Consider the following 115,343-nt stretch of genomic DNA (forward strand, 5'->3'; position numbering starts at 1 on the left):
ATTTGTCGGCCAGACGCTGCAACAGGTGATTGGCGAGTAGCGGGATGTCCTCGCGCCGCTCGGCCAGCGTCGGCAAGGTCAGCGCCACGACGTTGAGGCGATAGAACAGATCCTCGCGGAACTCGCCCTCCATCATCGCCACATCCAGATCGCGATGCGTCGCCGAGAGGATGCGCACATCGATCGGCACCGATTCGCTGGCACCGACCGGCCGCACCGCGCGCTCTTGCAGCACCCGCAGCAACTTCACCTGCAAGGCCGGCGGCATATCGCCGATTTCATCCAGAAACAGCGTGCCGCCATCGGCAGCCTGAAACAGGCCGCGATGATGGGCGATCGCGCCGGTAAACGCGCCTTTGACGTGGCCGAACAGCTCGGATTCCAGCAGCGCCTCCGGAATCGCGCCGCAGTTGATCGCGACAAACGGCTTGCCAGAGCGCGGGCTGGCCTTGTGAATCGCCCGCGCCAGCAACTCCTTGCCGGTGCCCGATTCGCCACGAATCAACACACTGGCGTCGGACGCGGCGATCAGGCGAGCCTCGCCCAGCAGCTCGGCCATCATGCTGGAACGGCTGACGATTTCGCTGCGCCAGGCCTCATCGCCGGCTTCGGGCGTCGCCGCCGAGACGCTCAGCGCCTGCTTGACCTTCTCCAGCAAGACCTTGCTGTCGAAGGGCTTGGTCAGATAGCCGAATACGCCGCGGTTGGTCGCTTCGACCGCATCCGGAATCGTGCCGTGCGCGGTCAGCAGGATCACCGGCAAGGCCGGCAGCCGCGCGCGGATTTCAGCGTACAAGGCCAGGCCGTCGCCGTCGGGCAGGCGCACGTCGCTGATCACCAGTTGCGGCGTCGCCACCGCCAGCTGCGCCAGCGCCGTCTGCACCGTTTCAGCTGTCGTGACCTTGTAGCCGGCGGCGGTCAGCCGCATCGACAACAGCCGCAGCAGATCGGCATCGTCGTCGACGAGAAGCAAGGATGCGCTACTCATGGTGTCGCCGCCTTGCCAGCCGGCTTCATCGGCAGGCCGTGCTCGATCGCCTTGAGCGCATTGAGCTTGTCGTTCAGATCGTTGGCGCGCCGCTGCGCGTCCTTCAGTTGCTGGCTCAGCTTGTCGGCCTCGCCATCCAGTCGCCGTTGCTCGGCATACTGCGCCGACAACCATTGCGCCAGCGGCCGCAGCGCCTCGGCCCGCGGCCCGGTCAGCCTCTGCGCGGTATCGAGCAGGCCGATCGCCCTGCCCAGATCGCCATTGCCGCGCAACTGTGCATAGGCCATGGCGCGCTGGATCAGCGCAATCTCGCCGGGCTCGCTCGCCAGACGGGCGATGTCCCGGTTCAGCTCGGCGGCTGGCCGCGCATGCAGCGAGGCGGCGTAAGCGAACAAACCGGCCCAGTCGGGCGCGATCACCGCTGCGGGTGCACTCGCGACCGGCGCGGCCTTGGCCGGCGCCGATGCAACCGGTTGCGGCGGTGCCGCCGGCGGACTCACGCAGGCACCGAGCAGCAACAGCAGGGGCAAGAGGTATTCAGGTCGTTTCAATCGTGTCATCGGGTAGTTCAATCCGGAAATGGGCACCGCGCTCGCTCGGCAACAGGGTGATGCGGCCGCCGTGGGCGGCAAGGTATTCGCTGACGATCGACAGGCCCAGACCACTACCGCGTCGGGCGCCGCCGGGCTGGCGTTCGCCCTGGACGAAGGGCTGGAAAATCCGCTCGGCGTCCGCGGCGGCGACGCCCGGCCCCTGATCGATACAATCGATCGTCGTCGTGCCGTGATCGTGCGCCAGCACAAAGCGGATCACGCCGCCCCTGGGGCTGAAACGAATCGCGTTCGACAGCAGATTGCCGATCACCGCACCCAGCTTGTCGGCATCGCCACTCAGCGCCGGCGCGCTGCCATCGACAAGCACCGACAACGCCTGCGCCTGCCATTGCAGGCGCTGCGCGTCGATGATCGCGGCGATCAAGGCCGATAGATCGACCGGCGCGCGTATCAGTTCCCGCGCCGAGAAATGCATCGAATGGTAGCGCAGCAAGTCTTCGATTTGCCGCTGCAAGGCCGCGACATTATGCGCCAGGATGCCGACCACTTCGCCCTGCGCCGGATTAAGCGTACCGGGCACCTCGTCGGCCAGCAGCGCCACGCCCTCACGCAAGGACGCCAGCGGCGTTTTCAGTTCGTGCGACACGTGGCTGACAAAGCGGGCCTTCTCGGCATCCAGCTCGGCCAGCCTTTGCCGCAGCCAGTCGAGCTGCACACCGAGCCGCCGCAGGTCGGCCGGGCCACGACGGATCACGATCGGCGCATCCAGCCGGCCTTCGCCGAGGCGAAGGATCGCCGCCTCGATTTTTGCCAGCGGCCGCGCCAGCCAGCCGGCCAGCGCCAGAGCAATCAGCGCAGCGATACCGATGGCCACCGCGACCATGATCGCAATCGTGCGCCGCTCGTGATCCAGCTCGTCCAGCAAGGCATCGTTGCGCCGGTCCAGCTCATGCCGGCTTTCCTGGGTGATTTGTTCGTTCAGGCTGTGCAAGTGGGCGATATTCTCGAACAGCTTCATCTGCAAGCTGCGATCGCGAATGACATCCTGCGCCAGCACGGCGCTGGCTGCGCCGCCCTGCTGCCCCCAGCGCTGCAAGGCCGCCACCAAGGCCGCATCCTGCCCGGCATGGCTGCTCAGCCAGCGCACGGTGTCGCTGGCATCCTGATGGGCATTTTTTGCCCGCAGCAGAAAGCTCGCGTCATCGAGCACCAGATATTGGCGCAGGCTGCGCTCGAACAACTGGGTGCGCTCGTTCAGGCGCTCGACCGCCTCGGTCTGCCGCACCGCGGCGTCGGAAAGTGAACGGCTCTGCTCTGCCGCCTGTTGCAGTGTCGACAGCGCCCGTAGCGAGGTCGCGCTCAGCAGCGCAGCGGCCAGAATGAAGGCCAGCAGCAACAATTGGCGAAACGAGGGTTTGGTCAGCGTAGGCAAGGTCGATCAGGAGCGGGTGTGGAGGCCCAAGTCTAGCGCGTCATTCGTCGCGCCGCATTGATGTGGGCGCAGGCACGCGCTCCGCCAGATTGTGTTCGAGAAAGCGGCGGCCATCGGCCTTGAAAGCGAGAAAACGGACGCCAATGCGAAACTGGCTGAACTCGCTCGACAACACGGTATAGAGCACGCGGCTTTTCGCCTCGAGGATGCGGGCGCGCTTGCCGGCCACCAGTGGCGGCACCGAGATCAGCACGGTGACCTGATCCGATACCGGCAGATTGTGATCGGAAAGCAGGCTGAAACCCGAATACGAGAGATCGAAAATCCGGCCACGGAAGGTCTGGCGTTTGCCGGCTTCCTGATAAACCAGCGACACATGCCAGTTCAGCAGATAACGCGGTTCGCCACGCGCCGACATCGACTGGGTATCGATGTGGCTACCTTGCAGCTCGCGATGAAATCCAAGTTCGTCGTTCACGTCGCGCTCCGTCAATCAGCATCCGATTATACAGATTGACTGTAGCCGAGTCGCGTAACGCCCGGACAACAAAAAAGCCGAAGCATGCGCTTCGGCTTTGTTTCGATTTGAATGGTGCCGACAGTGAGACTCGAACTCACACAGCCGAAGCCACTACCCCCTCAAGATAGCGTGTCTACCAATTTCACCATGTCGGCATTCACAATCGATTTGCAACTACTTCGCCGCTGGCACTGAGGAAGGTGTGCCGTTGCGAGAAGCGGGAATATACGCCCGGACACGCCGCTTGTCCAGCCTCGGGCCGAAAATACTCAAGAAACATATTGCCTTTTGCAAACGGCTCAAATGACTATTAAATAGTGAGAACCCACTCATTTGTACGGCAATGACCCACCCCCTGCACACGTTGCTCGCGCAACACGGGCAAGACCATCGCAGCCCGAACCGTTTGATCGAACGCTTCCCGCGTATTGCCGGGCGTCTGGTTGATCTATGGGGCAGCGAGGCCATGGGCGCTTATCTCGAATCGCTGATGATCATGGATCGGCCCGATCGTCAGGGCTTTCCGCCAGAGATCGGCATGGAGCTGATGATCTTCGGCAACGCCCACGACGATATCTTGAACCAGCCAGCCCCGAGCGCAGGCGTCTGGGATCATGTCCGTGAGTCCGCGGTCGATGCGCTGGAAAAGCTTGGTCTGCGCCCTACCGTCGGCGACTTTCACCGCAGTGTTTCCCAAGCCACACCCGAAACCCTGCAGCTTTATCTCGACGCCGGCATGAAGGTAGATCATGCCGATGAAAACGGCTGGACCGCGCTGATGCGCGCCAGCTTCGACGGCAGCATGGGCTCGGCGCAATGGCTGTTGCGCCATGGCGCCGACATCCATTTGCGTGATCGCGGCGGTTATACCCCGCTGCACTGGGCCGCGCTCAATGGCTATGAGTCGGTCGTCGAAATGCTGATCGGCGCGGGTGCCGGTGTGAATGCCGGCAGCAACAGCGGCTTCACCGCACTTATTCAAGCGGCGAGCCGTGGGCATCTCGCCATCGTCAAACGGCTGATTGCCGCCGGCGCCATGGTCGATGCCAGCACACCGGAAGGCTGGACCGCGCTGCACAAGGCCGTCGCCAACCGGCACACCGACGTGGCGGTACGCCTGCTCGATCACGGCGCCAATCCGGAAGCCCGCCATCAGGACGGCAGCACGCCCTACACCATCGCAGCGCAGTCCGGTCAACAACGGCTCTGCGAGTTGATGCTGTTGACACAGTCGGTGCGCCTGCGCGATCGCCATTAGGGCCGTCGTTACCCGGATGGTGTAGCCTTGCACTCCGAAGCCGAAGCCCGTCGCATTCACACAGAATCGGGCACCGGTGCCGCTAAAGACAAGGAGGACGTGATGACCCAAATCTACAGAGTTACCGCGCGCGCCAGCAGCGCGCTGCCCGAATCGCTGCGCCACGGTGAAGGCGTTCGCCAGGCACTGGCTGCGGTGCATGAATATTTTCCGCTCGACGACGTACAGCTGTCCGACCATGACCTCGACCGCCTGTGCGAAGCCTCACGCACGCTGGCGCGCCGCATCGCCGGCCGCGGCCATATCGATGTATCGCTGCGCTTTACCGATTTGTGCGATATCTCCAGCGACCTCTTCAAGGAAGTGAAGGAGATCCGCAAGGCAATCAAGGATCTGCTGGGCGAATACGAGGACGAGCTCGAAGAGAACTGCGTCGGCGCACTGCGCTACGTTTCGGGTTTCCGCAACGAGATGGTGCCGGCGCTGGCCAACTCGATCCTGCTGCGCCGCTTCGCCAACTTCGTCGATGCCGTGCTGTTGGCGCAAATTCGCCATTCGGACGAAAACGTCGAGATCGAGCTGCATCTGGTTGAACTAGCCAGCTAAGGCTGGCGCGGTTGAACTGGCCAGCTGAGGCTGGCCAGTCGGGCCGGCCGAATGCCGGCTGGTTCAGTACCAACAAAAAACCCCGCATTGAGCGGGGTTTTTTGTTGGTGCGATGACTGCGATCAGCCAACGCTGATCACGCGACCGCGACGACCGGTGGTGGTGAACGCGGCAATCTTCACCGCGCCCGACACCGTGACCGGGCCGGCATAGGCCGGCGAGGCATTGGTCGGCTCGCTGCCATCAACGCTATAGCGCAGCACAAAGCCCGGCGCCTCGACGTTGGCGACGAGTTTGCCGCCGTCGATTTTCGCGCCCGGCACCGGCACGCGGTAGCCGTAACCGCCAACCACGCCGTCCAGACGCGGCAGTTCGCGCTGGCCGAGGCGGTTGGCGAACTGGTTCCAGTCGGCATCCATCCGTCCATCGCGCGCCACCTTGTCGGCGACAAAGGTCCAGCCCGGATCTTTTGCCCAGGCGCGTTCGGCCAGTGCGATCAGACGCGGCATCGCCAGATATTCGAGCCGGCCGGCGTCACGGATGTTCTCGGCCCACAGCTCACCCTGAATGCCGAGCACATTGGCCGTGCCCTGCTCAGTCAGCTTGACCTTGTCCTTGAGCGAGTCGCCCAGGTCATGGCCGAGCAGGTTGACCGTCGCCGTAGTGTAGATATCCAGCGGGCAGAACTCGAACGCCTTGCGCGTGGTGATGAAGCCACCCCAGTAGTAGCCCGGCTCGAGCGGATCTTTTTCATACGCCAGATCGAAGTACAGATTGGTGACGTTGCACAACACCACCTTGTAGCCGGCGTTGGCCAGCTGATAGGCAAAGTCTTCCTGGCCCCAGCCCCAGACATTGTTCCAGATGTAAGGGCGGAAGTTGGCATCGACGAACTTCGGATTCGGGCCGTGATGCACCACGCCGTCGACGGTTTCCTTCTTCAGCGCGATTTCTTCCCAGCCACCAAAAATCAGCCCGTGCTTTTTGAGAATGTCGCGGTAGCGCTCGAGGAAGTGGTCCTGCAGTTCCTGGATCGTCGTCATGCCGTGTTCTTGCATGAACGCCAGGCAGATCGGCGATGCTTCCCACGCGCCGTGCGGCACTTCGTCGCCGCCGGTATGCAAGGTCGTCAGCGGCGCACCGGCATCAAAGTACATCGCCTTGACGTCGGTGATCACCGTTTCGATGAAGTTGTACGCACCTTCACGGGCGATGCACATCACGTTGTCGTGCCACAGCTGCACCGATTCGTACTCGGACTTGTCGGCGAAATCGACCAGCAGATACTGCTCGGCGGCTTCGAGCTGGCCGGCGGCCTTGAGGCGCTCGTAGCGCACGTTCATCGCCTTGATCGCCGCACGGGCATGGCCCGGCACGTCGAATTCGGGAACGATCTCGATATGGCGCTCGGTGGCGAACTTGAGGATTTCGATGAACTCGGCACGGCTATAGAAACCGGTGCCGCTCGACCCTTCGACCTCGGCGCCCGAACCGAAGCACGGCACCAGATGATCGGTCTCAGAAGCGGTAAAGCCGCGGCCCGAACCGATTTCGGTCAGCTCCGGCAGCGTCGGGATTTCCAGGCGCCAGCCTTCGTCATCGGTCAGGTGAAAATGGAACTGGTTGAGCTTGTACAGCGCCATGCATTCCAAAAGCCGCAGTACGCTCGCTTTGGACGAGAAGTTACGACCCACATCCAGATGCAGGCCGCGATACGCGAAGCGCGGCGCATCGACGACGCGGCCGAACGGCACCGCCAGCGCAGGCAGCGGGTTCACAAAGGCATCGACCGGCAGCAACTGGCGCAGGCTCTGGATACCGTTGAAGACACCGTGTGCCGAGGCACCGGTAATCACCACGCCGCTGGCGTCGATCTCGAGCGAATACGCCTCGACAGCTGCACCGGTCTGGGCGACGTTGACGGCGCCGATCTGCAGCACGATGCCCTTGCCTTGCGCGGCGCGTTGCGCTTGCACACCCACATCGGCCAACGCGGCTTGCAGGAAGGCGGCCTCGGCGTTCAGCGTATCCGAATGGACGATCGCGGTGTTCGCGTCGATGACGAAATGGCCGCCACCAAAGCTCGACTCCAGTGGCGTCGGGGTGATCTTGCCGACGGCGTCGGCGGCGAGCAGGGTGAGTTTTTCGTTGTCGGCAAAACGCGTCGCCGGCGTCACCGGCTGCACCTTGTCGTTGGCCGAGCGGTTGCGCTGGCCCTCGGTCGCGAAAGGCAGGATCAGCGGGTCGCCGATCGCTTCGGCGCGCGCTTGCGGCGTGCCATCGCCGTACACAATGTAGAAACCCAGCGGCGCGTCGGTTTCCTGGATGACCCAGAACAAACCTTCGTAGCGAATGACGCGGCTTTCACCGGCGGCAAGGCCGCCAAAGCCGGCGGCCGGCACCATGCGCCACAAATCGCCGTTGACCTGCTCGATCACCACGCCGCCTTCGATGCCCTCGGGCTTGATCTTGCGGCAGGTATTGAAATAGATCGCCCAGCCTTCGCCCGAAAGCGGCACGGCGGAACGGTTGCTCAGCGTCAGTTCGGCGATGAAGTTATCGCCGTTGTGGCCGTTGGTGATGCACTGCCATTGCAAAGCCAGTTGCTTGCCTGCGGGCTGGGTCATCTTCTCTTCCTCTATCCAGATACGTGAGACGGTGGTCTAAGCGCCACCCGACTGCGACAGTGTAGAAGCAAGTGCTTAAGTGGAACAGTGCTCGGCTTGCGCTTTTCCTTACACACAACAAGCAAGGAAAAACGCCGCCGGACGGCCGATGCAGCGCAAAGCGGCCGAGCCGGTTTTTCGGTACAATTGCGCCTCAGATTTTTACCCATGATTTCCGGACCTTACGACATGGCAGACGTCCTTCAGCTACGCGGTGGCACCGCACTTTCCGCCTTTCGACTCGACAAATTGCGCAATGCGCTGAGCGACAACGGCATCAGCGCCGATCTGTACGCCGAGTTCTGGCATTTCGCGGAAGTGAACACACCGCTGGACGATAAAGCCCAGGCGACGCTGGCGCGCATCCTGCACTACGGCGAACCGGCAGAGCCCGCGAAAGCCGTCGGCTCGCTGCTCTTGGTGCTGCCGCGCCTGGGCACCATCTCGCCGTGGTCGAGCAAGGCCTCCGACATCGCCGAACACTGTGGGCTCGGCCAGATCGCGCGGATCGAGCGCGGCGTGGCCGTGTACGCAAGCAAGAACGGCGCGCCGTTGTCCGCCGCGGAAAAGAGCCTGCTGCTGCCGCTGATCCACGACCGGATGACCGAACAGGTCTTCGAGACGCTGGACGCCGGCCGTGAGCTGTTCCGCCACTTCGAGCCGACGCCGCTGGCGAGCGTCGATGTGTTGAACGGCGGCAAGCCGGCGCTGGAAAAAGCCAACGTCGAATTCGGTCTGGCCTTGTCGGACGACGAAATCGATTATCTGGTCGAGAACTTCACCAAGCTGCAGCGCAATCCGACCGACGTCGAGCTGACCATGTTCGCGCAGGCCAATTCCGAACACTGTCGCCACAAGATTTTCAACGCCAATTACGTGATCGACGGCGAAGCGCAGCCGTACAGCCTGTTCGGCATGATCCGCGAAACGCACAAGGCCGCCCCCGAAGGCACCGTGGTCGCTTACTCGGACAACTCGTCGGTGATTGAGGGCGCGCAGATCGGCCGCTTCTACCCGACGCCGGGCAGCGCCGAATATGCTTACCACGATGAAACCACTCACATCCTGATGAAGGTGGAAACGCACAACCACCCGACCGCGATCTCGCCTTTCCCGGGCGCGGCGACCGGTTCGGGCGGTGAAATCCGCGACGAAGGCGCGACCGGCCGTGGCTCCAAGCCCAAGGTCGGCCTGACCGGTTTCACCGTCTCCAACCTCAATATCCCCGGCGCGATCCAGCCTTGGGAAGACCCGGCCTACGGCAAGCCCGAGCGCATTGCCTCGGCGCTGGACATCATGATCGAAGGCCCGATCGGCGGCGCCGCGTTCAACAACGAATTCGGCCGCCCGAACATCGCCGGCTATTTCCGCACTTTTGAAGAAGACTTTGGCGGCGAGCGTCGCGGCTATCACAAGCCCATCATGCTCGCCGGCGGCATGGGCAATATCAACGCCATCCACGTCGGCAAGCACGGTCTGCCCGACGGCAGCCTGCTGATCCAGCTCGGCGGCCCGGGCATGCTGATCGGCATGGGCGGCAGCGCCGCCAGCTCGATGGCCACCGGTTCCAACGCCGCCGACCTCGACTTCGATTCGGTGCAGCGTGGCAACCCGGAGATCGAACGTCGTGCGCAGGAAGTGATCGACCGCTGCTGGCAGCAAGGCGAAAACAACCCGGTGCTGTCGATCCATGACGTCGGCGCCGGCGGCATCTCCAACGCCTTCCCCGAACTCGTCAACGATGCGGGCCAGGGCGCAGTGTTCAACCTGCGCAAGGTCAATATCGAAGAAAAGGGCATGAGCCCGAAGGAAATCTGGTCGAACGAATCGCAAGAGCGCTATGTGCTGGCGATTACGCCGGAAAGCCTCTTGGCATTCGAGGCGATCTGCGAGCGTGAACGCTGCCCGTTCGCCGTGGTCGGTCGCGTCACCGATGAAAAGCAGCTCGTCGTCGAAGACCCGCATTTCGGCAACAAGCCGGTCGACATGCCGATGGAAGTGCTGCTCGGCAAGCCGCCGAAAATGACCCGCGACGTCACCCGTGTGAAGCCTGAACTGAAGATGTTCGATTCGTCGACCATCGATCTGAAAGAAGCCGCCTACCGTGTGCTGCAATTGCCGGCCGTGGCCGACAAATCGTTCCTGATCAATATCGGCGACCGTACCGTTGGCGGCTACACCGCGCGCGACCAGTTCGTCGGCCCGTGGCAAGTGCCGGTGGCCGACGTCGCCGTCACCGCGATGGGTTACGACACCTATCTCGGCGAAGCGATGGCGATGGGCGAGCGCACGCCGCTGGCGCTGATCTCCGGCCCGGCGTCGGGCCGCATGGCGGTCGCCGAAGCGCTGACCAACCTCGCCGCGGCACCGATCGCCAAGCTCGCCGATGTGAAGCTCTCGGCCAACTGGATGGCGCCGGCCGGCCATCCGGGTGAAGACGCCAACCTGTATGACACCGTCAAGGCCGTCGGCCTCGATCTGTGCCGCGAACTGGGGATTTCGATCCCGGTCGGCAAGGATTCGATGTCGATGAAGACCGTCTGGTCCGAGGGCGACGAAGCCAAGCAAGTCACCGCGCCGCTGTCCTTGGTGATCACCGGCTTCGCCCCGGTCACCGACGTACGCCGCGTGCTGACGCCGCAACTGCGAAACGAAGCCGATACCGACCTGATCCTGATCGATCTGGGCGACGGCAAATGCCGCCTTGGCGGTTCGGCCTTGGCGCAGGTCTACAAGCAGGTCGGCCAGTGGGCGCCGGACGTGGTCAGCGTGCCGCATCTGAAATCGTTCTTTGAAACGGTGCAGAAGCTCAATACCGATGGCCGCATTCTGGCCTACCACGACCGCTCCGACGGTGGCCTGTTCGCCACCGTCACCGAGATGATGTTCGCCGGCCATGTCGGCGTGACGCTGGAAATCGACGAGCTCTGTATCGAACGCCGCCGCCGCGGTCGCGAAGAAGACGAGCTGACTTCGGAAGACATTGCCCGCGCCGAAAACGGCCGGATGATGGGCGTGCTGTTCAACGAAGAGCTCGGCGCCGTGCTGCAAGTGAAACGCAGCGACACCGCCGCGGTCATCGCCGCCTTCGCCAACGTCGGCATCCGCAGCGAGCTGCACGTGATCGGCACGCTCAACAAGGACGACGCGCTGAAGATCAAGAAGCGCAACCGTCTGGTGCTGGAAGAAAATCGCGTCGTGCTGCACAAGGCGTGGTCGGAAACCAGCTGGCGCATTCAGCGCCTGCGCGACAACCCGGCTTGCGCCGATTCGGAATACGCGCAGCTCGACGCCAAGGGCGACAAGGGCTTGTTCGCCAAGCTCTCCTTCGATCCTAGCGACAACATCGCCGCGCCATTCATTGCCACCGGCGCCAAGCCGCGCGTGGCGGTGCTGCGCGAACAGGGCGTCAACGGCCACGTCGAAATGGCCGCCGCGTTCACCCGCGCCGGCTTCGCCGCGACCGACGTGCACATGAGCGACGTCATCGCCGGGCGCATCTCGCTGGCCGATTTCGCCGGCCTCGCCGCCTGCGGCGGCTTCAGCTATGGCGACGTGCTCGGCGCCGGCGAAGGCTGGGCCAAATCGATCCTGTTCAACGAGCGTGCTCGCGAACAGTTCGAAGCCTTCTTCAACCGTGCCGACACTTTCGGCCTCGGTGTCTGCAACGGCTGCCAGATGATGGCCAACCTCTCGGGCATCGTCCCGGGTGCTGCAGCGTGGCCGAAGTTCACTCGTAACCAGTCCGAGCAGTTTGAAGCGCGCTTTGTGATGGCCGAGCTGACCGATTCGCCATCGCTGTTCTTCGGCGGCATGGCCGGCACGCAAGTCCCGGTTGTCGTCAGCCACGGCGAGGGCTTTGCCAACTTCAGTCAGCAAGGTGATATTGGCAAGACTATCGTCGCGATGCGCTACATCGACCACGGCGGCAAGGCGACCGAAACCTACCCGCGGAACCCGAACGGCAGCCCGCAAGGCATCGCCGGCGTCACCACCGCCGATGGCCGCTTCTCGATCATGATGCCGCACCCGGAACGCGTGTTCCGTACCGTGCAGAACTCGTGGCATCCGGAAGGCTGGGGCGAGGATGGCGCGTGGCTGCGGATGTTCCGCAATGCACGGCGCTGGGTTGGCTGATCGCCTGCCACTAATAAAAAAACCGGCCTTCTGGCCGGTTTTTTACTGGGCGAGCCATGCTAGGCTGGCGACCTACCCTTAAGCCAACCGGAGCCGTCGATGTCCGAACTCAGCGTTGTGCATGAAATCGAAAAGCACCGTTTCATCATCATCGATGCCGGCAAGCTCGTCGCCGAAATGACCTACTCTCCGCTCGGCGACGATCGCTTCATCATCGACCACACCGGCGTCGACCAGGCCTACAGCGGCCAGGGACTCGGCTACCGGCTGGTCGACGCCGCCGTGGCACATGCACGGGCCAAGGGCATGAAGATCCTGCCGCTGTGCCCATTCGCGGCCAGTGTGTTCAAGAAGAAAGGTGACGAGTACGCTGACGTGCGTTTTTAAAGACGCTGAAGCGGCTTTACACGAACTTCACACACACCGGCCGATCCAGCTTGGCCGACATCGCCGTTTGCGTCAGCGCGCCGCTGGCAATATCACGCGCAAACAGCACCAGCACACCGCTAGCCTGATTGGCGACCAGCAGCCAGCGACCGCAAGGTGATAGCGCAAAATTGCGCGGCATCTGCCCGCCACAAGGCACGTGGCCGGCCGCTTCGAGCAGGCCGTCGACGACGCGGAAGATCGCGATGCTGTCGTGGCCGCGGTTCGATGCATACAGAAAAGTGCCATCCGGGCTCAGTTGCAGCTCGGCACCGGTGTTGTCGCCCTCGAAGCCGACCGGTAGCGAGGAGATCGTCTGGCGGTGCTCAAGCTGGCCATCGTGCCACGCGTACACCGCAATTTCGCTGGTGAGCTCGTTGACCACATAAGCAAAACGCCCGGCTGCATCGAACACCAGATGGCGCGGGCCGGCTCCCGGTGCGGTCGCGGTCTGGCCGTGCGGCACCAGTTGCTGGCCGTCGATCCGGTACACGGCAATCTCGTCGCGCCCGAGGTCGAGCACCAGCGCGTAACGGCCATCCGGGCTCGGCGTGATGCTGTGCAGATGCGGCGCATCCTGCCGTTCCGCATTCACGTGACTGGCACCGTTATGACGCACCTCGCCCGCCATCGGCAACACCAAGCCGTCGGCGGCCAGCGGCAATAGCGCGGCGTTGTGGCCGAAGTAATTGGCCACCAGCAGCGCATTGCCCACCTTGGAGAGATAACACGGCGAATCGCCGCCGCTCGCTTGGCGGTTGAGCAAGGACAGGCGTCCGTCGCTACCGATCGCGAGCGCGCAGACCTCGCCCTCGCCGGTTTCACTCACCGCATACAGCCGTGCATTGGCAACGTCAGGCAACACATAGGATGCATTGACGATGCCGGCGAACTGCTGCAGCGGCGCCATCTGCCCGCTGGTCGCGTCGAAATCGTAAACGTGAATCGTGGCTTCATCGGCATCGCCGTAGCAGCCAAGGTAAATTCGGGTCGGGCCGGTCATGGGCTTCTCGTGGTCGAGGCAAAACGCCATCTTACGGAATGCGCCCGCCACCGCGACAAGCATCCGCAGCAGCGTCGCCGATCCGCCACGCATCTGCGCGGAACGGGAATCGGTCGCAATCGGCTGCCGGGCCTGCGTGGCTGTGGGAGAATATCGCCAGCACAGCAATGGAAACCGCCATGTCCGTCAGTCTCAAATCCGAAGCCCAGATCGCCAAGATGCGCGTCGCCGGCCAGCTCGCCGCCGAAGTGCTGGAAATGATCGTCGAGTACGTCGTACCCGGCGTGTCGACCGAAGAGCTGGACCGCCGCTGCTTCGAGCACATCACCAAGAAGCAGAAGGCCACGCCGGCCAATGTCGGCTACCACGGTTTCCCGAAAACGCTGTGCACCTCGGTCAACGGTGTCGTCTGCCACGGCATCCCCAGCCCGCGCGACATCCTCAAGGACGGCGACATCGTCAATATCGACGTCACCGTGATCAAGGATGGCTGGCACGGCGACACCAGCCGGATGTACTTCGCCGGTACGCCCAGCCCGGCCGCCAAACGGCTGGCCGATGTCACTTTCGACGCGATGATGGCCGGTATCGGCGCGGTCCGCCCCGGCGCGCGCCTCGGCGACGTCGGCCACGCGATCCAGACGCTGGCCGAAGCCGCCGGCTATTCGGTGGTGCGCGAGTATTGCGGCCACGGCATCGGCAAGGTCTACCACGAAGACCCCCAGGTGCTGCACTACGGCCGCGCCGGCACCGGGCTGTTGCTGAAGAAAGGCATGACCTTCACCGTCGAGCCGATGATCAACGCCGGTAGCGCCGGCGTGCAGCAGCTGACGGATGGCTGGACCGTGGTCACGCGTGATGGCTCGCTGTCGGCACAGTGGGAACATATGATCGCGGTGACCGACGACGGCTTTGAAATCCTCACGCCATGGCCCGCCCGCGGCTGACTCCAGCCACGGCGGCCGGCGATGCTGGCCGCCGTTCTGACTCCAGAAGGAAACACATGAAAAAAATCGGCAACACCTTGGTACCGCGCAACCCGTTTGCGGTCGCGGCCAGTTCACGCAAGGCAGGCAGCCATGAGCAAACCGAAAAAGCGCGGCGGCGAGATGCCAGACAGGCGCTGCGACAAACGGTGCAAAGCATGAAAAAGGGCGGGGATGTTTTCCCGCCCTTTTCTTTTGCCTGTATTTGGCGCGACCAGCCTAGATGGTGTCGTCACGAGTGATTGGCCGAGTGTGTATGCTGCCGCCATGACAAGCACACCGCCGACCAAGCGCCTGGTACACCGCCGCCACGACCTTCCTGATCAAACGTGGCTTTTGCTCGAACCGCTCCTGCCCGGTCGCCACGGCGCCTGGGGCGGCCGGGCCAGAGATAACCGCCTGTTCCTCAACGCCGTGTTCTGGATTTTGCGTACCGGCGCCCCATGGCGCGATTTGCCGCCCGATTATGGCGACTGGAAGAACACCCACCGCCGCTTTTGTCGCTGGCGTGACAAGGGCGTCTGGGCACACCTGCTTGAAGCGCTGATCACCAATCCGGATTTCGAATGGCTGATGATCGACGCCACGCATGCCAAGGTGCATCCGCATGCCGCCGGCGCACGCGGCGGCAATCAGGCAATGGGGGTGACCAAAGGGGCTAAACAGTAAGCTGCACTTGGCGGTGGACGCGCACGGCATGCCGGTGCGGGTCTTGGTGACCTCGGGCACGACGGCGGACTGCACCCAGGGCGGCGCGTTGATTGACGGCTTGAGCGCGGAATACCTGCTGGCTGATCGTGGCTATGACAGCGACGCCATCGTTGCTCAGGCCTCGGCGCAAGGCATGAGAACGGTGATTCCGTCGCGCCGCAACCGTAAGGCGCCGCGTGAACACGATGCGGCGCTGTATCGCCACCGGCATCTGGTTGAAAATGCGTTTTTGCAGCTCAAACGCTGGCGAGGCATCGCCACGCGCTATGCCAAGAATGCGGCGTCATTCCTGGCGGCAGTCCAGATTCGCTGCATTGCGATCTGGGCGCGCATCTTGTGACGACACCACCTAGCTCAGTCGGCGAGCGAGCCAAAGCAGGTCGCTTCCGCCCGAAGCGCGGGAACCGGAATATACATTTGGGTACATGAGGATTCCGAGCATCGAACGGGAGCGAGATGCGCCGGCACAGCCGCCGAATGAGGCAGGCCTTACTTGCGCTGGACGATGGCGCTGCCGCCACCATGGCGCTTCGGTTCGCTGATCGCGGTCACGCTGCCGTTGTCGTTGAAGCGGATCGCGTTGGCGGCGCCGATCTGGTCGCTGTCTTCCCACGCATGGCCATAGGCTTCGAGCGCCCTGGCCTCGTCGCTGCCGATAAAATTGAGCAGCGATTCGACCTGCACCTTGTCGCGGTTGCGCTGCGACATCCGCGGCGCGGCCAATGCGTCGGCGAGCGGCATGCCGAGGTCGACGTGATTGAAGATCGTCTGCAGCACCGTGGTGATGATGGTCGAGCCGCCGGGCGAGCCGAGCGTGAACGCCGGCTTGCCATCCTTGAGCACGATGGTCGGGCTCATGCTCGAACGCGGCCGCTTGCCCGCTTCGGCCACGTTCGGCGCCGGGCCACTGAAATCGAAGTCGGTCATTTCATTGTTGAGCAGGAAGCCGTAGCCGGGCACGACGATACCGCTACCGCCCCAGTCCTCGATCGTGAAGGTGTAGGCGACGATGTTGCCCTCTTTGTCGCTCACGGTCAGGTGGGTGGTGTGCGCCGGCTCGGCGACACGCTTAGGTGCCGGGCGCAGCGGCACCGATGGGTCTTGCTGGAGCAGGAAGGGATCGCCCTGCGCCATCTTGCCATGATCCATTTTCGGGTCGATCAGCTTGACGCGTTCACGGGCGAAGTTCTTCGAGATCAATCCCGCTAGCGGTACGTCGACATATTCACCGTCGGCCACATAGGCGTTGCGGTCGGCAAACGCCAGCCGGCTCGCCTCCAGATACAGGTGTTGCGCCTGCGCACGCGTCATGCGCGAGAGGTCGAAGGTTTCAAGGATATTCAACGCCTCGGCGATCGCGATCCCGCCCGACGATGGCGGCGGCATGCCGTAGACCTCGTAACCGCGATAGCTTGAGACCACCGGCTGGCGGAAGCGCGCCTCGTAATCCCTCAGATCGGTCAGCGTCATCGCGCCCGCGTAGACCTTGGTGCCGGCGGTGGCCGGCGGCAGATTCACCGCATCAACGACCGCCTGCGCGATCGGGCCCTCGTAGAACGCGTTGACCCCGCCCTTGGCGATGGCGCGGTAAGTCTTGGCCATGTCGGGATTGCGGAACGGCGCGCCGACCGGCAGCGCCTTGCCATCCTTGAGGTAAAGCTTGCTGGTCGAGCTGAAGCGGGCGAATTTGGCCTCGTTGAGCGCGCTGATGCGGTTGAAGTTCGGCTCGACCTTGAAGCCCTGCTCGGCAATGCGGATCGCCGGCTTGAGCACCTGGGCGAAGCTCATCGTACCGTAGCGATTCAGTGCCTCGCTCCAGCCGCGCACCGTGCCGGGGACGCCGACGGCGATGCCGTTGGGCACGACGTCGTCCCATTCCATCGCCTTGCCATCTTTCTGGAACACCGTCGGGCTGAACGAGCGCGGCGCGCTTTCGCGGTGATCGATCGTGATCACCCGCTTGTCCTTGGCCGAATAAATCATCATGAAACCGCCGCCGCCGATGCCACAGCTGAACGGATCGGTCACCCCCAGCGCCGCCGCAGCGGCGACCGCGGCATCGACGGCATTGCCGCCGGCGTTGAGGATGTCCATCGCCGCGCGGCTGGCCGGTTCGGAGATCGTCGCCACCGCACCGCCGTGGCCGGTGGCTACCGGCTGCTTCGCCAGCGCGGCGAATGCCGCCATCATCAAGATACTGCCGAGCAATGCCCTGTGCTTCATGCTGCGCCCCCGGAAGGAAAAACCGTGCTTCCATGCTAGCAGCAAGCTGAATGACAGTTTGATAAGCGCTTACCCGTATGACGCGTGAAGCAGGCCACGCCTCAAGCGCGAGCGATCTGCTAAGGTAGCGTATTGATCGCCCCCCCCTTTTCGGAACCGTCAATGCGCCTGATCGCCGCCCTGCTCCTCGCCTTCTGCCTCGTCGCCTGCTCCAAGGTCACGAGCGAGAACTATCAGAAAATCAACACCGGCATGCCGCACGACGAGGTCGTGAAGCTGCTGGGTGAGCCGGACACCACCGACGGCGGCAGTGTGTTCGGCATCAGCGGCGAAAGCGCCAGCTGGAAAAGCCGCAATACCGCGATCACCATCCAGTTCATCAACGGCAAGGTGATGACCAAGAACATCGAAAAGTTCTGACCTTGCCGCGTTCCCCGGTTCAGCGCGGGTAAACCGCGTCGCGGATCTCCCGCAAGCCGATCAGCTTGAAGCCCCGCTCGGCGATGGCGTCGCGGAACAGTGGATCGGCGAACAGCGCGCGGTCGCCGGTGCGTACGCGCCAGTCGGCGGCGATCGCACGCAGCTCCGGCGTGTCGTCGGCCGGGTGACCGACCAGGCAATGCACGCCGGCACCCAGCGTATCGAGCCAGTTCAGTGCCCAGGCGCGACGCTCGTCCAGCTCGAATGCCTCATCGAACGGCAGTCCTTCGAAGCGGTCGATCAGCACCGTTTCACCGGCCGCTTCGCGTGTAGCGACCTGCTCGAACATCGTCTGCGCCACATCCAGATCGAGCACGCACCACTGGGCGATCTCGGCCGCACTCCAGCGCGGGAGCAGCGGCGGCAAGCGGTACTGGTGCGCCAGATCGAGGTAGACCGGCAGCAGCGCCGGGCTGAACATCGTCAGCATGTGCGAATCCAGATGCGTCAGCTCGACCCCGGCTGCGATCGCCCGCTCGATCTGCGCAACCAGCTCGGTGCGGACCGCATCGGCCTTGGCGTGTTCATGCGTCGGCTTGGCCAGCGGGTGGAAATAGCCATCGGGCCCGGTCAAGCCGTCTTCCGGCGCGCTGCGGGTGATCGGCGCCCAGCGATAATTGAGCCACTCGCAATTGAGGGTCAGATGCACGCCCAGATCGGCCTTGCGCCCCAGTTGCCCGGCGGCGATGGCGGCGGCAGGAAACCAACTGCACGGCGGCATCGCCGACGCCGAGGTCATCAGGCCGAATTCGACCAGACTGGCCCACGCCGACACGGTGGCCTGGCACATGCCGATGTCGTCGGCGTGCAGGATCAACACACGCGCGTCGGCATCGAAACCGAGTTTTTGCTGCAAGGTCATTGCGGGACTCCTGAATGCGGAACGGTGTCGGCAGTATGCGCCCGGCGATCCACCGGTTCAGCGCCGCGGATTCAACTGGACAAGGCAGGCCAAGCGGCCGGTTCGGCCTTGCCGAGCAGCTCGCGCAAGGTCGCCTGCAGCCGGGCCAGATCGACCGGCTTGGGCAGGAAGGCATTCATCCCGGCCTCGCGGCACATCAGTTCGCTGTCGTGGTTGGCATTGGCGGTGAGCGCGACGATGGGCCAATCGCGGCTGCGCGGATCGGCGCGCAGGCGGCGGGTCGCTTCAAGGCCGTCCATCACCGGCATCTGCCAATCCATCAACACCAGATCGAAAGCCTGGCTGTCCGCCAGCTTGAGCGCCTCGGCCCCGTTCGTGGCGATGGCGACTTCGTAGCCGAGCCGGTTCAGGAAGACCTCGATCACCCGTTGATTCACCGGGCTATCCTCGGCAAGCAGGATGTGCCGCAGCGGCAGCGGCTCCGGTTGCACACTGGCCGGGCGCGCTTCGAACACCAGCGGATGCACCAGCAGCCCGTACAGCTGGCGGATCAGGACCGCATAGCCGATCAGCGGTTTTTTCAGCCGGCGCTCGCCGGGGCGGGCGACGATGCCGGCCGCCCAACAGAGCAGCAGCCGGTGCTTGTCAGCCGGAATGTCACCGCTGCAGCTTTCGTCGGCGATCACCAGCTGCGCCGAATGCAGATCGCACCATTCGACGCCGCATTCGCTCAAATACGCCACCACGTGGTCGCGGTAGACGCTTTGTCCCAGCCAGGCGAAGCGCCGTCCGGCCAGAAACGCGGTTTCAGCACCGGCCGGCTGCCAGCTGGCACCCCAGCCGGCGATCTGTGTCGTGGCGCTCGCCGGCAATATGAACCAGAACGACGAACCGGCGCCGGGCACCGTATGCACACCGATTTCACCCCCCATCAGTTCAACCAGTAGTTTGCTGATCGCCAGCCCCAGCCCGGTGCCGCCATAGCGCCGGGTCGAGCCCGATTCGGCCTGGTAGAAGCGCTGGAACAACGATGCCTGTTTGTCGATCGCGATGCCCTGCCCGGTATCGGTCACGGCCACCCGCAGCGCCCCGGTGGCATCGGTCGACAACTGCACGCCGACCTGGCCGCGATCGGTGAATTTGATCGCATTGCCGACCAGATTGACCAGGACCTGCTTGAAGCGCACCGCGTCGCCCAGATAGCCGGGCACGGTGACATTCTGAATATCCAGCCGCAGATCCAGCCGCTTTTCCGCCGCACGTGCGCCGAGCATGGTGCACGCCTCGGCGGCGACGGCGCGCACGTCGAAGGGCCGCGATTCCAGGCTGAACTTGCCCGATTCGATCTTCGAGTAATCGAGCAGATCGTTGATCAGCGACATCAGGGTATCGCCCGACTGGGCGATGGTATCGACGAAATCGCGCTGATCCAGCGTCAGCGGCGTGTCGCTCAGCAATTGCAGAAAACCCAGCATGCCGTTCAGCGGCGTACGGATTTCATGGCTGATCGTCGCCAGGAAGGCGCTCTTGGCATGACTGGCCGCCTCGGCCTCGTCGCGCGCACTGGCGAGCTCCTGGGTCTGCTGCGACAGCCGCGCGTTCAACGCCAGCATTTCGGCCTCGACCCGCTTGTTGCCGATGAACTGGGCGACGATGGACGCGAACAATTTGAGCACTTCGCGCTGATAAGGCTGCAACGGCCGGCGGCGCAGGAAGTTGTCGGCGGCGATCCAGCCGATCATCTTGTCGTCGATCCACAGGCCGATCATCGCGTTCCAGCCACGGCCAACGACGACCTTGTCGTAATACAGCGCCGCATCCTCGTTGACGATCACCTCGCCCGGCCGGCGGCGGCTCTCGTCGAGCATCATGTGTTGCGGCAAAGTGCTGATAAACCAGCTCTCGTTGGTCAGCTCGCCATTGTTGTCGGTGCCATAGGTGCCGCGCATTTCGTTGCGCTCGTCATCGGCTTCGAAAATCGCCATCCGGTCGATATCCAGCTCGGACAACGCCAGCGTCACGGCACGGCAATACAGCGCATCCAGATCCGGTGCTTCGGCCATTTGCAAAGTCACCTGATGCAGTCTTTGCAGCAGGCCGCGGTAATCTTCGGCGCGGGCAAGGCTGGCCTGCAGCTTGCCGGTCATTTCATCAAGCGAATGATGCTGGCCCTCAATCGTCACCGCCCAGCGTTCGGCCACCAAGGCCGCCAGCGCCTCGCATTCGCGCCGGAACGACACACTCTTGACCTGCTCTTTGACCGTGGTGGGTTCGGTAAACTCAACATAAAGCAAGCCGGCCAGACGGCCCTGGGAGATCAGCGGCAACAACAGGCGCTGGCGATGCTGGCCGGCACCGTCGTCCCAGATTTCGCTCGCCTGATAGTCGATCGGCCCGACCGACAGCGCCGGTTCCTGCATCTGCCACACCAATTCATCCACCGGCAGACCAAAGAAACTGTCGGGCAACTGTGGTTCGGCAAACGACAGTGCCCGCTGGCCTGCGACCGCCTGGGCATGAACGCGCGGCTCGCCGCCTTCCTGTAAAACAAGAAAGGTGCGCGTGGCGCCGAAGGCGGTGAGCGCGGCGTCGACCACGGCCAGGGAGAACAACTCCCAACTGTCGGCCTGAACGAGTGAGTCAAACTGGAAGTATGATTTTCTGGTCATTGCTTACATACGCACAAAGTTATCGCGAGCCCATCATAAACAAGCCGCGCCAGACGGCCGCGCCGATCGTGTTTGCCCGCGTATAATTGCCGGTTTTACAGCCATTTACGCAACATGACGCCCCCTACCGCCCGCATCGAATCGCTCGACCACGAAGGCCACGGCGTCGCGCACGTCGATGGCAAGACCCTATTCATCGACGGCGCACTGCCGTTCGAGACGGTCGGCTATCAGAGCTACCGCAAGAAGCCCAGCTTCGAGAACGCGCAGGCGCTCGAGATCCACAACGAAAGCTTCATGCGCACCACGCCCAAGTGCCCGCACTTCGGTGTCTGCGGCGGCTGCTCGATCCAGCACATGGAGTTCGGCGCGCAGGTCGCGGCCAAGCAACGCATCCTCGAAGACAATCTGGCGCGCATCGGCAAGGTCGATTTCGAGACCAGCCTGCCGGCGATCTACGGCACCGCCTGGGGCTATCGCCACCGCGCACGCTTGTCGGTTCGCCATGTCGCCAAAAAAGGTGGTGTGCTGGTCGGTTTCCACGAGAAGCGTTCGCGTTATGTCGCCGACATGACCGAATGCCATGTGCTGGTGCCGCATGTGGCCAAACAGCTGCCGGCGCTGCGCGAACTGGTTGCCAAGCTGTCCATCATCACCCAGATGCCGCAGATCGAAGTCGCCGCCGGCGAGAACGTCACCGTGCTGGTGTTCCGCAATATGGCCGATATCACGGTTGAGGATGAAGCCCACTTCAAGGCCTATGCCGATGAATGGAAGGTGCAGATCTGGCTGCAGCCCAAAGGCCCGGACACCGCCTTCCCGCTGTACCCGAAGGACGCGCCGCAGCTCAACTACACGCTGCCCGAGTTCGGTATCGAAATGCCGTTCAAGCCGACCGAATTCACCCAGGTCAACCACGCGGTCAACCGGGTGATGGTCGAGCGCGCGATCAATCTGCTTGATCCGCAGCCGGGTGAAACCATCGCCGACATGTTCTGCGGCCTGGGCAACTTCACCCTGCCGATCGCCCGTCGCGGCGCCAAGGTGCTCGGCATGGAAGGCAGCAAGCAGCTGGTCGAGCGTGCATTTGAAGGCGCGCGCCACAACCAGCTTGAACACATGACCGACTTCGCCATGGCCAATCTGTTCGAGATGACCGAGGAATGGCTGGACCAGCTGGGCCGCTTCGACAAGATGCTGATCGACCCGCCACGCGATGGCGCGATCGCGCTGGTGAAGGCGATTTCGCCCGAACACGGCCCGCAGCGGATTGTGTATGTCTCCTGTAGCCCGTCGACCCTGGCGCGCGATGCCGACATCCTCGTCAACATCAAGGGCTATACGCTCAAGGCCGCCGGCGTGATCAATATGTTCCCGCACACGGCGCACGTTGAATCGATCGCCTGGTTCGAGAAAACCGGCCCCGGTTTGAGCCGCGAGGAAGTCGCCGCGATGGACGCCGCCGAAGCGGCGCTCAAGGAAGCGGTCAAGGCCGAACAAAAAGCCGCCGCAGCGCTCGCCAAGGCCAAACGCGAGGAAAAAGAAGCACAACTGGCCGAAGCCCGCGCCGCCAAGCTGATCGAGAAGGAAGCGCGTCGCGCTCACTATCTGGCCAACCGTGCCGCGCAGGAAGCCGCAGAGAAAGACGAAACCGGCGAATAAGCCCGCCACGCCCGAGCGCAAGATCCGCCGCAAGGCGGATTTTGCATTTGTAGCCCGCAAGGAGCCCCATGAGTTCACTCGAAATCATCGGTTTTATCGCCACGCTCGCCGGCATCACGCTGGCGACACGCGGCCATGTGCTGACCTGGCCGCTGCAGCTCTGCGCCAGCCTGCTGTACGTGTGGCTGTTCTTGGACGCGCAACTGTTCGGCGAAAGCGCGCTGCAACTCGTCTACGCCGCACTGGCGATCTACGGCTGGTGGCACTGGCACCGCAAGAGCCCGCAAGCGCCAGCACTACCGATATCGCGGCTGGGACGGCGCGAGGCCATAGCGCTCAACGGCGCCGCCCTTGCCGCGACCGCTGCCGTGTCGACGATGCAGGTGCACTTCCTGCCGACCGACGTGCCGGTGCTCGATTCGACCGTGTTCGTGTTCGGCCTCTTGGCGCAATGGCTGCAGGCGCGGAAGAAGATCGAGAACTGGCTGTACTGGATCGTGCTCGACCTGATCGCAGCCGGCATCTACTGGCACAAGGATCTGCAGCTGACCGCACTGCTCTATCTGATCCTCACCGCGCTGGCCGCCAGCGGCTGGTGGCAATGGCGCAAGGCGGCACGATGACCCGGCGCATCGCCATCGTCGGCCCCGAATCCAGCGGCAAGACCACGCTGGCGCACGATCTGGCCACGGCGCTGGCTTGCCCGTGGGTGCACGAATATGTGCGCGACTGGTTCGCCGGGCGCGAAAGCACCGCCTACACGCTGGCCGACATCGTCGAGATTGCCGCAGGCCAGCGCGCGCTGGAAAACCGTATCGCCCAGGGTCGGCGGCAGATCGTCTGCGACACCAATGCACTGGTGTGCAAGATCTGGGCCGAGGTCGCCTACGGCCATTGCCCAGCGGAAATCGAAGCACTGTGGCAGCCCGGCGATTACGCGCTGCACCTGCTGGTTTACCCGGATGTACCATGGCAGCCCGATCCGCTGCGCGAACACCCGAACGATCGCGGCATGTTGTTCGATCGCTATCGCGCCGCGCTCGACGCCAGCGGTGCGCCTTATCTAGTGATGCGCGGCAGCCACGATGCGCGCATTGCCGGCGCGCTGGCGGCCATCGCAGCACAGGGCTGACGGCGGCTTTCGACAGATCAAGCCCATGCGTGCTTCTATGCTGAAAAGGCGCGCTGCCGATGGCCAGCGCCTCTTTTCATTGATGCTCAAGGCGATGCCATGAACCAGCAACAACTGCTAGCCGAAGCCAGGGCCGCAAGGCTGAAGGCCTATGCGCCGTATTCGCGCTTTCTGGTCGGCGCCGCACTGCTGACCACCGACGGCCGGGTGTTCCACGGCTGCAATGTCGAAAACGCAGCCTACGGGTTGTGCAACTGCGCCGAACGCACCGCACTGTTTGCCGCCGTCGCCGCCGGATATCGCCCCGGTGATTTCGCCATGCTCGCCGTCGTCGGCGATACCGACGGGCCGATCGCACCGTGCGGCGCCTGCCGGCAGGTGATGATCGAACTCGGCACGCCGGCGCTCGAGGTCGTGCTGACCAATCTCAACGGTGACGTTGAAGTCACCAGCGCCGGTGCGCTGCTGCCCGGCGCGTTCTACCTCGCCCCCAACGGAGGCGCCGATGCCGCAATCTGAAGTCTTCCACCTCGGCCTCGCCAGGGCCGACTTGGGTGGCGCGGCGCTCGCCATCGTCCCCGGCGATCCGGCGCGCAGCCAGCGCATCGCCGCGCTGATGAGCAGACCGGTACATCTGGCCAGCCAGCGGGAGTTCGTTTCGTGGCGTGGCGAGCTCGACGGCAAGGCGGTGATCGTCTGCTCGACCGGCATCGGCGGGCCGTCGACGTCTATCGTCGTCGAAGAACTCGCCCAGCTCGGTATCCGCAGCTTTCTGCGCGTCGGCACCACCGGCGCGATCCAGCCCCACATCGCCGTCGGCGACGTGTTGGTGACGACCGCATCGGTGCGGCTCGACGGTGCCAGTTACCACTACGCGCCGGCCGCCTATCCGGCGGTCGCCGATTTCGACTGCACCACCGCGCTGGTCGCCGCCGCCAGGGCTGCCGGTGCGCGCTTGCACGTCGGCATCACCGCGTCGTCGGATACCTTCTATCCGGGGCAGGAACGCTACGATACTTATTCGGGCCGGGTGAACCGCGAATGGGCCGGGGCTATGGCCGAATGGCAGGCGCTACAGGTGATGAATTACGACATGGAATCGGCGACGCTGCTGACGATGTGCGCGGCGCTCGGCCTCAAGGCCGGGATGATCGCCGGCGTGATCGTCAACCGCACGCAACAGGAAAAACCCGACGCCGAGGCGATGAAACGCGCCGAGCACACGGCGGTGAACATCGTCGTCGATGCCGCGCGGCGTTTGCTCGCCTAGGCGCGATTCGCAAACCACCGGTGCAAGCCCATCCCGGCCAGCATCGCGATCACGAACACCATAGCCTGCGGCGCACCGGCGCTCAGCGCCACCAGCGCCGGCCCCGGGCAGATGCCGGCCAGCCCCCAGCCGATGCCGAACAGCAGCCCGCCAACGATCAGTTTGCGATCGATGACGCTCGATGCCGGCAACTGCATGACCTCGCCCAGATACGATGTCGCGCGGCGTCTGGCGATGCCGAAGCCGGCCAGTCCGACGCCGATCGCCCCGGCCATCACCAGCGCCAGTGACGGATCCCAGCGGCCGGCCAGATCGAGAAAACCGGTGACCTTGGCCGGATTGGCCATGCCCGACACGATCAGCCCGAGGCCGAACAGCAGCCCGGCCAGCAAAGCAGTCAGGTTCAGCATCTCAGCCCCCGATCACATGACGGACGACAAACACGGTGGCAAAACCCGCCGCCATGAAGGCCAGCGTTGCCGCGAGCGAGCGCAGTGACAGCCGCGACAGGCCGCACACGCCGTGACCACTGGTGCAACCCGAGCCGAGCCGCGTGCCGAAGCCGACCAGCAAGCCGGCGACCACCAGCGTGCCCCAGCCGGCATCGAATTGCAGTCGCGGCAAGGCGGTCACGCTGCGGTACAGCCACGGCGCCAGTAGCAGCCCGGCAACAAAGGCCACGCGCCACGCCGTTTCACCACGCTGCGGCCGCATCACCCCGGCAACAATGCCGCTGATGCCGGCGACGCGGCCATTGGCAAGGATCAGCACGCTCGCGGCCACGCCGATCAGCGCGCCACCGATCAGCGCGCTCCATGGGGTAAATGCACTCCAGTCTATGGTCATGATAGTGCCTCCTCGTTGCCGCAAAACTGCTGGTATAGCGTGCCGATCACTGCGATCGCCGCGTCATTGGCCAGGCTGTAAAACACCTGTTTGCCGTCCTTGCGCGTCGCCACCAGACCGGCGCGACGCAACACGCCAAGTTGTTGCGACAAGGTCGGCTGGTGGATGCCGAGATCGGCTTCAAGCTGGCCGACATTGCGCTCGCCCTGCGACATCTGGCACAGCAGCAGCAAGCGGTCCTGATTGGCCAGCGTTTTCAGCAGATCCACGGCGGCGCTGGCGGCGGCGCGCATCCGTTCAAGTTCGGGCGGAGAGTCGTCCACGGGCGGGATGTCCTGATTGTCGATGGATACATAATATCAATTAATATTATATTATTGAATATATCATTCAGCCGGAGCCTCCATGAGCAACAGCCCGCAAATCGAGAGCTTCCACGATCCGGCCACCGGCACCGTCAGCCACATCGTTTACGACATGGCCGGCGGGCACGCCGCGATCGTCGATCCGGTGCTCGATTACGCCGCCAACGCAGCCCGCACCGATACGCACTCGGCGCAGCGGCTCATCGATTTCATCGCCTCGCGGCGGCTCACGCTGGCGTGGATACTCGAAACCCACACGCACGCCGATCACCTGTCGGCGGCGGCGTGGCTGCGCGACCGGCTTGGCGGGCGCATCGCCATCGGCGCGCACATCGGCACGGTGCAGCGCACCTTCGCCACGCTGTTCAATCTGGGCGACGCCTTCCCGGTCGACGGTCGTCAGTTCGATCACCTGTTTGCCGATGGCGACACCTTCCGGATCGGCGAACTTGTCGCCGAGGTGCTGTTCGTCCCCGGTCATACCCCGGCCGACATCGCCTACCGGATCGGCGATGTGGTCTTTGTCGGCGACACGCTGTTCATGCCCGACATCGGCACGGCGCGCTGCGATTTTCCCGGCGGCGACGCCGCCACGCTGTATGACTCGATCCAGCGGCTGCTGGCGCTGCCGGCGCAAACGCGGCTGTTCATGTGCCACGACTATCCGCCGCCGGGCCGCCCGCCGGTGTGGATCAGCACCGTGGCAGAACAGAAGGCCGGCAACATTCATATCCACGACGGCATCGACCGCGAGGCCTTCGTCGCGCTGCGGCAAAGCCGCGACGCGACGCTGGATGTGCCCGCGCTGATGCTGCCGGCAACCCAGCTCAATATCTGCGCCGGCGCGCTGCCCGAGCCCGAGGCCGACGGCGGCCGCTATCTGAAAATTCCGCTCGACCGCTTATGAGCGCATGCCCCGCCCGTCGACCACAGCCATAGCAAACTCGTGATCGGCGGCAATGGGGTGGCCCCGCCGATACAGCCGGCTCGCTGAAAGCCGCCGTTTTCAGCTACAATTTTCACCTTTACGCACCCCCGAATCCGCAGGAGAACACCTATGTCGATGGCCGACCGCGATGGCGTCATCTGGTACGACGGCAAACTCGTCCCGTGGCGCGAAGCGACCACGCATGTACTGACCCACACGCTGCACTACGGCATGGGCGTATTCGAAGGCGTGCGCGCCTACGAGACCGACAAGGGCGCGGCAATTTTCCGCCTGCAGGACCACACCGATCGCCTGTTCAATTCGGCCAAGATCCTCGGCATGGCGCTGCCGTTCTCGAAAGAAGAGATCAACGAAGCCCAGCTGGCCGTGGTGCGCGAGAACAAGCTGGCGTCGTGTTATCTGCGGCCGATGGCGTTCTACGGCCCGGAAAAGCTCGGCATCGCGCCACCGGCGAACAATGTGCAGGTGATTGTCGGCGCATGGCCCTGGGGCGCGTATCTGGGCGTCGAAGGCATGGAAAAAGGCATTCGCGTCAAGACGTCGAGCTTCACCCGCCATCACGTCAACATCACGATGTGCAAGGCCAAGGCCAACGGCAATTACATGAACTCGATCCTCGCCAACACCGATGCGGTGCGCGACGGCTATGACGAAGCGCTGCTGCTCGACGTCGACGGTTATGTGGCCGAAGGCTCCGGGGAAAACGTGTTCGTCGTTCGCAAGGGCAAGCTGTACACGCCGGACCTGACCTCGTGCCTCGACGGTATCACCCGCAACACGGTGTTCGAGATCGCCACCGAGATGGGCCTGCAAGTGATCGAAAAACGCATCACCCGCGACGAAGTCTATATCGCCGACGAAGCCTTCTTCACCGGCACCGCCGCCGAAGTCACGCCGATCCGCGAGCTGGACAACCGCCCGATTGGCGAAGGCAGCCGCGGTGCGATCACCGCTGAAATCCAGAAGCGCTACTTCGACATCGTGCAAGGCCGTGACGCCAAGCGCGCCGACTGGCTCACGCTGGCTTGATCAGGAACACCGAAATGGCACTGAAAGAAAATACCCAACGCGACATCGAAGTCACCGCTCACGATCTGCCGCTGCATTGCCCGATGCCGGACATGCTGGCGTGGAACTCGCACCCGCGCGTGTTCATCGATCTGACCCAGACCGGTGAAGGACTGTGTCCGTACTGCGGCACCCACTATCGCCTGAAGGCAGGCGAAGTCATCAAATCTCATTGAGGTTTTGATACGCGGTCACAAAGCGGCGCAATGCGCCGCTTTGTCTTTGGAGAAACAGCATGAGCGTGATTGATACGGGCAGCGCCGAACACTACCGCTGGGGTGGCGTATGCGACGGCTGGCATCTGGTGAAACAGCCGGGGCTGTCGGTCATCGAAGAGCGCGTGCCGCCGGGCGGCAGCGAAACCCGCCATGCCCACGCCAGAGCGCGGCAGTTTTTCTATGTGCTGGCCGGCGAGTTGGCGATCGAGGTCGACGGTATCACCCACCGCGTTGCCGCCGGCCAGGGGCTGGAAATCGCCCCGGCGCATGCGCATCAGCTCGCCAATTCAGGGGGCACCGACGCGCGCTTTCTTGTGGTCTCGCAACCGGCCTCGCACAATGACCGCTTGCCCGCCCCGCTCAACATGAGTTGTTAACGATGAAACAGATCCTGATCGTCGCCCCGGCCTGGGTCGGCGACGCCATCATGGCGCAGCCGCTGTACGCCGAACTGCAACGCCAGCACCCCGGCGTCGCCATCGACGTGCTCGCCCCAAGCTGGACGCGGCCCGTGCATGCACGGATGCCGGAAATCCGCGACGCGATCGACAACCCCTTCGGCCACGGCGAGCTGGCGCTGGGCAAGCGCTGGGCCATCGGCCGTCAACTGAAGGCACGCGGCTACGATCAGGCGATCCTGCTGCCCAATTCGCTCAAAAGCGCGCTGGTGCCGTTCTTTGCCGGCATTCCAACACGCACCGGCTGGCTGGGCGAATCGCGCTACGGTCTGCTGAACGACTGGCGAAAGCTCGACAAGGATCGCTATCCGAAAATGGTCGAGCGCTTTGTTGCGCTCGCCGTCGCCGCCGACGCAGCGCTGCCGGGCGGATCACACTATCCGCAACTGAAGGTCGACCCGGCCGCGCGCGCCGCGACCTTGCAGAAGCTGGGTCTGGATACCGCCAAACCGATCGTCGCCTGTTGCCCCGGTGCCGAATACGGCCCGGCCAAGCGCTGGCCGGCGCGCCATTTCGCCGAGTTCGCCCGCCACCGCATCGCGCGCGGCGAGCAGGTCTGGCTGTTCGGCTCGATCAAGGACGCCGAGATCGCCGCCGAAATCGAAGCACTCGCCCCCGGCGTGATCAACCTCGCCAGCCGCACCAGTCTGGCCGAAGCGATCGACCTGATGAGTCTGGCGATGGTCGCCGTCTGCAACGACTCGGGGCTGATGCACGTGGCAGCGGCGCTGAACGTGCCGCTGGCCGCCGTCTATGGTTCGTCGAGCCCCGGCTTCACGCCGCCGCTGACCGAGCACGCCGAGATCGTCTCGCTGAATCTGGTCTGTTCGCCGTGCTTCAAGCGCACCTGCCCGCTCGAACACATGAACTGCCTGAACCAGCTCGACGCCGACCGGGTCGATGCGGCGGTCGAACGGCTGATCTCCCCGTCGGACGCCCGCTAACGACGCCTGCCGCGGAATCAGGCCAGCAGCGGCGCGCTGCGCTGCCAGACCCAGACGACGGCGAATGCGCAGATCGCGGCCGAACCGCCATACAGCAGCACCTGCTTGAAGCCGCGCTCCTGCCGGTACAGGTAGAGGACGGGCAGCAGCAACAGCACGAGGCCCAGCTGGCCGCATTCGACGCCGAGGTTGAAACCGGCCAGCGCCGCGGCCAGATGCGTGCTCGACAGCGCCATATCGGTCAGCACATTGGCAAAGCCGAAACCGTGGATCAGCCCGAACACGAAAGCCACCAGCCACAACCGCCGCTGCACGACCGGGTAGAGGTTGTTGAGCGCCGTCAGCAGGATGGTGACGGCGATGCCGATTTCGACCACCACACCCGGCAGGCTGATCAGGTGCAGCGTCGCCAGCGTCAGCGTGATGGCGTGCGCGGCGGTAAACGCGGTCACGATGCGCAACATCTCCATCAGCACCGGCCTCACCGACCTCACCGGTTGCCAGCCCCGGCCGGTGGCGACCCACGATGCCGGTAGCAGCAAGGCGATCAGGAACAGCGCGTGGTCGAAACTGCGCCAGATGTGCCAGATGTGCCAGATGTGCCAGATGCCTTCGAGCATGAAATCGCCGAGCACGCCGCCAAGCGATTTGCCGTGCAGATCGAGCACTTCCTCCGGACGATCCAGCCCGAGAATCGCCGTTGAAATCGCGCCGTCGTTGACCACATGCACCAGCCCCTTGTGCAGGGTGTCCAGATCGGCAAACAGGCGGTAGCCGATCTTCAGCCGCGTTGGCGGCACCGCGTAGCGGGCGTTGAACATCAGTACCGCATAGGCGCCGTCGGTGTGGTGATCGATCAGCATGTCCTGCGGCTGGATTGCGCACGCCTGCCCGCCGGCACTCAGCGTCAGCCGCGCCAGCGCGTAGCTGCCGATGTCGCGCTGCCGCGCCTTGAGCTCGCCCCATGTCAGCCGACCGTTACCGTCGGCGTCGAGCACCAGCGGGTTGTCCAGATCACGCAGCGCGATATCCCAGCGCCCTTGCATCTCCTTGTCCTGCACTGTCAAGCGATGCGTTCTGCAGCAGCATCGCGCCGCAACTTTGCCGGGCCTCGGCGTACTTTCCCTGCACCTGCAGGATGCTCGCGCGCAGCAGCAAGGCCGTTGCCGGCGGGTCGTTCTTGTTCAGCCACCGTGCGATCACCGCGTCGGCCTGACCGAGATCACACGGATCGCTGTCGCGACGAAAGCGTTTCAGGTGCTGCTCGGCCAGCTGGCTGGCGATGGCGAAGTCGGTCGGCGCAGCGTTCAGTTGCACACGCTGGCGGGCGATCTCGGCGTTCAGTACATCCGAAATCAGATGGTCTTGCGAGCCGCCGTCTTCGTACCCGTAACGCTGCGTGAAACAACGGGGTTCACTACTGCTCTAGCTTGATCAGGATATGGCCTGGTTTGCGGTCAAAAGCGGCAAACCAGACCGTCCTGAGGTCGTCTCCGATGCGGCGATCCAGTCCTGCCTGATGCTCAAGAACCTGTTCGGCCTTCCGCTGCGCCAGACGACCGGCATGGCGGCCTGTCTGCTCAAACGGGCTGGACTCGATTGGCCAGCGCCCGATTACAGCGCGCTGTGCCGGCGGAAAAAGTATCCCGTCTTCACGATTTCCGTCCGGCGCAGCAGCCTGCATTTGCTGGTCGACACCACCCGCACCCGAGCAGGCCAATGCGCGCGGCGGCAAATGCCTCCCAGAATCATTTTTCGCCATGACCAGACCGGTCTTCCCGACGTAGTTGCCGGAATACGGCTGAACTCCGTCGGGAATGAACGGCTATTTCAGTATCCGCTGATATTATGATGCGCGCATTTCAATAGATTTATTTATTATAAAAAAATCAGGGATATGGATCATGGCTTGGAGCAAAGTCTGGGGAGTGCTGCTGGTCGCAGCACTGACCGCCTGCGGTGGCGGTGGCGGTGGCGGTGGCGATAGCGGCGGCGGCGGCGGTGGCACCACAACGGCCGGCGGTGGCGGAACAGGCACGAACCCCACCCCCGTACCGCCTCCGCCCCCCGCCGTCGTCTCTGCAATCGATACCGCAGTCGCCAGCGGCGATCCCGCCGCGCTGAGCGATCCACTGCCGATCATCGTCCAAGCCTACAACCGGGCATTGTCGCTATCGAAAGCACAAGCTGCGCTGACCCAGTCGCTGCAGCGCGGTGTCAGCAGTGAATACACCCCCGGCAGCTCCAGCCAGTTCATCCTGCCGGGCAATCCAGAACTGGCCCAGCCGCTGATCGTCGGTGATGGTGGCCAGATGCTGGCGAGCATCAGCATCGCCGAAGGCGGCCGCAGCGCCGGCTACGGCACCAATGTGCTGGATCAGTTCCGTAGCGGCACCCTCACCCATGCGCCGGCATTCGGCCGACTGCTGTCCTGGCTGGTGAGCGGCAATGCCGATACCGCCCTGCCGGCGTCGATGGACGTCAGCATTGCCGGCGTATCCGTCGGCAACACCATCAGCGGTCTGGGCAAGGCCGGGATAACGGCCAAGGATGCAGGCTGCGATGCGCTGGCCGACAGCGCCTGCGCCGCGCGCGTTTCGCTGGTGATCGTCGGCTCGGGCGTGGCGGTCGACGCCACCCTGACCGCGCGGACCCGCACGTTACTCAAATCTGGCAAACCGGTGCTTTACCTGCACACCGGCGGCTGGGGCGACAGCCAGTCCGGCCGGCAGATGCTGAACGCCATGTCCCTGGATCTGGGCGGTTACGGCGGCAATTACTGGTCTGGCGACAAGGTCGCGGCGGGCCGCAGCGACGCGGCCAACGCCAGGGTCAGCGACCAGTTCGACGACATTCTGCCACTGCTCTCCCGCCTGGCGACCGACAAGCTGCGCAGCGACTATGACTGGAGCAAATGTGGCGACAGCAGTTGCGGCGATGTCCCGCGCTTCAATGATGAAGTGATCACCCCCACCGAGTTGATCCGCACCCAGCTCAACACGTTCAACGGCAATGTCCGGCCGCTGTTCGCCACCCCGGACACGACCTTGCTGCGCTTGCTGACGCTCTGGGCCGACGTGACCCGCAAGCAGATCGTCTACCCGCTCGACAAGCAGAAGAACCCGGCCGCCTTCCAGCAGGCGATGATCGCCGACGCCTGGGTGAGCTATGTACGCAGTGTCGGTAGCCGGCAGAACGATCTGGGCACCTTCATGAGCGCCAATGGCGCAAAACTGCCGGTCAGCGCGAGCGATGAAACCGTCAGCGTCACCCTGAGCGATACCGGCGGCTTCACCGCTATCGGCCGCATGGCCATGCCGGGCCAGCCGCTGCAGATCACCGTGCTCGACGCCGGCACCGCCACCACCGCGCTGCGCATCAACACCCAGCGGGGATCGTCGACCAAGATCGGCAACGCCTATACCCGTCCACGCATCCTCGCCAGCCCGAGCATGCCGCTGGCGGCGGGCACCACCTTGCCGGTGGTCACCCCCTATGGCGGCCTACTGCAACTGCAATACAGCGGCGCGACCCCGGGCCAGGTGGTCAAGCTCAAGCTGCGCGGCGTCGCCAAACAGCCTTTCCTCGATACCACGGTCAGCAGCGACCGCACCGCCTTTGTTTCGGCACTGACCAGCACGACGTCCGACTGGGTCGAGATCAAGATGGCCGGCATGGAGGCGCATGCCCGGACCAGCATGCTGCGCGACGTAATCAACGGCAGCGACTACAAGGGGGACATGAACAAGTACCTGGACGAGATGATCAACCTGTTCTTCGACGATGCCTACGGCTTCGCCGGTTTTGCCCGCGCCGGCAAGACCCTGCCGGCGTCGATCACCACTTACTGCGGCACCAAGGGCTGGGACTGCAGCGATGCGACCCTGCACCGCGGGCCGGGGACGCAGCATATCAACATCGACGTGTATGCCCAGTGCGGTGCTGGCTGCTCGGGCAACCCGTATGACCAGACCTGGGGCCTGACACCACGCGGCTGGGGCGAGAGCCACGAACTCGGTCACAACCTGCAGCTGGGCGTGCTGAGCATCTATACCGGCGCGGCCACCGGCGAGGTGTCGAACCAGATCTTCCCGCTGCACAAGATGTGGCGCATGTATCGCGAACTGGGCGTGGATCTGAACAACACCCGCGTGGCATATCGCAATGCCTTCGATCTGATCGTGGCCGCCAAAGCCACCTCCACCCCGGTCGACTCGGCGTATCAGGCGCTGTGGGCCGATACCAGCTATGCCGCGCAAAACGGCATCCGCATGGCGTTCTACACCCAGTGGGTGCACTACTGGCAGGAGCGAACCGGCAATGCCACGCAGGCCTGGGATATCTATACCCTGCTCTACCTGCACTCGCGGCTGTTCTCCCAGACGGACTGGGCCACCAACAAGGACAAGCTCGGCTACAGCCAGTACACCACCCGCCCGAGTGTGGACGGCAACGACAATATGCTGATCGCCCTGTCGTGGATTACCCACCGTAACCAGCGGCCGACCTTCGACCTGTGGGGCATCAAGTACTCGGCGGCCGCGGCCAGCCAGGTCGACAGCTATGGTTTTGCTCAGGAATCGGCATTTTTCTACGCCAACACCAGCACCAACAACTACAGCACGGTGCGCAAAGTAAGCATGACCGCAGCCAGCCCGGCCTGGCCGTTCTGAGCGCAGCCTGGGCAGCATTGATAACGGGGAAACGCCAGCTGGCGTTTCCCCGCTTTTGCGTCTGCGAGCCTGGCAGGCACGCCCACTGGACGCGGTTTATCTCGCTATCGGCGTCACCCTGCCGGACGGAAGGCGCCAGGTAGGGTGCGGAATGACCGCGCCGCCGTAGCGGGGAGTATCCCGGCCCCCATCACCTCCTCCCGGCGGCGGTCGCCGAAACGGCTGTCGCCGCGCTATGATCGGGGTTTCCCCCAATCCTGCCGCCTGCCCCATGGAATATCTCGACCTCGCCCCGATCGCCCACGTCCGTGGCACCGTGCAAATCCCCGGTTCCAAAAGCATTTCCAACCGCATCCTGCTGCTGGCTGCGCTCGCCGAAGGCGAAACGCTGATTCGCGGCCTGCTTGGTTCCGACGATACCCAGCGCATGCTCGAAGCGCTGGAACAGCTCGGCATTGCCTGCCGCCAGCAAGGCGACACGCGCGACTTCACCGTTCAGGGTGGCAACGGGGTCTTTCCGGTCAAGCACGGCGAGTTCTTCCTTGGCAACGCCGGTACTGCCGTCCGCTCGCTGACCGCCGCGCTGGCGATGGCCGGCGGCGAATACACGCTCAAGGGCGTCGCCCGGATGCACGAGCGGCCGATCGGCGATCTGGTCGATGCGCTGCGCGTGGCTGGCGCGAAAATCGACTACCTCGGCAACGAGGGCTTCCCGCCGCTGGCGATCCATCCGGGCGAGATCGGCAGCGGCCGGCGCATTCCGGTCAAGGGCAATGTCTCGAGCCAGTTCCTCACCGCCTTGCTGATGGCGCTGCCGCTGAGCGGCGAGGACGTCACCATCGAGCTGGTCGGCGAACTGATTTCCAAGCCCTATATCGAGATCACGCTGAACCTGATGGCCAAGTTCGGCGTCAGCGTCGAAAACCGCGACTGGCAGGCGTTCGTCATCCGTGGCGGCCAGCGCTATGTGAGCCCCGGCGAAGTCTTCGTCGAAGGCGACGCATCCAGCGCATCGTACTTCCTCGCCGCCGGCGCGATCGCGGCACTGGGCGGTGCGCTGCGGGTCGAAGGCGTCGGCAGCGAGAGCATTCAGGGCGACAAGCGCTTTGCCGAAACGCTGGAACAGATGGGCGCGCAGGTCAGCTGGGGGCCGAACTGGATCGAGGTCGCGCCGCCGGTCTCGGGCAGACTGAAGGCCGTCGACGTCGACCTCAACCACATCCCCGACGCGGCGATGACCATCGCCATCGCCGCGCTGTTCGCCGATGGCACGACGACGATCCGCAATATCGAGAGCTGGCGCGTCAAGGAAACCGACCGCCTCGCCGCGATGGCGACCGAGCTGCGCAAGGTCGGCGCCATCGTCGAAGAAGGCCAGGATTACATCGTCGTCACCCCGCCGGCCGCGCTGACACCGAACGCCGAAATCGGCACCTACGACGATCACCGCATGGCGATGTGCTTCTCGCTGGTTGCGCTCGGCGGCGTGCCGGTGCGCATCCTCGATCCGAACTGCACCGCCAAGACCTTCCCGACCTACTTCGCCGAGCTGGCCCGCATCGCCGGTTGAAGTATCTCTACCTCGTAAGAAGGCCGGCATTGCCGGCCTTCTTTCATTCCGGTTCAGACTAAGCCGGCCAAGACTACACACACTGTAAACCGACAGCGCTGTCGGTGCGCGCAAGTCTCGCCGCCTGCCCAGCCGATGCCGACGCACGTCGGCTGCCGGCGGCTTCAAACGCAAACGACTAGCCGGTTTCCAGCCCGCCGACCTGGCGATCGGCACCGGCATCAATACCGTGCCGATCGTGATACCCGCTTGTTTTGCAAGACATCCCCACGGCGCGGGTATCCGCGCGCAGCGAAACCGGTACCGGTTTGTTGGCGTGCAAACAGCCATTCAGGCAGAAAGCTTACAACTTACAGTGCAAATTACCTCGCCGAACCCGGTGCTACCATCGCCATGCTTTTTGCATATCCACAGCCATGGCGCGGTCTGATCCAACCTCTTCGCCACCGGCCATAACGATGGAGTCGAGATGTTTTATCCGAAGATCGCCGCGCTTGCCGTGGCCGCAGTCTTTGCTGCACAACTGGCCCATGCCGCCCCGGCCTGGGACACCAAGGCCGTTTACACCGCCGGCCAGTCGGTCGATCACGGCGGCAAGACCTGGAAGGCCAAGTGGTGGACCCAGGGCAACACGCCCGGCGCCGAACAATGGGGCCCGTGGGAACTGACCGGCAGCGCCGGCGGCGCGACGCCGACACCTGCGCCTGCGCCAACACCCGCGCCGACGCCCGCTCCGACGCCCGCGCCGACGCCCGCTCCGACGCCCGCTCCGACGCCCGCTCCGACACCTGCTCCGACACCTGCGCCGACGCCCGCTCCGACTCCTCCGCCGACTCCCGCGCCGACTCCCGCGCCGACCCCGGCCGGTACCGCCTGCGTCGCCGCGTGGAACGCAGGCACCGCCTACAGCGGCGGCGCCAGCGCCAGCCATCTGAACCGCAACTACAGCGCCAAGTGGTGGACCAAGGGCGACGACCCGAGCAAGGGCGGCGTCTGGGTCGATGCCGGCGCGTGCAGCGGCGGCTCGACCGGCGGTGGTTCGACCGGTGGCGGTACCACACCGACGCCGGCTCCGAGCGGCCCGCTGACCAAGGCGCAGGCCGAGGCCAAGGAAGCCGAGCTGACCAATAACGACTTCTTCCGCAGCATCAAGGCGTCGATCCGCACCGCGCCAAACGCCGTCGTCGATGCCGTCGCGCCGGGCAAGGCGGACAACCCGCTCAACGTGAAGCGGATCGAGCGGCTGCTGCCGGAAGCCAAGTGGGAATACCTGTTCCCGCGCCGCGACGCCAGCTACACCTACCAGCGCTTCCTGCAGGCCAACGCCAAATTCCCGGCGATCTGCGACGACTACAAGGACGGCCGCGACGCCGATGCGATCTGCCGCCACAGTCTGGCGACGATGTTCGCGCACTTCGCGCAGGAAACCGGCGACCACAACCGCAACGACACGGTGCCCGAATGGCGTCAGGCGCTGAAGTACCTGCGCGAACTCGGTTGCGAGGAAACCGGCCCGGGCTGCGGTTACAACACCGAATGCGCCGACCCGGTCTTCAACACCGTGTGGACCTGCGGCAAGGGCGCCGACGGTGGCTGGAAGAAGTACTTCGGCCGTGGCGCCAAGCAGCTTTCGTACAACTACAACTACGGCCCGTTCTCGCAGGCGATGTTCTCGGGTGACCAGTTCAAGCTGCTGAACGATCCGGATCTGGTGGCGTCGACCTGGCTCAACCTCGCCAGCGCGACGTTCTTCTTCGTCTACCCGCAACCGCCGAAACCGTCGATGCTGCACGTGATCGACGGCACCTGGGTACCGAACCAGACCGACCAGGCCGCCGGCACCGGCAACAACTTCGCGACGACGATCCAGATCATCAACGCCGAATGCGGCCTCGGGGCCGAGAAACAGGCGGCACAGAACCGCATCGACTACTACAAGGAGTTCTCGCGCGAACTGGGCTGGGACTACAGCAAGGAGCAGCTGAGCTGCGCCACGATGCAGCGCTTCGGCCCGGGCAGCTCGGCGGCGTACAACATCTACTGGGAAAAGAACTGGAACACCGGCGGCGACAACCAGTGCATGCTGGTCAGCTACCAGACGCCGTACAACGCCTTGATCGAAGGCAACTACGTGAAGTGCGTCGAGAAGAACTGGGGCGTGACGCTGAAGTAAATCACGGCCAGGCACGACGAAAACGGGGGCTTCGGTCCCCGTTTTTGTTTTCTGCCGCCTCGGCGACGCGGGCATCGTCGCCCCCAATCCCGCGGCCCGTATAGAATCGCCTGCACATCCCGACCGATACGCCGCATGTCCAACCGCCGTGAGCCCGCATGAAAGCGAACTTTGAAGTCATCACCGCAGACAATGGCGAGTCGTGGGCATTCTTCCAGCGCAACGCGCAGGCCGCGCTGCCGTTCAACTGGCATTACCATCCGGAATACGAATTGTCGCTGGTGCTGAACGCCAGCGGCAGCCGCTACATCGGCGATCACATCGGCGCCTGCGACGGCGCCGATCTGGTGCTGACCGGCCCCAATCTGCCGCACACCTGGGCGGTGCAGGCCGTCGCGGCAGACCGGCTGATTGCGGTGCGGGTCATCTGGTTTACCCACGAATGGATAGCGCGGCTGTGCGCCACGTGCCCGGAGTTCCAGCCACTGCTGCGCTGGCTGGCCGATGCATCCCGCGGCCTGAAGTTCAGCGATGCCGCGCTCGAACGGGTGCGTCCGCTGATCGGGCAGATGGAAGAAGCCACGCCGATGACGCGACTGATCCTGCTGCTGCAGGTGCTGGGCGTGCTGAAATCGGATCAGCCGATACAGCTGTCATCGGCCGCGTTCTCGGGCGCCCCCGATCGCCACGGCGAAAACCGCATCACCCGGGTCACACAGTACCTGACCACCCATTACCGCGAGCCGCTCGATCTGCGGCAACTGGCCGCGCTGGCCAATCTCACCGTCAACAGCCTGTGCCGCGCTTTTCGCCAGCACACCCGCGCCAGCATTTCGGAATACGTCGCGCGGCTGCGCATCGGCCGCGCCTGCGCCGAGCTGATCGATTCGAACCAGCCGATCGCCACCATTGCCCACGACATGGGTTACCGGAACCTCTCGCATTTCAACCGGCAGTTCCGTGCCAGCAAGGGCATGTCGCCCGGCGAATTCCGCACGCGCTTTCATCGCACCGACGCAGGCTGAGCCGCAGACCCGGGAAGAAGTGATGATCCCCGGATACCCACCTCCGACACTGCATATTCCAGCTTCAGCCTGATCCGTTGATAGCACGACATCGGCATGGCAGCCTCCGGTTTCCCGATGAAACCGAAGGTGTATCCCATGCCCAGCCTGAATCAGTTTGATGGTTTCCTGTTCGATATGGACGGCACCCTGCTCGACTCCACGCCATGCATCGAAGGGCTCTGGCGGCGCTGGGCCACGCACACGGGGCTGGATGCTGATTGGGTTTTGCAACATATCCATGGCCGCCGCGGCATCGATACCATCCGCCTCGTCGCGCCTCACCTGGACGCCGAAGCGACGCTGAAGATGCTGATCGCCGAAGAGCAGCAGACACTCGAAGGCACCACCGCCATTGCCGGCGCCAGGGCATTGCTCGAATGGCTGGCCGCTACGCAGCAGAAATGGGGCGTGGTCACATCCGCACCGCGCCAGCTCGCGATCGCCAAGCTGGCCTACCTCGACCTGCCTCAGCCACCAGTGCTGATCGGCGCGGAAGATGTCCGGCACGGCAAGCCCCATCCCGCCCCCTATGTGCAGGGCATTGCCGCGCTGGGGCTGCCGGCATCACGGATTCTGGCCTTCGAGGATGCACCGGCCGGCATCCTGTCCGCCCGCGCGGCGGGTCTGGCCGTCGTAGCCCTGCGGACCTCGCACCCGGATCATGCGCTCGGCGATGCGAGCTGGATCATCGATGACCTGCTCGACCTGCAATTGCACGCTTCAATGCCGCAACAGCCCGAGGACGCAGCATGCTGACGATCAGCCCGCGCCTGCGGCTGGCGCTGCACCAGTTCTACGCACTGGCGATTCCGGTCATGCTGCAACTGCTATTCATGTCGGCACGCAACATCACCGACATCGTACTCACCGCCAATCTCGGCGAGACGGCCGTGGCGACGGTCGGCATTGCCAGCAAGGCCATCATGGTCGGCATGGTCGCACTGGCGGGGCTCGCCAGCGGCTGCAGCGTGCTTGGCGCGCAGTATTTTGGCCATGGCGATCTGCTGGGCCTGCGCCGTTCGATCGGCCTCGGGCTGCTGCTCTCGCTAGCCTTCATCCTCGTCCCGGTCGTGATCGTTTTCGGCTTTTTCGCCGAGGCCATCATCCGGCTGGCGAGTACCGATCCGGCCGTGATCGGCAATGCGGTCGAATACCTGCGCATCTTCGCCGGCGCCTTTGCCTTCATGGCCGTCAGCGCGGTGCTGGGCATCGGCCTGCGGGTGAGCGGCCACGCCGGCACCGCGACCGCGCTCAGCCTGATCGGCGTGATCGCCAATGTCGTGCTGTGCATCATCCTCATCAACGGCGCAGGCCCGTTTCCCGCACAGGGCATCATGGGCGCGGCGTGGGCCACGCTGTTCAGCACGGCGCTCGAAGCGGTGCTGATGCTGGCCTGGATCGCCATCCGCAAGCCCGAACTGATGCCCCGCTGGCGGGATCTCGCGACGCTGCCGCCGGGTTTTGCCGGCCACTATCTGGGCATCGCGGTGCCGTCGACGGTGAACGGGCTGATCTGGTCGCTGGGCATCTTTACCTACGGCGCGATCTACGGGCGGATCGGTACCCATGAGCTGGCCATCATGGCCTCGCTGACCCCGCTGGAGGCGATCAGCATCGCGGTCGAGCAAGGCCTGGCGACGGCGACATCTATCCTGCTGGGGCACCGGCTCGGGCAAGGCCGCTTTGCGCAGGCCCGGCGCCTTGGCTGGCTCTACCTGCGGATCAGCATCGGCACGTCCATCCTGCTCGGCCTCATGCTGTTGCTGGCGATGCCGCTGCTGCTGCATGTGTTCCGGCTCGACGGCGCCGCGCACACCGTCGCCACGCAGGTGTATTTCATCATGGTCATCACCTTCTGGATCAAGACCATCAACGCGGTCGGCATCAGCGGCGTGCTGCGCAGCGGCGGTGATGTCGGCGCCGGTCTGAAAATCGACGTGATCGGCCAATGGTGCGTCGGCATTCCGCTGGCGCTGCTGGGCGCGTTCTATTTCGGCCTCCCGCTGCCGGCGGTCTTCGTGCTGGTCATGCTCGAAGACGTCGTCAAGGCCGTGCTGACGACCCGGCGCATCCGCTGCCGCCTGTGGATCAGATCGATGATCCAGCCCTCCCTCGCATCCACCTGAACAGGCACCCCCTCATGAGCACGCCATACCCCGCGGCATCGCATCTGGCCTTGAGCTGGACATGCATCTGCAACTCGCATGACGGCGACAATTACCGCGCCGAATTGCAGATCCGTAACCTGTCCCACCTCCCCCTGCCCGAGAGCGGCTGGGGGCTGTATTTCAACACCTGCCGGCAGATCAATCCGGAGCGCGTCTCCGCGGGCGTGTGCATTACGCACGAGAACGGCGATCTCTGGCGATTGTCCCCCACCGCGGAGTTCGGCGTTCTGGCGCCGGGCGAAACCAGGGTCATCGGCTATGAAGGACCGTTCTGGCTGATCAGCGATACCGACGCGCCACTGGGCTTTTACATGGTGTACGACGAGGGTGCAGGCGGAGAACGGGTCGAGGACATCGGCGATCCCGACATCGCGCCCTTCCTGAGCGACGCGCAAAGGAACCGCAACCACCTCGACCGGGTGCCGCTCGGTACGCCGCTACTGACGTATGAAAACAATGCCGGGCTGACGCAGTTGCCGGTCGAGCAGGTCGGCAAGATCACGCCGACGCCGCTGCAGGCCCGTTACAGCGACGGACATTTCGCGCTGACCAAGGACACGCTGATCGTGCATGAGCCCGCGCTGGCGCAGGAAGCGGCGCTGCTGCGCGCCATCATTGCCGAGGTCAGCGGCGTGCAACTGCAACGCGCATCGTTCTGCCCGCCGGGCTGCGCGGCCATCCAGTTGCGGATCGCGCCGCTTGCCGTGGCCGAGGGCGCGATGGCGGACGAAGCCTATGAACTGGACATCGGCAGCGACGGCATCCGGATCAGCGGCACCAGCGCCGCCGGCGTGTTCAACGGCATTCAGAGCCTGCGCCAGTTGCTGCCGGTGGAAGCCTTCGTCAATCCGCGGCCGGCGCTTGCGCTGCCGTGCTGCCAGATCGTCGATGCGCCACGCTTCGGCTATCGCGGCATGATGCTCGATGTCGGCCGGCATTTTTCCAGCAAGCAGACCGTGCTGCGCTTGCTCGAATGCATGGCGCTGTACAAGCTCAACCGCTTCCACTTCCACCTGAGCGATGACGAAGGCTGGCGGCTCGAGATTCCCTCGCTGCCCGAGCTGGTCGGCGCCGGCAGCCAGCGCGGCCATGGCCACCCGGACCAGTTGCCGCCGAGCTTCGGCTCCGGGGCGCAGGCCGACGGCAGCGCCGGAACGGGCCATTACACGCGGCAGGATTTCATCGACATCCTGCGCTATGCCACGGCGCGGCATATCGAAGTCATCCCGGAATTCACGACCCCGGGGCACGCAAGGGCCGCCATCAAGGCCATGCAGCAGCGCCATGCGCGCTTGATGCAGCAAGGCCGCGAGCAGGAGGCGATGGAATACCTGTTATCCGATCCCGATGACGCATCCCGGCATGAATCGGTGCAGCTCTGGCACGACAACGTGATCTGCATCGGCCAGGAGTCCTACTACCGTTTCATCGAAACCGTGCTGGTCGACGTCAAGGCCATGTACGTCGAAGCCGGCGCCAGACTCACGACCGTGCAGACCGGCGGTGATGAAGTACCCGCAGGCGCGTGGGCGCACTCCCCTGTCTGCCAGGCATTCATGGCCGAAAAGGGATTGCCCGACGTTGAGGCCTTGCGGGTGTACGCGCTGGCGCGGTATCACGACATCCTCAAAAAACACGCACTGGCTTTTGCGGGCTGGGAAGAAACCGCGCTGCTGAAAAACGCCGACACGCAGCGGCATCGGCTGAACCCGGACTTCATCGATGCCGGTCTTCGCCCTTATGCCTGGAACAGCAGCTGGGGCGGCGGCCAGGAAGACATGGCCTACCGGCTTGCCAATGCCGGCTATCAAACCGTGCTGTGCAATGTCAGCCCGCTGTATTTCGATCTGGCCTATGCCAAAGACCCGGCCGAGCCCGGTTATTACTGGGGCGGCTTTACCGAAACACGCGATACGTTCGAATTCTGCCCGCTGGATATCTTCACCACCGCCAGCACGACGAATCTGGGCAATCCGCTCGACGCCCGGGATCTCGCCGGAAAAACCCGGCTGAGCGACGCCGGCAGGAAACACATTCTCGGCATGCAGGGGCATCTGTGGGCCGAGAACATCCGCAATCGCGAACGGCTCGAATATCTGGCGCTGCCACGGATGATCGCACTGGCCGAGCGGGCTTGGGCCAGCGATCCGGGGTGGACCTTCATCGCCGACGCTGCGGCACGCCAGGCCCGGATGGCGGCGGACTGGAACGAATTTGCGAACCGGCTTGGCCAGCGCGAATTGCCGCGGCTGGATGGCCTGTCGGGTGGCTACGGCTATCGCATCCCGGTACCCGGGGCGAAGATCGAAAACGGCGTGCTGAGCGCCAATGTTTCCGCGCCCGGCCTCGCCATCCGCTTCAGCACCGATGGCAGCGAGCCGGATTTCAAATCGACGCTGTATACCGGCGAAGTTCGCGTGACCGGCCCGGTGAAGCTGGCCGCGTTCAGCAGCACCCATCGGCGCAGCAGGACGATCTGCGTCGCGGGCAGCGACGACTGACGTCAGGCACGGATGCGCCGGGTTGCAACTCCCCGGGGCACCGTGCCCCTGCCGCAGTCACTCACCGGGGGGAATGTCTGGCCTCAGCGCTTCTGGCGAGCCGGCTTGCCTTGCCTGGTGGCCTTTTTGGCAAGCGACTTCTTGGCACCGGTGTTTTTGGACGCGCTTTTGGGCACGCTTTTGTAGGCGGCCCGCTTGCCGGCCGATGTCTTCGCGACACTGCCTTTCTTCGCACCGCGGGTCTGCGCCTTGATGGTCTTGGGCGCCTTGGTGGCCTTGTGCAATTTCGCGCTCTGGCGGCTGCCTGCCTTGCTGCCATGCGATTTGCTCGACACCTTGGTCGAGCGATGCTTCGCCTGGCTGCGCTTGTACGTGGCCTTGCTGTAGTGACGGGACGAAGCCGGTTTGCTGCGTGCCGTACTCTCGGTCCGGACCGATGCCTTCCTGGCCTGCGGCGCCGCGCGGGCTGCCGGGGGCGGCAAAGCGGACGGATCATCGAATGGCAACGGCGCATCCTCGGCAAAAGCGGTGCAGAGGGAAAAACTCAGCATCAGAGCAAGCAAGATACGCATGGTATTGACATTCAGGCGAAACAAATGGGGGGCTTAGTATACCCGATCACCCCTGCGGCCAAGGCCACCAGACCAGCCGCTCATCATGGACAAGACCTTTGATATTGCATACATCATCAGAAAAACAGAAAGCATTCAGTAACTGAAAGCACAACGTCGGCAAAACACCGATAAAGCAGCGCAATTTCGCCGCAATTTTCTTGACAATACAACTATCGAAGATACTATGGTGGTCATATACCAATGGCATTGATAAGACCAGTGCCATGAATGCAAGCTAGCCATTTCGCGGCGTGATCGATCGCCGCAACGTCGGCGCAAGCCGGCAATCACCATGCTGCTCATGCCTTTGCCTGGGGCATGCGGTCTTGACGGGGAGCTTCGGCTCCCCACTTTTTTTACTGCTCTCCCAGCAAGGCAGCAGCGAGTGCATCGAGCATGGCCGGCCGGTTGCCGAACGCAGCCAGGCGCCCCTGCGCATCCGGCACGATGTCCAGATCGTACGGCAGCCGCCCGGCGATCAGCCACAAGCGCTCGGCCGGCAAGGCGGCGATCAACGCCCGCTGCGCCGGTTGCAGCACCGCGTTGTAGCTGACGCAGACCACCTGCACGGCATCGGCCACACGCGCCAGCGTCGCAGCCGTTTCAGCGTCGTCCGGCGCCAGGGGCAGCGCGATTTCCTCGACCGCAACGCCCTTCGCCAAGAGCGGCGTCGCCAGGGTATCGCGCAGCAGCGCCGCCTTGCCCAAGGCAACTTCGTCGATCTCGGTACGGGTGCGGACTTCAAAGCTCAGCAGCAGTACCGGCCGGGTCGGGTCGATGCCGCGGCCGCTACGTCTTACCGCAGCGGCGTGCACGCGTGCCGACAAGGCCAGCGCCTCGGTGGTGCGCAGCGCCGGAGTCGGGTCGCTCGCCAGCGCGTTCCAGCACGCCATGTTGTGGCGACGCTTGAGCGCCAGTATCCGCGCCACCGCAGTGTCGATCCGGGCGATATCGATATCACCGGCCGCCACCGCGGCGGCCATGGCGTCAAGAAAACCGCGCTGGCGGTCTTCCCGATGCGAGATCAGCAGCACGTCGGCGCCAGCCTTGAACGCATCGACCGCACCGCCGACGGTGCCGCCCGGCCCTTTGGCGATCGCGTCCATTTCCAGGCAGTCGGTAAACACCACACCGTCGAAGCCCAACTCATCGCGCAGCAAACCGGTCAGCACCGCGTGCGAACGCGTCGATGGCAGATCCGGGTCGGGCTCGACCGCCGGAAACGCCACGTGCGAGCTCATCACTGCATCGACACCGGCGGCAATGGCGGCACGGAATGGCGCCAGCTCGACCGCATCGAGCCGCATCCGATCGTGGCCCACTCGCGGCACCCCAAGATGCGAATCGGCATCGGTATCGCCATGACCGGGAAAGTGTTTGGCCGTCGCCGCCAGCCCGGCAGCATGGATGCCGTCGAGCGCCGCCAGGCCATAGCGGCAGACGGTGTCGACGTCCTCACCGAAGGCGCGCACGCCAATGACCGGGTTGGCCCGATTGTTGTTGACGTCGAGCACCGGCGCGAAATTGATGTTGATGCCCAGCGCGGCCAGCTCGGCATTGCCGACCCGGGTCAGTTCGCGGCAATCGTCGACCGAACCGGCCGCTTGAAACGCCAGCGCCGACGGCAGCGGCGTCATGCCGTTTTCGATCCGCATCACCATGCCGCCTTCCTGATCGATACCGATCAGGAGCGGCACATCGCTGACTTCGGCGTTGATTTGCTGCAAACGCCGGCACAGCGCGGCCACTTGCGCCGGCGTGTCGACGTTGCGGCGGAACAGGATCACCCCGCCAATCCGGCACTCGCGGATCAGGCTTTCGATTGCCGGTGTAGGGGTCAAACCGTCGAATCCGGCCATCAGGAGCTGGCCGATCTGCTGTTGTAAGGTCATTTGTCTTCTCCTGCTTGCCCCGCTTGCCTTACGGGGCTACATCTTAAAGATCGGCCGTTACCTGCGGCACCGGAGCCTGCCATGCGTCACACCCTTTTGCTGACCGGTCTTGCCGCAATGACCGCCTGCTCGATGATGCCCAAGTCGGGGCCAACGACCCAGGCCAGACTGCTGCCGACCAGCGGGCAGACCGCCAGCGGCCAGGTCATGTTCCGCCAGAACGGCTCGAAACTGGTGCTCGACGTCACGCTGACCGGCCTGACGCCGGGCCAGCATGGTTTTCACGTGCACGAAAAAGGCGATTGCTCGGCCCCGGATGCCAGCAGTGCCGGTGGGCACTTCAACCCTGACAACCACCAGCACGGTGGTCCGGCGACGCCAATGCACCACGTCGGCGATCTCGGTAATGTCACCGCCGGCGCCGATGGCCGGGTGTCGACCTCAATCGGCCTCAACGGCGTCAGGCTCGACACCCTCGTCGGCCGCGCGCTGGTCGTTCATGCCGGCGCCGACGATCTGAGCAGTCAGCCCGCAGGTAACTCCGGCGCCCGGATCGCCTGCGGGGTGATAGGCGCTTAGTCCTTCAGCGCCAGGCGGCGCAGCACTTCCTCGCGGCCAATCAGCGCCAGCACGGCATCGACCGACGGCGTGCTGGTGGTGCCGAACACCTTGGCGCGCAGCGGCATGCCCACTTGCGGCATTTTCACGCCCTGCTGCTTGACGAAATCCTTGATGAATTGCGACAGGCTGGCCTGATCCCAGCTCTCCAGCTTCGCGACGCCTTCGGCGAAGAAACCGAGGCGCGCTTCGTCGTCGGGCGTCAGGTGCTTCTCGACCACATCGGTACTCGGCACCAGCGGCCGGTAGAAATACTCGGCCTGATCGGCCATCTCCACCAGCGTCTGGCTGCGATCCTTCAGCAGCACGCACACATCGGCAAGGCACGGCCCGGTCGCCGGATCGACACCCTTGTCCGCGAGAAAACCGGCGACGCGTTGCGCCAGCCGCAGCGGCTCGGCCGCCTTGATGTGCTGCGCGTTCAGCCACAGCAGCTTGTCGCGATCGAAACGGCTCGGGCTCGGGCTGACGTTGGCCAGATCGAACCATTCGACGAACTGCGCCACGGTGAAGAACTCGTCGTCGCCGTGCGCCCAGCCCAAGCGGGCCAGATAGTTAAGCAACGCTTCGGGCAGGAAACCCATCTTGTCGTAATCGACCACGCTGACCGCATCGCGGCGCTTGCTCATCTTCTGCCCCTGATCGTTGAAGATCATCGGCAGATGCGCAAACACCGGCACCGGCGCGCCGAGCGCCTGATACATGTGGATCTGTCGCGGCGTGTTGTTCACATGATCGTCGCCGCGAATCACGTGGCTGATCTGCATGTCCCAGTCGTCGACCACGACGCAGAAATTGTACGTCGGCGTGCCATCCGGACGGGCGATGATCAGGTCGTCGAGCTCAACGTTACCGATTTCGATCCGGCCCTTGACCTGGTCGTCCCAGGCCACAACGCCGTCGATCGGGGTGCGAAAACGCACCACCGGCTGCACGCCGGCCGGCGGTTCGGACAGCGTCTTGCCGTCTTCCGGACGCCAGCGGCGATCGTAACGCGGCTTCTCGCCCCGGGCTTCGGCCTCGGCGCGCATGACGTCCAGCTCTTCACGCGAGCAGTAGCAATGGTAGGCGTGGCCGGACGCGAGCATCTGCGCGATCACTGCCTTGTACCGATCCATGCGCTGCATCTGGTAGAACGGGCCTTCGTCGTAGTCGAGGCCGACCCAGTGCATGCCGTCGAGAATCGCCGCGACCGATTCCGGGGTCGAGCGTTCGAGATCGGTGTCTTCGATCCGCAGCACGAAAGTGCCCTTGTTCTTTCTGGCGTAGGCCCAGGAAAACAGCGCGGTACGCACGCCACCAATGTGCAGCAGACCAGTGGGACTGGGCGCAAAACGGGTACGGATGGCAGAAGTCGGAGCAGTCATGGCGGCAACAGGTATGAATCGCAAAGGAGCCATTTTACCTGTAGCCGCCGCCCCACGCGCAGCCAATCCGGCCGGAACGACGGACAAGAAAAAACCGGCCTCTTGGCCGGCGATTCAAATAGCGAGGCTTGCTCGCCGGTAGGGCTCACAGCGCGGCGGTCATCACCGGCTTTTTAGTTTTGGCTTTGGCAACGCGGTTGCTGATCTGCAGCACGCGATTGGCCGGATTCTGCACTTCGACATTCTCCGCCAGCAACGGCGCGGCCGGAGTGACCGCGGGTGCTTCGAAACGCACCAGGATGTCATAGAAGCTGCGCAGGGTTTCCACATAGGCAACCGGTTCACCACCACGGGCATAACCAAAGCGCACCGTGTTGTAATACTTCGGATCACGCAGCAGCGGCAGCGTTGTTTTCACATCGGCCCAGCTATCCGGATTCTTGCCTTGGCGGCGCGCCAGTTCACGCGCATCCAGCAGATGACCGAGGCCAACGTTATAGGCGGCCAGCGCCAGCCAGGTGCGATCGGGTTCGGCCACTTCGTCAGGCAAACCATCACGCAGCAGGGCGAGATAACGCGCGCCACCAAGAATGCTCTGCAAAGGATCAAGCCGATCCACACCCATGCGCTGCGCGGTATCTTGCGTCAACATCATCAGGCCACGTACGCCAAACGCAGACACGGCAGCAGGATCCCAATGCGATTCCTGATAGCCCACCGCAGCAAGCAGACGCCAATCGATCTGGGTTTCCGCTTCGGCTTTCTTGAACCACTTTTCATAGCGTGGCAGCACGCTGGTGCGCTTGTTCAGGAAGGCCACGGCGTCGGGCGAACCGACCCGGTTGACATGACCGTAGTAACGATCGATCAGCTTGGCGAGCGATTTGTCCGTCTTGATTTCGCCGAAAAACTGCGTCAGCTTGGCCTGCAGATCGCTATCGCCATCCTGCATCGCCCAAGCCAGCTGTTGCGGCTCGCCGTTCTTGCTGGAGATGGCCACTTGCGGATAGTACTTCTGCGCCAGCCCGGCTACTTGCGAGTCAACGATCGCATAATCGATCTTGCGCTGCGCCACCGCCTCAACCAGCTCCTCGCCATCGCCCGCTTCGGCAATGCGCCAGGTCAGCGACGGGAATTCGAGCTTGAGCTGATTGAGCCCCTGCACATACTGCGGCATGGTCTCGATGGTTGCGCTACCTGTGCGTACCGCATCCAGCGCACGCTGTTCGCTGCGATCGTTACGGTAAACAAGGACCGGGCGCACCGATTGGTAAGCCGGGCCAAAACGGATGCCCTGCTCGTCCTTGGTTGCATGTACGCCGACGGCCAGATGTGCTTCGTGTCGCTGGAGCCGCTCGAAGAGTTTCGCGTAGTTTGGTTCGACCACGAAGCGCACCTTGAGTCCATTTTCAGACGCAAAACGCGTAACGAGATCATATTCCAGCCCTGCATAGTGCCCCTCTGCATCAACGTAGAAGGTGGTCGGGCCGTTTTGGACCAGAACTACCAACTCACGTGATTCAGACCAAGGGGACGTCTGCGGTGCAGTGTTTGCCGGCATATCGCCGCACCCCACCAGGGCCACCGTTGCCAAAGCTATCAACCAGTTCTTCATGCCGCTCCAGAGAAATGCTGTTGGACTGCATTCTGCCAACAGAACCTCGACAACACAAATGTAAAGAGTTTGTTGCCATTTCTGAAAATCAGTGTATAGTGCACCTCTCTTGCCGGAGAGGTGGCAGAGTGGTCGAATGTACCTGACTCGAAATCAGGCGATGGTGCAAGCCATCCGTGGGTTCGAATCCCACCCTCTCCGCCAAGACCCATACAAAACCCCTGAACTCGAAAGAGCTCAGGGGTTTTTTCATTTCCGCGCTCCCGTCAGCAAGACGAGCGCCCGATGACTTGAAGACCCGCGTGACCGACACGAGTCCCGATTCAAGATATACGCTAATCGGCAATTCACAAGGTCGACCTGCGGTCATACCGGCCGTTTGTCGTCGACAAACGGCCGGTAAATCAGCGATTCAGCGATCGCTCAAGGGCTGAAAAAGGTCGTTTTCTCGCGCACTCGCAGCGCCGGATCATCGATCGCCTCGACATTCACCCACACATCCCGTCGCCTCAGCCCTCCCGAATCGACTGCGCTCGACAGGTGCAACGGCATCGTGACGCTTGCGCTGCCGGCAATCTCGACCGGTGCCAGCGGCGCCATTTTCACGCCCGGCCATCCTTCCACGCTGATCCGGTAGCGGTGCGCCTGCTCGTCGACGTTCTGGATCGTCAGCATGTAGACGTTCTCGATCTCGCCGTTGTCGGTCTGGCGCGCGAGGATGCCGCGATCCCGGGCAATCTCGAGCTTGAGCGGCTGGTGGTTGGCCAGCTCCGCGATGCTGCCGGCAACAATCACCGCCAGCACCGCCAGATAGGCGAGCACCTTGGGTCTCAGCATGCGTCGAGCGATCGTCGCCTTCCCTGCCCCGCTGGCCTGCGCATGCTCGGTGGTAAAGCGGATCAGCCCGCGCGGGTAGTTCATCCTGTCCATCACGTCGTTGCACGCGTCAATACACGCACCGCAGCCAATGCACTCGTACTGCAGGCCGTTGCGGATGTCGATGCCGGTCGGGCAGACCTGCACGCAGACGGTGCAGTCGACGCACGAGCCCAGCCCCTGCTGACCGAAGTCGGTGTCCTTGCGCCGGCCACCGCGCGGTTCGCCCCGGCCGCTGTCGTAGCTGACGACCAGCGTGTCGCGATCGAACATCGCGCTCTGGAAACGTGCATACGGGCACATATGCAGGCAGATGCGCTCGCGCAACCAGCCGGCGTGACCATAGGTGATGAAGGCGTAGCAGAGGATCCAGAACGTGGTCCAGCCGCCGACGCTCCAGTCCAGCGTCGCCTGCCACAGCGGCCGGATCGGCGTGAAGTAGCCGGCAAAGGTAAAGCCGGTCCATAGCGACAACGCGATCCACAAGCCGTGCTTGGCGGTCTTGCGCGCGATCTTGCCGCCGGACACCGGCGCGCGGTCGAGCTTGATCCGCGCATTGCGTTCGCCCTCGACCCAGCGTTCGATCCACATGAACATTTCGGTGTAGACGGTCTGCGGACAGGCGAAGCCGCACCACAAGCGCCCCGCCACCGCGGTCCAGGCAAACAGCGCCACCGCGCAGAAGATCAGCAAGGCGGCCAGATAGATCAGGTCCTGCGGCAGCCAGACCATGCCGAAGACGTTGAAGCGGAAGGTTTCCAGATCGAACAGCAAGGCCTGCCGGCCGTTGATCTGCCACCACGGCACCAGATAGAAAAACAGCTGGGTGGCGATCACCGCGGCGATGCGCCAGTTGCTCCAGAAGCCGTGCGCCAGGCGCGCGTAGATCTTGCGGTGCCCGGCGACGTTGATCGTCGTCTCGTACGCGGCGTCTGCCGCGACCGGGACGATGGGGATGGTTTTGCTCATCTCGAATCCGATTACATATATATATTAGTGATTGCTGGTTTGGTGCGGCCGACTCACCGTCACGCCGGGCTAGCCGACCCAGCGCATCAGCAAGCGGAAGAAACCGGCGACGGCGGTCAGCGCGAGCACACCGGCGAGCCACAGGCCGGCAAACCACAGCGCGCCACGCCAGGCGCCACGACGCTCCGGGCCACGCATCAGTGGTACCCCGCATCGTCATGGCGGACCTTGCCGCGGAACACCCAGTAAGCCAGCGCGGTGTAGGCGAGGATGACGGGGATGATGATCAGCGCCCCCACGAGCGTGAAACGCAGGCTGCTCTCGGGTGCGGCGGCGTCCCACAGCGTCACCGCCGGCGGGATCAGGTGCGGCCAGATGCTGATCAGAAAGCCGATGTAGCCGAGTGCGATGATCGCCAGCGCGAGGAAATACGGCGCATGCTCGTTGCGCTTCTGTACCGCGCGGCGGATGCCCCACGCGCAGCCGAGCACCGCCAGCGGCACCGGCGCGAACCACAGCAGATTGGGCAGGCTGAACCAGCGCGTTGCGACGGCCGGATCGATCAGCGGCGTCCACAGGCTGACGACACCGATAGCCGCCAGCATCAGCCCGGTCAGTGGCGTCATCAGCATGAACATCTTGCGCTGCAGTTCACCCTGGGTCTTGATGATCAGCCAGCCGCAGCCGAGCACCGCATAGGTCAGCACCAGACCGAAACCGGTGAACAGGCTGAACGCACTGAGCCAGTCGAAGCCGCCGCCGGCGAACTCGCGCCCCACGACCTGGATGCCCTGAATGTAGGCGCCGAGCGCCACGCCCTGGCAGAACGTCGCCAGTACCGAACCGGCGATGAAGGCCAGATCCCACAGATGGCGGGTGCGCGTCGCCTTGGCGCGGATCTCGAACGCCACGCCGCGGAAAATCAGCCCGACCAGCATCAGGATCAGCGGCAGGTACAGCGCCGACAGCACCGCCGAATACACCACCGGGAAAGCGGCGAACAGGCCGGCGCCGCCGAGCACCAGCCAGGTTTCGTTGCCGTCCCACACCGGCGCGACGGTGTTCATCATCACGTCGCGATCGGTCTCGGCCGGGAAGAACGGAAACAGGATGCCGATGCCGAGGTCGAAACCGTCGAGCATCACGTAAATGAACACGCCGAGCGCAATGATGCCGGCCCAGATCAGTGCGAGATCAATCATGTCCGGCTCCTTGGTCGATTGCATCGTCGGCGCCGGAGAGCGGCCGCCGTCCCGAATAGGTTGCGGTGGTGCCGATCGGTTCGCGCTCGCCGTCCGGCGTGTGATCGTCCGTCACCGGCCCGGTGCGCAGCAGCTTGAGCATGTAATAGATGCCGGTGCCGAAGACGAGGAAGTAGACGATCACGAAGATCAGCAGCGACACGCTGACCTGCTGGTAGGACACCGGCGATGCCGCATCGGCGGTGCGCAGCAGGCCGTAGACCACCCACGGCTGGCGGCCGACTTCGGTCGTCACCCAGCCCGCCAGCAGCGCGATGAAACCGCTCGGCCCCATCACCAGTGCAAAGCGCTGCAGAATGCGGCTCTCGAAGTGACGGCCGCGCCAGCGCAGCAGCAGGAACAGCCCCGCCAGCGCGATCATCAGCAGGCCGAGGCCGACCATGATGCGGAAGCTCCAGAACACGATCAGCGAATTTGGCCGGTCCTCCGGCGGCCATTCCTTCAGGCCGCGGATTTCGCCGTCCCACGAATGCGTCAGGATCAGGCTGCCCAGATGCGGAATCGCCAGCGCGTAGTCGGTGCGCTCCTCCTTCATGTTCGGAATGCCGAACAGATTGAGCGCCGTACCGCCCTGCTCGGTTTCCCAGATGCCTTCGATCGCCGCGAGCTTGGCCGGCTGGTGCTTCAGGGTGTTGAGCCCGTGCAGGTCGCCGACGAAAGCCTGCAGCGGCGCGAGGATCACCAGCATGCCGAGCGCCATGGCGAACGAAGTCTTGATCGCCGCATCGCGCCGCTGCCGCAGCAAATGCCACGCCGCCGTCGCGGCGACCAGCAAGGCGGTGACGACGAAGGCCGATAGCGTCATGTGCACCAGCCGGTACGGGAACGACGGGTTGAAGATCACCGCCCACCAGTCGGTCGGCACCACGCGGCCGTCAACGATCTCGAAACCGGCCGGCGTCTGCATCCAGCTGTTCGACGCCAGAATCCAGAACGTCGAGATCAGCGTGCCGATCGCGACCATCAGCGTCGCGCCGAAGTGCGCGCGCGGGCCGACCTTGTTCCAGCCGAACAGCATGATGCCGAGGAAGCCGGCTTCGAGGAAAAACGCCGTCAGCACCTCGTAGGTCAGCAAGGGGCCGGTGACGCTGCCGGCGAAGTTGGAGAACACGCTCCAGTTGGTGCCGAACTGGTAGCTCATCACCACGCCGGAGACGACGCCCATGCCGAAGGCGACCGCGAACACGCGTGACCAGAAGCGGCACAGGTCGAGGTAGACCGGCTGGCCGGTCTTGAGCCACAGGCCTTCGAGCACGGCGATGAAACTCGCCAGCCCGATGCTGATCGCCGGAAACACGATATGGAAGGAAACGGTAAAGGCGAACTGGATACGCGCCAGATCGACCGCGGTCAGGCTGTTCATTCAAGGCTCCCAGGGGTGATCGGCGGATCCGGACGGATCGGCGACGCGTTTTCTGAATAGTGGCACCGGATCATCGACGGCGCCCTGGTAGCGGACCGTGTAGGTGGTCAGCCCAAGCAGCGCATCGTGGATGTCCTTGTCGGCGCGGACTTCGAAGCTGTCGAAGCCGCAGCGATGCATGTAGAACAGCTGGTCGCGCAGCACGTCGCCGACCGCGCGCAGCTCGCCCGTATAGCCATGGCGGCTGCGCAGCAGATAGGCGACGCTGTAGCCGCGGCCATCGCGGAAAGTCGGAAAATCGACCGCCAGCAGCGGCAGTGTCACCAGCGCCTCGGCGACATCGTCGAACTCGTCGTCCGCGGCAATCCAGACGCCGGCGATCACGACACCGGAGCCGGCCTGCTCGCGCCATGCGCGCCACAGTGGCAACGGCAGGATGCGGCCGGCGGCCACATCGGCCAGCGTCAGCGCATCGCCGCGCAGCAGCTCCAGCGCGTCGGCCACCACGTCGGCCTTGCCCTCACACACCCGGATGATCCGTTTCATGTCAGCCCTCCTCTTGCGCGTAAACCCGCGCCTTGAACGGAGCGAGCCCGATGCGCCGGCAGGTCTGGGCGAACGACTCGTCGCCCAGTCGGTGCGCGCAGAAGGTCGCGATGATTTTGTCGACCACGTCCGGCATTTCCCCGGCGCGGAAGGACCGGCCGATCACCTTGCCGATCGCCGCCTCCTGCCCCTGCTCGCCGCCGAGCGTCACCTGGTACCACTCCTCGCCGTTCTTATCGACGCCGAGAATGCCGATATTGCCGAGGTGGTGATGGCCGCAGGCGTTGACGCAGCCGGAGATGTTCAGCGACAGCTCGCCGAGGTCATGGAGGAAATCCAGATCGTCGAACCGCGCCTGGATCGCGTGCGCCAGCGGAATCGAGCGCGCGTTCGCCAGCGAGCAGTAGTCGCCGCCGGGACAGGCGATGATGTCGGTCAGCAGACCGACGTTCGCGGTCGCCAGCCCGGCGGCCCCGGCCGCCTGCCACAATGCGAACAGGTCACGCTGGCGCACGTCGGGCAGGATCAGGTTCTGTTCATGGCTGACACGGATTTCGCCAAAGCCGAAGGTATCGGCCAAGTCGGCGACGACATCCATTTGTGCGCTCGTCACATCCCCCGGCGGCGCGGCGATGCCCGGCTTGGTCGAGAGCGTGACGCTGGCGTAACCGAGCCGCTGGTGCGGATGGACATTGCGTCGGTGCCAGCGGGCGAATGCGGCATCGCCGGCGAGATGCGCCGAGAGAACGGCGGGATCGGTCGCGGCGTCGGCGTAGTCGGGCGTTGCGAAATGCGCGGCGACGCGGCGGTATTCGTCGGCGGTGATCGTCGACGGGCTGTCGCACAGCAGCGCCCATTCGCGCTCGACCTCGGCGGCGAACGCATCGGCGCCGAGCGCCTGTACCAGGATTTTGATGCGCGCCTTGTACTTGTTGTCGCGCCGGCCGTAGCGGTTGTAAACGCGCAGGATGGCTTCGACGTAGGTCGTCAGGTGCTGCCACGGCAGCGCCTCGCGGATCACCGATCCGAGCATCGGCGTACGCCCCAGCCCGCCGCCGGCCAGAATCCGCAACAACGGCTCGCCCCCCGGCGCGCGATACAGATAGATGCCGACATCGTGCGCCTGCACGGCGGCGCGATCGCTCGCCGACGCCGAAATGGCGATCTTGAATTTGCGCGGCAGGAAGGCGAACTCTGGGTTCAGCGTCGACCACTGCCGCAGAATTTCGGCCAGCGGGCGCGGATCCATCACCTCGTCGGCGGCCACGCCGGCGAACTGCTCGGTGGTGATGTTGCGCACCACATTGCCCGAGGTCTGGATCGCGTGCATTTCCGCCTCGGCCAGCCTGTCCATGATGTCCGGCGCGTCTTCGAGATTGATCCAGTTGAACTGGATGTTCTGCCGCGTGGTGAAGTGGCCGTAGCCGCGATCCCAGCGCAAGCCGATCTCGGCCAGCACACGCATCTGCGCCGACGACAAGGTGCCGTAGGGAATCGCCACCCGCAACATATAGGCATGGCGCTGGCGGTACAGGCCGTTCTGCAGGCGCAGCGGCAGGAATTCTTCTTCGCTCAGCGCATCGCCGAGCCGCCGCGCCACCTGATCGCGGAACTGCGCGGTGCGCTGCTCGAGCAGTGTCAGGTCATATTGATCGTATCGATACACCGGTTTCCCTCACCGACCGGCCATGCACGGCGACGCCGCACTTTGCTGACCGGTATCCAGTGTGGCCGGACGTCCGCATAGGTAACAGAATCAGAAAAATGATATTTTTGCGTATCAGATTGAAAACCAGGGCAGCCATGAAGCGTTACGAAGACATCGCCGAGCTGATCGCCGCCGACATCCGCAGCGGCCGGCTGGCACCGGGAACGCGCCTGCCGTCGATCCGCAAGGTCATGGCGCAGCATCGCGTCAGCCCGTCGACGGCGTTCCAGGCCTACTACCTGCTGGAGAAACGCGGCCTCGTGCGCGCGCGCGAACGCTCGGGTTACTTCGTCGCCGGCGCCGGCCAGGCGCTGCCGCCGGAGCCCGCCCCTAGCCATCCGCCGCAGGTGTCGGCACCGGTCGACATCAGCGAACTGGTGTTCTCGGTGCTCGGCGCGGTGCAGGATCGCAACATCCTGCCGCTGGGATCGGCATTCGCGTCGCCCAAACTGTTTCCGCTGCCGCGCCTCGCCCGCTCGCTGGCATCGACGGCACGCTTCATCGATCCGTGGGACACCGTCGCCAGCCTGCCGCCCGGACACACCGCGCTGCGGCAGCAGATCGCGCTGCGCTATCTCGGCATGGGCATGCCGCAGGCACCGGAAAACATCGTCGTCACCAATGGCGCGCTCGAAGCGCTGAACCTGTGCCTGGCGGCGGTCGCACAACCGGGGGACGTGATCGCGATCGAATCACCGGGTTTTTACGCCGCGCTGCAGGCGATCGAACGCTTGAAAATGAAGGCGCTGGAAATCCCGGTTCACCCGAAGGACGGGCTCGATCTGGATGCGCTGGCGCAGGCGCTGGAACGACATCCGGTCAAGGCCTGCTGGTTCATGACCTCGTTCCAGAACCCAATGGGCGCGAGCATGGACGAGGACAAGAAGAAGGCATTGGTCGCGCTGCTGGCGCGGCACCAGATTCCGCTAATCGAAGACGATGTGTATGGCGAGCTGTACTTCGGCAACCATCCGCCGCTGCCGGCCAAGGCCTTCGATACCCAGGGGCTGGTGATGCACTGCAGCTCGTTCTCGAAAACGCTGGCACCGGGTTACCGGATCGGCTGGGTCTCGCCGGGGCGCTTCGGCAAGCAGATCGAACGGCTCAAGCTGATGACCACGCTGTCGGCCAGCGTGCCGGCGCAGGTGGCGATTGCCGATTACCTGCACACCGGCGGCTACGACAAACATCTGCGCAAGCTGCGGCATGCGCTGGAATCGCAGCTGGCGTGCATGAACCGCGCGCTGGTCGCACATTTCCCGGCCAATGTCCGGGTCTCGCGGCCCAGCGGCGGTTACTTCCTGTGGGTCGAATTCCCCGACCGGTTCGACACGCTGGAGCTGCATCGCCGCGCGATCGAACACGGCATCAGCATCGCCCCCGGGCCGATTTTTTCGGCGAGCCGGCAGTACCGCAACTGCCTGAGGCTCAACTACGGCTCGCCGTGGAGCGACGATTTCGAGCAAGGCATGGCCTTGCTCGGCCGGCTAGCGGCGACGGCTTAATCGCGCAGCAGCCGCGCGATCAGCGCGCCGTCGAAACGCGAATCCAGCGGCATGCTCACCTGCACACCATTGCCGGCGGCCGCGCTAACCGGCTCGCCCGTCTTGCCGCGCAGTTCGGCCAGCGTGATCAGCGCGTTGCCCGACGGGTGAATGATTTCCAGCTCGTCGCCGACTTCAAAGCGGTTCTTCACCTCGATCTCCGCCCAGCCATCGGCCACCGATTTCACTTCACCGACGAACTGGCTGCGCTTGGCCTTCGAGTGGCCGTCGAGATAGTTCTGCGCTTCGTGGGTGTAGTGGCGCTGGTAAAAGCCGTCGGTATAACCGCGGTTGGCGAGGCCGTCTAGATCGGCGAGCAGGGCCGGATCGAACGGGCGGCCGGCCACGGCGTCGTCGATGGCCCGGCGGTAGACCTGCGCGGTGCGCGCGACGTAATACAGCGATTTGGTCCGCCCCTCGACCTTGAGCGAATCGATGCCGATTTTCGCCAGCCGTTCGACGTGCTGTACCGCGCGCAGATCCTTGCTGTTCATGATGTAGGTGCCGTGCTCGTCCTCGATGATCGGCATCATCTCGCCGGGCCGACTTGCCTCTTCGATCAGATAGGTCTTGTCTGCGAACGGATGGCGCTCGGCCCCGCCGCAGGCCGCGAATGACTGCTCGGCCTCGCCAAGTGCGCGATTGAAATCGAAATCGATTTTCGCCGGCTGCACGTCACCCGCATCGTCGGTGCGGGTATCGCTGAGCGTGTAGTCCCAGCGGCAGGCGTTGGTACAGGTGCCCTGATTCGGATCGCGATGGTTGAAGTAGCCCGACAGCAGGCAGCGCCCCGAATAGGCAATGCACAGCGCGCCGTGGATGAAGACTTCCAGCTCCATGTCCGGGCAAAGCTGGCGGATTTCCTCTACCTCGTCGAGGCTCAGCTCGCGCGACAGGATCACCCGCTCCAGCCCTAGCGACTGCCAGAACTTCACCCCGGCGTAGTTGACGGTATTGGCCTGCACCGACAGATGGATCACCTGCTCCGGCCAGCGTTCGCGCACCATCATGATCAGGCCGGGATCGGCCATGATCAGCGCATCGGGCTTCATCGCGATCACCGGCGCCATATCGGCCAGATAGGTTTTCACCTTGCCGTTATGCGGCAGGATGTTGCTGGCGACGAACAGCTTCTTGCCGCGTGCATGCGCTTCCGCTATCCCCTGCTGCAACTGCTCGAGCTTGAAATCGTTGTTGCGCGCCCGCAGGCTGTAGCGCGGCTGGCCGGCATAAACGGCGTCGGCACCGAAATCGTAAGCGGCACGCATTTTTTCCAGCGTACCGGCGGGCAGGAGCAATTCGGGGGCTTTGAGCGGCATGACTAACCTCGGCGGGCACCGAGGTGCAAGCTCGGGGCAAAAGACAAACCCCGCGCAAGCAGGGCGAAAACGGGAGCGTCATTGTAACGCAGCCGCCGTTCCGCCCAATATTTAGGCAGTGCGAAAAAGTGCATTGCAAACAGCGCCTTGCTGCGCTTATTCACAGCCCGCACACAAGCTTGTGAGGCGAATACGTGGATGAACAAGACCGATATCGGCCCGGGCAGGCCATTTGCGCCCCAGCGTTCGAGCATGCCATCTGGAGGAAAGCGGCTGCCCAAATTTTACGCAATCGGAAAAATGGCTTTAAAAACAGCATGCTGCTTTGCTTATCCACAGCCGGCCCACATTGTTGTTGCGGCCAAACGGTGGATTGGCGCTTGGCCCCGAGCGGAAGGAATCAACGAACCCGATCGGCGCCATACCGTCGCATGCCGGATCAGCATGCTGCCCATGAAATGATCGCCGGATAAAAACGCCTTGGAAACAAGGCGCTGAAAGACCTATCCACAGCCCGCTCACAGCCTTATGGCCACAATCCGTGGATGAATGGCGAGTAGCGCCGACTTGCGCCCCCCGGTGCGACCCGGAAAATTCGCATGGTCACAAATGTCATCGGGAACAATGACTTGCCGTCCTTATCCACAGCCTGCCCACAGCTTAGCCTCCCATTTTCGGCGACCAATTCACCACTGCAGTGCCAGTGCCTCAAGAGCGGCACATGATGCGGGAGTTGCATAAAAATCAGGCACTCCGAAAAAGTGCAGGTCTATCAGCGGCTTGGCGCCGCTATCCACAGGGATTCAACACCCTTGCACCAGCAAATGGTGAGTAAGCGCTGCAAATCGGTCAGCAATCGCGCTGCCGGTATTTCCACTTTTTAAACAAGCGCTTAATCCGCTTATCCACATGCTACGCACACCGTTGCCCAAGATAAGCGTGGATAAACCTATCGAAGCAAGGGCGAGTCGGCCTGCTCGAGTTCGACCCCGCTCAATTGCGCTTCGCCTGCGAGCAGTTGTACGTACTGCGACAACGCCCGTTTGAGTGCCGCCGCATGCAGTTGCCGCGAGACCTGCAGTTTCACCTGCTCGAACGACAGCTGCTTGCCCGGCTCGCGCGCGTCAACCGCAACAACATGAAAACCGTAGCGGGTGCGAACCAGCTGCGGCAGCACGCCGATGCTCTGGCCGCCGAACACTGCCTGCTCGAACTCGGGTGCCGTATCGCCCCGGCTCAGCAAGCCCAGCGAGCCGCCCGCTTCGCTGCTGGGGCAATTCGACCAGCGCCTGGCACAGTCGCTCATCAGCGCCGGCTGCGACAGCACCTCCTGCAAGACCTCCTGCGCCTTGTTCAGCAAGGCCGCAACCGGCACCGCCGGGCTCATCCTGAACAGGATATGCCGGACGCCGACACGCTCGCCCAGCACGTAGTCGGCTGCGTGCGCGTCGTAAAAACGCCGGCATGCCGCTTCGTCGGCCTCCGGCACCTGCACGTCCCGCTCCAGCAAGGCTTCAACCGCCAGCTCGACTGCCTCCGGATCGGCCGTGGCATCCAGCAATCCCAGCCCGACGGCCCGTTGCCGCAACAGCTCGTACACCGCGGCACTCTCGACATTGGCCATACCGTCGCTAGCAAGCACCTGTCCATTGACGCTGGCGGTTTCACTCATCATTTCAACCCCTGCACGCCACGCGCCTGCGATGTACGCCGCGTTCGCATCAATTGATAGGGACGGAACAGGTAGAACACCGACGCCAGCCCGCTCCAGATATGCACCAGCCGGGTGAACGGAAACACCAGAAAAATCGTCAGCCCCAGAAAGATGTGCAATTTGTAGACCCAGGGAATCGCGATCAGCAAATCGGCATTATTGGGTCGGAAAATCACAATGCCCTGCACGTAATGGATCAGCGCCTGAAAGCTGTAACCCTCGACCTTGACCGATGAGAAATAGACCGTCGCCAGCCCCAGAGCCAGCTGCACCCATAGAATGGCGACAATCAATAAATCCCAAGGCCGGCTGTTCGAGCGCAAGCGCGGGTCGCTCAGGCGCCGGTGGATCAGCATCGACAAGCCGATGATCGCGGCCACGCCGGCCACACCACCGCCGAGCATCGCCATCTGTTCGTGCGCCTGTTCGCTCATCAGTGCCAGCACAATGGGTTCGGGCATCAGGAAACCGACCAGATGGCCGGCAAACACCACGAGTACGCCGAAATGGAACAGATTCGATCCCCAGCGCAACTGCTTGCGCCGCAATAATTGCGACGAATCCGCGCGCCAGCTGTACTGCTCCCGATCGAATCGCAGCAGGCTACCGACAAAAAAAACCGTCAAGGCAATGTACGGGTAGAACCCAAATAGAAACTGGTGCAGATAAGTCCCGGCATCCATCACACGACTCCTTTCCCCTGCGCGAATTCGGGGCGATGAAACAGGCCGTCAACGCCCCGGCCGGGGCATGAAACGGATGGTCGATGTCGCCGGCAATTCGTCCGGTTTGTCGAACGCGGGCGTATCCATCCAGTCGTCATCAATATCGGTCAATGGCTCTGGCGTAGGTGCGCGCGACCAATCGAGGCCTTGCTGCCCGCCAAAAACGAGCACCGCATCCAACACCGCCGCATAGCGGCTCCCCCGCCCGGCCAGCGTTTCGCCGACCTTGCGCACAAGGTGAGCACAATCGGCCAGCACCGCTCGGACTTCCTCAAGCGGGCGGCAACCAAGAAACTCCAGCAGCGCCGGCAGGTAATCGGGAAGTTCGCCGGGCTTGAGCATGAAGCCGGCACGGTGGTACATCTCGCCCAATTGCACCATCGCGGCGCCACGATCACGCCCTTCACCATGCAAATGTTCGAAAAGATGCAGCGAGGTCGAACGGCCGCGATCAAAGAGACCGACATAGGCTTCCTCGATGTCGAAAGCATCGCCACGGCTCAGACTCTCGACCAGCTCGGTGAGGCGTTCGCGATCGATACCCCGCAAGCCTTGATTCGTGGCCAGCTCGGCCGCAACATCCGGCAGCGCCGACCGCAGCCGCTGATCCGGATACTGCAGCAGCACGCCCAGTACCCGCAGCAGCACGGTTGCCGATCGCTTGCCCACGGCGTCTTGCCGAGACAGTCCCAAGCCGATGGCAGCCATATCAGTAATCCACCTTGTTTTCGTTACCGCGCCCGCCCATGGTCTTCAGCGGAATCACCTTCTTGCCGGTCATCTTGCCGCCAAAAAGACTGGGCTCTGAGCTGCCGTCGGAGCAGCCATTGCCAAACGAGAAGCCGCACTCGCCGCGCAACTGGTAGGTGTTCTCGGCATACTCGCGATGCGTGGTCGGGATTACGTAACGATCTTCGTAATCGGCAATCGACAGATAGCGGTGCATGTCCTCGACCTCGCGAAGCGTCAGCCCCGCCTCGGCGAGCAATGCGGGATTGTCGCGGCGCTCCAGCTGGCGCTCTCGGTAAAACGCCCGCATCGCCAGCATTTTCTTCAGCGCCTTGACCACCGGTTTCTCGTCACCAGCAGTCAACAGATTGGCCAAGTAGCGCACCGGGATACGCAGGCTCTCGACATCGGGAAGATGCCCCTGCACGCCGATCTCGCCGGCATTGGCCCGGGCCTGAATCGGCGAGAGCGGCGGTACATACCAGACCATCGGCAAGGTGCGGTATTCCGGATGCAGGGGGAAGGCGATCTTCCACTCCATCGCCATCTTGTACGCCGGCGACTTGATCGCGGCTTCCAGCCACAGATCAGGAATGCCGTCCTTGCGTGCCTGCTCCTGCACGGCAGGGGAATGCGGGTCGAGAAAGATCGAGAGCTGCGCTTCGTACAGGTCCTGTGGATTCGGCACCGAGGCCGCTTCCTCGATCCGGTCGGCGTCGTACAACATCACCCCCAGATAGCGGATCCGGCCCACACAGGTTTCAGAACATACCGTCGGCTGCCCGGCTTCGATGCGCGGATAACAGAAGATGCATTTCTCGGCCTTGCCCGACGACCAGTTGTAATAGATTTTCTTGTACGGGCAGCCCGACACGCACATGCGCCAGCCACGGCATTTGTCCTGATCGATCAGCACAATGCCGTCTTCCTCGCGCTTGTAGATCGATCCGGACGGACAGGACGCGACACAAGCCGGGTTAAGACAGTGTTCGCACAGCCGCGGCAGATACATCATGAAGGTGTTTTCGAACTCGCCGTATATCTCTTTCTGCACGTTCTCGAAGTTGTAATCCTTGCTGCGCTTGGCGAACTCGCCACCCAGGATTTCCTCCCAGTTCGGCCCCCATTCGATTTTTTCCATGCGCTCGCCGCTGATCACCGAAATTGGCCGTGCCACCGGTGGCGTCGGCATCTCGGGCGCGGTCTGCAAGAATTCGTAATCAAACGTGAATGGCTCGTAGTAATCGTCGATCTCGGGCAGGTTCGGGTTGGCGAACAGGTTGAGCAGCACTTGCAAGCGACCGCCCTGCTTGAGCTTCAGCTTGCCGTTGCGCTTTAGATCCCAGCCGCCTTTCCACTTGTCCTGGTTTTCCCACTCCTTCGGATAACCAATGCCGGGCTTGGTCTCGACGTTGTTGAACCACGCGTACTCCATCCCGAGACGGCTGGTCCAGACGTTCTTGCAGGTCACCGAACAGGTGTGGCAACCAATGCACTTGTCCAGATTCAGCACCATCGCAATCTGCGCACGGATCTTCATGGTCAGCCCTCGCTCTCGGTACCGGCCGGCGTATCCATCCAGTCGACCTTGGCCATCTTGCGTACGATCACGAACTCATCGCGATTGCTGCCGACGGTGCCGTAGTAATTGAAGCCGTAAGAAAGTTGCGCATAGCCGCCGATCATATGTGTCGGCTTGAGTACCGTTTTGGTCACCGAATTGTGGATCCCGCCGCGGTGGCCGGTAATCTCGGAACCGGGGACGTTCACGATTTTTTCCTGCGCGTGATACATCATGCACATGCCCGGCTTGACCCGCTGACTGACCACCGCGCGTGCGGCAATCGCCCCGTTGACGTTGAAGAGTTCAATCCAGTCGTTGTCGACGATTCCGGCCAGTTTGGCATCATCTTCGGATAGCCAGACGATAGGCCCGCCCCGCGACAGGGTCAGCATGATCAGATTGTCGGTATAGGTGGAATGAATGCCCCATTTCTGGTGCGGGGTGATGAAGTTGAGCGAAATCTCCGGGTTTCCGTTTGGCGCTTTTCCCGCCAGCGGCGCGACGGTTTTGGTATCGACCGGCGGGCGGTAACAAGCAAACCCTTCGCCAAAATCGCGCATCCACGCATGGTCCTGATAAAACTGCTGCCGCCCGGTCAGCGTGCGCCATGGAATCAGCTCGTTCACATTGGTGTAGCCGGCGGTATAGCTGACGTGTTCGCTTTCAATGCCGGACCAGGTCGGGCTGGAAATAATCTTTCGCGGCTGCGCCTGGATATCCCGATAGCGGATTTTCTCGTCCTCGCGCACATCGGCCAGGTGCGCGTGTGAACGCCCGGTGAACTTGGACAAGGCATCCCACGCCTTCACCGCGACCTCGCCGTTGGTTTCCGGTGCCAGCGACAGAATGACTTCGGTCGCATCGATGTCGGTTTCGATTTTCGGCAGCCCCTTGGTTGGGCCCTCGTCGGTCACCACATCATTGAGCTTGGCCAGCCCGTCGACCTCGTGCTCGGTATTCCAGCCTATACCCTTACCGCCATTGCCCAGTTTTTTCAGCAATGGGCCGAGCGCGGTAAAGCGCTTATATGTATTCGGATAATCGCGCTCGACGACGACGATATTGGGGGCAGTCTTTCCCGGGATCAGCTCGCATTCACCTTTTTTCCAATCCTTGGGTTCAAACGGTTGCGCCAATTCTCCGGCGGTATCGTGCAAGAGCGGAACCAGGACCACATCCTGTTCAACATCAAGATGACCAACCACCAATTCAGAAAACTTCTTGGCAATCGCCTTGTAGATTTCCCAATCACTCTTGCTCTGCCAGATCGGATCGACCGCAGCGGAAAGCGGATGAATGAAAGGATGCATATCCGAGGTATTGAGATCGTTCTTTTCGTACCACGTCGCCGTCGGTAACACGACATCGGCGTACAGACAGGTCGTGCTCATCCGGAAATCCAGCACCGTAATCAGATCCAGCTTTCCTTCAGGCGCCTTGTCGTGCCAGACCACCTCCTGGGGTTTTTCACCACCGGTCACGCTCAGGTCGTCACCGAGCAAACCGTTCTGTGCACCACAGAAGTATTTCAGGAAATACTCGTGCCCCTTACCGCTCGAACCAAACAGATTCGAGCGCCACACAAACAGGTTGCGAGGGAAATTGACCGCTGCATCCGGGTCTTCGCATGACATCGTCAGCGAACCGTCCTTGAGCGACTTCACAACGTAGTCTTTGGCCTCCAGCCCCGCTGCCTTTGCGGCAGCGCTGATCCGTAACGGATTGGTCGCCAACTGCGGTGCAGACGGGAGCCAGCCCATCCGCTCGGCCCGTACATTGAAATCGATCAGGCTACCGCCGTAGCGGTTAGGGTCCGCCAGAGGGGAGAGAATTTCGGAGATACCGACTTTTTCATAACGCCATTGATTGGTATGGGCATAAAAAAACGACGTGCCGTTCATATGCCGTGGAGGACGCAGCCAGTCGAGCGCGAAGGCCAGCGCAGTCCAACCTGTTTGGGGCCTCAGTTTTTCCTGACCCACGTAATGCGCCCAACCGCCACCGGACACGCCGACGCAGCCGCACAGCACCAACATATTGATCGCCGCGCGGTAGTTCATATCCTGGTGGTACCAGTGATTCATCGCCGCGCCGATGATCACCATCGACCGACCCTGCGTCTTTTCCGCTGTCTCGGCAAACTGACGGGCCACAGCGATTACCTGCGCAGCCGGTACGCCGGTAATCGACTCCTGCCATGTCGGCGTATAAGCGACATTATCGTCATAGGATGTGGCAACTTCGCCGCCCAGCCCTCGATCAACGCCGTAATGCGCGCACATCAGATCAAAGACGGTCGCTACCGGCGCATCACCATGGGCCAGCGCCAGTCGTTTGATGGGTACTTGCCGCGCCAGTATCTGACCACCCTGATCGTTGGCAGTGAAGTCGGCAGAGGCAGTGCCGCCGAAATACGGGAAGGCCACCGAAACCGCATCGTCACGCCGATCGATCAGGCTCAGCGCCAACTTCAGCTCGACACCGGTCGCGCCATTTTTCTGCTCAAGGTTCCACTTGCCGAGATCGCCTTCGACCTGCTGTCCCCAGCGGTAGCCGATTGCACCTTGCGGCGCAACGCAGGAGCCACCGGCTTCGTCAATGGCCACGACTTTCCATTCCGGATTGTTTGCCTGGCCAAGGTTATCGGCAAAATCCGATGCACGTACAAAGCGATCGGCAACAAACCGGTCACCGTCCTTTCGAAGCAAAACCAACATCGGTAGATCGGTTAGCCGGCGGCAGTAGTCATCGAAATAGGCGGTTTGGCGATCGATAAAAAACTCTTTGAGGATCACATGCCCCATCGCCATCCCGAGTGCAGCATCGGTACCTTGCTTAGGGTGCAGCCAGATATCCGAGAGCTTGGCGACTTCGGAATAATCCGGCGTGATCGCGACAACCTTGGTGCCGTTGTAACGTGCTTCGACGAAAAAATGCGCGTCGGGAGTGCGTGTCTGCGGGACGTTCGAACCCCAAGCGATGATGAAGGCGGAGTTGTACCAGTCGGCGGACTCGGGTACGTCGGTCTGCTCGCCCCATGTTTGCGGGCTGGAAGGCGGCAAATCACAGTACCAATCGTAGAACGAGATCAGGGTGCCGCCGATCAAGCTGAGATAGCGGCTGCCGGCAGCGTAACTGACCATCGACATAGCAGGAATCGGTGAAAAACCGATGATCCGGTCCGGCCCATAGCGCTTGATGGTGTAGATATTGGCGGCGGCAACCAGCTCGGTCGCCTCATCCCAGTTGGCGCGGACAAATCCACCGCGCCCGCGGATCGTCTTGTAATCCCTGGCTTTGGCTTCGTCTTCGACTATCGAAGCCCATGCCTCTACCGGTGCCAGCGTCTTGCGTGCCTCGCGCCACAGACGCATCAGGCGGCCACGTATCATCGGATACTTCAGCCGGTTGGCACTGTAGAGATACCAGCTGTATGAGGCGCCGCGTGAGCAACCACGCGGCTCATGATTGGGCATGCCAGGACGGGTACGCGGGTAATCGGTCTGCTGGGTCTCCCAGGTAACGATCCCGCCTTTGACGTAGATCTTCCAGCTACAGGAGCCGGTGCAGTTCACGCCATGCGTTGACCGTACGATCTTGTCATGCTGCCAGCGGTTCCGGTAGGCATCCTCCCAGGTCCGGTCCTCGGCACGTACTTCGCCATGGCCGCCTGAATAAGGCTCGCTCTCGTTCGTGAAGAAAGTCAGGCGGTCGAGAAAATGACTCATCGTTTCCCCCAGCTAGATCATGGCCCCGGGCCGGCGCAATGACATCAGGCAACATCTACAAGCTAGCTGTAGATTGAGATGAAACCAAGATCGAGATGGAAAAACCATCCCATCTAGCACACAGCAGGCCTTGCGCCGTCTTTTTCCGCGCATAAAGCCAAAAGCAAAACCCCCCTGCAGCATTCTGCAGGGGGGTTTTCTATGGGGAGTCTGGCGATGACCTACTTTCACACGGGAACCCGCACTATCATCGGCGCTGAGTCGTTTCACGGTCCTGTTCGGGATGGGAAGGCGTGGGACCAACTCGCTATGGTCGCCAGACGTAACTGGTGGAGTTACGACTGTATTAGTCATATCTCTGAATTCGATAGAAGAAGTAATGACTCGGGTTTGATATTTACGAGCCTGTCGCATCATACCCGAACCACGCGGTTCAGGTTATAGGATCAAGCCGCACGGGCAATTAGTATCGGTTAGCTTAACGCATTACTGCGCTTCCACACCCGACCTATCAACGTGGTGGTCTTCCACGACCCTTTAGAAGGCTCAAGGCCTTAGGGAAATCTCATCTCGAGGCTAGTTTCGCGCTTAGATGCTTTCAGCGCTTATCTATTCCGCATTTAGCTACCCGGCGATACCACTGGCGTGATAACCGGTACACCAGAGATGCGTCCACTCCGGTCCTCTCGTACTAGGAGCAGCCCCCCTCAAATTTCCAACGCCCACTGCAGATAGGGACCAAACTGTCTCACGACGTTTTGAACCCAGCTCACGTACCACTTTAAATGGCGAACAGCCATACCCTTGGGACCGGCTACAGCCCCAGGATGTGATGAGCCGACATCGAGGTGCCAAACTCCGCCGTCGATGTGAACTCTTGGGCGGAATCAGCCTGTTATCCCCGGAGTACCTTTTATCCGTTGAGCGATGGCCCTTCCATACAGAACCACCGGATCACTATGTCCTGCTTTCGCACCTGCTCGACGTGTCAGTCTCGCAGTCAAGCTACCTTGTGCCATTACACTATCAGTACGATGTCCGACCGTACCTAGGTAACCTTCGAGCTCCTCCGTTACACTTTGGGAGGAGACCGCCCCAGTCAAACTGCCTACCATGCACGGTCCCCGATCCGGATAACGGACCAAGGTTAGAACCTCAAAGGGGTCAGGGTGGTATTTCAAGGACGGCTCCACAGAAACTAGCGTCTCTGCTTCAAAGCCTCCCACCTATCCTACACAAACCACTTCAAAGTCCAATGCAAAGCTACAGTAAAGGTTCACGGGGTCTTTCCGTCTAGCAGCGGGGAGATTGCATCTTCACAAACACTTCAACTTCGCTGAGTCTCAGGAGGAGACAGTGTGGCCATCGTTACGCCATTCGTGCGGGTCGGAACTTACCCGACAAGGAATTTCGCTACCTTAGGACCGTTATAGTTACGGCCGCCGTTTACCGGGGCTTCGATCAAGAGCTTGCACCCCATCAATTAACCTTCCGGCACCGGGCAGGCGTCACACCCTATACGTCCACTTTCGTGTTAGCAGAGTGCTGTGTTTTTGATAAACAGTCGCAGCCACCTTTTCACTGCAACCTCTTCACGCTCCACGAGCAAGTCGCTTCACGCTACAGAGGCACACCTTCTCCCGAAGTTACGGTGTCAATTTGCCGAGTTCCTTCTCCTGAGTTCTCTCAAGCACCTTAGAATTCTCATCCTGCCCACCAGTGTCGGTTTGCGGTACGGTCAATTCTGAGCTGAAGCTTAGTGGCTTTTCCTGGAAGCATAGGATCAATCACTTCAGTGCCAATGGCACCTCGTCATCACGCCTCAGTGTTAACAGGGATCCGGATTTGCCTAAATCCCCCACCTACACGCTTAAACCACCTATTCCAACAGATGGCTGACCTACCTTTCTCCGTCCCCACATCGCACTCAGAATCGGTACAGGAATATTAACCTGTTGTCCATCGACTACGCTTTTCAGCCTCGCCTTAGGGGCCGACTCACCCTACGCCGATTAACGTTGCGTAGGAAACCTTGGGCTTTCGGTGAACGGGCTTTTCACCCGTTTTAACGCTACTCATGTCAGCATTCGCACTTCCGATACCTCCAGCAGCCTTCTCAAGCCACCTTCACAGGCTTACGGAACGCTCCCCTACCATATGTACTTACGTACATATCCGCGTCTTCGGTTATCAATTTGAGCCCCGTTACATCTTCCGCGCAGGACGACTCGACCAGTGAGCTATTACGCTTTCTTTAAATGATGGCTGCTTCTAAGCCAACATCCTGGCTGTCTATGCCTTCCCACCTCGTTTTCCACTTAATTGATCATTTGGGACCTTAGACGGCGGTCTGGGTTGTTTCCCTCTTGACACCGGACGTTAGCACCCGATGTCTGTCTCCCAAGCTCGCACTTAACGGTATTCAGAGTTTGCAATGGTTTGGTAAGTCGCGATGACCCCCTAGCCATAACAGTGCTTTACCCCCGTTAGTGATACTTGAGGCACTACCTAAATAGTTTTCGGGGAGAACCAGCTATTTCCAAGTTTGTTTAGCCTTTCACCCCTATCCACAGCTCATCCCCTAATTTTGCAACATTAGTGGGTTCGGACCTCCAGTGCGTGTTACCGCACCTTCATCCTGGCCATGGATAGATCACTTGGTTTCGGGTCTACGCCCAGCAACTAATCGCCCTATTCGGACTCGGTTTCCCTGCGCCTCCCCTATTCGGTTAAGCTTGCTACTGAACGTAAGTCGCTGACCCATTATACAAAAGGTACGCAGTCACGGAACAAGTCCGCTCCCACTGTTTGTATGCATCCGGTTTCAGGATCTATTTCACTCCCCTCCCGGGGTTCTTTTCGCCTTTCCCTCACGGTACTGGTTCACTATCGGTCGATTACGAGTATTTAGCCTTGGAGGATGGTCCCCCCATCTTCGGACAGGATTTCTCGTGTCCCGCCTTACTTGTCGTACGCTTAGTACCACGTTTATCTTTTCGCATACGGGGCTATCACCCACTATTGCCGGACTTTCCATTCCGTTCTGCTAAGACAATCGCTATCACGTACAGGCTCTTCCCATTTCGCTCGCCACTACTTTGGGAATCTCGGTTGATTTCTTTTCCTCCGGCTACTTAGATGTTTCAGTTCGCCGGGTTCGCTTCACATGACCTATGTATTCAGTCATGGATACACCAAAAGGTGTGGGTTCCCCCATTCGGATATCTGCGGATCAAAGCTCGTTTGCCAGCTCCCCGCAGCTTTTCGCAGGCTGCCGCGTCCTTCATCGCCTGTAATCGCCAAGGCATCCACCAGATGCACTTATTCGCTTGATCCTATAACCTCAAACGCGTAGTTCAAGATTACAGTTATGTTTGCGACTCGAATTCAAAGTTCTCGAATTCAAAACTCGATGCAATCAAACCCATTCATTACTGAATAAATCTGAGTCTTACTTCTTCTATCTTGTTAAAGAGCGATACAGAGAATAAATTCTCGTCCAACTGAAGCAGTCAGAACTAAAATTGCTACACCAACATCAGCAAACTTAGTTCTGAAAACTAAAATGGTGGAGGCAGACGGGATCGAACCGACGACCCTCTGCTTGCAAAGCAGATGCTCTCCCAACTGAGCTATGCCCCCATCGGATCAAACTGTCTTGTCATTCACTAAAAAAGCAAATGGTGGGTCAAGCTGGAATCGAACCAGCGACCCCCGCCTTATCAAGACGGTGCTCTAACCGACTGAGCTACTGACCCAGTTCTCCGTATCTCTAACCTACAGCCGATGAGTGTGAATGCTTAATGAGGCATTATCTTTAAAGGAGGTGATCCAGCCGCAGGTTCCCCTACGGCTACCTTGTTACGACTTCACCCCAGTCATGAATCCTACCGTGGTAACCGGCCTCCCGAGGGTTAGCCTAGCTACTTCTGGTAAAACCCACTCCCATGGTGTGACGGGCGGTGTGTACAAGGCCCGGGAACGTATTCACCGCGACATGCTGATCCGCGATTACTAGCGATTCCGACTTCACGCAGTCGAGTTGCAGACTGCGATCCGGACTACGATTGGTTTTCTGAGATTGGCTCCACCTCGCGGCTTCGCGACCCTCTGTACCAACCATTGTATGACGTGTGAAGCCCTGGTCATAAGGGCCATGAGGACTTGACGTCATCCCCACCTTCCTCCGGTTTGTCACCGGCAGTCCCATTAAAGTGCTCAACTGAATGGTAGCAACTAATGGCAAGGGTTGCGCTCGTTGCGGGACTTAACCCAACATCTCACGACACGAGCTGACGACAGCCATGCAGCACCTGTGTTCTAGCTCCTTACGGCACTCCCAAATCTCTTCGGGATTCTAGACATGTCAAGACCAGGTAAGGTTTTTCGCGTTGCATCGAATTAATCCACATCATCCACCGCTTGTGCGGGCCCCCGTCAATTCCTTTGAGTTTTAACCTTGCGGCCGTACTCCCCAGGCGGTCTACTTCCCGCGTTAGCTGCGTTACTAAGCTCCGAAAAGCCCAACAACTAGTAGACATCGTTTAGGGCGTGGACTACCAGGGTATCTAATCCTGTTTGCTCCCCACGCTTTCGTCCATGAGTGTCAGTATCAGCCCAGGGGGTTGCCTTCGCCATCGGTGTTCCTCCGCATATCTACGCATTTCACTGCTACACGCGGAATTCCACCCCCCTCTGCCGTACTCTAGCGAGCCAGTCATCAATGCAGTTCCCAGGTTGAGCCCGGGGCTTTCACATCGATCTTAACAAGCCACCTGCGGACGCTTTACGCCCAGTAATTCCGATTAACGCTTGGACCCTACGTATTACCGCGGCTGCTGGCACGTAGTTAGCCGGTCCTTATTCTTCAGGTACTGTCATCCCCGACCCGTATTAGGGGCCAGGATTTCCTCCCTGACAAAAGGGCTTTACAACCCGAAGGCCTTCTTCACCCACGCGGCATTGCTGGATCAGGCTTTCGCCCATTGTCCAAGATTCCCCACTGCTGCCTCCCGTAGGAGTCTGGGCCGTGTCTCAGTCCCAGTGTGGCGGGTCGTCCTCTCAGACCCGCTACTGATCGTTGCCTTGGTAGGCTTTTACCCTACCAACTAGCTAATCAGGCATCGGCCGCTCCAATAACGTGAGGTCTTGCGATCCCCCACTTTCCCCCTCAGGGCGTATGCGGTATTAGCTTGCCTTTCGGCAGGTTATCCCCCATTACTGGGCACGTTCCGATGTATTACTCACCCGTTCGCCACTAACTTGAGGAGCAAGCCCCTCAAATCCGTTCGACTTGCATGTGTAAAGCATGCCGCCAGCGTTCAATCTGAGCCAGGATCAAACTCTTTCGTTTAATCACTGAATAATTGCGCACTTGCGTTAACTCAAAAAAACTCACCCAACCACCGAAGCGGTCAGATTTACTTTCTATCATCTAAGTGCAAGTACTTGATGCACTCATCAAGCACTCACACTCATCGGCTGTAATTTGTTAAAGATCGCTTGCTTCTGAACACTTCGCTCGGTAAACTCGGCGGGTTTCGCTTCGTTTCTTTCGCTGCGTCATCAGCAGAGAACGCAACTTTAAGCACTTCCCTCTCCTGCGTCAACACCTCCTCGCAACAAATTCGCAACCAAGGCGTTAAGCCACTGATCGGACAGCGAATTTTTACTGCACCCAAATCCCACTCTTTCGCACCACCCGGCAAACCCCACCGCCAAAGCTGACAAAACAAGACCAATGGCATAAAAATCGTCAGCATTCGGCCGGATGGCGGGCGGTTTGCGGCGGCAGCGCCCCATCAGCAGCGTCAAAAACCAAACGGGCGGCCCGAAAGGCCGCCCGTTTTACGCTCCACGCTTATATACCTACTTATCGGCGACGGAACCCACCGCCATGGAAGCCTCCGAAACCACCGCCGCCGAAATGCGGCGCTTCGCGCGCAGCGCCACCGCCCCAACCTCCCGAAGCGCCACCGCGCTGGAAGTTGCCGGCACGTTGGTCGCCGGCGCTACGCGCCTGGAACTGACCATCAAGTGACTGATGGTTCTCGCGGAAATTCTGCCCGGCCTGTTGGCCCTGCGGCGACTGCTTCCAGTCCTTGGCTCGCTGCGCCGCTTGCTGACCTTGCGGCGAATTGGCGAAATCCTTGGCGTTCTGGATGCGCTGCTGTCCCTTCGGACTGTTGGCGTAGTTCTGAGCTCCGCTCTTCAGCTTGTCGGCCGCTTGCTGCTTGTCGACGTTCGACCAGTTGCCGTTGCCCTGATACTTCTGCCACTGACCGCCGCTATCGCGCTTGTAGACCTGGCCGTCACGACCGGCGTAAAGATCGCCGCTGCCCTGCCTGTTGGCAAAATGAGTCTGGCCAACCTGGCCGGTTCGGTAGGTATTGTTCGGGCCGGTAATGACCGAGTTATGGCCCCAGCGGTTGTAGTTGTTGGTGACGTTGATGTTGTAGGTATTGCCACCACCACCCCAGCAGCAGCCACCGCCGCCCCAGTACCACGGCGACATCCACGCACCCATGGCAAAACCAAAAGCGAAGCCGGTCGCCGTGCCCCAGGCAAAGCCAGCGCCAAAACCATAGGTATACGGCGCCGGATACCAGACCGTGCCGACATAGGTCGGGTAGACGTAACCGGTGCCATAGACGACGACGCCATCGCTCGACACCACGGTGCCGTAGTAGCCCGGCGTGTAGCCAACATAAACCACGCTCGGCGTGGCGCTGTAGACACGCACATAGGTCACATAGTGCATCGGTGAGCTGACCGGGATCGTGTAGATCACCGCCGGCACCGCTGCCGCGACGCTCCACGGCCCGGTGGCCGAGGTCGAAACGAACCAGACGCCGTTCTGCACCAGATAATAACTATGCGAATCGACGCGGATGACCGGCGTCGCGGTGTTGTAGGCGTATTGCAGCGGCGTGCCGTCGACGCTCTTCCACTTCGCGGCGCCGCCATCGTAGTTCACCGCCTCGGGTTTGGTGCTGCGCTTGATTTGCGCAGTCTGCGGCACGCTGTTGGCAATGGTCGCTTCGCTGGCCTGTGCGGTACCCGGCACCGATACCAGCACACCAGCCATCGGGTGATCGGTCGGGATGCGGGTGAAATCAGTTGGCAGCTTGCCCGCCGGGACGTATTGCCACGGACCGTCAATGCGACTGGCGGTGAACCAGCGGCCGGAGATCAGTACATAAAGTTGCTGGCTGCCGATCTGAATGAAGACATCATTGGACGAATTCGACATATACAACAGTTGCGTCCCGGGGATCGGCGAATACTGTGGCTCGCCCTGGCTTTGCAGCAGCTCGGTCGGCTTGGTCGCAACATAGACCGCCGGCACGACATTCGGCGCAAACGCCGACTTGCCGTCGGCGCCCTTGCCCGACATTGGGTCGATTTTGTTGTCTTTCAGCAAACCGTCGCGTAGCGGATTCAACGTCGCCGTTGGCGGACTCGTCGCGACTTGCCATGGGCCGGTGGCTGCCTTGGCCTGGAACCAGCGCTCGGCGGCCCACAGGTAGTAATCGCCCTTGACCTCATCGAGCACGATCAGTGCACTGGTATTGATCACCCGCATCAGACCGCTTCCGGCGCTGCGCAGCGCCGGCTCGCCATCGATCATCACCAGCATGGCCGGGCGGTTGCTGTAGATGATCGCCGGCGGATCGTTCTTCACCACCTGGCCAGCCTGCGCCGCTTCGGCACGATTGATCTGTAGATCGGCTTCGAGCGCATCGTAGGCCACCGCCCAACCGGCGCGCGGCAAGGCGCCGCTCAGGGTCGACAGATAACGCGATTCGTCGCGCGTCGCCGTCGGAAAGCTGGCCTTGGTGATTTTGTACTGGCTCAGCGTCACAACGCGCTGATCCTTGGCGATATCGGCGCGGGCGCTGAACCAGATGACGCCGAACACGTCGTCCTTCTTGCCGGTCACGCGCACCGCCGAGCGTCCGGTCAGCGTATTGCCGTTCAGCGCATCCAACTGCGGCTGATAGACATAGATCTGCTCGCCATTCTGGCCATTGACCAAGCGCGGCCAACCGACCGCTTGCGAACCGGCGCTGAGCATGGCCGCCTTGGTCGGTGCGGGCTCCACCGTTGTGGCGGCCCAGCCGGTGGGCGAGCTGCTCAGCCAGAGCAGTGACAGCAGCGTACTGATGATGGTTTTGCGATGCATGAGGATCCCCTTTATCCGGGTGCGCCAGTTTGATTGGCGCCACCCGTTTTATGGCCGTGACGGTAGGACCGCCCGGGAACCCTCTTAGTTTAATGCCGGTTTGTTGCCTGACTCACCGGTCTTTAAGCAAATGCCCCATACGCTGGCGCTTGGTGCTGAGGTAATGACGGTTTTCCGGATTGGGATCGACCATATGTGGCTCGCGCGCCTGCACCGGCAAGCCTGCGGCTTCGAGCGCGGCAATTTTTTTCGGGTTATTGCTCATCAAGCGCACCGAGCTCACGCCCAGATCACGCAGCATCGCCACCGCTGCCTCGTATGAACGTGAATCAACCGGCAAACCCAGCGCCAGATTGGCGTCGACGGTATCCAGGCCGCTGTCCTGCAATTCGTAGGCGCGGATCTTGTGCGCCAGACCAATCCCCCGCCCTTCCTGACCGCGTAAATACAGCAGTACCCCATGCCCTTCGCGGGCGATGCGTTCCAGCGCCATGTGCAGCTGTTCGCCGCAATCACACCGCAGTGAGCCAAACACGTCGCCGGTCAGGCACTCCGAATGCAAGCGGACCAAGGTCGCCTCACCGGCAGGATCGCCCATGACGACGGCGAGGTGTTCGACATCGTCGAGGCCGGAGCGATAGGCATGCGCCATGAAAACGCCATGCGGCGTGGGCAGGCGAGCGACGCCGGCTTTTTCGACAGCGGGTTGAGTCAGTGGCGCATTGGTCATGGCAGCTTATGGGGATTTAACGTGGCAATTCATCAAACATGGGGGCTCTCGCCCTGCTTTGCAATCACTGCAGCCTTAACGGCTCGGTGCTGCCGACTGGGCCTTGCTGCAATAGCGGGCGTAATCCGCCTCAAGTTGCGCTAACCGCTGCTTGAGCTTCTCAAGGTCGTAAGGCCGGTTGAAGCCAGCCATGCGGCGGCGAATCAACGTCGACTCCTTGGTCAGCTTGTTGCAACGCTGTGCTTCAAGTTGCGCCAGTTTGACCGGATCAGCCTGGTAATAGACGGGGGCCGGAGTCGGCGCCGATGAGACGGCCCACGCGGCAGGGAGCAGCAGCAGCAACAGGAGGGGCATCAAACGAGCCATTGCGTTTCCTTTGCAGCCAGCGCAGCGATCTGCATCGTCAAGGTCAAGTCGGCCGGATGTGCCGACCAAGATTGCTCGGCCAATCGAGCGACCGGCACCAGCCCGATCAAGCTGTTACACAGCCAGACGCGCTCGGCCTGCAGCAAGCGCGACAAGGAAATCCGTGCCTCGCCAGTTTGCCAGCCAAGCCCGGTGGCGGCAGCGAAGGCCACATCGCGCATCACCCCGGCGACACCGCCACCGTCGAGTGTCGGCGTCAGCAGCGCGCCGTCCTCAAGCAGCAGCACATTACTCATCGAGCCTTCGATCACGTCGCCGTCACGGTCGAGCAGCAGACCGTCGAATATCGCCAAGTCTGTCCATTCGCTGCGCGCCAGTACGTTCTCAAGCCGGTTCAGATGTTTGATGCCCGCCAAGCGCGGCTGCCAGCTGGCGCGGGTCTCGCAGATGCGAATCGTCACCCCGGCGCCGCGCTCGACTGGCGGCGGCAGCGGTGTGATCTGGGTGATCCGGTGCGGCTGGCAATCGGCCGGCACCACATAGCCGCGCGCCGATTCACCACGGGTCAGCATCAGCTTCACGGTCGCCGACTCAGGGCTGTGCGCGCGCAGGTCGTCGAGCCAGACATCCGCTGGCGGCGCGACAATGCCGATCGCGGCGGCATCATGCGCCAGTTTTGCCATCTGGCGTTGCCAAAAAGGGATGCCACCATCGCGGATGGACAGCGTGCGAAACACGCCGTCACCAAACTGAATCGCCCGATCGGCGAGCGGCAGCGATTCGGCCGGTACGCCATCAACGAGGCGGATCACCCTTCGACCCCCAGCGCGCGCAGCAGGCCGCGTGCCTTGTGGCGGGTTTCTTCGAGTTCGCGCTCGGGCACCGAATCGGCGACGATGCCGGCGCCGGCGCGAAAGTACAGTTGCGAACCGGTCTGCAAAAAGCTGCGGATCAGGATATTGAGATCCATCCGGCCATCGCGGCCGATGTAACCGAGGCTGCCGGTGTACACCCCACGGGCGCGGTCTTCGAGTTCGCGGATGATCTGCATGCAGCGCACCTTGGGGCAGCCGGTGATGGTGCCACCTGGGAACAGCGCCCGCAGCGTCTGCCTTGCCGTGGTGCCAGGGCGCAAGCGGGCACGGATGTTCGATTCGATATGGTGGACATAGGCGTAGCTCTCGACCGCCATCAGCTCGTTGACCTCGACCGTGCCCGGCACGGCGATACGGCCCAGATCGTTGCGCTCCAGATCGACCAGCATGATGTGCTCGGCACGCTCCTTCACCGTCGCCAGCAAGGCGCGCTTCAGGGCGGCATCTTCTTCCGGATCGACCGAACGACGGTGCGTACCGGCAATCGGCCGGGTATCCACCACGCCGCCATCGACGCGCACCAAACGCTCCGGAGACGAACTAACCACCGCATGCTCGCCCAGCTGCAGCAGCGCCGAGAACGGCGCCGGGTTGGCGGCGCGCAGCACGTGATACAGATCGTGTGGCGAACCGGCCGCCAGCGTGACATCCCAGCCGCGCGACAGATTCACCTGAAACACATCGCCTTCGACGATATAGCGCTTGCAGCGCTCCACACCGGCGAGGAACGCATCCGGCGCATCTTCACTGACGGCCGTTACCTGCAAGGGCTGCGGCGACCAAGCCGGCGCAGTGCCGACAAGCGTGGCCAAGCGCGCGAGGGTGGCGTCATCCTCGGCAGTCAGCCAAGCCGAGGCGTCACGGCGATCGATCAGCACCGCCGCCGGGCAATCGATCAGCGCGGCAACCGGCACGTCGTTATCGCGATCGGCAACGCTGGGCTCGAAGGCATGCAGCAGCTCGTAGGCGGCATAAACAGCCCAGCCGGCACAGAACGGCAGCGGGCCGGTTTCACCGCGGTGCACTGGCAAAGCATCCAGATCATCCAGAAATTGCACTGCGTCGGCCTGCGCATACAGACGGCGTTCACGCGGCAGCGCCAGCAGGATGTCCCAGCCTGCGTCTCCCGATGATTGCATCAACAAGGGAAAATCGTCAGCGCTGGATGCAGCCAGCGCCGGTAAATCAGGTACGGAATTGAGGCGTTGTATCGGCATGCCGCGATTGTACCAAGCCGGGCCTCGCGCTTCAGCACGATCCCCAAGCGGACGGTCATCGTCAGAGCGGCTACCGCACCTTGCAAGCACGGAAAATAAAAAAGGGCTGCCGAAGCAGCCCTTTTGGTACCAGGCAAAACCGATCAGCTCAGTCGCTTGAACACCAGCGTGCCGTTGGTGCCACCAAACCCGAAGGAATTGGAGATCGCGATATCAATTTTCATATCACGCGCGGTATTGGCGACGTAATCCAGATCGCAACCGGCTTCGAAATCCTGATCATGCAGGTTGATCGTCGGCGGCGAAACCTGGTTGTACAGCGCCAGCACCGAGTACACCGCCTCGACACCGCCAGCACCGCCCAAGAGATGACCGGTCATCGACTTGGTCGAATTCACCGCCAGCTTCTTGGCGTGATCACCGAAGGCGATCTTCAAAGCATTGGTTTCGTTGGCATCACCCAGCGGCGTCGACGTGCCATGTGCGTTCACGTAATCGACTTGGTCGGCGTTGATGCCGGCGTCGCGCAGCGCGTTCGTCACACCACGAGCCGGGCCTTCGGCGCTCGGCGCGGTGATGTGGTGGGCATCCGAGCTCATGCCGAAACCGATAAGCTCAGCGTAAATCCGTGCACCGCGCTTGACCGCGTGTTCGTACTCTTCGAGTACCAGCACGCCACCGCCTTCGCCCATGACGAAGCCATCACGCCCCTTGTCCCACGGCCGCGACGAGGCCGCCGGGTCGTCGTTACGGGTCGACAATGCTTTCATCGCGGCAAAGCCACCGATGCCAAGCCCCGAGATCGTCGCTTCGGCACCGCCGGCAACCATCACATCGGCATCGCCGTACTGGATCATCCGTGCCGCATCGCCGATACAGTGCGCACCGGTCGTGCAGGCAGAAACAATGCCGTAGCTCGGACCCTGATAGCCCTTGAAAATGCTCACGTGACCCGCGATCAGATTGACCAGCGAGCCCGGAATGAAGAACGGGCCGATCTTGCGCGGGCCACCGGCCTGCAGCGTCACGCCCATGTCTTCGATCAGCGGCAGACCACCGATACCGGAACCGATATTCACACCAACCCGAGTCTTGTCCAGATTGGGAACGTCATCCAGGCCCGCGTCTGCGATCGCTTGAAACGCCGCCGCGACACCGTAGTGGATAAAGCTATCCATCCGGCGCGCATCTTTGGCGGGAATGTATTGGCTGATGTCAAAATTCTTGACCTCGCCAGCGATCTGGCAAGCGTAGTCGCTCGCGTCAAAGCGGGTGATTCTGCCGATGCCGGACTGCCCTTTGAGCAGGGTGGCCCAGCCGGTGGCGACGTCATTGCCTACCGGGGACACATGGCCGAGACCGGTGATCACTACTCTGCGTTTGGACACATTACTCTCCGATTGAAACGCCGAATGGAACAAGACCCCTGGCGGACGAAAAAATGCCCGGCAGAGGTCTTGGATGCTGCGACTTACTTACCCAGATTGGCAGTGACGTAGTCGGTTGCCTGCTGGACGGTGGTGATCTTCTCGGCGTCTTCGTCCGGAATTTCGCATTCGAATTCTTCTTCGAGCGCCATCACGAGTTCAACGGTGTCGAGGGAATCGGCGCCCAGGTCATTCACGAAGGAGGACTCGTTCTTGACGTCGGTTTCCGGCACGCCAAGTTGTTCGGCAACGATCTTCTTCACGCGCTGTTCGATGTTTTCCATGGATTAAACTCCAAGCCTTTCAAAGGGATAAAAAAAGCGGTCGCATTGTACCAAAAAAAGCCACCTCGCCAACGCGGGCAGACTCATTCTGGTCAAATACACGTTAATTCATATACATGCCGCCGTTGACGTGCAAGGTCTGGCCGGTCATGTAACTGGCGCGATCGCTGGCAAGAAAGCCGACCGCGTCTGCAATCTCGCGCGGTTCGCCAAGGCGGCCGAGCGTGATGTTCTCTAGCAGTTTGGCCTTGTGTTCATCGGCCAAACCACGGGTCATGTCTGTATCGATAAAGCCGGGCGCCACCGCGTTGACGGTGATACCGCGCGAGCCGATTTCCTTGGCCAGCGACTTGGTAAAACCAAACAGCGCCGCTTTAGCCGCAGCGTAGTTGGTCTGACCGGCATTGCCGGTCGCCCCGACGACCGAAGCGATGTTGATGATACGCCCCCAACGGGCTTTCATCATGCCCCGAATCACGGCTTTGGAAAGCTTGTACACCGGCTTGAGGTTGGTGTCCATGATTGCATCCCAATCTTCGTCCTTCAGCCGCATCAGCAGATTATCGCGGGTGATGCCGGCATTATTGACGAGGATGTGAATCGCACCGAATTCTTTTTCGATCTCCGCAACGCACGCTTCGCAGGCGCCGTCGACGGTGACATCGAGTGCCAGACCACGGCCCTTGCCGCCCGCAGCGGCAATGTAGTCGCCGATGGCCTGCGCACTGGACTCAGTGATACCGGTACCGATCACCGTGGCGCCCTGCGCCAGCAGATCCAGCACGATCGCCTTGCCGATACCGCGTGATGCGCCGGTCACCAGCGCAATTTTACCTTCGAGACTCATCACAGCTTCCCATTCTATTGGCACGGGCCTTAAGCCCACGGCCGGATCATGATTCACGCACCACTGGCCGGCGCGTAATTTACAGCAATTTGATTACAACAAGGCCTTGAGCGCATCGAACGAGGCAAGATCACCCAGCGCCGCATGCTGCGCATCGGCGGCGATGCGCTTGTTCAGGCCGGTCAGCACCTTGCCCGGACCGCATTCGGCGAACACGGCGGCACCATCGGCGGCGATCTTCTGCACCGATTCGACCCAGCGCACCGGTTGGTACAGCTGGCGCACCAGCGCATCGCGGATTTGCACCGGATCGGTATAGGCGACGACGTCGGCATTGTGGATCACCGGAAACTCCGGTGCGGCGACATGGATCTGCGCCAGCGCGACGGCGAGCTTTTCGGCGGCCGGCTTCATCAGCGCACAGTGCGACGGCACCGACACCGGCAGCGGCAACGCACGCTTGGCGCCCTTGTCCTTGCACAGCGCCATGGCGCGCTCGACCGCCGCCTTGCTGCCGGCGATCACCACCTGACCCGGCGAATTGAAATTGACCGCTTCGACCACGTCGCCTTGCGCCGCTTCGAGGCAGGCAGCGACAATCACGTCGTCCGGCAGCCCAAGAATCGCCGCCATCGCGCCCTCGCCTTCCGGCACGGCCGCTTGCATCGCCTCGGCGCGCAGGCGCACCAGCTTGACCGCATCGGCGAAGGCAATGCTGCCGGCCGCGGCGAGCGCGCTGTATTCGCCGAGCGAGTGACCGGCGGCTATCGCCGGCGCCGCGCCACCGGCGGCGCGCCAGGCGCGGAACACGGCGACGCTGGCGGTCAGCATCAGCGGCTGGGTATTCACGGTGGCGTTGATGACCGCGGCATCGGCGCCGTCGGCACACATGGCCCACAGATCCTGGCCAAGCACGCCACTGGCTTCATCGAAGGTCTGGCGCACCGAAGCGTCGTCGGCAAAGCCATTCATCATGCCCAGCGATTGCGAACCCTGACCGGGAAATACAAAGGCTAACGCCATCTTCACGCTCCTTGTCCCGCCCGGCCTAGCCGGACGGCAAATTCAAACAGTTATTTGAAAAGAAAAGCGGCGCATCGCTGCGCCGTTTTTATCAGTATTTGAAGAGCACCGAGCCCCAGGCAAAGCCACCACCGATCCCTTCCAGCAGCACCAACTGACCGCGCTGGATGCGACCACTGCGCACCCCTTCGTCCAGGGCCAGCGGAATCGATGCCGCCGAGGTGTTGCCGTGCTTGTCGACGGTCACGATGACCTTGTCCATCGACAGATGCAGATGCTTGGCGGTGGATTCGATAATGCGCAGATTGGCCTGATGCGGCACCAGCCAGTCGACATCGGCTTGCGCCACGCCGGCAGCGGCCAGCGTTTCATTGGCCACATCGGCCAGCGCGCGCACGGCGAACTTGAACACCGCACCGCCATCCATATAAATCCACGGGGTGCCGTCGATCTGGCCCTGCTTGAAGCTGGCCGGCGTCTTCAGGATGTCGCGGTAGCGACCGTCGGCATGCAGTTTCGACGCCAGAATGCCCGGCTCGTCCGATGCCTTCAGCACCACGGCACCGGCGCCGTCGCCAAACAGCACGCAAGTGGTGCGGTCATTCCAGTCGACAATATTCGAGAGTTTCTCGGCACCGACGACCACGGCGCATTTGACGGCACCAGTCTTGATCAACGCATCGGCGACGGTCAGCGCATAAACGAAACCGGCGCAGACCGCCTGAACGTCAAACGCCGGAAAACCTTGCAAGCCGAGCTTGTCCTGCAATGTGCAGGCGGTTGACGGGAAGATATTGTCGGGCGTCGTCGTGGCGACGATGATCAGGTCAACGTCGGCCTTATCGGTGCCGGCAGCCTCCAGCGCACGCTCGACGGCCCTGAGCGCCAGATCGGACGTGGTTTCACCGTCGGCAGCCAGATGGCGCTGACGGATGCCGGTACGACTGGCAATCCATTCGTCGCTGGTCTCGACCCGTTGCGCCAGCGCTTCGTTGGTCAGAATGTGTTCAGGCAGGTAGGAGCCGGTTCCGGCGATGCGCGCGTACATGAATGCTTCCTGCGGTGAGTTTATTGATCCGTTCCCGCCGCCGGATGGGCGACAAGATCGGCAAGCTGTTGCTGTACTTGTTCAGCGATGCGCTGGGTCACGCCAGCACGCGCTTCGTCGGTCGCCTGTTTCAGCGCCCAGTAAAATCCGGTCTGATCGGCGCCGCCATGACTTTTGACCACGATACCCTTGAGGCCGATCAGCGATGCGCCATTAAAGCGGCGCGGATCAATCCGCTTCTTGAAGCGCGACAGCACCGGCCAAGCAGCCATGGCCAAGGCCTTGGTCAAGATATTGCGGGTGAATTCTTCGCGCAGGAAGCGCTCCATCATCTTGGCGATGCCCTCGGACGTCTTCAATGCCACATTGCCGGTAAAACCGTCGGTCACAATGACATCGACCACGCCCGAGTACAGGTCGTTCCCTTCGACGTTGCCGTAGAAGTTCATTTTGCTGGCGCGAAGCAGCTCGGCGGTGGCCTTGATCGCATCGGTGCCCTTGATGTCCTCGGAGCCGATGTTGAGCAGGCCGATCGCCGGCGACTCCTTGCCCTTGATCGCGGAGAACAGCGACGAGCCCATCACCGCAAACTGCACCAGTTGCAGCGGCGTGCAATCGGCGTTGGCGCCAAGGTCGAGCACACAGGTTTCGGTGCCTTTCACCGACGGCAACATCTTGGCGATCGCCGGCCGCTCGATGCCATCAATGGTCTTGAGCACGAAACGTGCTGTCGCCATCAGCGCGCCGGTATTGCCGGACGACACGCAGGCGTGCGCCTCGCCGGACTTGACGAGGTTGATCGCCACACGCATCGACGAGTCTTTTTTGTTTTTCAGCGCCGATTGCGGCGACTCGTCCATCGTCACGACTTCGCTGGCGGCGTGGACGCGCAGACGCGGCCCAAGTTGCGCTTTGTGCGCCTTGAGCTCGGCATCGATCGCATCGGGCAGGCCGACGAGGACGACATTGACGTTGGGGTATTGCTTGAGGAAGCGGAGAACGGCAGGCACGGTGACATGGGTACCGTGGTCGCCGCCCATCGCATCGACAGCGACAGTAATGTCCATAGCAGACAAGGCAGAATCCAGAATAGCGAACGGCGCAAGCGAGATTACCCGCTTGCGCCGTCATCATAACCGATTGGTTATAAACGCGTTTTCACGCAGGACTTATTCGCCCTTGGCTTTGATCACTTGACGGCCATTGTAGAAGCCGTTCGGCGAAATGTGGTGCGGACGATGCACTTCGCCAGTTTGTGCGTTCACCGACAGCGCCGGAGCGGTCAGGAAATCGTGAGCGCGATGCATGCCGCGCTTGGACGGGGACTTCTTGTTCTGTTGAACGGCCATGATAAAACTCCTTGAAAACCAGAAAAAACTACTGTTTCGATTACTCCGCTTTCCTGGTTTTCATTTGAGCCAGGACAGCAAACGGATTCGGCTTGGTATTGCCTACCGGTGTATCCCCCGGCGCAGCGCACGTAACGTGCAGCGGTGCGTAGGGCATAGCCAGCAGTATTTCTTCTTCGATCAGCGCCAGTACATCAAGCGCAGGATCAATCAACACGGTATCGAGCGCCTCATCAACCGCTTCCGCCTCATCGGCGGCCTCTTCGGTCGGAAACTGCGTCAATACGGTATCGATCTCAAACGGCCACGCCATCGGCGCCATGCAACGCTGGCAAACCAGCTGCAACTCGCCTTCGGCTTTGACTGTCAGCGTAGGACGCTCGAACCGATCGACATAACTTCCAATCGACCAGCGAACTTCACCGCGCGACTCAGCCAGCAAATCGAGCAACCGCGGAAAATCCGCAAGCTGTGCAACACCTTCGAGCGCGCCGCCCTCGCGGGCAAATTCGGCGCTGTGAATGACCGTCATACCCATGAGCCAACGAACCAGAAACCGCGCATGATATAATCTTGGCCTCTTGAATGTCAAAACCTTTCCGCCCAATGCGACGGATTTCCAATGCAAAAACAAATGCTTCGCTCGCCCGCCCTGATTCTGGCGTCCACCTCGCGCTACCGGCGCGAACTGCTTGAACGCCTGCAACTATCCTTTGATGTTGCCAGCCCTGATGTCGACGAAACCGCGCTCGAAGGCGAAACCGCCGCGCAGACCAGCCTGCGTCTGGCCGTCGCCAAGGCCGTTGCCCTGTCGGCGAGCTTTCCGGACGCGCTGCTGATCGGCTCGGACCAGGTCGCGCTGCTGGACGGCGTGCAGCTGGGCAAACCCGGCACGCATGAGCGCGCCGTCACGCAACTGCAAGCGATGCGCGGCCGGACGATTGAATTCCACACCGCCGTGGCGCTACACAATGCCGCCACCGGTGCGACGCAAACGCACACCGACATCACCCGCGTGACCATGCGCGATTGCGATGATGCGACGATCGAACGCTATCTATTGAAAGAACAACCCTACGACTGCGCCGGCAGCGCCAAGACCGAAGGCCTTGGCATTGCGCTGATCGCCGCGATCGAGTCGACCGACCCGGCGGCGATCATCGGCCTGCCGCTGATTGCACTGATCGATATGCTCCATCACGAAGGCGTCGACATTCTATGAGCACCGGCATTCTCTACCTGATCCCGGTCCCGCTGGCCGAGGACACGCTCAGCAACGTACTGCCCGCCGATGCGCTCGAACTGGCGCGCACGCTGACGCACTTCGTCGTCGAGGCACCGAAAACCGCCCGCGCCCATCTCAAGCTGTTCGGCACGCCGCACGAGCTGCGTAGCCTGGAGATGCACGAGCTGAACGAGCACACCAAGGACGGCGAGCTGGCCGCGCTGCTGGCGCCACTGCTCGCCGGCCACCACGTAGGGCTGATGTCCGAAGCCGGCTGCCCCGGTGTCGCCGATCCGGGCGCGCGGCTGGTGCGGCTGGCGCATGCGCGCGGCATCCGTGTCGCGCCGCTGGTGGGACCGTCGTCGATCCTGCTGGCGCTGATGGCCTCGGGCGCCAACGGGCAGAAGTTCCGCTTCAACGGTTATCTGCCCAGCAACGAGGCCGAGCGGCAAATCGCCATTCGTTCACTCGAAACCAGTTCGCGCAAGGAAAAGCAGGCCGAGCTGTTCATCGAAACGCCGTACCGTAACGACGCGCTGTTTGCCGCGCTGCTGCAGCACTGCAGCCCGGCGACGCACCTCACCGTGGCGCGCGAACTGACCGGCACTGACGAATGGGTGAAGAGCAAAACTGTCACCGACTGGCGCCGCGCCCCCAAACCCGAACTGCACAAGCGCCCGACCGTGTTTGTACTCAGCGCAGACTAAGCCCCTACAACATTCTCCACGCAAGCGAGACCCCGCAATGAGCCGATTCTGGAGCCCCGTCGTCCACACGCTGACCCCTTACGTGCCGGGCGAACAACCGAAGCTGCAAAAAATCGTCAAACTCAATACCAACGAGAACCCGTACGGCCCGTCGCCCAAGGTCATCGCCGCGCTGCACGATGTTGCCGGCGATGCGCTACGGCTGTACCCGGATCCGAACGCCGACCAGCTCAAGGACGCCATCGCCGCCTACCATGACGTGAAACGCGAGAACGTCTTCGTCGGCAACGGTTCGGATGAGGTGCTGGCGCATGTGTTCTGCGGCCTGCTCAAGCACGACAAGCCGCTGCTGTTTCCCGACATCAGCTACAGCTTCTATCCGGTCTATTGCGGGCTGTACCAGATCGACTATCGCACCGTGAAGCTGAACAATGCGTTCGAGATCGACCTGGCCGACTACGAACAGGACGCCGGCGCGATCATCTTCCCGAACCCGAACGCGCCGACCGGCCACCTGCTGCCGCTGGCCGCGATCGAGAAGCTGCTGGTGCGCCAGCCCGATGTCGTGATCGTGATCGACGAGGCCTACATCGACTTTGGCGGCGAGAGCGCCATCAAACTGGTCGATCGCTATCCGAACCTGCTGGTGGTGCAGACACTGTCGAAAAGCCGCTCGCTTGCCGGACTGCGCATCGGCTTCGCCATCGGCCAGCCGCAGCTGATCGAGGGGCTGGAGCGGGTGAAAAACAGCTTCAACTCCTATCCGCTCGATCGCTTCGCCATCGCCGGCGCTGCAGCGTCGTTCGGCGACGATGAATACTTCCGGGCGATGTGCACCAAGGTCATTGCCAGCCGCGAAAGGCTGGTCACCGCCATGGCGCAACTGGGCTTCGAGGTGATACCGAGTGCGGCCAACTTCATTTTCGCGCACCACCCCGAGCACGATGCCGGCCAGCTTGCCGCCGCGCTGCGCGAGCACGGCGTGATCGTGCGTCACTTCAAGGCAGCGCGCATCGACCAGCATCTGCGCATCTCGATCGGCACCGATGCCGAATGTGATGCCTTGCTGGCCGCATTGCACGCGGTCTTGCGCTGAGCGCCGGTATGGATGCGAACCGCATGATGTGGTGGCTGTTGCTGCTGGCCGGCATCGCCGTCGGCCCCGGCTGGTATATCTATGCACGGCATTTTTCTGGCCAGTTGCTGTCCAGCCAACCGCTACAGCAAACACCGGCACCGCAAACGCTGTCGCTGGCCGTGCGCGGCGATCAGTCGCCGCTTGGCATTGTGCTCAAGGGTGACATTGGCGGACGGCGCTTTGGCCCGGAAACCCGCGCCGAATTCGTCGTCGACGCCCGGCTGAACGGCGTACTGCTGTCGCAGGAGACGGTGACATTTGTCGATGCCAAGACCTCATCCGATGCAGTGCCGGATCGCACGCCCACGCAGATGGGGCTGGCGCCGCTGGCGCTTGAACACGGCGGCACACTGGCCGTCACGGTGACCGCCGTGGGCGCGCAGACGCTGACGGTGCACGAGCTGGCGCTGGATGTTCGTGGCAACGTACGCCACTCACCACCACACTGGCTGTTCGGCGGCGCACTGTTGGCACTGGGTGCCGCAGTGATGCTGATTCTTGGCAGCCGCCGCTAAGGCCGACGGTAACGCGCAATAAAAAACACGCCGGCTTGCCGGCGTGTTTTTTATTGCATTCATCGATCCGCTCAAACCACTCGGCGCGAGAAATCCCTGAGCCGGAAGCCAAGCACCGCGAGCGAGCCAAAGTAGGCGACCATCCCGGCCGCAACCAGCAACGCCAGTCGCAGCAGCCGCGACGCCATATATCCCTGACTCCACGACGGCATCAGCGACATCACGCCCCACAGCGTCGCCGCCATCACGGCGACGGCAATCAGCAGCTTGATAAAGAAAGGGCTCCAGCCCGGCTGCGGCTGGTAAATGCCATGACTGCGCAACTTCCAGAACAGCAGGCCCGCATTGAAGCAGGCCCCCAGACCAATCGCCAAGGCGAGACCGGCATGCTTCAGATGCCAGACAAAGGCCAGATTCATCAGTTGCGTCACCGCCAGCGTCAGTAGCGCGATGCGGACCGGGGTGCGAATATTCTGGCGCGCATAGAAGCCCGGTGCCAGCACCTTGACCAGAATCAGCCCAATCAGGCCGACCGAATACGCGATCAGTGCGTATTGCGTCATCAGCGAATCGTGAGCGCTGAACTGACCGTACTGGAACAGCGATGCGGTGAGCGGCTCGGCGGTGATCGCCAGCCCGACCGCCGATGGCAGCGCCAGCAGCAGACACAGTCGCAAACCCCAATCGAGCAGCACCGAGTAACCGGCAACATCGTTGCTGGCGTGGGTTTTCGACAGCGACGGCAACAAAATGGTGCCAAGCGCCACGCCGAGCACACCGGATGGAAACTCCATCAAGCGATCGGCGTAATACATCCACGACACCGAACCCGAGACCAGGAAGGACGCGAAAATGGTGTTGATGATCAGCGACACCTGCGTCACCGACACCCCCAGCACCGCCGGCCCCATCTGCTTGAGCACCCGCCAGACGCCTGCGTCCTTCAGGTTCAGCCGTGGCAGCACCAGCATGCCGATTTTCTTCAGGTGCGGCAGCTGGTAAACCAGTTGCAGCACACCACCGACCAGCACCGCCCAACCAAGCGCCAGCACCGGCGGATTGAAATACGGCGTCAGCCACAGCGCAAACACGATCATGCTGATATTGAGGAAAGTCGGCGCAAACGCCGGCACCTGGAAGCGGTTCCAGGTATTCAGCACCGCGCCGACCAAGGATGCGAGCGAGATCAACAATATATAAGGGAAGGTAATCCGCAGCATCGAACTGGTCAGCGCGAATTTCTCCGGCGTATCGGTAAAGCCCGGCGCCGAGATCCAGATCACCAGCGGCGCAGCAATCATGCCGATGATGGTGACCACGGCCAGCACCAGCGTCAGCAGGCCGGCAATGTAGGCGACGAAGGTGCGTGCCGCCTCGTCGCCCTGCTGGCTCTTGTATTCGGCGAGAATCGGTACAAAAGCTTGCGAGAACGCGCCCTCGGCAAAAATACGCCGCAACAGATTGGGCAACTTGAAGGCAACAAAGAAGGCATCGGTCATGACGCCCGCGCCAAAAGTTCGTGCGACGATGGCATCGCGGGCAAACCCGAGTACGCGCGACACCAGCGTCATCGAGCTCACTGCGGCAAGCGATTTGAGAAGGTTCATGGCACATCGCCTGGCAACTTGGAAACGCTGCGAATGATACGCCGTCCAGCCGACGGCAACAGCCCGGATTGCACACGGGCTTGCGTCAGTGACGACTAAGCGGTAAAATCGCCGGCTCTCAAGTGGTCTGGCTTCGGGCCATGCCCGATATCAATCCACACATCCGTTATTTGGAGTTGAAAGAATATGGCTAACAGCGCCCAAGCTCGCAAGCGTGCGCGTCAGGCTGAACAAGCCCGCCAACACAATGCCAGCCAACGTTCGGCGTTCCGCACCGCGATCAAAAAGGTGCTGAAGGCGATCGAAGCTGGTGACAAGGCAGCCGCACAAGTGACTTACCAGGCATCGGTGTCGATCATCGACAGCATTGCCGACAAGAATATCTTCCACAAGAACAAGGCAGCTCGTCATAAGAGCCGTCTGTCCGCTGCCGTCAAGGCAATGGCTGCTGCTTAAGCAGTCTTCGGAAGAAGAACGAAAAAAACCCCAACTTCGGTTGGGGTTTTTTATTGCCTGCGCCAAGCCGGGACAGGCCACGCAAGCACAAGTAAGCAACGATCGCCCCAACAAATGCCCCGCACTGTCGGGGCTTTTTCTTTTTCATCACAATTTCATACACAAGCTGCCAAAAAACTTTCACAAATAGAAATTTATGCGCAGTATTTGGCCCAGGATATTCGACAATACGAACGGGAGTCGGGCAATGGGCCTTGTGTACGGGAAGGAAAAAACCCTCTTTGGGATCATGGTTGTTCTGGCAAGCATCGTCTGGCTGGCACTGGTGCTCGGCACACTGGGCATTGCGCTGCTGTATGTGCTGATGGGTTTTCTGGTTTATCTGCTGACACAGTCGGCGTTCATCTCCTACCTGCGCGGCACCGCAGTGCACATCACCGCCGAGCAGATGCCGCAGCTGCATCAGCGCATCCAGCACTGTGCGCGCAAACTGCAGATTCGCGACGTGCCGGATGCTTTCGTGCTGCAGGCCGATGGCATGCTCAATGCACTGGCAACCAAATTCCTCGGTCGCCGCTACATCGTGCTGTTTTCGTCGGTGCTCGATGCGCTGAAAGATCACCCCGAGGCCATCGACTTCTATATCGGCCATGAGCTGGGCCACCTGCGCCGCAATCACCTGAACTGGTCGCCGTTCCTGATGATCGTCAGCTGGATCCCCTTCCTTGGTGCTGCCTATCGCCGCGCACAGGAATACACCTGCGATCGCCACGGCCTGGCCTGCTGCGATAACCCGGTCGATGCGCAGCGCGCCATCGCCACGCTCGCCGCTGGCGGCAGCTACCGTCAGGTCGACGTGCAACGCTACAGCGGCCAGATCGACTGGTCGCGCGGCTTCTGGATGTCATTTCACGAGCTGGTCTCAAGTTACCCGTGGCTAACCAAGCGCATGTACGCGGTGCAGGAGCTCTCGGCCGGGCGCGAGCCGGTGATGCCCAAGCGTAGCCCGGTCGCTTATATGTTGGCACTGTTTGTCCCCAACGCGGGCACCGGCGCCGCCGGCTCGTTGATCCTGGTTGCCATGATCGGCATCATGGCCGCCATTGCCATCCCGGCCTACCACCAGTACCAGCAGCGCGCCGCCGCCCATACGCTGGGTTTGTCGGTGGAAGACCTGGCCGAGGAGTCGATCGCCGAGCCCAGTGAACAGGGTGCCGCGAACCACGCCGTGCCGCCCGCGCAGGATAATGAAACGGCAGACTTGGCACAGGCGGAGAAACAGGCCGACGAAGCCCGTGCAGCGCTGGAGGCCATCCAGAAGGAAATCGCCGCCCGCCAAGCACCCGTGACCAAGGAATAAACCGTCACCCATGCAAAACGGCCACCCGAGGGTGGCCGTTTTGTTTTGGCGGCAACCGCTTAAGCAGCGCGCTTCTTGAACTCGTAGGTACGGGTGTCGATTTCGATCTTGTCACCGATTTCGATGAAGGCGGCAACCGGCAGCTCGTAGTTCGAGCCCTTCAGCTTGCCCGGCTTCATCACCTTGCCCGAGGTATCGCCACGGACAGCCGGCTCGGTGTATTCGATTTCGCGCACGATGGTGGTCGGCAGTTCAACCGAGATCGCCTTGTCTTCGTAGAAGGTCACTTCGCAGACATCGTCCATGCCATCGACAATGAAATTGACGGCATCGCCGACGTTTTCGGCTTCGACTTCGTACTGGTTGAACTCGGTGTCCATGAACACGTACATCGGATCGGCGAAGTAGGAGTAGGTGCACTCTTTCTTGTCGAGCACGACGACGTCGAACTTGTCGTCGGCCTTGTACACCGCTTCCGACGGGGCGTCGGACAGCAGGTTCTTCATCTTCATTTTCACGACCGCAGAGCTGCGGCCGGACTTGTTGTATTCGGCTTTCTGGACAACGAGCGGCTGGCCGTCGACCATGATGACGTTACCCGGGCGGACTTCTTGTGCGGTTTTCATGCAGGATTCCTGTACAGCAAATGGCGGTTAGAGTTTGAAATAACTCGCTATTTTAGCTTGGCCCGCATGAAGTTGACCAGATTGTCGGCCAAATTGCCATTGGCGAGCAGATGCTCGGCCCAGTCGGCCGCATGTTGGCGCAATTGCGGCAAGGCGGCGGCAAATGCCGGCCATGCCTTCCCGGCCTGCTCACCCAGGTTCCAGGCCCGCATGAAATCGCGTGCGGCACCGGCGATCGGCTCCGGCAAGCCGGCCAGCCACAGCGCCAGCCACGCATCCAGCTTGATCAGGTGCGCATCGTCGTCCTGCCGGTAAATCTGCCACACCAGCGGCTCTCGCGCCCATTGTGCCCGCACGAAACTGTCTTCGCCGCGAACGAAGTTGAGATCGCAACTCCACAACAGCCGATCGTAATCGGCCTGACTGATGAAAGGCAGGACACTGATGCTGAGTGCGCCTCGCCCTATGGTCTCGCCGACGCCGATCGCCTCGCCCAGCCAAGCCTGCAACTGCGGCAGAATGCGCCCTTCCGGCACCAGGCAGTGTATCGGTTCAGGCCCGGCAGCCCAGGCATCCAGCAGCCCCGCCAAGGCGGCGTTTTCATAAGCAAACATCGAGGTCAGCAGCGCGCCATCCCGTGGGCTAATGCCAAGCGAGCTCAGAAAGTGATGCCGTGCGTGCTTGCCCCAGCCGGCACGAGCCGCGCGCATTTCACGCTCGGCGATCAGGCCGCCCGTTTGCGCGGTAAAGCCGGGAAAGAAAAAATACTTTTGCAGCCCATGCCCTTGCGGGCTGGCCAGTTGATGGCAACCGCCGACCCAGTCTTCGGCCGACAGATACTCCAAATTCAACCAGACCGGCGGTTTTGCCCGTGCCCGCATCAGCGCCACCGCCGAGGCCGGCACCGTGCAGGCAAACGCCTCGATCACCACCTCGCCGAGCTCGCTCACCACGGTCGCTTCGTCCCAGCGCTCGACCGTCACGCCTTGCAGCCACTGGGTACGCGCATGTGCCGATGCATCCGGGCACAGCTTGGCCAGCGATGCAGGGTCATCCAGCCACAGCACCACATGAATGCCGTGCTCTTCCTGCAGTTGCCGGGCCAGCCGCCAGCACACGCCGATGTCGCCGAAGTTGTCGACCACGCGACAAAACACGTCCCAGCGCACGGCGGTCATCGGCCTGCCTTGCGGAAAGAGTTGATAAGCGGGCCGGCGGTCCATGAGCGTGGGTCGAAGGAGGATGGATACATTCGGGTAGACGCATGCAGCGCCGATCGGTTCTAACCGTCCGGCGGTTCAAGCTTGAACTGGTGATTTGAAGGAAAACGGCGCGAGGCGATGACGGCAATGCAGTCATGCGCCAGCCGCCCATTGTACCTGCTCGCCCCCTCCCCACCCACTCGCGCCGCCCCTTTGCGCCGCTCCGCCACGGCCGGCAACCATATGTCGGCCCAGCGCGCTCCGCCCCGCCTCCTTCTCCCCGGCGCAAGCGGCGTCCTGCCGGACTACCACAACAATCCGGCGAGCACCGTATGCCCGGGACGAGCGGAAAAAGCGCTGTTCACGCCTCCTTTTCCTAGTAAGGAAAATTGCGATATCTGGTTGTTTTTACAGGATATTTGGCAATTTAATTCATTGAGTAAAATTTCAATGTAAGAAAAAATAAGGATGGCATTCCGATTGCCACTCCGGCAAGCCGGTGGCCATTCCAATCAAAAAATCAGGACGGAGATTTCATGAACGTGAAGATCAAAACCAACGTCAGCCGGCTGTGTGCCGCGCTGATCGTTGCTGCCGGCGTGATGGCGGCGCACGCAGCGCCGACGTGGCAGGAAGGCACGACCTACTCGGCGGGAAGCACTGGTCTGTCCCTATACGGAAGGACACTAACTTAAGGTGGATAATCGCCACCAAGGAGTGTTCATGACCCAAATCCGCCGTACCTTTCCCGAGTCCTTCAAGCGGGAAGCTGTTGAGCAAATCCTGGCTGGCACGCCGCTACGTCACGTGGCGCAGGCCTTCGGCATCACCGAAGGCCTGCTGGGCAAATGGAAACGCCAGTTTCTGCTCAAGGGCATGGATGCCTTTCCTGGTCATGGCAAGCAACTGGGCGAAGCAGCCGAACTCAAGCGTCTGCGCGATGATCTAGCACGCGTCACCATGGAGCGTGACGTCCTAAAAAAAGCGCTCGCCATCTTCTCGCAGCCCACGAAGTGAAGTACCGCGCCATTCAGGCGCTTGCTGAACGTTATCCTGTTGCCGTCATGTGCCAGTTGTTCCGCGTCTCACGGAGCAGCTACTACGCTTGGCGCAACCGGCCGCCTTCGATGCGAGAGATGGCTAATCGCGTGCTGTTACGGGAAATCCGTCTGGTCCATGCCGAAGTCAACGGCATCTATGGGCATCGTCGGATACATGCGGAACTGGTCGCACAAGGCTTCGCCTGTGGCCGCCACCGTGTTGGCCGCCTGATGCGCCAAGGCGGGCTGAAGGTGCGTTCCCGTAAACGGTGGCGACCTGTCCCGGTCAGCCAACACCTGCTTCCGGTGGCACCAAATCGGCTGGAACGGCAATTCGACGCATCCGGGATGAATCAACGCTGGGTGTCGGACATGACTTACATCCGTACTGACGAGGGCTGGCTGTATCTGGCTGTGGTGCTGGACTTGTATTCCCGCGCCGTGGTCGGCTGGGCAATGCACCATCGAATGCAGCAAGAGCTGGTGCATGCTGCGTTGACGATGGCCGTTGCCAGACGGAAACCGGTGCGGGAGGTGCTACTGCATTCGGACCGAGGCAGCCAGTATTGTGCGTTTGATTACCAGATGAAACGGCACGGCATGGTGCCGAGCCATTCACGAGCGGGCAATTGCTGGGACAACGCTGCGATGGAAAGCTTCTTCCGGTCGTTGAAGGCGGAGCGGGTTTACTTGACCCGCTACCGGAGTCACGACGAGGCCCGCGCGGATATATTCGACTACATCCGATTTTACAATCATCGCCGCCGCCATTCGACGCTGGATTACCTGGCACCGGTCGAGTTTGAACGGCAGCATTCAGCGCTTAGCGCTTAATCCTCTGTCCTTCTGCATGGGGACAGACCACCTGTGCAACTCCTAGGACTTGGGTAACTCAGTTACCTTTCTGACTTTCGCTTTGCCATGTCATCGAATGAGACCCAGTTTTCCTTGTCTGCGCCCAGCAATTGCCGCACTTTTTGTCGTTGTTCGTCAGTCGTGCATAGTGCTTCGAGCGCGCCGAGCAGACTCTCTTGCTGCACTTTGTCACCAAGGCGGTCGAGCTCTGCGCGAATCTCCGGCGCCGTCGAGAGACCTTCATCATAAATCTCGAGAGCTTGCGTGCTCTTGTGCCCCGTTTGTTTGCGAATAGTCGCGTAGGGCACGTTGCTCTCGATAGCCCGCGAGATGAACTCCCGGCGACCGGCATGCATGTGAAAATCCGGGCCAACAATGCTTTTTTCTTTAAGCAGGTCAATGCCGTGCGCGTAGTTGTAGGGCACCCAGGCCCCCGTTCTGCCTCGGGTACAGAATACGAACTTACTGCCGTCCGGCGTGTCAGCTAGCTGCAGATGCAGCATCTGTTCGGCGTCACTCGTGATATGTACGTTGCGGTAGGTGCCGTATTTTGTGTCTCTGAATGTCAGTTCTCGTTGTTCTAGCCGCAAGTCTTCTATGAGCAGTTTTTTAAGCTCCCCCGGACGGCAGCCTAGGTGTCGCACCGCCGCGACGAAACGCGCCGCTTTTGCTATGTCGGGGTCTGCAGACCGAGCAAACACCTGCACTTTTCCCAACTCTGGCGGCGGCACGCGACGCCGCCGCTTCTTTGCCGCCGGTCGACTGATGTGAGTGACAAAGTTTTCTTTAACCAGCTTGCGCGTTTTAGCAAAAGCAACGAGAGCTGACAGTGCTGCGACTTCTAGGCGAATCGTGGTTCCCGAAATTTTAACTTTTGTTCGGGGAGACACCTCTTTCGAGCGTTTGTCCATGTAGTCGTAGATGGCCGCGGTGTCTTGCTCCAGATTTTTCAGCGAATATTCACCGAGCTTCTCGAGCACCGGCTTGATGCGGCAGCGCTCTGTCGTCTGGGTGTTTTCTGCTTTCTCAGAGAATTCTCGCGAGTCGTGGTATCGCTCACACAGCTCGTTCAGCGTTATGCCATCTTGAACAGGTTTCTGCTTTTTCACCGCAGCCGTTTCTGCGGCTTGCGCCTCCTCTACCGACTCGAACACTTTGTCGAAGGTCGGAAACCCTTTCCGCCGAACTTGCAGCCGAAACTTTCCGTTTTTCAGTTGAGTGATGCCCATGCTGCGTCTCCCAGTTGCACACGGCTCCTTCGTTTACTCGCCGTGTGCAAGAATCTTGCACACGGGATTGCCAAAAAAAAGGCTCTCAGCGAAAAATTCGCTGAGAGCCTTGATTTTCATTGGTGGGCCCTGTGGGGCTCGAACCCACGACCAAAGGATTATGAGTCCTCTGCTCTAACCGACTGAGCTAAAGGCCCGTGTACTGAGATAGGGGCCTATCTTATTGATCGTTGCCCAGACTTTCAAGGAAGCTCTTCAAACGCTCCGAGCGCGTCGGGTGGCGCAGCTTGCGCAGCGCCTTGGCTTCGATCTGACGAATACGCTCACGCGTCACGTCAAACTGCTTACCGACCTCTTCCAGCGTGTGGTCGGTATTCATGTCGATACCGAAGCGCATCCGCAATACCTTGGCCTCGCGCGGCGTCAGTGTATCGAGGATTTCCTTGGTGGCTTCGCGCAGACCGGCATACACCGCAGCTTCAGCCGGCGCCACGGTCACCGAGTCTTCGATGAAGTCGCCCAGATGCGAATCGTCGTCATCACCGATCGGCGTTTCCATCGAGATCGGCTCTTTGGCGATCTTGAGGATCTTGCGGATCTTGTCTTCCGGCATCTCCATCTTTTCCGACAGTTCTTCCGGCGTCGGGTCGATACCGGTTTCCTGCAGGATCTGCCGCTGGATACGGTTCATCTTGTTGATCGTTTCGATCATATGAACCGGAATCCGGATCGTCCGCGCCTGGTCGGCGATCGAACGGGTGATCGCCTGACGAATCCACCAGGTCGCATAGGTCGAGAACTTGTAGCCGCGACGATATTCGAACTTGTCCACCGCCTTCATCAGACCGATATTGCCTTCCTGAATCAGATCGAGGAATTGCAGGCCGCGGTTGGTGTACTTCTTGGCGATCGAGATCACCAGACGCAAGTTGGCCTCGATCATTTCGCGCTTGGCGCGACGGGCCTTGGCTTCACCCGTCGACATTTGACGGTTGATTTCCTTCAGGTCCTTGATCGGCAGCAAGGCGCGCGTTTGCAGCTCACCAAGCTTCTCCTGCTTTTCCATCACCGCGTGCTGATAGCGCGCAAGGATTTCGCCATACGGCTTGTTGGCTGCCAGCTCTTCCAGCACCCACGACGGATCGGTTTCGCGGCCCGGGAAGGTTTTGATGAAGTAGTCGCGCGGCATGCGAACGCGCTGGATGCACAGGTCCATGATTTCGCGCTCGTGGCTGCGAATTTCATCGACCATGGTCCGGACCTGGTCACACAGGTTTTCAGTCTGGCGCGCCGAGAAACGGATCTTCTGGAATTCTTCGGCGATCTGCGCCTGCTGGTCGAGATACGCCTTGCTGTGCGGGCCGTCCTTGGCCAGCGCCTTGAGCATTTTCTCGTAGTGCGCGCGGATCACGTCGAAGTGCTCGCGGGCCTGGGTCTTCAGCAGCTCGAGGTTGGCCGCGGCGGCACTGGCGCCACCGTCGTCTTCCTCTTCTTCGCCTTCTTCACCCTCGGCGGCATCTTCCTCGACAACAACGGGTTCCGGTGCTGCAACGACTTCGACCGCATTCGGATCGATGAAACCGTCGATCACATCGTCGATACGGATTTCATCGGCCAAGCCTTTGTCGACGAGAGCGAGAATCGTCTCGATCGTTGTCGGGCTGGCCGAGATCGCCGTGATCATGTGCTTGAGGCCTTCCTCGATCCGCTTGGCGATTTCGATTTCGCCTTCGCGGGTCAGCAGTTCGACCGTGCCCATTTCACGCATATACATGCGCACCGGGTCGGTGGTGCGGCCAAATTCGGCATCCACCGACGAGAGCGCCGCTTCGGCCTCTTCTGCAGCATCATCATCCGCCACCGCTGCCGGGGCATCGGACATCAACAGGTCTTCGGCGTCAGGCGCCTCATCGTAGACCTGGATGCCCATATTGGTGATCATGCTGATCACGCCTTCGATCTGCTCGGCATCGAGCATGTCTTCAGGCAAGTGGTCGTTGATTTCGGCGTACGTGAGGTAGCCGCGCTCCTTGCCCTGTACGATCAGTGACTTGAACTTCGCCTTGCGAACTTCAGGGTCGAGCATATCGGAAGCATCATCGTTCGCACCGCCTGATTGCTTGCGATTGATGTCTTCTTTACCTAATTCTTGATCAGCCGCCATGACTCGTTGGACTCGGGAAGATTCGGAAAAACCGAGGATTATATCAGAAAACCTGCCCCAAAGCCGGGGAGCTTCTGGCAAACTAGCGTGACGCGAGTAATGCCAGGTACTCTTGCTTCTCGACTTCGGTCAGGCCCCCATTCGCTGCGCGATACTCAAGTTCGGCCCGACGATCCAGTGTAGCTGGCCGTGCCAGCGCTTGCGCCGCCATTGCCAATACTGCCGAAAACTCGATTTCACGCTCTTCGGGCGCCATTCTTTCGAATTCGGCTACCCCTTGTGTAAATGCTCTGGCAAGTTGGGTGTACGACACCTCCTCTCGCCAGAGTTCCAACAACGGTGCCCCGCGATCAAATTGCGGATGCTCGCGCGCCATCTGCAAGACCTCGATCGCCAGCGCTGCGCGACCTTCACGCGACCAGCTCAGCCACACCGGTTCGGCTTTACGCGCCAGCGCCGGCTCGGTCAACACCAGTTGCAGCAAGCGAACCAACGGGTCACGCTGCGACTTGGGCCGAGGCAACGGCGCCAAAGGCCGATCGCGTCGATCACGCCAGTCACCGCTACGTCCTTTGCCACGACCATTGCTACGCCAGCGGCCCTCTTCTTCACCCCGGCCCTGCCTGGTATCCTCGTAATGCGGGCGCTCACCACCAAACGGATAATCCTGCTGCTGCGGCGCCGATGCCGCTTGCGTCACGACCTCACCACCCAAGATGAGGTCAAGTTCGCTCATTTCCAGCCGACATAATTCCGCCAGCCGCTTTTTCAGCATCACCGAGTACGCCGGCGCGCGCACTTTCATCACATAGGGTTTGGCCAGATGAATCAGCCGGGCCCGCCCTTCCTCGCTTTCAAGCTCGACCTGTGACGACAGTTCGCGCAACAAGAATTGCGCCAGCGGCACCGCATCCTGCAGCACCTTGACCTCGAAGGCCTCGCGGCCGAATTCGCGCACAAAGGAGTCGGGGTCGTGCTCGGCCGGCAGGAACAGGAAGGTCAGCTTCTTGCCGTCGGCGATCAGCTCGAGGCTGTTCTCCAGCGCCCGCCATGCCGCCTTGCGTCCGGCGCGGTCACCGTCGAAACAAAACACCACGTCGTCGGCAAGCTTGAGCAGCTTTTTCACATGCTCGGGCGTGCAGGCGGTACCGAGCGTGGCCACGGCGTACTCGACACCGTGCTGCGCCAGCATCACCACGTCCATATAGCCTTCGACCACCAGCACCCGGCCGGCATCGCGAATCGCGCCGCGCGCCTGCGACAGACCGTAAAGCTCGCGGCCCTTCTCGAACACCGGTGTTTCCGGCGAGTTGAGATACTTGGGCTCACCCTGACCCATGACCCGGCCACCGAAGCCGATCACCGCACCACGCTGATTCAGGATCGGAAACATGGCCCGGTCGCGAAAACGGTCGTAGCGGCGCTTGCTGTCTTCCTTGTCGATCACCAAGCCAGCCTCGGCCAAGAGCTTGTTCCAGTCGTAATCGGGAAAGACCTGCTTGAGCGCCTGCCAATCGTCTCCGCCAGGTGCGTAACCCAAGCCGTAACGCGCGGCGGTACGGCCATCGAGCCCACGCCCTTTCAGATAGGCGATCGCCTGCGGCGCGGTCTTGAGCTGCTGGCGATAGAAATCGCACGCAGCCTTGAGCACGTCGAACAAACCGGGTTCGGCACGCGGCGCCTCAAACCCACCACTTGTTTCTTGCGGCACGGTCAGCCCTACCGATTCGGCGAGCTTTTTCACCGCATCCGGAAAAGGCAACGCCTCGTACTCCATAACAAAGCTGATCGCCGAGCCATGCACACCACAACCAAAGCAGTGATAAAACTGCTTGGTTTGGCTGACGGTAAACGACGGCGTTTTCTCTTTATGAAAGGGGCAGCAGGCGTGGTAGTTCTGCCCGGCCTTCTTCAAAGGCAGGTAGCGCTCAACCACGTCGACGATGTCGACGCGATTGAGCAGATCCTGGATAAACGAATCCGGAATGCGCGCCATGAAGAGGGCCGGCGTCGCGGACGCTTAGGCGAGTCGCGCTTTGACGAGCTTGTTGACCTCGGCCATATCGGCGACGCCAGCCAGCTTGGCTTTGAGTTCACCCATGATCTTGCCCATCGCCGCCGGCGCGGTGCCGTGCGCAGCAATCGCGGCGTCAACCGCAACAGCGATCTCTTCCAGCGACAGTTGTTGCGGCATGTAGTCCTTCAACACCTCAACTTCGGCACGCTCGACATCGGCCAGATCTTCCCGCGACGCAGCGGTGTACTGCTCTATGCTGTCGCGGCGCTGCTTGAGCATTTTTTCGATCACGGCGGTAATCGCCGCATCGTCGAGCTCAATGCGCTCATCGACTTCGCGTTGCTTGATGGCCGCCATCAACAGCCGGATCGTCCCGAGCTTGGTGGCCTGCTTTTCCTTCATCGCGGTCTTCATGTCTTGCTGGATCTGGGCTTTGAGGCTCATCGACACTCTTCCTTGGCAAACGCGCTTTGCGCGATAAAAACACCAAAAGGCCGCTCAGAGGCGGCCTTTTGCTCGGACACACAATCCGATTAGTACAGCTTCGGCGGCAGCGTTTGGCTACGCAGGCGCTTGTAATGACGCTTCACCGCAGCAGCAAGCTTGCGCTTGCGCTCAGCGGTCGGCTTTTCGTAGAACTCACGCGAGCGCAGTTCAGTCAGCAGGCCAGTCTTTTCTACAGCGCGCTTGAAGCGGCGCATGGCGACTTCGAACGGCTCGTTCTCTTTTACACGTACGGAAGGCATCGATCGATATCCTGTTAATCTGTGTTGGACACTTGGATGAAAGTTTCGCATTATCCCAGAAGGCAAGACCGATGTCAAAACCGCTCGCTTTCCTGTGGCGAATCAAGCCGGTAGGATACGCCCATCCTTCCAATTCGGCACACAAATCATGCTCGTCCTCGGGATCGAATCGTCGTGCGACGAAACCGGCATCGCCCTTTATGACACCGACACCGGCCTGCTGGCACACCGGCTGCACTCGCAAATCGCCATGCACACCGAATACGGCGGCGTTGTTCCAGAGCTGGCGTCCCGTGACCATATCCGCCGCGTCCTGCCGCTGACCGAAGCGTGCCTGAGTGAGGCCGGAAAATCACTCGACGCCATCGATGCCATCGCCTACACCGAAGGCCCTGGCTTGGCCGGCGCCCTATTGGTTGGCGCATCGGTCGCCAACGCCCTGGGCTTTGCGCTACAAAAACCGGTCATCGGCGTCCATCACCTCGAAGGCCATCTGCTCTCGCCGTTGCTGGCCGACCCGGCTCCGGCCTTTCCGTTTGTCGCCCTACTGGTCTCCGGCGGTCACACTCAACTGATGGCGGTGCACGGCATCGGCCGTTACGAGCTGCTCGGCGAAACCGTGGATGATGCGGCCGGCGAAGCTTTCGACAAGTCGGCCAAGCTGCTTGGTCTCAGCTACCCAGGCGGCCCGCAGGTGTCCAAGCTCGCTGATACGGGCGATGCAACCCGCTTCAAGCTGCCGCGGCCGATGCTGCACTCGGGCGATCTTGATTTCAGTTTTTCCGGTCTGAAAACCGCGGTACTCAATCTGGTGAAGAAAGAACTGCGCGACGATGGCTCGCTGGACGACACCACACGCGCCGATATTTGCGCCGCCTTCCAGGAAGCCATTGTCGAAGTACTGAGCAAGAAATGCCTCACCGCACTCAAGCAAACCGGCATGCAAAGACTGGTGATTGCCGGTGGCGTCGGCGCGAACCGGCAACTGCGCGCCGGCCTGGATGAGGCGGCGAAACGCCGTCGCTTCGAGGTGTTCTATCCGCCGCTGGCACTGTGCACCGACAACGGGGCGATGATCGCCTTTGCCGGCGCCATGCGGCTGAAATACGCGGTGGCCGACTACCAGTTTGGCGTCAAACCGCGCTGGGATCTGGCCAGCCTGCCGGCGGCCTGACCCCCAACACTCAACCCGCGATTCAAACGACGTCGAAACGCGCGTCGATCAGTTCGCCCATCGTCAGCCGCAGCTGCTCACCTGCGCGAATCGGGCCAACGCCCTCGGGCGTACCGGTGTAAATCAGGTCACCTGCTTGCAGGGTAAAGCGGCTGGAAATCCATGCGATCAACGTGGCCACATCAAAGGCCATATCGCGCGTTTCGGCATGCTGGCGACGCTCGCCGTTGATGTAAAAATCGAAACTAGTTTCACTAGGCGCCGGCAAGGCACTGGCGGGCACGAAGCGGCTCAAGACCGCGGCACCGTCAAAGCCCTTGGCCAGCGTCCATGGCATGCCGGTCTTCTTGGCCTCGGCCTGGACATCGCGCGCGGTCAGATCCAGACCCAGCGCATACGCGGCAACGTGCGTCAGCGCATCGGCAACCTGAATATCCTTGCCGCCCTCACCGATCAGCACCACCAGCTCGGCCTCGTGATGAACATCCTTCGACCACGACGGAAGCCGGATCGGCGCGCCTTCGAGCAGCAAAGCCGAAGTTGGCTTGATGAACACCACCGGCTCGGCCAAGATCTGGCTGCCCATTTCCTTGGCGTGCGCGACGTAATTACGCGCCACGCAGAAAATATTCCCGACCCGATATGGCTCACCTGCAACTTCAATCGTTGTCATCTATGCATGCTCCAGCAACAAGGTTTCATGACGATACGCGATTGACGGACATGAAAAAAGCGGGCCGAAGCCCGCTTTTCACGAAAGCTGCGCCGATTACTTCGGGCCGGCTTCCTTGCGCTCTTTTGCGATGCTCTTGGTTTCAGCAGCGCCCGAAGCAGCAGCCGAAGCCTTCTTCTTAGCCTTCTTAGCCTTCTTGACGTTGTTGGTTGCCGGAGCCTTGCCAGCTTCAACAGCTTGCTCTTGGCCCGATTGGCCTTCAGCAGCAGCAAATGCACCGATCGAAGCAAATGCGAACATAGCGGTCAGCAGGGTAGCGAGGGTCTTTTTCATGGTTTTCTCCAACAAAGAATGTTATTTAGAGCGGTAAATTCTATCCAAACAAAGCGATCGCCGTGCTTGGGGGCCAACTAATAAGCTTGCGTAAGGCCTGTAGCGGCAAGGTTATGTCAGGCGCAATCAAAAATAAAGCAGGTTGCCCCGGGCTGTATCAATTTGGCCGCATTCAAGCACGCGCATATTTGGCGACAGGCAACTAGGCGACCCACATGGCCAAGGTCACGCCGAGTACCAGCACCAACCACAGCAAAATTGAGCGCCAGATCAAACCCACCGCACTGGCAAGGTAATCCGGACTAACCGCATCGCCCAAGCCCAGCTCGGGGCGGAACTTGACCGTGTGATCCATATGCAGCGCATCGCCCAAACGAATTCCGATTGCACCCGCACCGGAAGCCAGCAGAATACCCTGGGCACGATCCACCCAAGCGCGGGCTTGCGAGCGCCAGCAATAGACCGCATCTTCAAAATCACCCATCACCGCAAAACCGGCGGCGGTCACCCGCACCGGCAAGTAATCGAGCCAGGCCAGAACGGTTTCGGCACAGCGACCAAAGGGATCATCACGACCGCCCCATTTTGTCGCCAACAAGCTGGCAGCCCGGTACAGCAAAGCCCCCGCAGGGCCAACCAGCCAGGCGAGCACGGCAAACCAGAATACCGGCGCAAAAACGTAACGATACGAATCGATCAGCCCCTGCTCAATGGCCAGGCGCGAAATTTCGTCCGGGGTCATTTCCGAAGTGTGCTGACCGGTCCAGTCGGCCAGCATGGATCTGGCCGTCGCCAGATCATCAGCCTGCAAGGCCTTGGATACCGCAGTAAAGGCGTGACTGAACTGGCGAAACCCCATGGTGAGGTAGAGAACCAGCACGGTAAAAATCAGCCCGAATACGGGATTGGCACGTGCGAGCAGCAAGTACGCCGCCACCACGATCAGCAGCACCGGCAGAACGGCCACACCCCAGGCGTAGACCCCATTGCGGACTTCGCCGGCATTGAGGCCGCGCTCGAGCCGGTTGGCAAAGCGGATAAACGCCAGATAGAGCGGATTGCGGCTACTGATCGGGCGCAGCTGCTCCAGCGCAAGGGCAAGAATCAAGGATAGAATGGTCATGGCTCTAGCTTAGGTCGTGACGGGCTTCAATACACCCGGTGCAAGATACCACAGGCCTCGCGCGCGCCCCAAGGCGGGCGCCTGGCTTGAAACGCCTTCAGCCGACCCCATATCGACCTGCGCACCACCCCAATTTGGAGAGAACACGATGGAACACAAACTGCCGGAACTGCCTTACGCTCAGGATGCACTCGCACCGTATATGTCGGCTGAAACGCTGTCGTATCACTATGGCAAGCACCATCAGACCTACATCACCAACCTGAACAACCTGATCAAGGGCACCGAAAACGAGAGCAAGTCGCTGGAAGAGATCGTGAAAACGGCTCCGGCAGGCGGCCTGTACAACAACGCAGCCCAGACGTGGAACCATACTTTCTTCTGGTTCGGCTTCAAGCCCAACGCCAGCGGCGCCGACCGTGCTCCTGCCGGCGCACTTGCCGACGCGATCAACGCCAAGTGGGCGTCGTTCGACGAGTTCAAGAAAGCCTTCAACACCTCGGCCGCCGGCAACTTCGGTTCGGGCTGGACCTGGCTGGTGAAGAAAGCCGACGGTAGCCTCGACATCGTCAACACCGGTGCCGCCGGCACCCCGCTGACCACCGCCGATACCGCGCTGCTGACCTGTGACGTCTGGGAACACGCCTACTACATCGACTACCGCAACAGCCGCCCGAACTACCTTGAGGCATTCTGGAAGCTGGTCGATTGGGATGTGGTTGCGCAACGCCTCGCCGCGTAAGCTTCGCAAGCGACAACAGCTCCGACCCCGGCAATCCGCCCGGAGTCTGAAAAGAAAAGGACGGCAATCGCCGTCCTTTTTTTGTGTCCGTCCCGCAACGGAACACCAAATCCAACGCCGCTCGGCAGGTCGATTCAACCCTTCATTCCCCCCGGGCAATGGTATTGGGCGAATACGCCAAATAATCAGCCGTCGCGCAGCACAACTGCGCGCACCCGCAGCTTATTACAAGTGTCGTAATAGTTCGCAAAGAGCTGGTTTTCTCATATTTTTCAATGAGTTGACTTCCGCAATTCGTCGGTCATAATCCGTCGGCATTCCGAAAACATGACAAGCCGGAATGTGCGCCACGCAGGCAAATTTGCGTGGCTACGCTGCCCTGACTGGTATTCAAAGCCGGGCAGGCATCTCGACGATTCAAAGGATGGAGAGACACCCGAATGTCGCAACACAATCGTTTCGCCCTGGCCGTGCTCCCGGCTGCGCTGTTCGCCGCGCAAGCCTACGCCGCCGCTCCGGCCTGGCAGGAAGGCCAGACCTACACCGTCGGCACCCAAGTGTCGTACAGCGGTAACGACTACCAGGCGCTGGTCACGCACACCGCCTACGTCGGCGCCAACTGGAACCCGGCTTCGAGCCCGACGCTGTGGAAGCTCGCCAGCACCGGTACGCCGAGCCCGGCACCTACGCCTGCGCCGACACCCACGCCAACCGCAACGCCGACTCCAGCGCCGACGGCCACCCCGACCCCTGCACCGACCCCGAGCGGCTGCACCGCGTGGTCGAACACCGCCGTCTACACGGCCGGCCAGTGCGTGAGCCATAACGGCGCGACCTATAAGGCCAAGTGGTGGACGCAGAACAACGTGCCGGGTACCGAGCAGTACGGTCCGTGGGAGCTGCAGGGTAACGTGACCCCGACCCCGACCCCGACTCCGACTCCGACTCCGACTCCGACTCCGACTCCGACTCCGACTCCAACGCCGACTCCGACTCCGACTCCGACTCCGACGCCGACTCCGACGCCGACTCCGACTCCGACGCCGACTCCGACGCCGACTCCGACTCCAACGCCGACCCCAACGCCGACCCCAACGCCGACCCCAACGCCAACGCCGATCACCGGTGCTCAGGCCGGTTCGTACTTCGCGCAGTGGGGCATCTACGGCCGCAACTACCAAGTCAAGGACATCGAAACCAGCGGTGCAGCGGCCAAGCTCACCTTCATCAACTACGCCTTCGGCAACCTGTACCAGAAGAACGGCGGTTACGAGTGCGGCATCATCAACAAGCTCGAACCGGGCGCGACCAATCCGGACGCTGCCGATGCTGGCACCGGCGGCGATGCCTGGGCCGACTACCAGAAGGGCTTCGCGGGCGACGCCTGGGGCTGGCCGGCATGGGACGATCCTCGCAATGGCAAGTCCGGTCCGCTCAAGGGCAACTTCAACCAGCTCAAGCAGCTGAAGGCCAAGTTCCCGGATCTGAAGGTCTTCATTTCGCTCGGCGGCTGGACGTGGTCGAAGTGGTTCTCGGCGGCAGCCAGCACCGACGCACTGCGCAAGCAACTGGTCAGCTCGTGCATCGACGTGTACATCAAGGGCAATCTGCCGTTCGATGCGGGCTCCAACGCCGGCGGTCCGGGCGTGGGTGCAGGCGTGTTCGACGGCATCGACATCGACTGGGAATTCCCGGGCGTGATCGGCCAGCCGTACAACACCGTCAGCCCGGCTGACAAGCAGAACTTCACCTTGCTGCTCAAGGAGTTCCGCACCCAGCTCGACGCGATCGGCGCTGCCAACAGCAAGCGCTACGCCCTCACCGTCGCCATCGGCGCCGGCAAGGACAAGATCGACATGACCGAACCGGCCGAGTACACCAAGCACCTCGACTGGGTGAACGTCATGAACTACGACTACAACGGCGGCTGGGCGGCACAAGGCCCAACCGACTTCCAGGCGCACCTGTACAAGGACATCAACAATCCGAACTACATCGACTCGAAGACCGGTCAGCGCAGCCTGGTGTCGTACTACAACACCGACGAAGCAATCCAGCTGCTGATCGCCAAGGGCGCGCCACGCAGCAAGCTGCTGGTCGGCGTACCGTACTACGGTCGCGGCTGGACTGGTGTGAAGGCCGGCCCAAGCGGTAATGGTCTGTATCAAGCTGCAACGGCCGCTGCCAAGGGCACGTACGAAGCCGGCATCGAGGACTACAAGATCCTGAAGAACGCCGCCGGTACCGTGCATTACCACCCGGTCACCAAGCAATCGTTCAAGTACGACGGCAACAACTGGTGGAGCTACGATACCCCGACCGACATCCAGACCAAGGTCGATTACATCAAGGCTAACCAACTGGGTGGCGCGTTCAGCTGGTCGCTGGACGGCGATACCGCCGACGCCGAACTGACCAAGGCGATGGCCAAGGTTCGCGAGTAATCAGCAAGTAAGTAGCTCGGCAATTTTGAGCTTCTTGGCCCCCGGGAAACCGGGGGCTTTTTCTTGCCGCACTGCAAGAGGCCATCCGACCTGAGGTCGGTTTTTTCTGCCATGCGGAATATGCTGCAAAGCCGCATGCTGATTGGTTTAGCGCATTTGCCGATACTGGGTTGAAAGGCTTGCCGGGCCAGACCCGGGCCGGTTAGGATGACATGCAAGGAAGGAAGACAACTATTCACGCTCACAACAATGACCGGGCCCCGCGCCACTGTCCGCGTGAATACCGATACCAATTAGAAAAGATCGAGACGCTCCGATGAAGCAGCCTGGCCGCCCCACCCGCCCATGGTCCCGCCATCCGCAACAGACTGGCTTTACCCTGCTGGAACTGCTGGTCGTGATCCTGATCATCGCCCTTTTGGCCGGCTATGTTGGCCCCAAGCTGTTCGGCAAGGTCGGTGAAGCCAAGGCCAAGACCGCTGCCGGACAGATGAAATCGCTGTCGGATGCGCTCAACAACTATCGCCTCGATCTGGGCAATTACCCAACGACCGAACAAGGTCTCGCGGTACTGAATGCCAAGCCCGCCGATACCGGCAACCGTTGGCAAGGTCCTTACCTGATGAAGGATGTGCCCAACGATCCGTGGGATCGCCCTTACGTTTATCGCCGCCCCGGCGAAAACGGCAAGGACTTCGACCTGTTGACCTTCGGCGCCGATGGCAAGCCGGGTGGCAGCGGCGAAGACACCGACATCAGTTACTGATCCGCATCGATCCGGTCCTTTCCCATGCGCTACAAAGTCAAAGCGCTGGCGGCCGGTCGCCTCTCCGAACTCGAGCTCGACGCGGCCAATGAAGCCGAGCTCAGAAGTCGGTTGGCGGCGCAGGGCGCGCAGCTTGTCAGTTTCGAGGCACAACGGCAGTTGTCGTTTCGCAAAAGCGAATTCGGCCTGTCGCTGTTTACCCAGGAACTGATCGCCCTGCTCGAAGCCGGCCTGACCCTGGTCGAAGCCGTCGAAACGCTGAAGGAAAAAAGCGCGCAGGACGGCAGCCGCGTGGTGCTGACGCGCATGGTCGAAACGCTGTACCAAGGGCTGCCGTTCTCGAAAGTGCTGTTGCAAATGCCCGAGCACTTTCCGCCGCTGTACGTCGCCACCGTCGGCTCGGCCGAAAAGACCGGCCACCTTTCCGAAGCACTCAAGCGTTACCACCACTACGACACCCGGCTTGCCGGGGTGAAAAAGAAAGTGATCGCGGCGCTGATCTACCCGATGGTGATCCTGACCATCGGCGGCAGCATCATGCTGTTTCTGCTGTTTTATGTGATTCCGAAGTTCAGCCAGATTTACGCCTCGATGCGCAATATCCCCTTCGCCGCGCAAATCATGCTGTGGTGGGGTGATCTGGTGCATCAGCACGGCCATTGGTTGTTCGCCGGTATTGCCGCCACCATCGCCGGTATCGTGCTGATGCTGCGCACGCCGTCGGTGCAAACCGCGCTGATGGAAATCGTCTGGCGGCTGCCCCGTTTGAATGACTACCGCCGCTTGTTCGCGCTGACGCGGTTTTACCGCACCGTCGGCCTCTTGCTCGCCGGCGGCTTATCCGTGGTCGCGGCGATGGAGCTGGCGGCGCAGCTGTTGCCAACGCCGATGCGTCTGGCGCTGGGCCGCGCCATCGTCGATATCCGTGCCGGTCAGGGTTTGTCGGCCACACTGCCGCGCTATCAATTGACCACGCCGGTCTCCGAGCGATTGCTGCGCGTTGGCGAACAAAGCGGCGAGCTGGCGACGATGTGCGAGCGCTCGGCGCAGTTTTGCGACGAAGAGCTCGACCGTGGCATCGAGATGTTCACCAAGCTGTTCGAGCCCATCCTGATGCTGTTCATCGGCGTAATGATCGGCACCATCGTTTTTCTCTTGTACATGCCGATTTTCGAATTGGCCGGGAGCGCGCAGTAATGTCTGCATTGACGCTCGACCTGATCCAGCACTTGCGCGCCAACCGTGGCGACACCCCGCTACCCTTGCTACTGCAGCAGACGCTCGGCGTTTCCGACGACGATTACCGTTACACCGTCAGCACCTTCCTCGGCCTGCCGGCGCTGACGCGTGGCGACCTCGATGCGCTGTTTCCGCGCTACGACCTCCTGCCCTATGCCGATGCCGTCGGCCACCAGTGTGTGCTGGTCGAGGACACCGACGGCTACCTCTCGCTGGTATACGGCGATCCCTTTGACGCGGCGACGCGCAACTGGGCGCTGCAGCGGGTATCGGTCGGCTTTCGCAACGCGCTTGGTCATTACGACGATGTGGCGTCGTACCTGGAAAAGTACGAAACCAGCCACCGGGCGATGGATCAGCTCGGCGGCGGCGACGGCACCGAGGCCAACAACGACGGTGTGCCGGAAATCTCGCTGGCGACGATCGCGTCGGATACCAGCCCGGTGGTCAAGCTGGTCAACTCGACGCTGTACGACGCGCTCAAATCCAAGGCGTCGGACATCCACCTTGAAAGCACCCCGAGCGGTCTGACGATCAAGTACCGTATCGACGGCGTGCTGCTGCATATTGGCGGCGCCAGCGGTATCGAAACCGCCGAGCAGACCGTATCGCGGATCAAGGTGCTCGCCGATCTGGATATCGCCGAGCGGCGAATTCCGCAGGATGGCCGCTTCAAGGTGATGATGAACGGCCGTGACATCGATTTTCGCGTCTCGATCATGCCGTCGATTTACGGCGAAGACGCGGTGCTGCGGGTGCTCGACAAGCAGGGCGGCGGCGATTCGTTCAAGCAGTTGCGCCTGGACATCCTCGGCCACGAGGAGGTGACGATGGCGGCGATCCGTTCGCTCGCCAACGAACCCTATGGCCTGCTACTGGTGACCGGACCGACCGGCTCGGGCAAGTCGACGACGCTGTATGCGACGCTGTCGGAGATCAATACCGGCGAAGAAAAGATCATCACCATTGAAGACCCGGTCGAATACCAGTTGCCCGGCGTGTTGCAGATTCCGGTCAACGACAAAAAGGGCCTCTCGTTCGCGCGCGGCCTGCGCTCGATCCTGCGGCATGATCCGGACAAAATCCTCGTCGGCGAAATCCGTGACGGCGAAACCGCCAATATCGCCGTTCAGGCGGCGCTGACCGGTCACCTGGTGCTGACGTCGGTGCATGCCAACAATGCGTTCTCGGTGCTCGACCGCTTCATGCACATGGGCGTGGAATCGCACAGCTTTGTCGATGCGCTGATCGGTGTGGTCGCACAGCGATTGATCCGCAAGATCTGCCCGCACTGCATCACCGACGACAATCCGGACGACGAACTGCTGGCGGTGTCCGGGCTGAACCGCGATCAGGTCGCCGCCTGGCGCTTCCGCAAGGGCACGGGCTGCAAGGCCTGCCGCGACACCGGTTATCTCGGCCGCAAGGCTATCGCCGAGGTGCTGCGGCTGAACGATGACCTCAAGGTCGCCATCGTCAACCGCGCGCCACCCGGCGAAATGAAAACACTCGCCAGCCAGACCGGCTTTGCGTCGATGCGGCAAATGGCCATGCTGGCCGTGTCGCGCGGCGAAACCACCTTGCAGGAAATCAATCGTGTCACCTTTGTCGATTGACCATCACGGCTGGCTGATGCGCAGCCAGGTCATGCTCGCCAGCAAGCCACGCTGGCCGCGCGGCCCGGTCGCGCGCCGCAGCGAGGCCATCGACGGCACCGCCGATACCGCGGTATTGCGGCTGCAGCAGTTGCTGAACGACGCGCCGGCCGGCCGTTTCGATACCCTGACCCTGCATCTCGGGACGCCGTGGGTGCGCTACACGGTGCTGCCGTGGCAGGACAACCTCAAGCGCGATGCCGACTGGCAGGGCTATGCCCGCGTACTGATGGCGTCGCAATTCAACGTCGCCACCGATACCTGGCGGGTCGCCATCGAACCCGGCCCTTACGGCGCGCCCCGGCTCGCCGCGGCGATCGATCAGGGTCTGTATCAGACGCTGCTGGAACTGGCGCGCACGCGCAAATGCAGGCTGAGCGCCGTTGCGCCGCTGCTCACCGATGTCGTCAATCGCTACCATTCGGCAGTGAAATCGCCCGAATTCGCGCTGATCGTCGCCGAGGCCGAACACATCAGCTGCCTGTTCCGTAAACAGCGCGCCTGGCGCGGCGTCGTCACCCTGTCGGCACCGGCCGGTGGCATGGCCGGCGCATCGCTGACCGCACTGGCGCGCGACGCGGCCATGCTCGCCAGCGACTTCGTTCCCCGCACCCTTTACCTCGCAGGCGGTCACGACCAGGCACCCGAGCATCTCGATGGCGAGTTCGAACTGAACTGGCTGGGCGGCCTGCATCCGCTGCTTGACGCCGTGCGCGAATGGGCCCGGCCGGAGGTCGTTGCATGAGGTCGATCCAGCTCGATTTTCATCGCCAGCCCAGCACCACCCCGTGGCTGGGTCTGGCCATCATCGTTGCCGGCGTGGTGCTGCTGCTGTGGGTACTGGCGCGGCAGGATGTCGCCGACGAGCGCCGCAAGCTGATCGATACGCAAGAAGCCGAACAGTCGTGGCTGCTCAAGAAGCAGGAAACCTCGCGGCTCGCCGCGCAGAAGGAAGCGCCGCTGAACGACAAGGTCGCCGCGATCGAGCGCGCGCAGACCGCCTCCCCCGACGCGGGTCTGGCCGCGCTCGAGGCCGCGTGGCGGCCGGGCATTGCCTACACCAAGATCGATGTGAGCACGAGCGAGCGCGATCTCAAGCTGGAACTCGAAGCCAGAACACTGAAAGAGCTGCTGGCCTGGATCGATGCACTGGCGCAACAGCCCGATGTCGAGCAGGTGCTGCTGGCAAGGCAGGCACTCAAGCCGACCGATCCGTTCCGGCCCACCAGTGCCGCAGTCGAGGTCTACTGGCGTCAAACGGAGGCGCCATGAACATGCAGCAACTGAGCTGGCATCTGCGCCAATGGCCGCGTTACGCCGGCACGCTCGGCGTGGTCGGACTGGCGCTGATCGGCATGGCCGTCCTTTTGCTCAAACAGCAGGTCGAGCCGATCGAACGCGATCTCGACAAACGCGAAGCGGCCATCGCCACGAAGCAGAGCGAAATCCGCCGCACCGTGCGCGCTAGTGAGGTCGCCAGCGAGCCCGCCTACGTCAAGCTGCGCCGCGATACCAGCTTCACCGCCTTTCTGGCCGAGTTGACCGCTCTGGCGACCAAGAACGGCATCGCCATCGTGCAGAGCGATTACAAAAGCGTCACCGAGGCGGATGGCCAGCTGCTGCGCTTTGGTCTGCAGTTTCCTGCCAGTGGCAGCTATCCATCGCTGCGCGCGTTGATGCAGGCGCTCAAGGCGATTCCGGGCGTGCGCGTCGAATCGGTCAGCATGAGTCGCGCCAATATCGGCGAGGAAATGCTCGCGATCCAGTTGCAACTGAGCTATCTGACCGAAGTGGGCGAACCGGTACCACCGCGCAAGGGAGGCCGTTGATGCTTTCCCGTCCGCTGCAAATCATCCTCGCCATCACCGCCTTGCTGACCGCTTATACGATCTGGAACGACAGCGCCGATGCACCGGTGGAAAACGATGCCGCCGTGCGCAAGCCGCGCGGCATGCCGGCACAAGAGATCGCCTCCGAAGCCAGCAGCGTTGCCAGAAGCGCGTCGCGCGCACCGGCGGCATCGAATGCCAGCGTGGTCAACCTGTTCCCGAAGCAGACCTGGGCGCCGCCGCCACCACCGCCACCGCCGCCGGCCAAACCGACTCCTACGCCGGTACCGGTTGCGCCGCCCCTGCCGTTCCAGGTGGTCTCGACCTGGCACGAACGCGGCACCGATTACGTTGTACTGCAAGCGGGCGGCGATCAATACGTCGTCTGC

The 115,343-nt window shown here is 62.0% G+C and carries 100 protein-coding genes, 5 tRNA genes, 3 rRNA genes and 1 pseudogene (2 of these 109 only partly in view); 48 read left to right on the forward strand and 61 right to left on the reverse strand.

Going from position 1 to position 115,343, the window contains the following annotated elements; all coding sequences use genetic code 11:
- The 5 genes from JLC71_RS08615 to JLC71_RS08635 form a co-directional block, all read right to left on the reverse strand.
- A protein-coding gene (locus JLC71_RS08615; protein WP_200914981.1) for a sigma 54-interacting transcriptional regulator crosses the window boundary here: on the reverse strand, positions 1 to 988 show its 5' portion. The gene continues 371 nt to the left of window position 1, outside the view; the window shows 988 of its 1,359 coding nt (coding positions 1-988); its start codon is at positions 986 to 988; its stop codon lies beyond the left edge, outside the window.
- A complete protein-coding gene (locus JLC71_RS08620) occupies positions 985 to 1,548 on the reverse strand; it encodes a hypothetical protein (protein WP_200914984.1) in 564 nt (187 codons plus the stop codon). Before JLC71_RS08620 ends, JLC71_RS08615 begins: the two co-directional genes overlap by 4 nt.
- Positions 1,526 to 2,974 carry a sensor histidine kinase gene (locus JLC71_RS08625; RefSeq protein ID WP_200914987.1) on the reverse strand — a complete coding sequence of 483 codons (1,449 nt, stop codon included), beginning with the start codon at positions 2,972 to 2,974 and terminating at the stop codon, positions 1,526 to 1,528. Before JLC71_RS08625 ends, JLC71_RS08620 begins: the two co-directional genes overlap by 23 nt.
- Positions 2,975 to 3,014: 40 nt before the next feature.
- Positions 3,015 to 3,452 carry a PilZ domain-containing protein gene (locus JLC71_RS08630; RefSeq protein ID WP_200914989.1) on the reverse strand — a complete coding sequence of 146 codons (438 nt, stop codon included), beginning with the start codon at positions 3,450 to 3,452 and terminating at the stop codon, positions 3,015 to 3,017.
- Between the two features lie 112 nt (positions 3,453 to 3,564).
- Positions 3,565 to 3,649 (reverse strand) — tRNA-Leu (locus JLC71_RS08635).
- A gap of 188 nt (positions 3,650 to 3,837) precedes the next feature.
- Here JLC71_RS08635 and JLC71_RS08640 point away from each other — a divergent pair.
- Entirely contained in the window at positions 3,838 to 4,752 is a 915-nt protein-coding gene (locus JLC71_RS08640; protein ID WP_200914990.1) for an ankyrin repeat domain-containing protein, read from the forward strand.
- A gap of 102 nt (positions 4,753 to 4,854) precedes the next feature.
- A complete protein-coding gene (locus tag JLC71_RS08645) occupies positions 4,855 to 5,358 on the forward strand; it encodes a hypothetical protein (RefSeq protein ID WP_200914991.1) in 504 nt (167 codons plus the stop codon).
- A 122-nt stretch (positions 5,359 to 5,480) separates the two neighbouring features.
- Here JLC71_RS08645 and JLC71_RS08650 read toward each other — a convergent pair whose 3' ends face one another.
- Complete coding sequence (locus JLC71_RS08650; RefSeq protein WP_200914993.1) at positions 5,481 to 7,985, reverse strand: beta-N-acetylhexosaminidase; 2,505 nt, start codon at positions 7,983 to 7,985, stop codon at positions 5,481 to 5,483.
- Between the two features lie 228 nt (positions 7,986 to 8,213).
- On the opposite strand from JLC71_RS08650, the gene purL reads away from it, so the two are divergent.
- Both purL and JLC71_RS08660 read left to right on the forward strand, forming a co-directional pair.
- Positions 8,214 to 12,161: a phosphoribosylformylglycinamidine synthase gene (gene purL / locus JLC71_RS08655; protein ID WP_200914995.1), complete on the forward strand. Its 3,948-nt coding sequence runs from the start codon at positions 8,214 to 8,216 to the stop codon at positions 12,159 to 12,161.
- A 99-nt stretch (positions 12,162 to 12,260) separates the two neighbouring features.
- A complete protein-coding gene (locus JLC71_RS08660) occupies positions 12,261 to 12,548 on the forward strand; it encodes a GNAT family N-acetyltransferase (protein ID WP_200914997.1) in 288 nt (95 codons plus the stop codon).
- A 16-nt stretch (positions 12,549 to 12,564) separates the two neighbouring features.
- Here JLC71_RS08660 and JLC71_RS08665 read toward each other — a convergent pair whose 3' ends face one another.
- A complete protein-coding gene (locus JLC71_RS08665; protein ID WP_200914999.1) occupies positions 12,565 to 13,590 on the reverse strand; it encodes a lactonase family protein in 1,026 nt (341 codons plus the stop codon).
- A 179-nt stretch (positions 13,591 to 13,769) separates the two neighbouring features.
- Between JLC71_RS08665 and map the strand changes: the two genes are divergently transcribed.
- From map to JLC71_RS08680, 3 genes are all read left to right on the forward strand, one after another.
- Positions 13,770 to 14,537 carry a type I methionyl aminopeptidase gene (gene map, locus JLC71_RS08670; RefSeq protein ID WP_200915000.1) on the forward strand — a complete coding sequence of 256 codons (768 nt, stop codon included), beginning with the start codon at positions 13,770 to 13,772 and terminating at the stop codon, positions 14,535 to 14,537.
- A gap of 56 nt (positions 14,538 to 14,593) precedes the next feature.
- Positions 14,594 to 14,818, forward strand: coding sequence for a hypothetical protein (locus JLC71_RS08675; RefSeq protein ID WP_200915001.1), 225 nt, complete (start codon positions 14,594 to 14,596; stop codon positions 14,816 to 14,818).
- Positions 14,819 to 14,843: 25 nt separating this feature from the next.
- A protein-coding gene (locus JLC71_RS08680) for an IS5 family transposase (protein ID WP_200915002.1) occupies positions 14,844 to 15,627 on the forward strand; the annotation gives its coding sequence in 2 pieces (ribosomal slippage) (positions 14,844 to 15,232 and positions 15,231 to 15,627; 786 coding nt in all).
- Between the two features lie 149 nt (positions 15,628 to 15,776).
- Here JLC71_RS08680 and ggt read toward each other — a convergent pair.
- Positions 15,777 to 17,510 carry a gamma-glutamyltransferase gene (gene ggt / locus JLC71_RS08685; RefSeq protein WP_200915003.1) on the reverse strand — a complete coding sequence of 578 codons (1,734 nt, stop codon included), beginning with the start codon at positions 17,508 to 17,510 and terminating at the stop codon, positions 15,777 to 15,779.
- Positions 17,511 to 17,672: 162 nt separating this feature from the next.
- Between ggt and JLC71_RS08690 the strand changes: the two genes are divergently transcribed.
- Positions 17,673 to 17,930: a DUF3862 domain-containing protein gene (locus JLC71_RS08690; protein WP_200915004.1), complete on the forward strand. Its 258-nt coding sequence runs from the start codon at positions 17,673 to 17,675 to the stop codon at positions 17,928 to 17,930.
- Between the two features lie 19 nt (positions 17,931 to 17,949).
- On the opposite strand, the gene JLC71_RS08695 is transcribed toward JLC71_RS08690, so the two are convergent.
- Together JLC71_RS08695 and JLC71_RS08700 are read right to left on the reverse strand one after the other, a co-directional pair.
- A complete protein-coding gene (locus JLC71_RS08695) occupies positions 17,950 to 18,852 on the reverse strand; it encodes a polysaccharide deacetylase family protein (protein WP_200915005.1) in 903 nt (300 codons plus the stop codon).
- Positions 18,853 to 18,923: 71 nt separating this feature from the next.
- Positions 18,924 to 21,521, reverse strand: coding sequence for a hybrid sensor histidine kinase/response regulator (locus JLC71_RS08700; RefSeq protein WP_200915006.1), 2,598 nt, complete (start codon positions 21,519 to 21,521; stop codon positions 18,924 to 18,926).
- Positions 21,522 to 21,635: 114 nt separating this feature from the next.
- On the opposite strand from JLC71_RS08700, the gene rlmD reads away from it, so the two are divergent.
- From rlmD to udp, 5 genes are all read left to right on the forward strand, one after another.
- Positions 21,636 to 23,183 (forward strand): 23S rRNA (uracil(1939)-C(5))-methyltransferase RlmD, encoded by a 1,548-nt coding sequence (gene rlmD, locus JLC71_RS08705; protein WP_200915012.1) that lies wholly within the window; start codon positions 21,636 to 21,638, stop codon positions 23,181 to 23,183.
- A gap of 68 nt (positions 23,184 to 23,251) precedes the next feature.
- Entirely contained in the window at positions 23,252 to 23,806 is a 555-nt protein-coding gene (gene pnuC, locus JLC71_RS08710; protein WP_200915014.1) for a nicotinamide riboside transporter PnuC, read from the forward strand.
- Positions 23,803 to 24,315, forward strand: coding sequence for an AAA family ATPase (locus JLC71_RS08715; RefSeq protein ID WP_236250843.1), 513 nt, complete (start codon positions 23,803 to 23,805; stop codon positions 24,313 to 24,315). The genes pnuC and JLC71_RS08715 overlap by 4 nt, the downstream gene beginning before the upstream one ends.
- A gap of 99 nt (positions 24,316 to 24,414) precedes the next feature.
- Positions 24,415 to 24,834 (forward strand): cytidine deaminase, encoded by a 420-nt coding sequence (locus JLC71_RS08720; protein ID WP_200915018.1) that lies wholly within the window; start codon positions 24,415 to 24,417, stop codon positions 24,832 to 24,834.
- Complete coding sequence (udp, locus tag JLC71_RS08725; RefSeq protein ID WP_200915019.1) at positions 24,821 to 25,585, forward strand: uridine phosphorylase; 765 nt, start codon at positions 24,821 to 24,823, stop codon at positions 25,583 to 25,585. Before JLC71_RS08720 ends, udp begins: the two co-directional genes overlap by 14 nt.
- Here udp and JLC71_RS08730 read toward each other — a convergent pair.
- Genes JLC71_RS08730 through JLC71_RS08740 form a run of 3 tightly spaced genes read right to left on the reverse strand, consistent with a single transcriptional unit; the run spans position 25,582 to position 26,754 of the window.
- The gene (locus tag JLC71_RS08730) at positions 25,582 to 25,995 is read right to left on the reverse strand and encodes a YeeE/YedE family protein (RefSeq protein WP_200915020.1); all 414 of its coding nucleotides are present in this window, start codon (positions 25,993 to 25,995) and stop codon (positions 25,582 to 25,584) included. The genes udp and JLC71_RS08730 overlap by 4 nt on opposite strands.
- Before the next feature lies 1 nt (position 25,996).
- Positions 25,997 to 26,431: a YeeE/YedE family protein gene (locus JLC71_RS08735; protein ID WP_200915021.1), complete on the reverse strand. Its 435-nt coding sequence runs from the start codon at positions 26,429 to 26,431 to the stop codon at positions 25,997 to 25,999.
- The gene (locus JLC71_RS08740; protein ID WP_255517227.1) at positions 26,428 to 26,754 is read right to left on the reverse strand and encodes an ArsR/SmtB family transcription factor; all 327 of its coding nucleotides are present in this window, start codon (positions 26,752 to 26,754) and stop codon (positions 26,428 to 26,430) included. Before JLC71_RS08740 ends, JLC71_RS08735 begins: the two co-directional genes overlap by 4 nt.
- Before the next feature lie 82 nt (positions 26,755 to 26,836).
- Here JLC71_RS08740 and JLC71_RS08745 point away from each other — a divergent pair, with 82 nt between their 5' ends.
- From JLC71_RS08745 to waaF, 5 genes are all read left to right on the forward strand, one after another.
- Positions 26,837 to 27,703, forward strand: a complete 867-nt coding sequence (locus JLC71_RS08745; protein ID WP_200915022.1) for an MBL fold metallo-hydrolase — start codon at positions 26,837 to 26,839, stop codon at positions 27,701 to 27,703.
- 150 nt (positions 27,704 to 27,853) lie between these two features.
- Positions 27,854 to 28,774 (forward strand): branched-chain amino acid transaminase, encoded by a 921-nt coding sequence (locus JLC71_RS08750; protein ID WP_200915023.1) that lies wholly within the window; start codon positions 27,854 to 27,856, stop codon positions 28,772 to 28,774.
- Positions 28,775 to 28,788: 14 nt separating this feature from the next.
- A complete protein-coding gene (locus JLC71_RS08755; RefSeq protein WP_200915025.1) occupies positions 28,789 to 28,989 on the forward strand; it encodes a zinc-finger domain-containing protein in 201 nt (66 codons plus the stop codon).
- A 59-nt stretch (positions 28,990 to 29,048) separates the two neighbouring features.
- A complete protein-coding gene (locus tag JLC71_RS08760) occupies positions 29,049 to 29,408 on the forward strand; it encodes a cupin domain-containing protein (RefSeq protein ID WP_200915027.1) in 360 nt (119 codons plus the stop codon).
- 2 nt (positions 29,409 to 29,410) lie between these two features.
- The gene (waaF, locus tag JLC71_RS08765) at positions 29,411 to 30,433 is read left to right on the forward strand and encodes a lipopolysaccharide heptosyltransferase II (RefSeq protein ID WP_200915029.1); all 1,023 of its coding nucleotides are present in this window, start codon (positions 29,411 to 29,413) and stop codon (positions 30,431 to 30,433) included.
- A gap of 17 nt (positions 30,434 to 30,450) precedes the next feature.
- Here waaF and JLC71_RS08770 read toward each other — a convergent pair whose 3' ends face one another.
- Both JLC71_RS08770 and JLC71_RS08775 read right to left on the reverse strand, forming a co-directional pair.
- On the reverse strand, positions 30,451 to 31,479 hold the full coding sequence (locus tag JLC71_RS08770) for a HupE/UreJ family protein (protein WP_200915031.1): 1,029 nt from the start codon (positions 31,477 to 31,479) through the stop codon (positions 30,451 to 30,453).
- Positions 31,448 to 31,750: a hypothetical protein gene (locus tag JLC71_RS08775; protein WP_200915033.1), complete on the reverse strand. Its 303-nt coding sequence runs from the start codon at positions 31,748 to 31,750 to the stop codon at positions 31,448 to 31,450. Before JLC71_RS08775 ends, JLC71_RS08770 begins: the two co-directional genes overlap by 32 nt.
- Before the next feature lie 82 nt (positions 31,751 to 31,832).
- Between JLC71_RS08775 and JLC71_RS16445 the strand changes: the two are divergent.
- The 8 genes and pseudogenes from JLC71_RS16445 to JLC71_RS08815 all read left to right on the forward strand — a co-directional run.
- Positions 31,833 to 32,135, forward strand: a pseudogene (locus JLC71_RS16445) (transposase); the annotation flags it as partial.
- Positions 32,136 to 32,337: 202 nt separating this feature from the next.
- The gene (locus tag JLC71_RS08785; protein ID WP_200915036.1) at positions 32,338 to 35,106 is read left to right on the forward strand and encodes an ImpA family metalloprotease; all 2,769 of its coding nucleotides are present in this window, start codon (positions 32,338 to 32,340) and stop codon (positions 35,104 to 35,106) included.
- A gap of 271 nt (positions 35,107 to 35,377) precedes the next feature.
- Complete coding sequence (gene aroA / locus JLC71_RS08790; RefSeq protein WP_200915038.1) at positions 35,378 to 36,676, forward strand: 3-phosphoshikimate 1-carboxyvinyltransferase; 1,299 nt, start codon at positions 35,378 to 35,380, stop codon at positions 36,674 to 36,676.
- Positions 36,677 to 37,145: 469 nt separating this feature from the next.
- The gene (locus JLC71_RS16635; protein WP_305066864.1) at positions 37,146 to 38,849 is read left to right on the forward strand and encodes a glycoside hydrolase family 19 protein; all 1,704 of its coding nucleotides are present in this window, start codon (positions 37,146 to 37,148) and stop codon (positions 38,847 to 38,849) included.
- A 158-nt stretch (positions 38,850 to 39,007) separates the two neighbouring features.
- Positions 39,008 to 39,874 carry a helix-turn-helix domain-containing protein gene (locus JLC71_RS08800; RefSeq protein ID WP_200915039.1) on the forward strand — a complete coding sequence of 289 codons (867 nt, stop codon included), beginning with the start codon at positions 39,008 to 39,010 and terminating at the stop codon, positions 39,872 to 39,874.
- Between the two features lie 96 nt (positions 39,875 to 39,970).
- Positions 39,971 to 40,672 carry an HAD-IA family hydrolase gene (locus JLC71_RS08805; protein WP_200915040.1) on the forward strand — a complete coding sequence of 234 codons (702 nt, stop codon included), beginning with the start codon at positions 39,971 to 39,973 and terminating at the stop codon, positions 40,670 to 40,672.
- Entirely contained in the window at positions 40,666 to 42,042 is a 1,377-nt protein-coding gene (locus JLC71_RS08810) for an MATE family efflux transporter (protein WP_200915041.1), read from the forward strand. Before JLC71_RS08805 ends, JLC71_RS08810 begins: the two co-directional genes overlap by 7 nt.
- A 14-nt stretch (positions 42,043 to 42,056) precedes the next feature.
- A complete protein-coding gene (locus tag JLC71_RS08815; protein ID WP_200915042.1) occupies positions 42,057 to 44,585 on the forward strand; it encodes a family 20 glycosylhydrolase in 2,529 nt (842 codons plus the stop codon).
- An 83-nt stretch (positions 44,586 to 44,668) separates the two neighbouring features.
- Here the strand turns inward: JLC71_RS08815 and JLC71_RS08820 are convergent, their stop codons facing one another.
- Both JLC71_RS08820 and nagZ read right to left on the reverse strand, forming a co-directional pair.
- The gene (locus tag JLC71_RS08820) at positions 44,669 to 45,157 is read right to left on the reverse strand and encodes a hypothetical protein (protein WP_200915043.1); all 489 of its coding nucleotides are present in this window, start codon (positions 45,155 to 45,157) and stop codon (positions 44,669 to 44,671) included.
- Between the two features lie 398 nt (positions 45,158 to 45,555).
- Positions 45,556 to 47,091 (reverse strand): beta-N-acetylhexosaminidase, encoded by a 1,536-nt coding sequence (nagZ, locus tag JLC71_RS08825; RefSeq protein ID WP_200915044.1) that lies wholly within the window; start codon positions 47,089 to 47,091, stop codon positions 45,556 to 45,558.
- 81 nt (positions 47,092 to 47,172) lie between these two features.
- Between nagZ and JLC71_RS08830 the strand changes: the two genes are divergently transcribed.
- Positions 47,173 to 47,670 (forward strand): superoxide dismutase family protein, encoded by a 498-nt coding sequence (locus JLC71_RS08830; RefSeq protein WP_236250844.1) that lies wholly within the window; start codon positions 47,173 to 47,175, stop codon positions 47,668 to 47,670.
- On the opposite strand, the gene gltX is transcribed toward JLC71_RS08830, so the two are convergent.
- Both gltX and mltF read right to left on the reverse strand, forming a co-directional pair.
- Positions 47,667 to 49,076 (reverse strand): glutamate--tRNA ligase, encoded by a 1,410-nt coding sequence (gene gltX, locus JLC71_RS08835; protein ID WP_200915046.1) that lies wholly within the window; start codon positions 49,074 to 49,076, stop codon positions 47,667 to 47,669. The genes JLC71_RS08830 and gltX overlap by 4 nt on opposite strands.
- A 145-nt stretch (positions 49,077 to 49,221) precedes the next feature.
- Positions 49,222 to 50,691, reverse strand: coding sequence for a membrane-bound lytic murein transglycosylase MltF (gene mltF / locus JLC71_RS08840; RefSeq protein WP_308431166.1), 1,470 nt, complete (start codon positions 50,689 to 50,691; stop codon positions 49,222 to 49,224).
- A 114-nt stretch (positions 50,692 to 50,805) separates the two neighbouring features.
- On the opposite strand from mltF, the gene JLC71_RS08845 reads away from it, so the two are divergent.
- Positions 50,806 to 50,895: transfer RNA gene (locus JLC71_RS08845), tRNA-Ser, on the forward strand.
- A gap of 219 nt (positions 50,896 to 51,114) precedes the next feature.
- Here the strand turns inward: JLC71_RS08845 and ccoG are convergent.
- The 6 genes from ccoG to JLC71_RS08875 form a co-directional block, all read right to left on the reverse strand.
- A complete protein-coding gene (ccoG, locus tag JLC71_RS08850) occupies positions 51,115 to 52,536 on the reverse strand; it encodes a cytochrome c oxidase accessory protein CcoG (RefSeq protein WP_200915050.1) in 1,422 nt (473 codons plus the stop codon).
- A gap of 69 nt (positions 52,537 to 52,605) precedes the next feature.
- Positions 52,606 to 52,734, reverse strand: a complete 129-nt coding sequence (locus JLC71_RS08855; RefSeq protein ID WP_200915052.1) for a DUF2474 family protein — start codon at positions 52,732 to 52,734, stop codon at positions 52,606 to 52,608.
- A complete protein-coding gene (gene cydB / locus JLC71_RS08860) occupies positions 52,734 to 53,738 on the reverse strand; it encodes a cytochrome d ubiquinol oxidase subunit II (protein ID WP_200915054.1) in 1,005 nt (334 codons plus the stop codon). The genes JLC71_RS08855 and cydB overlap by 1 nt, the downstream gene beginning before the upstream one ends.
- Entirely contained in the window at positions 53,731 to 55,161 is a 1,431-nt protein-coding gene (locus JLC71_RS08865) for a cytochrome ubiquinol oxidase subunit I (protein ID WP_200915057.1), read from the reverse strand. The genes cydB and JLC71_RS08865 overlap by 8 nt, the downstream gene beginning before the upstream one ends.
- Positions 55,162 to 55,707, reverse strand: coding sequence for a DUF934 domain-containing protein (locus tag JLC71_RS08870; RefSeq protein WP_200915058.1), 546 nt, complete (start codon positions 55,705 to 55,707; stop codon positions 55,162 to 55,164).
- A 1-nt stretch (position 55,708) separates the two neighbouring features.
- Positions 55,709 to 57,373 carry a nitrite/sulfite reductase gene (locus JLC71_RS08875; RefSeq protein WP_200915059.1) on the reverse strand — a complete coding sequence of 555 codons (1,665 nt, stop codon included), beginning with the start codon at positions 57,371 to 57,373 and terminating at the stop codon, positions 55,709 to 55,711.
- A gap of 137 nt (positions 57,374 to 57,510) precedes the next feature.
- Between JLC71_RS08875 and JLC71_RS08880 the strand changes: the two genes are divergently transcribed.
- Positions 57,511 to 58,920 carry an aminotransferase-like domain-containing protein gene (locus JLC71_RS08880; RefSeq protein ID WP_200915060.1) on the forward strand — a complete coding sequence of 470 codons (1,410 nt, stop codon included), beginning with the start codon at positions 57,511 to 57,513 and terminating at the stop codon, positions 58,918 to 58,920.
- On the opposite strand, the gene trhP is transcribed toward JLC71_RS08880, so the two are convergent.
- The 24 genes from trhP to JLC71_RS09000 form a co-directional block, all read right to left on the reverse strand.
- Complete coding sequence (gene trhP, locus JLC71_RS08885; RefSeq protein WP_200915061.1) at positions 58,917 to 60,278, reverse strand: prephenate-dependent tRNA uridine(34) hydroxylase TrhP; 1,362 nt, start codon at positions 60,276 to 60,278, stop codon at positions 58,917 to 58,919. The genes JLC71_RS08880 and trhP overlap by 4 nt on opposite strands.
- Positions 60,279 to 61,227: 949 nt before the next feature.
- Positions 61,228 to 61,953, reverse strand: coding sequence for a peptidylprolyl isomerase (locus tag JLC71_RS08890; RefSeq protein ID WP_200915062.1), 726 nt, complete (start codon positions 61,951 to 61,953; stop codon positions 61,228 to 61,230).
- Positions 61,950 to 62,675, reverse strand: a complete 726-nt coding sequence (gene narI, locus JLC71_RS08895; RefSeq protein ID WP_200915063.1) for a respiratory nitrate reductase subunit gamma — start codon at positions 62,673 to 62,675, stop codon at positions 61,950 to 61,952. The genes JLC71_RS08890 and narI overlap by 4 nt, the downstream gene beginning before the upstream one ends.
- Before the next feature lie 48 nt (positions 62,676 to 62,723).
- Complete coding sequence (gene narJ, locus JLC71_RS08900; RefSeq protein ID WP_200915065.1) at positions 62,724 to 63,425, reverse strand: nitrate reductase molybdenum cofactor assembly chaperone; 702 nt, start codon at positions 63,423 to 63,425, stop codon at positions 62,724 to 62,726.
- 1 nt (position 63,426) lies between these two features.
- Positions 63,427 to 64,986: a nitrate reductase subunit beta gene (gene narH / locus JLC71_RS08905; protein ID WP_200915066.1), complete on the reverse strand. Its 1,560-nt coding sequence runs from the start codon at positions 64,984 to 64,986 to the stop codon at positions 63,427 to 63,429.
- A gap of 2 nt (positions 64,987 to 64,988) precedes the next feature.
- Positions 64,989 to 68,738: a nitrate reductase subunit alpha gene (locus JLC71_RS08910; protein ID WP_200915067.1), complete on the reverse strand. Its 3,750-nt coding sequence runs from the start codon at positions 68,736 to 68,738 to the stop codon at positions 64,989 to 64,991.
- A gap of 208 nt (positions 68,739 to 68,946) precedes the next feature.
- A 5S ribosomal RNA gene (gene rrf, locus JLC71_RS08915) occupies positions 68,947 to 69,059 on the reverse strand.
- A gap of 121 nt (positions 69,060 to 69,180) precedes the next feature.
- Positions 69,181 to 72,073, reverse strand: a 23S ribosomal RNA gene (locus tag JLC71_RS08920).
- A gap of 231 nt (positions 72,074 to 72,304) precedes the next feature.
- Positions 72,305 to 72,380 (reverse strand) — tRNA-Ala (locus JLC71_RS08925).
- 39 nt (positions 72,381 to 72,419) lie between these two features.
- Positions 72,420 to 72,496: transfer RNA gene (locus JLC71_RS08930), tRNA-Ile, on the reverse strand.
- A 61-nt stretch (positions 72,497 to 72,557) separates the two neighbouring features.
- Positions 72,558 to 74,091 (reverse strand): 16S ribosomal RNA (locus JLC71_RS08935).
- Together the 16S, 23S and 5S rRNA genes with 2 tRNA genes alongside form the textbook arrangement of a ribosomal RNA operon.
- Positions 74,092 to 74,610: 519 nt before the next feature.
- Positions 74,611 to 76,923, reverse strand: coding sequence for a hypothetical protein (locus tag JLC71_RS08940; protein WP_200915069.1), 2,313 nt, complete (start codon positions 76,921 to 76,923; stop codon positions 74,611 to 74,613).
- Positions 76,924 to 77,035: 112 nt separating this feature from the next.
- Positions 77,036 to 77,653: a GTP cyclohydrolase II gene (gene ribA, locus JLC71_RS08945; RefSeq protein ID WP_200915070.1), complete on the reverse strand. Its 618-nt coding sequence runs from the start codon at positions 77,651 to 77,653 to the stop codon at positions 77,036 to 77,038.
- Positions 77,654 to 77,728: 75 nt separating this feature from the next.
- Positions 77,729 to 78,019, reverse strand: a complete 291-nt coding sequence (locus JLC71_RS08950; protein ID WP_200915071.1) for a hypothetical protein — start codon at positions 78,017 to 78,019, stop codon at positions 77,729 to 77,731.
- The gene (pabC, locus tag JLC71_RS08955; RefSeq protein WP_200915072.1) at positions 78,007 to 78,831 is read right to left on the reverse strand and encodes an aminodeoxychorismate lyase; all 825 of its coding nucleotides are present in this window, start codon (positions 78,829 to 78,831) and stop codon (positions 78,007 to 78,009) included. The genes JLC71_RS08950 and pabC overlap by 13 nt, the downstream gene beginning before the upstream one ends.
- Entirely contained in the window at positions 78,828 to 80,111 is a 1,284-nt protein-coding gene (locus JLC71_RS08960; RefSeq protein ID WP_200915073.1) for an aminodeoxychorismate synthase component I, read from the reverse strand. The genes pabC and JLC71_RS08960 overlap by 4 nt, the downstream gene beginning before the upstream one ends.
- A 143-nt stretch (positions 80,112 to 80,254) precedes the next feature.
- Entirely contained in the window at positions 80,255 to 81,499 is a 1,245-nt protein-coding gene (gene fabF / locus JLC71_RS08965; protein WP_200915081.1) for a beta-ketoacyl-ACP synthase II, read from the reverse strand.
- A gap of 83 nt (positions 81,500 to 81,582) precedes the next feature.
- Positions 81,583 to 81,822 (reverse strand): acyl carrier protein, encoded by a 240-nt coding sequence (gene acpP, locus JLC71_RS08970; RefSeq protein WP_200915083.1) that lies wholly within the window; start codon positions 81,820 to 81,822, stop codon positions 81,583 to 81,585.
- A gap of 103 nt (positions 81,823 to 81,925) precedes the next feature.
- On the reverse strand, positions 81,926 to 82,669 hold the full coding sequence (fabG, locus tag JLC71_RS08975; RefSeq protein WP_200915085.1) for a 3-oxoacyl-ACP reductase FabG: 744 nt from the start codon (positions 82,667 to 82,669) through the stop codon (positions 81,926 to 81,928).
- 93 nt (positions 82,670 to 82,762) lie between these two features.
- Complete coding sequence (fabD, locus tag JLC71_RS08980; RefSeq protein WP_200915087.1) at positions 82,763 to 83,692, reverse strand: ACP S-malonyltransferase; 930 nt, start codon at positions 83,690 to 83,692, stop codon at positions 82,763 to 82,765.
- 91 nt (positions 83,693 to 83,783) lie between these two features.
- Positions 83,784 to 84,740, reverse strand: coding sequence for a beta-ketoacyl-ACP synthase III (locus tag JLC71_RS08985; protein WP_200915089.1), 957 nt, complete (start codon positions 84,738 to 84,740; stop codon positions 83,784 to 83,786).
- 20 nt (positions 84,741 to 84,760) lie between these two features.
- Complete coding sequence (plsX, locus tag JLC71_RS08990) at positions 84,761 to 85,807, reverse strand: phosphate acyltransferase PlsX (RefSeq protein ID WP_200918315.1); 1,047 nt, start codon at positions 85,805 to 85,807, stop codon at positions 84,761 to 84,763.
- A gap of 102 nt (positions 85,808 to 85,909) precedes the next feature.
- On the reverse strand, positions 85,910 to 86,089 hold the full coding sequence (gene rpmF, locus JLC71_RS08995; protein WP_200915091.1) for a 50S ribosomal protein L32: 180 nt from the start codon (positions 86,087 to 86,089) through the stop codon (positions 85,910 to 85,912).
- A gap of 40 nt (positions 86,090 to 86,129) precedes the next feature.
- Positions 86,130 to 86,627 (reverse strand): YceD family protein, encoded by a 498-nt coding sequence (locus JLC71_RS09000; RefSeq protein WP_200915093.1) that lies wholly within the window; start codon positions 86,625 to 86,627, stop codon positions 86,130 to 86,132.
- Between the two features lie 84 nt (positions 86,628 to 86,711).
- On the opposite strand from JLC71_RS09000, the gene JLC71_RS09005 reads away from it, so the two are divergent.
- Genes JLC71_RS09005 through JLC71_RS09020 form a run of 4 tightly spaced genes read left to right on the forward strand, consistent with a single transcriptional unit; the run spans position 86,712 to position 89,674 of the window.
- Positions 86,712 to 87,311, forward strand: coding sequence for a Maf family nucleotide pyrophosphatase (locus JLC71_RS09005; protein ID WP_236250845.1), 600 nt, complete (start codon positions 86,712 to 86,714; stop codon positions 87,309 to 87,311).
- Positions 87,308 to 88,021 carry an SAM-dependent methyltransferase gene (locus tag JLC71_RS09010; protein WP_200915095.1) on the forward strand — a complete coding sequence of 238 codons (714 nt, stop codon included), beginning with the start codon at positions 87,308 to 87,310 and terminating at the stop codon, positions 88,019 to 88,021. The genes JLC71_RS09005 and JLC71_RS09010 overlap by 4 nt, the downstream gene beginning before the upstream one ends.
- 37 nt (positions 88,022 to 88,058) lie before the next feature.
- Positions 88,059 to 89,117: a histidinol-phosphate transaminase gene (gene hisC / locus JLC71_RS09015; RefSeq protein ID WP_200915097.1), complete on the forward strand. Its 1,059-nt coding sequence runs from the start codon at positions 88,059 to 88,061 to the stop codon at positions 89,115 to 89,117.
- Between the two features lie 8 nt (positions 89,118 to 89,125).
- Positions 89,126 to 89,674 (forward strand): hypothetical protein, encoded by a 549-nt coding sequence (locus tag JLC71_RS09020; protein WP_200915099.1) that lies wholly within the window; start codon positions 89,126 to 89,128, stop codon positions 89,672 to 89,674.
- A gap of 71 nt (positions 89,675 to 89,745) precedes the next feature.
- On the opposite strand, the gene murJ is transcribed toward JLC71_RS09020, so the two are convergent.
- Entirely contained in the window at positions 89,746 to 91,281 is a 1,536-nt protein-coding gene (gene murJ, locus JLC71_RS09025) for a murein biosynthesis integral membrane protein MurJ (RefSeq protein WP_200915101.1), read from the reverse strand.
- A 186-nt stretch (positions 91,282 to 91,467) separates the two neighbouring features.
- Here murJ and rpsT point away from each other — a divergent pair, with 186 nt between their 5' ends.
- Together rpsT and JLC71_RS09035 are read left to right on the forward strand one after the other, a co-directional pair.
- Positions 91,468 to 91,737, forward strand: a complete 270-nt coding sequence (gene rpsT, locus JLC71_RS09030) for a 30S ribosomal protein S20 (RefSeq protein WP_200915103.1) — start codon at positions 91,468 to 91,470, stop codon at positions 91,735 to 91,737.
- 247 nt (positions 91,738 to 91,984) lie between these two features.
- Positions 91,985 to 93,097, forward strand: a complete 1,113-nt coding sequence (locus JLC71_RS09035) for a M48 family metalloprotease (protein WP_200915112.1) — start codon at positions 91,985 to 91,987, stop codon at positions 93,095 to 93,097.
- A gap of 59 nt (positions 93,098 to 93,156) precedes the next feature.
- Here the strand turns inward: JLC71_RS09035 and efp are convergent, their stop codons facing one another.
- Positions 93,157 to 93,723: an elongation factor P gene (gene efp / locus JLC71_RS09040; protein ID WP_200915113.1), complete on the reverse strand. Its 567-nt coding sequence runs from the start codon at positions 93,721 to 93,723 to the stop codon at positions 93,157 to 93,159.
- A gap of 47 nt (positions 93,724 to 93,770) precedes the next feature.
- Positions 93,771 to 94,901: an elongation factor P maturation arginine rhamnosyltransferase EarP gene (gene earP, locus JLC71_RS09045; RefSeq protein ID WP_200915116.1), complete on the reverse strand. Its 1,131-nt coding sequence runs from the start codon at positions 94,899 to 94,901 to the stop codon at positions 93,771 to 93,773.
- Between the two features lie 560 nt (positions 94,902 to 95,461).
- On the opposite strand from earP, the gene JLC71_RS09050 reads away from it, so the two are divergent.
- The 3 genes from JLC71_RS09050 to JLC71_RS09060 are packed head-to-tail and all read left to right on the forward strand — an operon-like array spanning position 95,462 to position 96,799.
- Entirely contained in the window at positions 95,462 to 95,620 is a 159-nt protein-coding gene (locus JLC71_RS09050) for a hypothetical protein (protein WP_200915117.1), read from the forward strand.
- A 28-nt stretch (positions 95,621 to 95,648) separates the two neighbouring features.
- Complete coding sequence (locus JLC71_RS09055) at positions 95,649 to 95,942, forward strand: transposase (RefSeq protein ID WP_200914865.1); 294 nt, start codon at positions 95,649 to 95,651, stop codon at positions 95,940 to 95,942.
- A complete protein-coding gene (locus tag JLC71_RS09060; RefSeq protein WP_200915118.1) occupies positions 95,939 to 96,799 on the forward strand; it encodes an IS3 family transposase in 861 nt (286 codons plus the stop codon). The genes JLC71_RS09055 and JLC71_RS09060 overlap by 4 nt, the downstream gene beginning before the upstream one ends.
- A 62-nt stretch (positions 96,800 to 96,861) precedes the next feature.
- On the opposite strand, the gene JLC71_RS09065 is transcribed toward JLC71_RS09060, so the two are convergent.
- From JLC71_RS09065 to rpsU, 6 genes are all read right to left on the reverse strand, one after another.
- On the reverse strand, positions 96,862 to 98,049 hold the full coding sequence (locus JLC71_RS09065) for a tyrosine-type recombinase/integrase (protein ID WP_200915119.1): 1,188 nt from the start codon (positions 98,047 to 98,049) through the stop codon (positions 96,862 to 96,864).
- Between the two features lie 120 nt (positions 98,050 to 98,169).
- Positions 98,170 to 98,246: transfer RNA gene (locus JLC71_RS09070), tRNA-Ile, on the reverse strand.
- A 23-nt stretch (positions 98,247 to 98,269) separates the two neighbouring features.
- On the reverse strand, positions 98,270 to 100,213 hold the full coding sequence (gene rpoD, locus JLC71_RS09075) for an RNA polymerase sigma factor RpoD (RefSeq protein WP_200915120.1): 1,944 nt from the start codon (positions 100,211 to 100,213) through the stop codon (positions 98,270 to 98,272).
- Between the two features lie 82 nt (positions 100,214 to 100,295).
- Positions 100,296 to 102,209: a DNA primase gene (gene dnaG / locus JLC71_RS09080; RefSeq protein WP_200915121.1), complete on the reverse strand. Its 1,914-nt coding sequence runs from the start codon at positions 102,207 to 102,209 to the stop codon at positions 100,296 to 100,298.
- A gap of 24 nt (positions 102,210 to 102,233) precedes the next feature.
- The gene (locus JLC71_RS09085; protein ID WP_305066865.1) at positions 102,234 to 102,674 is read right to left on the reverse strand and encodes a GatB/YqeY domain-containing protein; all 441 of its coding nucleotides are present in this window, start codon (positions 102,672 to 102,674) and stop codon (positions 102,234 to 102,236) included.
- 89 nt (positions 102,675 to 102,763) lie between these two features.
- Positions 102,764 to 102,976: a 30S ribosomal protein S21 gene (gene rpsU / locus JLC71_RS09090; protein ID WP_070528210.1), complete on the reverse strand. Its 213-nt coding sequence runs from the start codon at positions 102,974 to 102,976 to the stop codon at positions 102,764 to 102,766.
- 148 nt (positions 102,977 to 103,124) lie between these two features.
- On the opposite strand from rpsU, the gene tsaD reads away from it, so the two are divergent.
- A complete protein-coding gene (gene tsaD / locus JLC71_RS09095) occupies positions 103,125 to 104,150 on the forward strand; it encodes a tRNA (adenosine(37)-N6)-threonylcarbamoyltransferase complex transferase subunit TsaD (protein ID WP_200915123.1) in 1,026 nt (341 codons plus the stop codon).
- Between the two features lie 22 nt (positions 104,151 to 104,172).
- On the opposite strand, the gene JLC71_RS09100 is transcribed toward tsaD, so the two are convergent.
- From JLC71_RS09100 to JLC71_RS09110, 3 genes are all read right to left on the reverse strand, one after another.
- Positions 104,173 to 104,823 carry a fumarylacetoacetate hydrolase family protein gene (locus JLC71_RS09100; RefSeq protein ID WP_200915124.1) on the reverse strand — a complete coding sequence of 217 codons (651 nt, stop codon included), beginning with the start codon at positions 104,821 to 104,823 and terminating at the stop codon, positions 104,173 to 104,175.
- Between the two features lie 96 nt (positions 104,824 to 104,919).
- Positions 104,920 to 105,156 (reverse strand): hypothetical protein, encoded by a 237-nt coding sequence (locus JLC71_RS09105; protein WP_200915125.1) that lies wholly within the window; start codon positions 105,154 to 105,156, stop codon positions 104,920 to 104,922.
- 202 nt (positions 105,157 to 105,358) lie between these two features.
- Positions 105,359 to 106,279, reverse strand: a complete 921-nt coding sequence (locus JLC71_RS09110) for a CobD/CbiB family protein (RefSeq protein ID WP_200915126.1) — start codon at positions 106,277 to 106,279, stop codon at positions 105,359 to 105,361.
- Positions 106,280 to 106,427: 148 nt separating this feature from the next.
- Between JLC71_RS09110 and JLC71_RS09115 the strand changes: the two genes are divergently transcribed.
- From JLC71_RS09115 to JLC71_RS09155, 9 genes are all read left to right on the forward strand, one after another.
- Positions 106,428 to 107,021 (forward strand): superoxide dismutase, encoded by a 594-nt coding sequence (locus JLC71_RS09115; RefSeq protein WP_200915127.1) that lies wholly within the window; start codon positions 106,428 to 106,430, stop codon positions 107,019 to 107,021.
- Between the two features lie 440 nt (positions 107,022 to 107,461).
- On the forward strand, positions 107,462 to 109,465 hold the full coding sequence (locus JLC71_RS09120; protein WP_200915128.1) for a glycosyl hydrolase family 18 protein: 2,004 nt from the start codon (positions 107,462 to 107,464) through the stop codon (positions 109,463 to 109,465).
- Positions 109,466 to 109,781: 316 nt separating this feature from the next.
- Positions 109,782 to 110,231 carry a type II secretion system major pseudopilin GspG gene (gene gspG / locus JLC71_RS09125; RefSeq protein ID WP_200915129.1) on the forward strand — a complete coding sequence of 150 codons (450 nt, stop codon included), beginning with the start codon at positions 109,782 to 109,784 and terminating at the stop codon, positions 110,229 to 110,231.
- 24 nt (positions 110,232 to 110,255) lie between these two features.
- A complete protein-coding gene (locus JLC71_RS09130; protein WP_200915130.1) occupies positions 110,256 to 111,428 on the forward strand; it encodes a type II secretion system F family protein in 1,173 nt (390 codons plus the stop codon).
- A complete protein-coding gene (locus tag JLC71_RS09135) occupies positions 111,428 to 113,086 on the forward strand; it encodes a GspE/PulE family protein (protein ID WP_200915131.1) in 1,659 nt (552 codons plus the stop codon). Before JLC71_RS09130 ends, JLC71_RS09135 begins: the two co-directional genes overlap by 1 nt.
- A complete protein-coding gene (locus JLC71_RS09140; RefSeq protein ID WP_200915132.1) occupies positions 113,067 to 113,870 on the forward strand; it encodes a hypothetical protein in 804 nt (267 codons plus the stop codon). Before JLC71_RS09135 ends, JLC71_RS09140 begins: the two co-directional genes overlap by 20 nt.
- Positions 113,867 to 114,397, forward strand: a complete 531-nt coding sequence (locus tag JLC71_RS09145) for a hypothetical protein (protein WP_200915133.1) — start codon at positions 113,867 to 113,869, stop codon at positions 114,395 to 114,397. The genes JLC71_RS09140 and JLC71_RS09145 overlap by 4 nt, the downstream gene beginning before the upstream one ends.
- A complete protein-coding gene (locus tag JLC71_RS09150; protein ID WP_200915134.1) occupies positions 114,394 to 114,954 on the forward strand; it encodes a hypothetical protein in 561 nt (186 codons plus the stop codon). The genes JLC71_RS09145 and JLC71_RS09150 overlap by 4 nt, the downstream gene beginning before the upstream one ends.
- Positions 114,954 to 115,343 carry the 5' portion of a hypothetical protein gene (locus JLC71_RS09155; RefSeq protein ID WP_200915135.1) on the forward strand. The gene runs 147 nt beyond the window's last position, so only the first 390 of its 537 coding nucleotides appear in the window; its start codon is at positions 114,954 to 114,956; the stop codon falls past the right edge of the window. Before JLC71_RS09150 ends, JLC71_RS09155 begins: the two co-directional genes overlap by 1 nt.

This window comes from Jeongeupia sp. HS-3, assembly GCF_015140455.1.
GTDB lineage: Bacteria > Pseudomonadota > Gammaproteobacteria > Burkholderiales > Chitinibacteraceae > Jeongeupia.

Excerpts from the sequence above, each read along its gene's own strand:
- JLC71_RS08865 (WP_200915057.1), bottom strand. The coding sequence starts at position 55,161 with ATGAACAGCCTGACCGCGGTCGATCTGGCGCGTATCCAGTTCGCCTTT.
- rpmF (WP_200915091.1), bottom strand. The coding sequence starts at position 86,089 with ATGGCCGTTCAACAGAACAAGAAGTCCCCGTCCAAGCGCGGCATGCAT.
- JLC71_RS09055 (WP_200914865.1), top strand. The coding sequence starts at position 95,649 with ATGACCCAAATCCGCCGTACCTTTCCCGAGTCCTTCAAGCGGGAAGCT.
- JLC71_RS08890 (WP_200915062.1), bottom strand. The coding sequence starts at position 61,953 with ATGATGAGTGAAACCGCCAGCGTCAATGGACAGGTGCTTGCTAGCGAC.
- JLC71_RS08820 (WP_200915043.1), bottom strand. The coding sequence starts at position 45,157 with ATGCGTATCTTGCTTGCTCTGATGCTGAGTTTTTCCCTCTGCACCGCT.
- JLC71_RS08855 (WP_200915052.1), bottom strand. The coding sequence starts at position 52,734 with ATGCGTGGCCCGGAGCGTCGTGGCGCCTGGCGTGGCGCGCTGTGGTTT.
- purL (WP_200914995.1), top strand. The coding sequence starts at position 8,214 with ATGGCAGACGTCCTTCAGCTACGCGGTGGCACCGCACTTTCCGCCTTT.
- trhP (WP_200915061.1), bottom strand. The coding sequence starts at position 60,278 with ATGCCGCTCAAAGCCCCCGAATTGCTCCTGCCCGCCGGTACGCTGGAA.
- JLC71_RS08940 (WP_200915069.1), bottom strand. The coding sequence starts at position 76,923 with ATGCATCGCAAAACCATCATCAGTACGCTGCTGTCACTGCTCTGGCTG.
- JLC71_RS08870 (WP_200915058.1), bottom strand. The coding sequence starts at position 55,707 with ATGAAACGGATCATCCGGGTGTGTGAGGGCAAGGCCGACGTGGTGGCC.
- gltX (WP_200915046.1), bottom strand. The coding sequence starts at position 49,076 with ATGACTGCTCCGACTTCTGCCATCCGTACCCGTTTTGCGCCCAGTCCC.
- JLC71_RS08770 (WP_200915031.1), bottom strand. The coding sequence starts at position 31,479 with ATGCAAGGGCGCTGGGATATCGCGCTGCGTGATCTGGACAACCCGCTG.
- JLC71_RS08665 (WP_200914999.1), bottom strand. The coding sequence starts at position 13,590 with ATGACCGGCCCGACCCGAATTTACCTTGGCTGCTACGGCGATGCCGAT.
- JLC71_RS08785 (WP_200915036.1), top strand. The coding sequence starts at position 32,338 with ATGGCTTGGAGCAAAGTCTGGGGAGTGCTGCTGGTCGCAGCACTGACC.
- JLC71_RS08640 (WP_200914990.1), top strand. The coding sequence starts at position 3,838 with ATGACCCACCCCCTGCACACGTTGCTCGCGCAACACGGGCAAGACCAT.
- JLC71_RS08620 (WP_200914984.1), bottom strand. The coding sequence starts at position 1,548 with ATGACACGATTGAAACGACCTGAATACCTCTTGCCCCTGCTGTTGCTG.
- JLC71_RS08650 (WP_200914993.1), bottom strand. The coding sequence starts at position 7,985 with ATGACCCAGCCCGCAGGCAAGCAACTGGCTTTGCAATGGCAGTGCATC.
- narI (WP_200915063.1), bottom strand. The coding sequence starts at position 62,675 with ATGGATGCCGGGACTTATCTGCACCAGTTTCTATTTGGGTTCTACCCG.
- JLC71_RS09115 (WP_200915127.1), top strand. The coding sequence starts at position 106,428 with ATGGAACACAAACTGCCGGAACTGCCTTACGCTCAGGATGCACTCGCA.
- JLC71_RS09135 (WP_200915131.1), top strand. The coding sequence starts at position 111,428 with ATGTCTGCATTGACGCTCGACCTGATCCAGCACTTGCGCGCCAACCGT.
- JLC71_RS09085 (WP_305066865.1), bottom strand. The coding sequence starts at position 102,674 with ATGAGCCTCAAAGCCCAGATCCAGCAAGACATGAAGACCGCGATGAAG.
- fabG (WP_200915085.1), bottom strand. The coding sequence starts at position 82,669 with ATGAGTCTCGAAGGTAAAATTGCGCTGGTGACCGGCGCATCACGCGGT.
- JLC71_RS08760 (WP_200915027.1), top strand. The coding sequence starts at position 29,049 with ATGAGCGTGATTGATACGGGCAGCGCCGAACACTACCGCTGGGGTGGC.
- JLC71_RS09110 (WP_200915126.1), bottom strand. The coding sequence starts at position 106,279 with ATGACCATTCTATCCTTGATTCTTGCCCTTGCGCTGGAGCAGCTGCGC.
- rlmD (WP_200915012.1), top strand. The coding sequence starts at position 21,636 with ATGACGCCCCCTACCGCCCGCATCGAATCGCTCGACCACGAAGGCCAC.
- ribA (WP_200915070.1), bottom strand. The coding sequence starts at position 77,653 with ATGACCAATGCGCCACTGACTCAACCCGCTGTCGAAAAAGCCGGCGTC.
- earP (WP_200915116.1), bottom strand. The coding sequence starts at position 94,901 with ATGACCGCCGTGCGCTGGGACGTGTTTTGTCGCGTGGTCGACAACTTC.
- pnuC (WP_200915014.1), top strand. The coding sequence starts at position 23,252 with ATGAGTTCACTCGAAATCATCGGTTTTATCGCCACGCTCGCCGGCATC.
- JLC71_RS09000 (WP_200915093.1), bottom strand. The coding sequence starts at position 86,627 with ATGGGTATGACGGTCATTCACAGCGCCGAATTTGCCCGCGAGGGCGGC.
- narH (WP_200915066.1), bottom strand. The coding sequence starts at position 64,986 with ATGAAGATCCGTGCGCAGATTGCGATGGTGCTGAATCTGGACAAGTGC.
- cydB (WP_200915054.1), bottom strand. The coding sequence starts at position 53,738 with ATGATTGATCTCGCACTGATCTGGGCCGGCATCATTGCGCTCGGCGTG.
- JLC71_RS08735 (WP_200915021.1), bottom strand. The coding sequence starts at position 26,431 with ATGACCATAGACTGGAGTGCATTTACCCCATGGAGCGCGCTGATCGGT.
- JLC71_RS08830 (WP_236250844.1), top strand. The coding sequence starts at position 47,173 with ATGCGTCACACCCTTTTGCTGACCGGTCTTGCCGCAATGACCGCCTGC.
- narJ (WP_200915065.1), bottom strand. The coding sequence starts at position 63,425 with ATGGCTGCCATCGGCTTGGGACTGTCTCGGCAAGACGCCGTGGGCAAG.
- JLC71_RS08810 (WP_200915041.1), top strand. The coding sequence starts at position 40,666 with ATGCTGACGATCAGCCCGCGCCTGCGGCTGGCGCTGCACCAGTTCTAC.
- JLC71_RS08805 (WP_200915040.1), top strand. The coding sequence starts at position 39,971 with ATGGCAGCCTCCGGTTTCCCGATGAAACCGAAGGTGTATCCCATGCCC.
- aroA (WP_200915038.1), top strand. The coding sequence starts at position 35,378 with ATGGAATATCTCGACCTCGCCCCGATCGCCCACGTCCGTGGCACCGTG.
- JLC71_RS08660 (WP_200914997.1), top strand. The coding sequence starts at position 12,261 with ATGTCCGAACTCAGCGTTGTGCATGAAATCGAAAAGCACCGTTTCATC.
- JLC71_RS08880 (WP_200915060.1), top strand. The coding sequence starts at position 57,511 with ATGAAGCGTTACGAAGACATCGCCGAGCTGATCGCCGCCGACATCCGC.
- JLC71_RS09105 (WP_200915125.1), bottom strand. The coding sequence starts at position 105,156 with ATGAAAAAGACCCTCGCTACCCTGCTGACCGCTATGTTCGCATTTGCT.
- JLC71_RS08750 (WP_200915023.1), top strand. The coding sequence starts at position 27,854 with ATGTCGATGGCCGACCGCGATGGCGTCATCTGGTACGACGGCAAACTC.
- JLC71_RS08720 (WP_200915018.1), top strand. The coding sequence starts at position 24,415 with ATGAACCAGCAACAACTGCTAGCCGAAGCCAGGGCCGCAAGGCTGAAG.
- ggt (WP_200915003.1), bottom strand. The coding sequence starts at position 17,510 with ATGAAGCACAGGGCATTGCTCGGCAGTATCTTGATGATGGCGGCATTC.
- JLC71_RS08715 (WP_236250843.1), top strand. The coding sequence starts at position 23,803 with ATGACCCGGCGCATCGCCATCGTCGGCCCCGAATCCAGCGGCAAGACC.
- JLC71_RS09145 (WP_200915133.1), top strand. The coding sequence starts at position 113,867 with ATGAGGTCGATCCAGCTCGATTTTCATCGCCAGCCCAGCACCACCCCG.
- JLC71_RS09050 (WP_200915117.1), top strand. The coding sequence starts at position 95,462 with ATGAACGTGAAGATCAAAACCAACGTCAGCCGGCTGTGTGCCGCGCTG.
- hisC (WP_200915097.1), top strand. The coding sequence starts at position 88,059 with ATGAGCCGATTCTGGAGCCCCGTCGTCCACACGCTGACCCCTTACGTG.
- JLC71_RS08950 (WP_200915071.1), bottom strand. The coding sequence starts at position 78,019 with ATGGCTCGTTTGATGCCCCTCCTGTTGCTGCTGCTGCTCCCTGCCGCG.
- JLC71_RS08985 (WP_200915089.1), bottom strand. The coding sequence starts at position 84,740 with ATGTACGCGCGCATCGCCGGAACCGGCTCCTACCTGCCTGAACACATT.
- rpoD (WP_200915120.1), bottom strand. The coding sequence starts at position 100,213 with ATGGCGGCTGATCAAGAATTAGGTAAAGAAGACATCAATCGCAAGCAA.
- waaF (WP_200915029.1), top strand. The coding sequence starts at position 29,411 with ATGAAACAGATCCTGATCGTCGCCCCGGCCTGGGTCGGCGACGCCATC.
- JLC71_RS09035 (WP_200915112.1), top strand. The coding sequence starts at position 91,985 with ATGGGCCTTGTGTACGGGAAGGAAAAAACCCTCTTTGGGATCATGGTT.
- JLC71_RS16635 (WP_305066864.1), top strand. The coding sequence starts at position 37,146 with ATGTTTTATCCGAAGATCGCCGCGCTTGCCGTGGCCGCAGTCTTTGCT.
- map (WP_200915000.1), top strand. The coding sequence starts at position 13,770 with ATGTCCGTCAGTCTCAAATCCGAAGCCCAGATCGCCAAGATGCGCGTC.
- ccoG (WP_200915050.1), bottom strand. The coding sequence starts at position 52,536 with ATGAGCAAAACCATCCCCATCGTCCCGGTCGCGGCAGACGCCGCGTAC.
- rpsT (WP_200915103.1), top strand. The coding sequence starts at position 91,468 with ATGGCTAACAGCGCCCAAGCTCGCAAGCGTGCGCGTCAGGCTGAACAA.
- JLC71_RS08690 (WP_200915004.1), top strand. The coding sequence starts at position 17,673 with ATGCGCCTGATCGCCGCCCTGCTCCTCGCCTTCTGCCTCGTCGCCTGC.
- JLC71_RS08700 (WP_200915006.1), bottom strand. The coding sequence starts at position 21,521 with ATGACCAGAAAATCATACTTCCAGTTTGACTCACTCGTTCAGGCCGAC.
- JLC71_RS08910 (WP_200915067.1), bottom strand. The coding sequence starts at position 68,738 with ATGAGTCATTTTCTCGACCGCCTGACTTTCTTCACGAACGAGAGCGAG.
- JLC71_RS08755 (WP_200915025.1), top strand. The coding sequence starts at position 28,789 with ATGGCACTGAAAGAAAATACCCAACGCGACATCGAAGTCACCGCTCAC.
- JLC71_RS08800 (WP_200915039.1), top strand. The coding sequence starts at position 39,008 with ATGAAAGCGAACTTTGAAGTCATCACCGCAGACAATGGCGAGTCGTGG.
- JLC71_RS08745 (WP_200915022.1), top strand. The coding sequence starts at position 26,837 with ATGAGCAACAGCCCGCAAATCGAGAGCTTCCACGATCCGGCCACCGGC.
- JLC71_RS09005 (WP_236250845.1), top strand. The coding sequence starts at position 86,712 with ATGCAAAAACAAATGCTTCGCTCGCCCGCCCTGATTCTGGCGTCCACC.
- JLC71_RS09010 (WP_200915095.1), top strand. The coding sequence starts at position 87,308 with ATGAGCACCGGCATTCTCTACCTGATCCCGGTCCCGCTGGCCGAGGAC.
- JLC71_RS09020 (WP_200915099.1), top strand. The coding sequence starts at position 89,126 with ATGGATGCGAACCGCATGATGTGGTGGCTGTTGCTGCTGGCCGGCATC.
- tsaD (WP_200915123.1), top strand. The coding sequence starts at position 103,125 with ATGCTCGTCCTCGGGATCGAATCGTCGTGCGACGAAACCGGCATCGCC.
- JLC71_RS08730 (WP_200915020.1), bottom strand. The coding sequence starts at position 25,995 with ATGCTGAACCTGACTGCTTTGCTGGCCGGGCTGCTGTTCGGCCTCGGG.
- JLC71_RS09150 (WP_200915134.1), top strand. The coding sequence starts at position 114,394 with ATGAACATGCAGCAACTGAGCTGGCATCTGCGCCAATGGCCGCGTTAC.
- dnaG (WP_200915121.1), bottom strand. The coding sequence starts at position 102,209 with ATGGCGCGCATTCCGGATTCGTTTATCCAGGATCTGCTCAATCGCGTC.
- JLC71_RS09100 (WP_200915124.1), bottom strand. The coding sequence starts at position 104,823 with ATGACAACGATTGAAGTTGCAGGTGAGCCATATCGGGTCGGGAATATT.
- JLC71_RS08645 (WP_200914991.1), top strand. The coding sequence starts at position 4,855 with ATGACCCAAATCTACAGAGTTACCGCGCGCGCCAGCAGCGCGCTGCCC.
- nagZ (WP_200915044.1), bottom strand. The coding sequence starts at position 47,091 with ATGACCTTACAACAGCAGATCGGCCAGCTCCTGATGGCCGGATTCGAC.
- efp (WP_200915113.1), bottom strand. The coding sequence starts at position 93,723 with ATGAAAACCGCACAAGAAGTCCGCCCGGGTAACGTCATCATGGTCGAC.
- JLC71_RS08815 (WP_200915042.1), top strand. The coding sequence starts at position 42,057 with ATGAGCACGCCATACCCCGCGGCATCGCATCTGGCCTTGAGCTGGACA.
- gspG (WP_200915129.1), top strand. The coding sequence starts at position 109,782 with ATGAAGCAGCCTGGCCGCCCCACCCGCCCATGGTCCCGCCATCCGCAA.
- JLC71_RS08695 (WP_200915005.1), bottom strand. The coding sequence starts at position 18,852 with ATGACCTTGCAGCAAAAACTCGGTTTCGATGCCGACGCGCGTGTGTTG.
- JLC71_RS08675 (WP_200915001.1), top strand. The coding sequence starts at position 14,594 with ATGAAAAAAATCGGCAACACCTTGGTACCGCGCAACCCGTTTGCGGTC.
- udp (WP_200915019.1), top strand. The coding sequence starts at position 24,821 with ATGCCGCAATCTGAAGTCTTCCACCTCGGCCTCGCCAGGGCCGACTTG.
- fabD (WP_200915087.1), bottom strand. The coding sequence starts at position 83,692 with ATGGCGTTAGCCTTTGTATTTCCCGGTCAGGGTTCGCAATCGCTGGGC.
- mltF (WP_308431166.1), bottom strand. The coding sequence starts at position 50,691 with ATGAAGAACTGGTTGATAGCTTTGGCAACGGTGGCCCTGGTGGGGTGC.
- JLC71_RS09130 (WP_200915130.1), top strand. The coding sequence starts at position 110,256 with ATGCGCTACAAAGTCAAAGCGCTGGCGGCCGGTCGCCTCTCCGAACTC.
- murJ (WP_200915101.1), bottom strand. The coding sequence starts at position 91,281 with ATGAACCTTCTCAAATCGCTTGCCGCAGTGAGCTCGATGACGCTGGTG.
- JLC71_RS09120 (WP_200915128.1), top strand. The coding sequence starts at position 107,462 with ATGTCGCAACACAATCGTTTCGCCCTGGCCGTGCTCCCGGCTGCGCTG.
- acpP (WP_200915083.1), bottom strand. The coding sequence starts at position 81,822 with ATGGAAAACATCGAACAGCGCGTGAAGAAGATCGTTGCCGAACAACTT.
- plsX (WP_200918315.1), bottom strand. The coding sequence starts at position 85,807 with ATGGACATTACTGTCGCTGTCGATGCGATGGGCGGCGACCACGGTACC.
- JLC71_RS08960 (WP_200915073.1), bottom strand. The coding sequence starts at position 80,111 with ATGCCGATACAACGCCTCAATTCCGTACCTGATTTACCGGCGCTGGCT.
- rpsU (WP_070528210.1), bottom strand. The coding sequence starts at position 102,976 with ATGCCTTCCGTACGTGTAAAAGAGAACGAGCCGTTCGAAGTCGCCATG.
- JLC71_RS09065 (WP_200915119.1), bottom strand. The coding sequence starts at position 98,049 with ATGGGCATCACTCAACTGAAAAACGGAAAGTTTCGGCTGCAAGTTCGG.